At 44.9% G+C, this 115,343-nt stretch carries 95 protein-coding genes and 8 tRNA genes (1 of these 103 running past the window's edge); 47 read left to right on the plus strand and 56 right to left on the minus strand.

The annotated features are described in order from the left end of the window. Positions 1-267 precede the first annotated feature (267 nt). Positions 268-343: transfer RNA gene (locus Q7U10_03725), tRNA-Ala, on the minus strand. A 62-nt stretch (positions 344-405) separates the two neighbouring features. After that, positions 406-482: transfer RNA gene (locus Q7U10_03730), tRNA-Ile, on the minus strand. 255 nt (positions 483-737) lie between these two features. Between Q7U10_03730 and Q7U10_03735 the strand changes: the two genes are divergently transcribed. Then, positions 738-1,085, plus strand: a complete 348-nt coding sequence (locus Q7U10_03735) for a hypothetical protein (GenBank protein ID MDO8281725.1) — start codon at positions 738-740, stop codon at positions 1,083-1,085. Between the two features lie 27 nt (positions 1,086-1,112). On the opposite strand, the gene hflX is transcribed toward Q7U10_03735, so the two are convergent. Then, complete coding sequence (hflX, locus tag Q7U10_03740; protein ID MDO8281726.1) at positions 1,113-2,660, minus strand: GTPase HflX; 1,548 nt, start codon at positions 2,658-2,660, stop codon at positions 1,113-1,115. Between the two features lie 104 nt (positions 2,661-2,764). After that, a complete protein-coding gene (gene polA, locus Q7U10_03745; protein MDO8281727.1) occupies positions 2,765-5,422 on the minus strand; it encodes a DNA polymerase I in 2,658 nt (885 codons plus the stop codon). Positions 5,423-5,559: 137 nt separating this feature from the next. On the opposite strand from polA, the gene Q7U10_03750 reads away from it, so the two are divergent. From Q7U10_03750 to Q7U10_03845, 20 genes are all read left to right on the plus strand, one after another. Continuing rightward, a complete protein-coding gene (locus tag Q7U10_03750; protein ID MDO8281728.1) occupies positions 5,560-5,862 on the plus strand; it encodes a nucleotidyltransferase domain-containing protein in 303 nt (100 codons plus the stop codon). Continuing rightward, on the plus strand, positions 5,852-6,190 hold the full coding sequence (locus Q7U10_03755; protein MDO8281729.1) for a DUF86 domain-containing protein: 339 nt from the start codon (positions 5,852-5,854) through the stop codon (positions 6,188-6,190). The genes Q7U10_03750 and Q7U10_03755 overlap by 11 nt, the downstream gene beginning before the upstream one ends. A 115-nt stretch (positions 6,191-6,305) precedes the next feature. Next, positions 6,306-7,250 carry a hypothetical protein gene (locus tag Q7U10_03760; protein ID MDO8281730.1) on the plus strand — a complete coding sequence of 315 codons (945 nt, stop codon included), beginning with the start codon at positions 6,306-6,308 and terminating at the stop codon, positions 7,248-7,250. Beyond that, positions 7,247-7,429, plus strand: coding sequence for a ferredoxin (locus tag Q7U10_03765; protein ID MDO8281731.1), 183 nt, complete (start codon positions 7,247-7,249; stop codon positions 7,427-7,429). Before Q7U10_03760 ends, Q7U10_03765 begins: the two co-directional genes overlap by 4 nt. A gap of 5 nt (positions 7,430-7,434) precedes the next feature. After that, a complete protein-coding gene (locus Q7U10_03770) occupies positions 7,435-8,118 on the plus strand; it encodes a PhnD/SsuA/transferrin family substrate-binding protein (protein ID MDO8281732.1) in 684 nt (227 codons plus the stop codon). Next, positions 8,118-9,521, plus strand: a complete 1,404-nt coding sequence (locus tag Q7U10_03775; protein ID MDO8281733.1) for an ATP-binding protein — start codon at positions 8,118-8,120, stop codon at positions 9,519-9,521. Before Q7U10_03770 ends, Q7U10_03775 begins: the two co-directional genes overlap by 1 nt. Then, positions 9,514-10,911: a sigma-54 dependent transcriptional regulator gene (locus Q7U10_03780; protein MDO8281734.1), complete on the plus strand. Its 1,398-nt coding sequence runs from the start codon at positions 9,514-9,516 to the stop codon at positions 10,909-10,911. Before Q7U10_03775 ends, Q7U10_03780 begins: the two co-directional genes overlap by 8 nt. A 190-nt stretch (positions 10,912-11,101) precedes the next feature. After that, positions 11,102-11,968 (plus strand): transporter substrate-binding domain-containing protein, encoded by an 867-nt coding sequence (locus tag Q7U10_03785; GenBank protein MDO8281735.1) that lies wholly within the window; start codon positions 11,102-11,104, stop codon positions 11,966-11,968. 103 nt (positions 11,969-12,071) lie between these two features. Next, positions 12,072-12,782: an amino acid ABC transporter permease gene (locus tag Q7U10_03790; protein MDO8281736.1), complete on the plus strand. Its 711-nt coding sequence runs from the start codon at positions 12,072-12,074 to the stop codon at positions 12,780-12,782. A 26-nt stretch (positions 12,783-12,808) separates the two neighbouring features. After that, a complete protein-coding gene (locus tag Q7U10_03795; protein MDO8281737.1) occupies positions 12,809-13,582 on the plus strand; it encodes an amino acid ABC transporter permease in 774 nt (257 codons plus the stop codon). Between the two features lie 205 nt (positions 13,583-13,787). Further along, the gene (arsS, locus tag Q7U10_03800; protein MDO8281738.1) at positions 13,788-14,732 is read left to right on the plus strand and encodes an arsenosugar biosynthesis radical SAM protein ArsS; all 945 of its coding nucleotides are present in this window, start codon (positions 13,788-13,790) and stop codon (positions 14,730-14,732) included. A gap of 4 nt (positions 14,733-14,736) precedes the next feature. Further along, complete coding sequence (locus Q7U10_03805; GenBank protein MDO8281739.1) at positions 14,737-14,916, plus strand: hypothetical protein; 180 nt, start codon at positions 14,737-14,739, stop codon at positions 14,914-14,916. 92 nt (positions 14,917-15,008) lie between these two features. Further along, the gene (locus Q7U10_03810) at positions 15,009-15,377 is read left to right on the plus strand and encodes a cytochrome c (protein ID MDO8281740.1); all 369 of its coding nucleotides are present in this window, start codon (positions 15,009-15,011) and stop codon (positions 15,375-15,377) included. 29 nt (positions 15,378-15,406) lie between these two features. Beyond that, positions 15,407-15,946, plus strand: a complete 540-nt coding sequence (locus Q7U10_03815; protein MDO8281741.1) for an arsenate reductase (azurin) small subunit — start codon at positions 15,407-15,409, stop codon at positions 15,944-15,946. Then, positions 15,947-18,298: a molybdopterin-dependent oxidoreductase gene (locus Q7U10_03820; protein ID MDO8281742.1), complete on the plus strand. Its 2,352-nt coding sequence runs from the start codon at positions 15,947-15,949 to the stop codon at positions 18,296-18,298. Positions 18,299-18,508: 210 nt separating this feature from the next. Then, positions 18,509-19,024 (plus strand): Rieske 2Fe-2S domain-containing protein, encoded by a 516-nt coding sequence (locus Q7U10_03825; GenBank protein ID MDO8281743.1) that lies wholly within the window; start codon positions 18,509-18,511, stop codon positions 19,022-19,024. A 19-nt stretch (positions 19,025-19,043) separates the two neighbouring features. Beyond that, positions 19,044-19,805 carry a sulfite exporter TauE/SafE family protein gene (locus tag Q7U10_03830; GenBank protein ID MDO8281744.1) on the plus strand — a complete coding sequence of 254 codons (762 nt, stop codon included), beginning with the start codon at positions 19,044-19,046 and terminating at the stop codon, positions 19,803-19,805. A gap of 43 nt (positions 19,806-19,848) precedes the next feature. Further along, a complete protein-coding gene (locus Q7U10_03835; protein ID MDO8281745.1) occupies positions 19,849-20,580 on the plus strand; it encodes a cytochrome b N-terminal domain-containing protein in 732 nt (243 codons plus the stop codon). After that, positions 20,577-21,272, plus strand: a complete 696-nt coding sequence (locus Q7U10_03840; protein MDO8281746.1) for a hypothetical protein — start codon at positions 20,577-20,579, stop codon at positions 21,270-21,272. Before Q7U10_03835 ends, Q7U10_03840 begins: the two co-directional genes overlap by 4 nt. Beyond that, the gene (locus Q7U10_03845; GenBank protein ID MDO8281747.1) at positions 21,269-23,230 is read left to right on the plus strand and encodes a cytochrome c; all 1,962 of its coding nucleotides are present in this window, start codon (positions 21,269-21,271) and stop codon (positions 23,228-23,230) included. Before Q7U10_03840 ends, Q7U10_03845 begins: the two co-directional genes overlap by 4 nt. 4 nt (positions 23,231-23,234) lie before the next feature. Here the strand turns inward: Q7U10_03845 and moaA are convergent, their stop codons facing one another. Together moaA and Q7U10_03855 are read right to left on the minus strand one after the other, a co-directional pair. Further along, a complete protein-coding gene (gene moaA, locus Q7U10_03850; protein MDO8281748.1) occupies positions 23,235-24,254 on the minus strand; it encodes a GTP 3',8-cyclase MoaA in 1,020 nt (339 codons plus the stop codon). A 57-nt stretch (positions 24,255-24,311) separates the two neighbouring features. Further along, positions 24,312-25,514: a DUF401 family protein gene (locus tag Q7U10_03855; protein MDO8281749.1), complete on the minus strand. Its 1,203-nt coding sequence runs from the start codon at positions 25,512-25,514 to the stop codon at positions 24,312-24,314. Positions 25,515-25,588: 74 nt separating this feature from the next. Between Q7U10_03855 and Q7U10_03860 the strand changes: the two genes are divergently transcribed. Together Q7U10_03860 and Q7U10_03865 are read left to right on the plus strand one after the other, a co-directional pair. Then, positions 25,589-27,949, plus strand: coding sequence for a PBP1A family penicillin-binding protein (locus tag Q7U10_03860; protein MDO8281750.1), 2,361 nt, complete (start codon positions 25,589-25,591; stop codon positions 27,947-27,949). Then, positions 27,950-28,225, plus strand: coding sequence for a tetratricopeptide repeat protein (locus Q7U10_03865; GenBank protein ID MDO8281751.1), 276 nt, complete (start codon positions 27,950-27,952; stop codon positions 28,223-28,225). It abuts the gene before it with no gap. Positions 28,226-28,241: 16 nt separating this feature from the next. On the opposite strand, the gene pyk is transcribed toward Q7U10_03865, so the two are convergent. Both pyk and nadB read right to left on the minus strand, forming a co-directional pair. Continuing rightward, positions 28,242-29,648: a pyruvate kinase gene (gene pyk, locus Q7U10_03870; GenBank protein MDO8281752.1), complete on the minus strand. Its 1,407-nt coding sequence runs from the start codon at positions 29,646-29,648 to the stop codon at positions 28,242-28,244. Further along, positions 29,645-31,228, minus strand: a complete 1,584-nt coding sequence (gene nadB / locus Q7U10_03875; GenBank protein MDO8281753.1) for an L-aspartate oxidase — start codon at positions 31,226-31,228, stop codon at positions 29,645-29,647. Before nadB ends, pyk begins: the two co-directional genes overlap by 4 nt. Positions 31,229-31,340: 112 nt before the next feature. On the opposite strand from nadB, the gene Q7U10_03880 reads away from it, so the two are divergent. The 5 genes from Q7U10_03880 (at position 31,341) to Q7U10_03900 (ending at position 31,935) form a co-directional block, all read left to right on the plus strand. Beyond that, a tRNA-Pro gene (locus tag Q7U10_03880) sits at positions 31,341-31,417 on the plus strand. A 10-nt stretch (positions 31,418-31,427) separates the two neighbouring features. Continuing rightward, positions 31,428-31,504 (plus strand) — tRNA-Arg (locus Q7U10_03885). 119 nt (positions 31,505-31,623) lie between these two features. Further along, a tRNA-His gene (locus tag Q7U10_03890) sits at positions 31,624-31,699 on the plus strand. Positions 31,700-31,744: 45 nt separating this feature from the next. Continuing rightward, positions 31,745-31,821: transfer RNA gene (locus Q7U10_03895), tRNA-Arg, on the plus strand. A gap of 38 nt (positions 31,822-31,859) precedes the next feature. Then, positions 31,860-31,935, plus strand: a tRNA-Lys gene (locus Q7U10_03900). 66 nt (positions 31,936-32,001) lie between these two features. Here Q7U10_03900 and Q7U10_03905 read toward each other — a convergent pair. The 3 genes from Q7U10_03905 to Q7U10_03915 form a co-directional block, all read right to left on the minus strand. After that, complete coding sequence (locus tag Q7U10_03905; GenBank protein MDO8281754.1) at positions 32,002-32,631, minus strand: YdbL family protein; 630 nt, start codon at positions 32,629-32,631, stop codon at positions 32,002-32,004. A 107-nt stretch (positions 32,632-32,738) separates the two neighbouring features. Then, complete coding sequence (locus Q7U10_03910; protein MDO8281755.1) at positions 32,739-35,822, minus strand: hypothetical protein; 3,084 nt, start codon at positions 35,820-35,822, stop codon at positions 32,739-32,741. A 122-nt stretch (positions 35,823-35,944) separates the two neighbouring features. Beyond that, positions 35,945-41,434, minus strand: a complete 5,490-nt coding sequence (locus tag Q7U10_03915; GenBank protein ID MDO8281756.1) for a S8 family serine peptidase — start codon at positions 41,432-41,434, stop codon at positions 35,945-35,947. Between the two features lie 241 nt (positions 41,435-41,675). Here Q7U10_03915 and Q7U10_03920 point away from each other — a divergent pair, with 241 nt between their 5' ends. From Q7U10_03920 to Q7U10_03955, 8 genes are all read left to right on the plus strand, one after another. After that, on the plus strand, positions 41,676-41,975 hold the full coding sequence (locus tag Q7U10_03920; protein MDO8281757.1) for a hypothetical protein: 300 nt from the start codon (positions 41,676-41,678) through the stop codon (positions 41,973-41,975). A 159-nt stretch (positions 41,976-42,134) separates the two neighbouring features. Then, entirely contained in the window at positions 42,135-42,755 is a 621-nt protein-coding gene (locus Q7U10_03925; protein MDO8281758.1) for a hypothetical protein, read from the plus strand. A gap of 145 nt (positions 42,756-42,900) precedes the next feature. Next, entirely contained in the window at positions 42,901-43,311 is a 411-nt protein-coding gene (gene ruvX, locus Q7U10_03930; protein MDO8281759.1) for a Holliday junction resolvase RuvX, read from the plus strand. After that, positions 43,308-44,351 (plus strand): endolytic transglycosylase MltG, encoded by a 1,044-nt coding sequence (gene mltG, locus Q7U10_03935; GenBank protein MDO8281760.1) that lies wholly within the window; start codon positions 43,308-43,310, stop codon positions 44,349-44,351. Before ruvX ends, mltG begins: the two co-directional genes overlap by 4 nt. After that, positions 44,320-45,381, plus strand: a complete 1,062-nt coding sequence (gene ispG / locus Q7U10_03940) for a flavodoxin-dependent (E)-4-hydroxy-3-methylbut-2-enyl-diphosphate synthase (GenBank protein MDO8281761.1) — start codon at positions 44,320-44,322, stop codon at positions 45,379-45,381. The genes mltG and ispG overlap by 32 nt, the downstream gene beginning before the upstream one ends. A gap of 28 nt (positions 45,382-45,409) precedes the next feature. Beyond that, positions 45,410-46,288, plus strand: coding sequence for a pantoate--beta-alanine ligase (gene panC, locus Q7U10_03945; GenBank protein MDO8281762.1), 879 nt, complete (start codon positions 45,410-45,412; stop codon positions 46,286-46,288). Next, entirely contained in the window at positions 46,285-46,803 is a 519-nt protein-coding gene (locus Q7U10_03950; GenBank protein ID MDO8281763.1) for a helix-turn-helix domain-containing protein, read from the plus strand. Before panC ends, Q7U10_03950 begins: the two co-directional genes overlap by 4 nt. Positions 46,804-46,914: 111 nt before the next feature. Beyond that, entirely contained in the window at positions 46,915-48,045 is a 1,131-nt protein-coding gene (locus Q7U10_03955; protein ID MDO8281764.1) for a hypothetical protein, read from the plus strand. A gap of 87 nt (positions 48,046-48,132) precedes the next feature. Here Q7U10_03955 and Q7U10_03960 read toward each other — a convergent pair whose 3' ends face one another. After that, positions 48,133-48,567, minus strand: coding sequence for a DNA-binding protein (locus Q7U10_03960; protein ID MDO8281765.1), 435 nt, complete (start codon positions 48,565-48,567; stop codon positions 48,133-48,135). A 127-nt stretch (positions 48,568-48,694) separates the two neighbouring features. On the opposite strand from Q7U10_03960, the gene Q7U10_03965 reads away from it, so the two are divergent. The 3 genes from Q7U10_03965 to fdhF are packed head-to-tail and all read left to right on the plus strand — an operon-like array spanning position 48,695 to position 53,683. Further along, positions 48,695-49,165 carry an NAD(P)H-dependent oxidoreductase subunit E gene (locus Q7U10_03965; GenBank protein ID MDO8281766.1) on the plus strand — a complete coding sequence of 157 codons (471 nt, stop codon included), beginning with the start codon at positions 48,695-48,697 and terminating at the stop codon, positions 49,163-49,165. Position 49,166: 1 nt separating this feature from the next. Further along, positions 49,167-50,963 (plus strand): NADH-quinone oxidoreductase subunit NuoF, encoded by a 1,797-nt coding sequence (gene nuoF, locus Q7U10_03970; GenBank protein ID MDO8281767.1) that lies wholly within the window; start codon positions 49,167-49,169, stop codon positions 50,961-50,963. 17 nt (positions 50,964-50,980) lie between these two features. Then, positions 50,981-53,683 (plus strand): formate dehydrogenase subunit alpha, encoded by a 2,703-nt coding sequence (gene fdhF, locus Q7U10_03975; GenBank protein ID MDO8281768.1) that lies wholly within the window; start codon positions 50,981-50,983, stop codon positions 53,681-53,683. A gap of 109 nt (positions 53,684-53,792) precedes the next feature. Here the strand turns inward: fdhF and nagA are convergent, their stop codons facing one another. From nagA to Q7U10_03995, 4 genes are all read right to left on the minus strand, one after another. After that, positions 53,793-54,935, minus strand: a complete 1,143-nt coding sequence (nagA, locus tag Q7U10_03980) for an N-acetylglucosamine-6-phosphate deacetylase (protein MDO8281769.1) — start codon at positions 54,933-54,935, stop codon at positions 53,793-53,795. Further along, positions 54,913-55,491, minus strand: a complete 579-nt coding sequence (locus Q7U10_03985; protein ID MDO8281770.1) for an acyltransferase — start codon at positions 55,489-55,491, stop codon at positions 54,913-54,915. The genes nagA and Q7U10_03985 overlap by 23 nt, the downstream gene beginning before the upstream one ends. After that, positions 55,488-57,683 carry a hypothetical protein gene (locus tag Q7U10_03990; protein ID MDO8281771.1) on the minus strand — a complete coding sequence of 732 codons (2,196 nt, stop codon included), beginning with the start codon at positions 57,681-57,683 and terminating at the stop codon, positions 55,488-55,490. Before Q7U10_03990 ends, Q7U10_03985 begins: the two co-directional genes overlap by 4 nt. A 101-nt stretch (positions 57,684-57,784) precedes the next feature. Then, on the minus strand, positions 57,785-58,453 hold the full coding sequence (locus tag Q7U10_03995) for a carbohydrate-binding family 9-like protein (protein MDO8281772.1): 669 nt from the start codon (positions 58,451-58,453) through the stop codon (positions 57,785-57,787). Positions 58,454-58,886: 433 nt separating this feature from the next. Here Q7U10_03995 and Q7U10_04000 point away from each other — a divergent pair, with 433 nt between their 5' ends. Then, positions 58,887-59,138, plus strand: a complete 252-nt coding sequence (locus Q7U10_04000) for a helix-turn-helix transcriptional regulator (protein ID MDO8281773.1) — start codon at positions 58,887-58,889, stop codon at positions 59,136-59,138. Between the two features lie 130 nt (positions 59,139-59,268). On the opposite strand, the gene Q7U10_04005 is transcribed toward Q7U10_04000, so the two are convergent. The 5 genes from Q7U10_04005 to aroC form a co-directional block, all read right to left on the minus strand. Then, positions 59,269-60,090, minus strand: coding sequence for a DUF4239 domain-containing protein (locus Q7U10_04005; GenBank protein MDO8281774.1), 822 nt, complete (start codon positions 60,088-60,090; stop codon positions 59,269-59,271). Positions 60,091-60,274: 184 nt separating this feature from the next. After that, the gene (locus tag Q7U10_04010; protein MDO8281775.1) at positions 60,275-60,823 is read right to left on the minus strand and encodes a hypothetical protein; all 549 of its coding nucleotides are present in this window, start codon (positions 60,821-60,823) and stop codon (positions 60,275-60,277) included. Positions 60,824-60,933: 110 nt separating this feature from the next. Next, entirely contained in the window at positions 60,934-62,259 is a 1,326-nt protein-coding gene (locus Q7U10_04015; protein MDO8281776.1) for an arginine deiminase family protein, read from the minus strand. Positions 62,260-62,315: 56 nt separating this feature from the next. After that, on the minus strand, positions 62,316-63,893 hold the full coding sequence (gene aroB, locus Q7U10_04020; protein ID MDO8281777.1) for a 3-dehydroquinate synthase: 1,578 nt from the start codon (positions 63,891-63,893) through the stop codon (positions 62,316-62,318). A 30-nt stretch (positions 63,894-63,923) separates the two neighbouring features. Next, positions 63,924-65,141 carry a chorismate synthase gene (gene aroC / locus Q7U10_04025; GenBank protein ID MDO8281778.1) on the minus strand — a complete coding sequence of 406 codons (1,218 nt, stop codon included), beginning with the start codon at positions 65,139-65,141 and terminating at the stop codon, positions 63,924-63,926. Between the two features lie 242 nt (positions 65,142-65,383). Here aroC and Q7U10_04030 point away from each other — a divergent pair, with 242 nt between their 5' ends. Further along, complete coding sequence (locus Q7U10_04030) at positions 65,384-66,388, plus strand: tetratricopeptide repeat protein (protein ID MDO8281779.1); 1,005 nt, start codon at positions 65,384-65,386, stop codon at positions 66,386-66,388. Positions 66,389-66,397: 9 nt separating this feature from the next. Here the strand turns inward: Q7U10_04030 and ybgF are convergent, their stop codons facing one another. The 27 genes from ybgF to Q7U10_04165 form a co-directional block, all read right to left on the minus strand. Beyond that, positions 66,398-67,876: a tol-pal system protein YbgF gene (gene ybgF, locus Q7U10_04035; GenBank protein MDO8281780.1), complete on the minus strand. Its 1,479-nt coding sequence runs from the start codon at positions 67,874-67,876 to the stop codon at positions 66,398-66,400. Beyond that, on the minus strand, positions 67,876-69,093 hold the full coding sequence (locus Q7U10_04040; GenBank protein MDO8281781.1) for a type II secretion system F family protein: 1,218 nt from the start codon (positions 69,091-69,093) through the stop codon (positions 67,876-67,878). The genes ybgF and Q7U10_04040 overlap by 1 nt, the downstream gene beginning before the upstream one ends. Then, a complete protein-coding gene (locus tag Q7U10_04045) occupies positions 69,093-70,739 on the minus strand; it encodes a GspE/PulE family protein (GenBank protein MDO8281782.1) in 1,647 nt (548 codons plus the stop codon). Before Q7U10_04045 ends, Q7U10_04040 begins: the two co-directional genes overlap by 1 nt. A 100-nt stretch (positions 70,740-70,839) precedes the next feature. Next, complete coding sequence (locus Q7U10_04050) at positions 70,840-72,492, minus strand: ATPase, T2SS/T4P/T4SS family (GenBank protein MDO8281783.1); 1,653 nt, start codon at positions 72,490-72,492, stop codon at positions 70,840-70,842. 12 nt (positions 72,493-72,504) lie between these two features. Then, positions 72,505-74,097: a pilus (MSHA type) biogenesis protein MshL gene (gene mshL, locus Q7U10_04055; GenBank protein ID MDO8281784.1), complete on the minus strand. Its 1,593-nt coding sequence runs from the start codon at positions 74,095-74,097 to the stop codon at positions 72,505-72,507. Further along, the gene (locus Q7U10_04060) at positions 74,094-74,576 is read right to left on the minus strand and encodes a hypothetical protein (GenBank protein MDO8281785.1); all 483 of its coding nucleotides are present in this window, start codon (positions 74,574-74,576) and stop codon (positions 74,094-74,096) included. The genes mshL and Q7U10_04060 overlap by 4 nt, the downstream gene beginning before the upstream one ends. A 1-nt stretch (position 74,577) precedes the next feature. Continuing rightward, positions 74,578-75,132, minus strand: coding sequence for a hypothetical protein (locus Q7U10_04065; protein MDO8281786.1), 555 nt, complete (start codon positions 75,130-75,132; stop codon positions 74,578-74,580). Beyond that, positions 75,129-76,478, minus strand: coding sequence for a hypothetical protein (locus Q7U10_04070; GenBank protein ID MDO8281787.1), 1,350 nt, complete (start codon positions 76,476-76,478; stop codon positions 75,129-75,131). Before Q7U10_04070 ends, Q7U10_04065 begins: the two co-directional genes overlap by 4 nt. 212 nt (positions 76,479-76,690) lie before the next feature. Continuing rightward, positions 76,691-78,226 carry a glycosyltransferase family 39 protein gene (locus Q7U10_04075; GenBank protein MDO8281788.1) on the minus strand — a complete coding sequence of 512 codons (1,536 nt, stop codon included), beginning with the start codon at positions 78,224-78,226 and terminating at the stop codon, positions 76,691-76,693. A gap of 33 nt (positions 78,227-78,259) precedes the next feature. Further along, complete coding sequence (locus tag Q7U10_04080; protein ID MDO8281789.1) at positions 78,260-79,744, minus strand: hypothetical protein; 1,485 nt, start codon at positions 79,742-79,744, stop codon at positions 78,260-78,262. Positions 79,745-79,827: 83 nt separating this feature from the next. Continuing rightward, a complete protein-coding gene (locus tag Q7U10_04085) occupies positions 79,828-82,653 on the minus strand; it encodes a tetratricopeptide repeat protein (protein MDO8281790.1) in 2,826 nt (941 codons plus the stop codon). 114 nt (positions 82,654-82,767) lie between these two features. Further along, positions 82,768-84,288, minus strand: coding sequence for a prepilin-type N-terminal cleavage/methylation domain-containing protein (locus Q7U10_04090; GenBank protein ID MDO8281791.1), 1,521 nt, complete (start codon positions 84,286-84,288; stop codon positions 82,768-82,770). 345 nt (positions 84,289-84,633) lie between these two features. Further along, on the minus strand, positions 84,634-85,938 hold the full coding sequence (locus tag Q7U10_04095; protein MDO8281792.1) for a type II secretion system protein: 1,305 nt from the start codon (positions 85,936-85,938) through the stop codon (positions 84,634-84,636). Between the two features lie 53 nt (positions 85,939-85,991). After that, positions 85,992-86,240, minus strand: coding sequence for a hypothetical protein (locus Q7U10_04100; GenBank protein ID MDO8281793.1), 249 nt, complete (start codon positions 86,238-86,240; stop codon positions 85,992-85,994). 98 nt (positions 86,241-86,338) lie between these two features. Next, positions 86,339-88,300, minus strand: coding sequence for a MopE-related protein (locus Q7U10_04105; GenBank protein ID MDO8281794.1), 1,962 nt, complete (start codon positions 88,298-88,300; stop codon positions 86,339-86,341). Positions 88,301-88,349: 49 nt separating this feature from the next. After that, positions 88,350-89,621, minus strand: coding sequence for a prepilin-type N-terminal cleavage/methylation domain-containing protein (locus Q7U10_04110; GenBank protein MDO8281795.1), 1,272 nt, complete (start codon positions 89,619-89,621; stop codon positions 88,350-88,352). Between the two features lie 80 nt (positions 89,622-89,701). Beyond that, entirely contained in the window at positions 89,702-90,940 is a 1,239-nt protein-coding gene (locus tag Q7U10_04115; GenBank protein ID MDO8281796.1) for a prepilin-type N-terminal cleavage/methylation domain-containing protein, read from the minus strand. A gap of 191 nt (positions 90,941-91,131) precedes the next feature. Continuing rightward, complete coding sequence (locus Q7U10_04120) at positions 91,132-92,859, minus strand: Wzy polymerase domain-containing protein (protein ID MDO8281797.1); 1,728 nt, start codon at positions 92,857-92,859, stop codon at positions 91,132-91,134. A 132-nt stretch (positions 92,860-92,991) separates the two neighbouring features. Next, positions 92,992-94,782, minus strand: a complete 1,791-nt coding sequence (locus Q7U10_04125; GenBank protein ID MDO8281798.1) for a pilin glycosylation ligase domain-containing protein — start codon at positions 94,780-94,782, stop codon at positions 92,992-92,994. Position 94,783: 1 nt separating this feature from the next. Next, positions 94,784-96,553 carry a Wzy polymerase domain-containing protein gene (locus Q7U10_04130; protein MDO8281799.1) on the minus strand — a complete coding sequence of 590 codons (1,770 nt, stop codon included), beginning with the start codon at positions 96,551-96,553 and terminating at the stop codon, positions 94,784-94,786. 18 nt (positions 96,554-96,571) lie between these two features. Further along, a complete protein-coding gene (locus tag Q7U10_04135) occupies positions 96,572-97,201 on the minus strand; it encodes a prepilin-type N-terminal cleavage/methylation domain-containing protein (GenBank protein MDO8281800.1) in 630 nt (209 codons plus the stop codon). Positions 97,202-97,284: 83 nt separating this feature from the next. Next, complete coding sequence (locus Q7U10_04140) at positions 97,285-97,938, minus strand: prepilin-type N-terminal cleavage/methylation domain-containing protein (protein MDO8281801.1); 654 nt, start codon at positions 97,936-97,938, stop codon at positions 97,285-97,287. Positions 97,939-98,087: 149 nt separating this feature from the next. After that, on the minus strand, positions 98,088-98,717 hold the full coding sequence (locus Q7U10_04145) for a prepilin-type N-terminal cleavage/methylation domain-containing protein (protein MDO8281802.1): 630 nt from the start codon (positions 98,715-98,717) through the stop codon (positions 98,088-98,090). A 242-nt stretch (positions 98,718-98,959) separates the two neighbouring features. Beyond that, positions 98,960-99,610: a prepilin-type N-terminal cleavage/methylation domain-containing protein gene (locus Q7U10_04150; protein MDO8281803.1), complete on the minus strand. Its 651-nt coding sequence runs from the start codon at positions 99,608-99,610 to the stop codon at positions 98,960-98,962. A gap of 131 nt (positions 99,611-99,741) precedes the next feature. Further along, positions 99,742-100,371: a hypothetical protein gene (locus Q7U10_04155; protein MDO8281804.1), complete on the minus strand. Its 630-nt coding sequence runs from the start codon at positions 100,369-100,371 to the stop codon at positions 99,742-99,744. 94 nt (positions 100,372-100,465) lie between these two features. Beyond that, entirely contained in the window at positions 100,466-102,385 is a 1,920-nt protein-coding gene (locus Q7U10_04160; GenBank protein MDO8281805.1) for an ATP-binding protein, read from the minus strand. Then, entirely contained in the window at positions 102,385-102,984 is a 600-nt protein-coding gene (locus Q7U10_04165) for a response regulator (protein MDO8281806.1), read from the minus strand. Before Q7U10_04165 ends, Q7U10_04160 begins: the two co-directional genes overlap by 1 nt. A 222-nt stretch (positions 102,985-103,206) precedes the next feature. Here Q7U10_04165 and Q7U10_04170 point away from each other — a divergent pair, with 222 nt between their 5' ends. Next, positions 103,207-103,476 carry a GIY-YIG nuclease family protein gene (locus Q7U10_04170; GenBank protein ID MDO8281807.1) on the plus strand — a complete coding sequence of 90 codons (270 nt, stop codon included), beginning with the start codon at positions 103,207-103,209 and terminating at the stop codon, positions 103,474-103,476. Beyond that, positions 103,467-103,541 (plus strand) — tRNA-Val (locus Q7U10_04175). Before Q7U10_04170 ends, Q7U10_04175 begins: the two co-directional genes overlap by 10 nt. A gap of 242 nt (positions 103,542-103,783) precedes the next feature. Here the strand turns inward: Q7U10_04175 and Q7U10_04180 are convergent. The 5 genes from Q7U10_04180 to Q7U10_04200 form a co-directional block, all read right to left on the minus strand. Beyond that, complete coding sequence (locus Q7U10_04180; GenBank protein ID MDO8281808.1) at positions 103,784-105,682, minus strand: ATP-binding cassette domain-containing protein; 1,899 nt, start codon at positions 105,680-105,682, stop codon at positions 103,784-103,786. 61 nt (positions 105,683-105,743) lie between these two features. Beyond that, positions 105,744-106,994: a Ni/Fe hydrogenase subunit alpha gene (locus tag Q7U10_04185; GenBank protein MDO8281809.1), complete on the minus strand. Its 1,251-nt coding sequence runs from the start codon at positions 106,992-106,994 to the stop codon at positions 105,744-105,746. Then, entirely contained in the window at positions 106,991-107,722 is a 732-nt protein-coding gene (locus Q7U10_04190; protein ID MDO8281810.1) for a sulfhydrogenase 1 subunit delta, read from the minus strand. Before Q7U10_04190 ends, Q7U10_04185 begins: the two co-directional genes overlap by 4 nt. Before the next feature lie 9 nt (positions 107,723-107,731). Beyond that, positions 107,732-108,559 (minus strand): FAD/NAD(P)-binding protein, encoded by an 828-nt coding sequence (locus tag Q7U10_04195; GenBank protein ID MDO8281811.1) that lies wholly within the window; start codon positions 108,557-108,559, stop codon positions 107,732-107,734. Further along, positions 108,556-109,569 carry a 4Fe-4S dicluster domain-containing protein gene (locus Q7U10_04200; protein ID MDO8281812.1) on the minus strand — a complete coding sequence of 338 codons (1,014 nt, stop codon included), beginning with the start codon at positions 109,567-109,569 and terminating at the stop codon, positions 108,556-108,558. The genes Q7U10_04195 and Q7U10_04200 overlap by 4 nt, the downstream gene beginning before the upstream one ends. A 165-nt stretch (positions 109,570-109,734) precedes the next feature. Between Q7U10_04200 and Q7U10_04205 the strand changes: the two genes are divergently transcribed. From Q7U10_04205 to Q7U10_04220, 4 genes are all read left to right on the plus strand, one after another. After that, a complete protein-coding gene (locus tag Q7U10_04205; GenBank protein MDO8281813.1) occupies positions 109,735-109,986 on the plus strand; it encodes a hypothetical protein in 252 nt (83 codons plus the stop codon). Between the two features lie 116 nt (positions 109,987-110,102). Then, positions 110,103-110,612, plus strand: a complete 510-nt coding sequence (locus Q7U10_04210) for a hypothetical protein (GenBank protein MDO8281814.1) — start codon at positions 110,103-110,105, stop codon at positions 110,610-110,612. A 327-nt stretch (positions 110,613-110,939) separates the two neighbouring features. After that, positions 110,940-111,773 (plus strand): DDE-type integrase/transposase/recombinase, encoded by an 834-nt coding sequence (locus tag Q7U10_04215; protein MDO8281815.1) that lies wholly within the window; start codon positions 110,940-110,942, stop codon positions 111,771-111,773. Between the two features lie 116 nt (positions 111,774-111,889). Beyond that, on the plus strand, positions 111,890-112,786 hold the full coding sequence (locus Q7U10_04220) for a hypothetical protein (GenBank protein MDO8281816.1): 897 nt from the start codon (positions 111,890-111,892) through the stop codon (positions 112,784-112,786). A gap of 109 nt (positions 112,787-112,895) precedes the next feature. Here Q7U10_04220 and Q7U10_04225 read toward each other — a convergent pair whose 3' ends face one another. The 3 genes in view from Q7U10_04225 to Q7U10_04235 are tightly spaced (at most 2 nt apart) and all read right to left on the minus strand, a layout consistent with a single transcriptional unit that may run on beyond the window. Next, entirely contained in the window at positions 112,896-113,996 is a 1,101-nt protein-coding gene (locus Q7U10_04225) for a response regulator (GenBank protein ID MDO8281817.1), read from the minus strand. A gap of 2 nt (positions 113,997-113,998) precedes the next feature. After that, positions 113,999-114,367, minus strand: a complete 369-nt coding sequence (locus tag Q7U10_04230; protein ID MDO8281818.1) for a response regulator — start codon at positions 114,365-114,367, stop codon at positions 113,999-114,001. Continuing rightward, positions 114,367-115,343, minus strand: partial view of an ATP-binding protein gene (locus Q7U10_04235; GenBank protein ID MDO8281819.1) — the end only. It continues 1,459 nt past the right edge of the window; only the last 977 of its 2,436 coding nucleotides appear in the window; its start codon lies off the right edge, out of view; its stop codon occupies positions 114,367-114,369. The genes Q7U10_04230 and Q7U10_04235 overlap by 1 nt, the downstream gene beginning before the upstream one ends.

The raw sequence follows: 115,343 nt of genomic DNA on the forward strand, positions 1-115,343 counted from the left end.
CGCCTCTAGCTGCCAAGGCATCCACCACGCACGCTTAAATGCTTGACCATATAACCTCAAACTCTCGTCTAAGATCACATGTTTTATAACGACCTTTATTTCGTACAAACTAACGCTTGTATAATTTGAGTTCACAACCAATGCAACACCACTGAAAAGTCCACACCAGAAAACCAGTGTCAACACAATGATCATCGCCTTGATCGTGTCTTCATTCACCTAATTGTTAAAGAACATAAACATACACAATTATCTTATCGAGATAATTGGTGGAGCCATGCGGGATCGAACCGCAGACCTCCTGGATGCAAACCAGGCGCTCTCCCAGCTGAGCTACACCCCCGCATTGATTCAATGGAGCACTATTCTAAATCAGAAAGATAAAATTATCAACACCAAGAAAAATGGTGGGCCTAGATAGACTCGAACTATCGACCTCACGCTTATCAGGCGTGCGCTCTAACCACCTGAGCTATAGGCCCTAATGACAAATGAAATTCAGTTAATTAAAAGCATCCTGCTAATTTAAATTCAGTCGAATACTATCGACCTTCCCGACCAATCGGGACGCTCTAACCCCCGATACGTCTGGGAGCTATAGGCCCTAATCAACCTAACTAAAATACAGCAATAAAGGCTTATTGTCAATTTGCCAAACTATCATGAATTGCATATTATTTAATATTATGAGAAGTTGATGATGTATCATCAGTAAGCACACAGATAAAATTAATAATATGGAAAATATATCTTTAATAGCCTCTATCATCAGCGCACTGACAGCATTAACCACGTCTCTGCGCGGACTTGGTAGATTCCGTGAAGAGTCTGCACTTGATATTGAAACACTCAAGTCCGACGCCCGTTTATCAGGCATCAAGGCTGAGCCTGTCCAGTCATCAAACAGGAATTTCTTTATTTATCGTTTAAGCACATTCATCTGGTTTATGCTCTCAATTCTATTTGCCATACCTACATTATTAAGATACCGCGAAGAAAGCTATAGCCTGGGAATCATGATATGGGCGTCATCCTTTATTTTATTGGCTGTGGTTCTACTTCTCATATGGAGAAAAATCAGATAACAGTTTAGATGTGTTGCTGAAAAAGATCTAATCCCCAACCGGCCATAACTTGACCTCAACAACTCCCAGCAGATCGTTAAGTGTCTCAGGACGCAAGGCAGAAACAGCCACAGCATTATATCTCTCACAAACAGACTCAACCATCTCTTTGTCTTTGACCAAATCCTCTTTGTTAAAGGCCATAAGCACCGGCTTTTCAGTTATCTCCAGATCAGACAAAATATTCTCAACAGATTTTATCTGCTGCTCAAACCTCGGATTGGATATATCAACAACATGAAGCAGAAGGTCGGCATCCTCAAGCTCTTCAAGCGTCGCCTTGAACGCAGTAAAAAGGTCTTTGGGCAGGTTGCGTATAAAACCGACCGTGTCCGTGATTATCACATCCCGCTCCTTTGGAAATCTCAGCCGCCTGCTTGCGGTATCAAGCGTTGCAAACATCTTGTTCTCCACAAAGGTCTTGCTCTTTGTAAGATTGTTGAGCAGCGTTGATTTCCCGGCATTTGTATAACCTATGATCGAGATTATGGGGATGCCCTGATTAACCCTTCGCGACTTTCTCTGCTGCCTGGCAAGGCTTAAAGAATCCAGCTGTTTCTCAAGGAGAGTGATCCTCTCCCTCACCCGCCTTCTGTCAACCTCAAGCTTCATCTCTCCCGGCCCTCTTCCGCCGATCCCGCCCATCAGCTTCGACATGGCGGTACCCTTGCCCGAAAGCCTTGGAAGCCTGTATTTGAGCTGTGCAAGCTCGACCTGCACCTTGCCGTCCCTGCTGTGCGCGCGCCTTGCAAAGATATCAAGTATCAGTTGAGAACGGTCAATGACCTTTAATTCGACGATCTCACTTATAGAGTTTGTCTGTGATGGGTTAAGGTCCTGATCAAAGACAAGAAGTGTGGCTCCTTTATTCAGAGCATTGATGACGAGTTCCTTTATCTTGCCTTCGCCCATAAGGTATCTAGGATTTATCTGCTTCGCCCTCTGAAGGACAGTATCGAGCACATTAATGTTGCTGGAGATTGCAAGTTCCTTCAGCTCTTCCATCGAATCTTCCTGCTCATATCTTGAGCCTGTTGAAACGCTGACAAGGATCGCCTTCTCCCTGCTGTCCTTAACATCGAAACCTGACCTCCCCGACTGTAGCTCTTCTTCTATAGACAAGACCATTTCATTGAGATCATCAAAGGCTGAATCAATGCGCTGAAACGGGACAGGTTCGGAAATCGTATATGCTGCTGAATCTGTAGGTGCAAGGTTTGCAAGATAGACCTTGTCAGGCTCGCCGTCATCCTTCATGCCTATGGCGACAAGCGCGTCAAGGCGCAGAAGAGAGAGGTCTGTAATATCATCCTTGCTGATAGCCTCGTTGTTGAGGTGGGTATGTATCAGCCTTAGTCCGCGCAGTACCTTTCTGCCGAGAGGATAGTCTGTGAGTTCGGGAATAACTAAACCCTTTGCATCACCCACGATGACATAATCGATATTACCCTTTCTGTCAGCGAGTATGCCTATCTGTCTGCCTGTGGATGCGGAGCATGCAGCCATGTATCTCGCAAGCTCGATATTGATGAGCATGCCTTTTGGAATGCGCCGCTTGTAGAGCCTCTCAATATCATTCAGATCGCTCTTCTTAAGCCCTGATGTGTAGCCGTAAACTGTGGAAATAAAAACCTCCTGAATTAATGCGCCTCAGCCCAGTTCTTGCCGATGCCGATATCAACCTTGAGCGGGACATGAAGTTTAATAACATTCTCCATCTCCTCCCTCACAAGCGCCTCTGCCTTCTGTGCCTCATCTTCAGGAACCTCGAACAAGAGTTCATCATGCACCTGAAGGAGCATCTTCATCCTGAGCTTCTCATTTATTATTCTGTTGTGTATATTGATCATTGCTATCTTGATTACGTCAGCGGCAGAACCCTGTATCGGAGTATTTATCGCAAGCCTCTCGCCAAGCTGTTTTATGTTTTTATTTGTGCTTTGCAGTTCAGGTATCGCCCTCTTTCTGTTGTACAGGGTCGTGACATATCCTTTATGTGTGACCTCTTCTATGAGTGCTGCAATATACTTGCTTACACCGGGATGCTGGGCAAAATATGTGTCTATATAATCCTTTGCTTCACCGGGAGATATTGTGAGCTCTTTGCTCAGCCCATAAGGGCTCATGCCGTAGACAATGCCGAAGTTCACGACCTTTGCCCTGCGCCTCATCTCAGATGTAACTTCTCCGGCAGGTATACCGAAGAGCCCTGATGCTGTCCTTGAATGGATGTCTCCGCCATTATTAAATACATCTATCAGCCCCTCATCACCGCTGAGATGCGCCAGTATCCTCAGCTCTATCTGAGAGTAATCTGATGAGAGAAGGAGATTCCCCTCTTCAGCTATAAACGCCTGCCTTATCCTCGTGCCCCACTCTCCCCTTGCAGGGATATTCTGAAGGTTCGGGTCAGAGCTGCTGAGCCGTCCGGTGGCTGTTATCGTCTGGTTGAATGATGTGTGTATCCGCCCGGTCTTCGGATTGACGATCTTCGGCAGCGCGTCAAGATAGGTATTCTTTATCTTTGAAAGCCCTCTGTATTCAAGTATCTCTTTCGGCAGTTCATGTTCAAGCGAAAGCTCTTCAAGCACATCAACATCGGTTGAATATCCGGTCTTGGTCTTCTTTATCTTTCTTAATCCGAGCTTCTCATACAGGACTTCCTGAAGCTGTTTCGGCGAGTTGATATTGAACTCCTCACCAGCAATAAAATATATACGCTTCTCAATACTCTCAAGCTCCCTGCCGAGCTTTTCAGAAAGAGATGTCATCAATGAACTGTCTATCTTTATGCCTGACATCTCCATATCCGCAAGCACCTCCACAAGAGGCATCTCCATATCATTGAAGAGCATGTAAAGCCCTTCCTTCTGAAGCATCGGCTCAAGATGCCTCTTAAGCTTCAGCGTGACTGCCGAATCCTCGCCGGAATATCTTGTCGCATCCTCAACGCTGACCTCGCTAAAGCCATTCAGCTTGCCTACAACATCCTTGAAGCTTATCTTCTCAATTGAGAGCTGGCTCATTGCGACATCATCAAGTCCGTGATTCGACCTGTTCGGATTCAGGAGATAAGAGGCGAGCATCGTGTCAAAAGCAACTCCCTTCAGATCGATCCCTTCATTCTTCAGCACTATCAGGTCATACTTGATGTTATGCCCTGTTTTTTTAATATCAGGGTCTTCGAGGATAACTCTAAGCTCTTTGATAACATACTCTTTAGAAAGCTGCTTTGGCGCGCCCAAATAATAATGCGCAAGCGGAATGTAGTACGCCTTTTCAGGATCAACAGAGAGTGATATTCCGACAAGCTCGGCTAATACAGGCGATTTTGAAGTTGTCTCTGTATCAATGGTAACTTCATGTTTTATAGAAGCGATGACCTCTTTAAAAAGTGCTTCATCAGTGATCGTTACATATTCAGCGTTAAACTTGGAAACTGTCTGCTCCTCTTTTGGAACAAGGTTTACTAATGACCTTAGTTCATACTTGCTGAATATCTCAAACAGCTTCGGCCAGTCAGGCTCTTTCTCCTCAAGCTCCTCCATCGACACTTCAGCAGGTGCATCAAGATTGACAGTCGCAAGAGAAAGGCTCAGCTCTATGTTAGGAATGTTTGCAGCGATAGATTCTCTGAGCTTCGGCTGTTTAATCTCGGCATGGTTCTTCACCACACCGTCAAGACTGCCGAACTCTTTTATCAGCTTTACCGCAGTCTTTTCTCCGATGCCGGGAACTCCGGGGATATTATCTGACGCGTCACCCATGAGAGCCATTATCTCAGGGATGCGCTTCGGTTCGACGCCGAAACGCTCGATCACATCCTTCTCACCGGTCACCTTCTCCTTCATGCTGTCGTATATCTTTATCTTCGGAGTAATGACCTGACATAAATCTTTGTCACCTGTAACGATGAAGACATCAACGCCCTCTTTCTCAGCCCTCTTTGCTATCACGGCAAGAAGGTCGTCAGCCTCAAAGCCCGGCTTCTCGATAGTATGTATATTGAATGCCGCGATTATATCCTTGATGATGGGAACCTGCAATTTAAGGTCATCAGGCATGGAAGGCCTGTGAGCCTTGTACTGCTCATACGCCTCATGCCTGTGGGTCGGGCCGGGAGAGTCAAATACGATGGTGAAGTAGTCAGGCTTCTTCTGCTCAAGTATCTTCAATATCATGGTTGTAAAACCGTAGATGGCGTTCGTTGGAAAACCCGATGATGAGGAGAGCCTTTTTATCGCGTAAAACGCGCGATATAAATATGAGTTGCCGTCTATAAGATATAAGGTTGGCATATGAGACAGAATATCAAATAATCACCTTATAAGCAATTACTCAGTGAACAAGTTTCTTTCCGCCATATTTTGCTTGTATATTGTTTTCTACACTACTTATAATTGAATAAATTGAAGCGATAAGGGATACTATTCCTATGATTGATATAGCAATACTCAAACCTAAGATTGAAGATATTTGCCGGAAACTCCCTGTAAAAAGACTGGGCCTTTTTGGTTCTGCCCTAACTCATGATTTTTCGCCAAATAGCGATATCGATGTCCTGGTAGTTTTTGATTCGGATGAGAATATAGATTTTTTCAGCAAGTATTTTGATCTGAAGGAGCAATTGGAAGAAATATTCAATCGGGAAATAGACCTTGTTGTGGATAAGCAATTCAGAAACCCTATTTTTAGGAAATCTGTTGAAAGAACAAGGACTGTGATTTATGAAAGATGAGACAAGAAAAAGCCTTGTGGATATTCTCCAGGCAACAGAAGAAATACAAGGTTTTGTTCATGGAATGGATTTCAGTGCATATCAAAAAAGCCCTGTCACACAAAGAGCAGTTGAAAGGGATTTTGAGATCATTGGGGAATCGCTCAACAGGATCAAGAAATTTGATGAGGAATTAATAGAAAAGATTTCAGAGCATCATCGTATCATCGGGTTTAGAAACATACTGATTCATGGTTACGACATTATTGACGAGATGATTGTTTGGAAGGCTGTTGTGAATCACCTGCCGATTTTAGTTAAAGAAATAAATAAAATATTAGGCGACTGACAAATCAATCCATAATTTCGCACAGTTTCTCAAAGGATGAAAAGTAATTACCCACTTTAAAAGAGAAAGTGTCAATCATCTTGACTATTAACCTCCTTAAAGGTATATTTTTTGTGTGAAAAAGAGCTATAAGCCCATATCATTAAAGCAGGTAAAGACCTGCAAACTCGGGGATCGCAAGAGCAAGGTGAAGCTCTACAGGTTTGGTTCTCCTTTTGAAAAAGGGAGCTTCAAAGACTTTCTCAAGAGCATGCCTGACCTGTTAGCCGGAACTGATTTCAGAATGGTCGTCAAGGCTGTTGTAAAGGCAAAAGAGGACGGCAGGCCTGTTGTCCTCGGCATGGGCGCGCACCCGATAAAGGTCGGGCTCTCTCCTGTCATAATCAACCTTATGAAGAAAGGCGTCATAAGCGCGGTTGCCATGAACGGCGCGTGCATTGTCCATGATTTTGAGGTGAGCATGATGGGCCACACATCTGAAGATGTCGATACCGAGCTTTGCAACGGCACCTTCGGCATGGCTGAAGAGACCGGCAAGGGGATAAACCTTGCGATAAATCAGGGCGTAAAAGAAGGGAAAGGGATCGGCAGGTCAGTCGGCGATCATATAGTCAGCAAAGATTTCCCTTATAATGAGTTCAGCATTCTCGCATCAGCCGCAAGACTCAATATTCCCGCAACTGTGCATGTCGCTATCGGAACAGACATCATTCATATGCATCCTTCAGCTGACGGAGCAGCGATAGGTGAAGGCAGCATGAGGGATTTTAAGCTCTTCTCATCAGTCATATCAGACCTCAAAGGCGGCGTATATATCAATCTCGGCTCTGCTGTCATCCTGCCTGAGGTCTTTCTGAAGGCGATCGCGCTCACAAGAAATCTCAAGCATGATGTCAAAGACTTCACTACAGTGAATATGGACTTCTTCCAGCATTACAGGACACGGGAGAATGTTGTGAGGAGGCCTGTGCTTTCAGGCGGAAGTTCATACGCATTGACCGGCCATCACGAGATAATGTTCCCTCTTCTTGCAGCCGCCATTATGGAGAAGCTGAGTTGAAGCCTGTAGTTGATGAAGACCTCTGCATCGGCTGCGGCAACTGCATGGAGATATGCCCCGCCGTCTTTCAGGTCATTGATTCAAAATCAAAAGTCATAGACCCTGACGCATGTGACTATGCCATGTGCTGTGAAGCAGCTGAAGAGAACTGTCCCGTTGAAGCCATTACCATAAAATAGAGGTTATGCCGCTTAACTTTAAAAAAGCCGTAGCAATATTTTCTTTCCTTTTTATTCTCTCCGGATGCGTCAAGGATGAGAAGCCGAAGAAGGTGAGCCTCTACAAAAAGTCTGAAGCGGTATCAAAAGAAGATAATGAGCTTACTGAAACCCTCTCGTTCGGTTTTAACCTCAGCCTTGACCCGAAAGAGCAGGTTCAGATCTACACACCTTTTCTCAAATACCTTGAGTGGAGAACAGGCAAACGTTTCCGTCTTAAATTCTCAAAAACGCATGAGGAAAATGTAAGAGAGCTTGGGCTCGGCGCTGTTGATTTCGCAGCGATCGACCTGATGAACTATGTCACAGGCAAAGAAAAATATGGGATCAGGTATCTTGTAAGCGGCCTGAACAAGGACGGTGAGGCAATATATCATACTGCCATAATTACAAGGCCTGAAGGCAAGATACAAATAATAGGACTTCCTGCGCCATATCCAGGCAGTATCATAGCATATAATAGTGCAGTAGACAGCAAAACAGTGGAGTTGGTAAAAGCTGCACTGCTTGAGTTTGAGCCGAACGGCAGACACAAACATATAATATTTGAGTGGGACAAGACAGAGATGCCCAATGGTTTTGGAACTGCTGATATATCCGACCTGGATAATATATCAACCTTGATAAAAAAATACGGATTAAATAAATAATGAAGCTCCGCAATAAGATCATACTGCTTACTACAACTGTTGTGATCGCAGTCGGGCTTATGATCACCCTCTCCATAAGAGGGACTATAATCAACGCCTTCAGGGGAGAACTCCAGAAAAAGGCCGTATCCATAGCCGGCAATCTCTCCGACAGGATCGCAAACCTTATCCCGCTGAAGGACCATTTTCAGATAACGCAGGCATTCGACCAGGTCCTAATTAAAGAAAATGATATAGAGTATATCCTGGTGACTGACGAGGACGGCAGACTCTTTGCGCATACATTTAAGAACACCCCGCCTTCTGACATCCTTGAATGGAATCCCATTGAAGACAAAAAGATGAACGTTCAACTGCTGGATACTGAGAACGGGTATATAAGAGATGTAGGCGTTAACGTAATCAAAGGCACAAGGTCGGAGCTGCATATAGGAATAAGAGAGGACAGCCTTAGAGATACGCTTGTCAGTACGAGGAATATTACCGTCCCTATCATAGGGCTCGTAATGCTTCTCGGAATAGTCGCATCTGTCTTTCTGAGCAGGCTGGTTACTGAGCCGCTGAACAAGTTCGTTGAATTCACAAAAGTGCTGGGCAGGGGTGAATTCGGCAGAAGGGTTGAGGTCAGGTCAGGCGATGAGATAGGCGAACTTGCTGAGAGTTTTAACAGGCTTTCGATGGAGTTGAAAAACGTCAGTGACAAGATGGAAGAGGCATATGCCTACACGCATCTTCTTCAGGCGGAAAAATTATCTTCAATCGGACAGATCTCCGCAGGGCTTGCGCATGAACTGAAAAACCCGATCACAGCCCTCAGGATGCTCTTCCAGGGATACAAAGACCGGCCTGACATGACAAGGGAAGATGCGGCAGTAATAACCAATGAGATAGACAAGATAGATAATATTCTCTCAGGCTTTCTCGGCTTTGTGAAACAGAAAGGCGCAAACCTTGCCAATGTGAATCTTAAGAGCCTTATTGACAGGGTGCTGTCTCTCGCCACGTTTGACATACAAAGCCATGACATAACAATACAGATGGACATGCTTGAGACGCTGCCGGCAGTATATGCCGACCGTTCGCTGCTGGAGCAGGTCTTTCTGAACCTTGTGCTTAATGCGATAGAGGCGATGCCCAAGGGCGGAGAGATAAGGATATCGGGCAAGACTGACGAGAACTTTGTAGAGGTGATGGTATGGGACAGGGGCAGCGGCATACCGCCTGACCTTAAGGCCAAAGTATTTGACCCCTTCTTCACCACAAAAGAGACGGGCACGGGCCTCGGGCTCTCGATTGCGTATAATATAATTAAAACGCACGGCGGCAGGCTCTACTTCAGCAGCAGTGAAAAGCTGGGAACCGTCTTCACCGTCAGGCTGCCGAAAGGAACAGCGCATGGATAAGATACTTGTTGTAGATGATGAACAGGGAGTCTGCTATTCTTTCAAAAAGATATTGGGCAGGCAGGGATATGATGTCATCACCGCCAATAACGGAATAGAGGCAATCGAAAAGTCAGGGGCTGAAAAACCGGCTCTCATAATAATGGATGTCTCCATGCCGAAGATGGACGGGCTTGAGACGCTCCAGAAACTTAAATCACTATACCCCGCGCTTACCATTATTATGATGACAGCCTACAGCACTTCCGACAGGGCTATCACAGCTATGAAGTACGGGGCATATGATTATCTCATCAAGCCTTTTGATAATACCGACATGATCTCACTGGTGGAAAGGGCTTTAGCTGAAAGGAAGATGTCCTCTCCCGTGACCTTCGAAGAGACAGACATGGAAGAAGGCGACAGGATAATCGGGAAGAGCCCTGCGATACTTGAGATATACAAGAAGATCGGGCAGGTTGCTGAAAGCGATGTTACCGTGCTTTTAAGGGGAGAGACCGGGACAGGCAAGGAGCTTATCGCAAGGGCTATCTATCATCACAGCAACAGGGTCAATAAACCGTTCCTGCCTGTGAACTGCGCAGCCATACCTGAAACACTTCTGGAAAGCGAGCTCTTCGGACATGAGAAAGGCGCGTTCTCCGGAGCTGACACGAGAAAGATAGGGAAGTTCGAGCAGTGCGACAACGGCACCATGTTCCTTGATGAGATAGGAGATATGCCTTTAACCCTTCAGGCAAAACTTCTGAGGGTGCTTCAGGACGGGACGTTTCAGCGCCTTGGCGGAAAAGAGGTCATTAAAACAGATGTAAGGATCATTGCCGCGACAAATAAAGACCTTGAGGAGATGCAGAAGAACGGCAAATTCAGGAATGACCTCTACTGGAGGCTGAATGTCGTCAGCATTCATATACCGGCGCTTAGAGAGAGAAAAGAAGACATCGAACATATCATTAATTATTTTATACAGAGATACAACAGGGAACTCGGCAAAGATATAAAAGGCATCTCCCCTGAGCTGCTGAAGAAATTCCAGGGCTACAACTGGCCCGGCAATATCAGGGAACTTCAGAACATCATCCAACGCGGCATGGTGCTGTGCCAGAAAGATGTATTGTCTGTTGAAGACTCTGAATCATTTCAGGAAACAAGGCCGGGTGCTGACAGTATAGAAAATATGCTTTCTTATGTTGCTGACCAATTACTCAATAAAGGTGACGCCAATATTTACAAAGATGCGGTCACTGCATTTGAGCGCATCCTGATCAAGAGAGCTCTTGAACTGAACAATAACAATCAGGTGATAACCGCAAAGTTCCTCGGCATTTCAAGAAATACGCTTCGCGAAAAGATGAGTTCGGATAAAGACAACAACCTGCGCAAAGAATGAACATCTTGCCAGTTTTTTGCACAGCCTATAACTGCATTATTTTTATTTCCCCTTAAAATTCAAAGAGATTATCCTGGCATTGATATTGCTCTATTAGCTTATGTCATCGGGATACATCGCAAGTTTTAAACATAACCAACAGGCTTATTTTAAGCCTCAAATAAAAACCTTTAGAAAAGGAGAAATCAGTATGAAGAGAAGCGGTTTCATAGTATTGACGGCAGTATTGCTGCTTGTATCATTCATCTCTTTTGCATCTGCAGAGAGCCTGCTTGATGAAGTTAAGAAAAGAGGTGTTGTACGTATCGGACACGGCAATGCAACCCCGCCCATGAACTATCTTAATGACAAAGGCGAGTGGACAGGCTTTGATGTAGACCTCGGCACCGCGATCGCTGAGAAATTAGGTGTAAAGATCGAAAGGGTGCTTGTTGATAACAAGACCAGGATAGCCTTTTTGGCAAACAGGTCAATTGACATCTCTCTTGCAAATATCAGCGCCACCAGAAGCCGTGAGGAGCAGATGGATTATGCAGAGCCTCCTTATTTCTGGACAGGCAAGATCTTTTATGCGAAAAAAGGAAAGATCAAATCAATAAAAGACCTCGGAGGAATGAAGATAGGTGTTGACCAAGGGTCAAACGCATTCACCGCAGCTCCTCAGGAGATCGCAAAAGTAACAGATAAAAAGCCTGAGATGCTCTCTTTCCAGAACAGCGCGGAAGGTTTTCTGGCATTAAAGCAGGGCAAGATCGACGCATACTCTCAGGATGCCCAGATCATGGCATCGGTTGCAGGCAGCCTCGGAGAAGAGTATGAAGCAGTAGGCGGCGCGATCTGGAGCGCAGGGCTTTACGGGATCGGTGTCCCTGAGAACGAGAGCGACTTTAGAGACAAGATAAGTTTCATCCTTCAGGACATGATGAAAGACGGCACATATGAGAAGATATATCAGAAGTGGTTTGGTTCAAAGGGAATAGCACCGCTTTCGATAAATGCAAGGCCCCGTTTACCGAAAGATACTTTTGGCGATATGCTGTATACATGGCCTGATTAATATCAGACCATAAAGTTAAAAATAACAAACAGAGAGGCATGGAGAATCTTCCGTGCCTCTCTGTTTGCATTTAATGCAGGCGACGGAGTAATATTTATAAACCATGAAGTTTTTCAATTTAAGATATGACTTCGACTGGAGCATCCCCTTCAGGGAACCTTATCTCAGCTGGCTCATTACCGGCGTCAAGCTGACACTTCTTATAGCAGTTGTCACAGCGATAATGTCTCTGCTCATCGGAACAGCGCTTGCCATAATGAGGGTTTCAAGATTCAAGATCCTTAATATTCCGGCTAAGATCTATGTTGAGACCGTAAGAAATATTCCCGGCCTCTTCTGGCTGCTCTTCTTTTATTTTATATTTCCCCAGATGCTCCCGTCCCGGCTGACAGACATGCTGAATCAATATTCTTACTATTCGGTAGTAGCGGGCATCCTCGGCCTTACTGTTGATAATTCCGCTTATGTATCCGATATCGTCAGGTCCGGGCTTTTGTCTGTGCCGAGAGGGCACATTGAGGTTGCTGTCTCAACAGGGCTGAACAGGCTCCAGCAGCTGCGGTATATAATTCTGCCTGAGGCGTTCAGGACCATCCTTCCGCCGCTCGGCACAAGGATGATACATAATTTCAAGAACAGTTCTCTCTGCATGGCGATAGCAGCTCCTGAACTAACATGGGCAACTCAGCAGATCGAATCAATAACATTCAGAGGGCTTGAGGTAACTTTTATGGCAACGGTTTTTTATGTAAGCCTCTCCCTTGCTATGGCGATGATCATTATCAGGCTTGAGAAGAGATATAAAATAACATGACCGGAATTTCCTGGATGAAAACATAAATGGAATTTTTCTTTGAGCAGCTCGCAAACTGGAAGTTCTATCTTATCGGCGGTTTTCCTGCAACTCCGTTAACCGGCCTCACTCTGAATATCGTACTTGCTTTACTTTCTATAGTTATAGGGCTCTCTTTTGCAGTGATCCTCGGCCTGGGGAGGATCTCCGTCAGAAGGTACATTCGCTATCCATGCGGTGCCTGCGTAGATATTGTAAGGTCAACCCCCCTGCTATTGATCGTCTTCTGGTTTTATTTCTTCCTCCCGGTATTAGGGGTAAAGATCTCGATCTTAGGGTGCGCTATTATCTCTCTTTCAGTCTATGCCGCTGCCTATCAGGCAGAGATAGTAAGGGCCGGCATACTGGCAGTGCCTGCGGGACAGATGGAAGCGGGATTATCTACCGGCATGTCCAAGTCTCAGGTGTTTATAAACATTATCTTCCCTCAGGCTTTCAGGATGATGCTTCCTTCTTTTGTAAGCTTCTTTAACTCGATGTTCAAAAACACCTCTACGGTTTATATTATCGGGGTCGTGGATCTCACGCGCACAGGGATAATTATAAGCCAGCTTAAACCCAACAGGATCTATGCGGCATATGCATTAATGGCATTAGGTTTCTGGATAGTATGTTATGCCCTTTCTTTCTCAGCTCAAAAACTTGAGAAGAAACTCGGTACTCTTGATTACGAATCCTACAAACCGGAGATATGCAGAGATGACCTGATCTTGCTGCCGCTGCCAAAAGCTGTAAAGAGATTTTTAATAACACAGAAGTAACCCCACCCCCTTAAATTCCCACCTTGCCAAGGGGGAGATAGAGGGGTAGAATTTTCTCCTAACTGATTGACCAATAAGTGAACAGTTTGTTCAAATATTGAGCCCCAATGTTGTTCTGCTATTTATTACCCGTTGTATTTTAAAGAATTATTTATGGCATTGAACTTGCATATTAATGCAAGTATATCAATTTCTAATTTAAACAATGAATGACTTCGACAACATACTGTATAAAAACGGGCAATACCCTTTGACCGCTGACAGCGTATCAACACTTCAGGTCAATATGGGGTACAAGTGCAACCTCCGATGCACCCACTGCCACATTGAGGCATCGCCTGATAGAAAAGAGATGATGTCCTTAAAGACGATGACCGTGATCCACGATATATTGATCAACAACGAAAACATCAATACCGTAGATATCACAGGCGGCTCACCTGAGCTTAATCCTTACTATAAATATTTTATTCAGGCATGCCGGAATATTAATAAGAACATTATAGTGCGTACTAACCTTGCTGTGCTTACAGAACCGGGCAAGGAAGATATCCCTGATTTCCTCGCGGAGATTAGGGTGAAGATAGTCGCCTCTCTGCCCTGCTACACTGAAGAGGGCGTAGACAGTCAGAGGGGAAAAGGCACATATAATAAAGCCATAACAGCTCTAAAGAAACTTAATGCACTTGGATACGGAAAAGAGGGAACCGGCCTTGTGATAGATATTATGTTCAACCCTGCAGGCGCTGCGGCAGCCCCGGATCAGAAGATGCTTGAGAATGCTTACAGGGAAAAGCTGAAAGAGATGCACGGCGTGACCTTCAATAACCTCATCGCCTTAAGCAACATGCCCATCGGCAGGCTCGGCAGGTCAATGCCTGACCATGTAAAAGACAGCTATGTAAAGGAACTGAAAGATAAGTTTAATCCTGCCACGGTCAATAACCTGATGTGCAGGCATTTGATAAGCGTATCGCCTGACGGCAGGCTCTTTGACTGCGACTTCTGGCAGGTATTTAATCTTAATATTAGGACAAAGTTAGATACCTTTGATTATGAAACCTTAAGCAATAGGAAGATACTCACAAGCCCCTTATGTTTTATGTGCACTGCGGGCGCGGGCGCGAGCTGTGGCGGGGCGCTGGCGTAGAAGCATGAAGAAATTTCATAATGCCGTAGAAGACGACATCAAAAAGCAGTTAAAGAAAGAATTGCTCGACACCTTCCGTAAATTCGGTTATCTCTCAGACGTGAAGGATTATGAAGTAACATTTCGCACTACTTCAGGGAACATAGCATGGATCAATATTAACAGCATAGAAATAATTAAATAAGTTACAAAGCGGTTACTTCAACTCCCGCAATTGCGGGATTATTAAAGCCCGTTCTACTGGCAGAAATGTCAATTGAACGGGCTTTTTTTATTATGAAAAGAACCTTGATACTCATAATTGTTTTTAGCTTTTTAAATAACTTATCTGCTTATGCTGAGGAAGAACCGGTTGTGCTTGAAGGCAGCAAACTATATGCGCATTACTGCGCCGTATGTCACGGCGTTAAAGGGGATGGAAAAGGGTTCAATGCAAAGAATCTCGACCCGAGGCCGGCAGATCATACGGATGCAGAACTTATGAGCAGAAGGTCTGACAAAGACCTTTATGACGTGATCTATGGCGGCGGCAAAATGGCCGGCAAGTCTGTGCTAATGCCGCCGTGGGGAAATACATTCAGCAAAGCGCAGGTTGATTCGCTTGTTTTGTATTTGAGGAGGCTGTGCAAGTGTCAGGGATCGTAAACAACAAAAACCAAAAAGGAGGAATGGAAATGAAAGTCAAAGAGAAAGAAGCATCAGAAGAAGAAGGCGTAACCCGCCGAAATCTTCTGAAGAGAGCAGGCTGCGCAGGAGCGGTTGCCCTTGTTTTAGGCGGGCTGGCAAGCAAGGCCTCTGCTTCCGGTGGTAATTATCCGCGGGTGAAGGTCGCCAATACCAAGGATCTTCAGGCAGGGAAGACGGTGAAGTTTGATTATCCGCTCGTCGGAAGAAAGAGCATCCTGATAAACCTCGGATGCAGCGTTGAAGGCGGCGCCGGAGCTGATAAGAGCATCGTTGCGTACAGTATGTTCTGCACTCATCTCGGCTGCGGGGTTGATATGGACAAGGAGAGCGGGATGATGGTCTGCGAATGCCATCAGAGCGTTTATGACCCCAAGCTGAGCGGGAAGGTTGTCGAAGGGCCTGCGCCGAACAGCCTGCCGATGGTCTTGCTGAAGATCGACAAGAACGGGGACATCTATGCTGAAGGCGTTGCAGGACTTATTTACGGACTCAGAAATAATCTGCTTGACGGCGAGGAGGTCAAATAAATGAGCGATGAAAAGAAGTTTTCAAGAAGGGATCTATTAAAGGTCTCAGCAGCAGGCGCTGCAGGTGCCTGTATCATGACAAACGGAGTACCGGCCTTTGCCTCAGGCCTCGGAGCAGCCAAGGCAACTGAATTCGTGGAGCTCCCGCCTGCAAATGCCGAAACCTATGAAACCGCCTGCCGTTACTGTCATGTCATGTGCGGTTACAAGGTCTTTGTATGGCCGAAGGGCACAGGCAGAAAACCGGAGAAGGAGAAGTTCTTCCCTGTCGAAAAGATGAGGGGCGACTGGCCGAATCAGGTATTCACAATAGAGACAATGAAAGGCGGCAAAGCCGTAAACATAATGGTGGTGCCGGATAATAAAGACATAGCAAGCGGATCAAACTACTCTGTCCGCGGCGCCTTCAACGCGCAGAGTTTATACTCTGAAAAACTTCCTACAAGGATCCGCCTCAAAAAGCCGATGATACGCAAGGGAGGAAAAGGCGGCACTCTGACCGAGGTCTCATGGGATGAGGCGCTTGCCTTCTGCGCTGTGAACCTTCAGAACATTATAAAAAAACATGGGCCTGATGCTGTCGGCGCGGTATACGGCGACTGGGGTTATCTCCAGAACACGCACGCTTTTCTGAAATGGCTCTTCACAGGCATTAAATCAAGCACACTCGCGGGCAACGGCTACCTCTTCTGGGGCGATGAGAGCGCAGGGCTTGCAGATGTTGTCGGCGGAGGCACAAGGTCTTTCACATCAGAGGATTTCACAAAGACAAAATGCATCTTCTGCGCAGGCAAGAATCTGAAGGACACGGGTTCATCATGGTACTACAACGCGCTTACAACCGGCGGCATGAACAAGGGCGACATAAAACTGATCTTTGTTGACCCGAGAAAAACCCAGATGGCTGCTGATGCGGAGAAGAGCGGCGGATTATTTCTCCAGATCAATCCGGGAACAGACGCGATACTCGGTGCATCACTTATGCATGTGATAGTTAAGAATGAACTGTATGACAAAGACTTTGTGCAGAAATACACAACAGGTTTTGATACGCTGAAAAATACTGTATTGAACAGCAGATTCGCGCCTGAGAACACAGAGAAGGTTACAGGCATACCGGCAGCAAAGATAATTGCAGCTGCTGAAATGTTGGCTAAATACAAAGGCGAGACGATGGTCCTCTTTGAAAAGGGGATAATGCATCAGGTGACAGGTTATGAGAACGAGGTTTCATACAGTGCGCTTGGGATCATCCTCGGCAACGCAGGCAAACCCGGGGCATGCACATCCAGGGCAGGCGGACACCCGAGGGGAACATGGGCTGACCCTCCGGCACCGAACGGGGACAGCTCTATGAGAAGCATCTGCGACAAGATCGACAAGGGTGAAGTTAAGGCGCTCTGGTCGTACATCAGCAATATCTATGTTCAGCTCCCCAATCTGTCCAAATATAAACCTCAGATAGATAAGATGTTCCTCATCGTAAATGAGATCTACCCGACCGACACAACAGCTGCTGCTGATGTTGTCTTCCCCGCAGCGACATGGGGCGAGTGGAACACCATTCAGGCAAGCGAAGACCGCAGGATACATATTCAGCAGGGCTTCATGGACCCTCCGGGCGATGCAAAGCCTGACTGGTGGATCGTTGCTGAGCTTGCAAAACGCATGGGCCTGAGCGGGTTTGACTGGAAGAACGAACAGGAGATATATGAGGAATGTAATGTCCAGACAAAAGGCCATTTCACCAGCGATATCTCCGAGATCTCATGGAGCGACCTGATGAAGGCAGGCACGAACGGCATCCAGTTCCCATACAGAAACCGCAGGAGCATCTCAAGGCTCTACTCTCCTGAGACAGAAGAGGTTATGGGAAGGCGCTTCAAACATGACGACGGCAAGGCTCATCTTGACCCTGTTAAATCTCTGGCAGACCTGGATCCTTACAACCATCCTCTGAGAGACAAGATAACAGGCGATTATCCGTTATGGATGATAATGCACCGTGCGAATGAGATATGGAACACGGGATACAACTTTTACAGTAACGGCGCAAATCAGCCTCTCACTCCGAATCTCTATGAGAGGGTATCAGAACAGACCGTCAGCATCAATCCCGACGATGCAAAAGCGATGGGAATAAAGAGCGGCGACTGGGTCACCCTGACTTCGAGAAACGGCAGCATGAAGGCCGTTGCCAAGGTAACAGATATGACCACTCCGGGAGTTGTGGATGTTATGGCTCTTTATCCAAAGACCGGGTCTACTCCGAATATGGTCACAAGTGAAAAGGCAGATCCGAAGCTGGCAGAGTGGGACAGGATGGTTCCGGTAAATATTGTGAAGGTTTAAAGGATAGAGTTTAGAGGTTGGAATGGTAAAGGGCGGGTCTATGACTCGCCCTTTACTCTTTTGTCATTCCGGCTTGTCCGGAATCTTCCCCTCTAAAAAGAGGGGTTAGGGGTGTGTTTTATCTCAACATCCCCCTGTATCCCCCTTTGTTAAGGGGGAATAAAAATGATTCCGGACAAGCCGGAATGACAGACTTAAAACGGATCAGCAATGACTACAGAAATTAATAACAACGACATCACCCGCCGCTCATTTATCAAAACAATAGGCATCGGTTCGTTCTTTATCACCCTTGGGATTTCAGCTACAGCAGCTGTGAGGTTCTTCTTTCCGAGGGTGCTCTTCGAAGCGCCGTCAGTCTTTAAGATCGGCAAGCCTGATGAGTTTCTTTCTGAAGATAGAACCACCGGAGTTCAGGTATATGAGATGTGGAAGAAAGAGCATGCGGTCTGGATAGTGAGAGAGAAGAACCGATTATACGCCATACAGGCAAAGTGCACGCACCTCGGTTGCACACCTAACTGGTTCAGCGATGACAAGGTGTTTAAATGCCCGTGCCACGGCAGCCAGTATAACGCTGACGGGGTGAACTTCGCAGGGCCTGCGCCAAGGCCGCTTGACCGTTTGAGGATATCTATTGATGATGAAAAGATCATATCCATTGATAAGAGCAGGACTTATACATTTAAGGATTTCGATAAGCCCGGGGTATACATTGAGGTATGATCTCAGTGATAATTAACTTATGGACGAACTAATAATATCAACATATTTTCTTGCTTTCCTTTTTTTTATAGTGGCATTAGCCTATTCATCAGTCGGCCTGGGCGGAGGGTCGTCATACACCGCTTTAATGGCTATCTTCGGGGTGAGCTTTCTGGCCATTCCTGCGATATCCCTGATCCTGAACATCATTGTTACTTCAGCCGGAAGCTTCAACTTCATCCGGAATAAACACGCCCGTCTCCGCCTTATACTGCCCTTCTTTATCTCATCCGTTCCAATGTCTTACATCGGCGGATCACTGAGGCTGCCAAAAGAGATATTCTCCTGGATACTCGTTATCACTCTTATCCTTGTTGTATTGCGCATATATTTCTTCAAGGAGGCAACCGTAAAATTAAATTTAAGCAATAAACAGAAACTCATCATTTCATTGATCGCCGGAGCGCTCCTCGGGCTTATTGCCGGAATTGTCGGGATCGGCGGCGGGATATATCTTGTTCCATTGATCATCGTCTTAGGGCTGGGCTCTGAAAAAGAGGCTGCCGCCAGCGGCGCGATCTTCATCTGGGTTAATTCTCTCTCCGGGTTAGCGGCGCGGCTGCAGGAGCATCCAATCGATATCGCACAGCTTGTCCCTCTGATAATCGCGGTATTGATCGGGGGAAGCCTCGGATCATACATGGGTTCCTTTAAATTAACGCCTGCAACTATGCAGAAAGTATTAGGCGGCATCATTATTGTCGCGATCTTCTTTTTGACAAAGAAGATATTGTTTGCCTGACCGGATAAAGAGATTGAAGACTAAAATAAGTTTCTGGAACAGAATGAAAGATTCGCGCATCTGGAGATCCGTCTTCCGGCATGATTACGAAGACACCAAGAAGAACAAGGTCCTTCAGATAAGGTCAAACGTATTTCTGCATCTGCATCCTGTAAAGATGCCGGAGCACGCATTCAGGATTCGTTTTACATGGTGCCTCGGAGGCATGACATTCTTTCTCTTTCTGGTTGAAGTGATAAGCGGATTACTGCTGATGTTCTATTACCGTCCCGTAACTGAATACGCGTATACTGACATGAGATATCTCAGGTTCGACGTGCCGTTCGGTATTATCCTCAGGAACATCCACCGCTGGGCTGCGCATCTTATGGTAGTAACCGTCATCCTGCATATGCTGAGAGTATTTCTTACCGGCTCATATAAACCGCCCCGTGAGTTCAACTGGGTGGTTGGAGTTATACTGCTCGTTGTCACCTTACTGCTCAGCTTTACCGGATATCTTCTGCCGTGGGATCAGCTCTCATACTGGGCTATCACTGTAGGGACGAACATGATCAGCGCCGCGCCTCTGCTTGGGCACGAAGGCCCTTTTTCACTCGTGAATAAATATAACGACATCCGCTTTATGATACTCGGAGGGACAGAGATAGGGACAAACGCGCTCCTGAGATTTTATGTAATGCACATCGTACTGCTGCCTGTCATCGGCATTATCTTTATGGCAGTTCATTTCTGGAGAATAAGAAAGGACGGAGGTATATCAAGGCCGCTATGAACAAGAGAGAGACACATTCAAAATATGTCTGGCCTGATCTGGTTGTTATGGAGTTCTTAACAGCCGTTGCATTGACGGTTATCCTGATGGTATGGGCGCTGCTTATAAACGCCCCTCTGCTTGAAATAGCATCTCCCGGCATATCTGAGAATCCCTCAAAAGCCCCGTGGTATTTTGTAGGGCTGCAGGAGCTGCTCGTTTACTTTGATCCATGGATAGCAGGTGTCATGATCCCGATGATAATCGTCTTATGCCTGATGATGATCCCGTATCTCGACAACAATCCTGAAGGAAGCGGCAGGTATTCATTCACCGTCAGAAAGTTTGCCGTTGTGAATTTCATCTTTGGTTTTTCCATGTGGTGGCTTTTGATATTAGCGGGTTACTTCTTCAGAGGCCCGAACTGGCAGTTATACTGGCCGTGGGAGTCATGGGAGACGGTTAAGGTGACAGAAGAGAGTTTGTGGAGCCTCAGCCCTGAAGCCGGCTTTGCAAGCCTGGTTATTTATTTCGGATTGGGTATGTTCCTTCCGTATTTACTTAATAAAAATCTCTACAGAAAATTCGGTTCCATCAGGTACTTGATAGTGATGCTCTCACTTCTCTTAATGTACGCTGTGCCGATAAAGATTCTTCTGCGTCTTCTCTTCAATATAAAGTATCTCCTTGTTACGCCGTGGTTCAATCTATGAATCTGAAGAAGAGCCACATCGTCCTTGCCGCAGTATTTTGTTCAGCTCTTCTCGGAGTTACTCTCTGGGCGGTTTACGCAGAATACAACCGGCCGTGGAAACAATATCAGCGCGGATCAGAAGATGCAAAGATAAATCAGATATGGCTGCGAGACCTTGATATAACAGACCGCTGCACCACATGTCATCAGGGCGCGGATGATATTAAATTCATCAATGAAGAACAGCCGTTCAAGACCCATTCAGGCGATTACCTGAAGCAGCACCCTGTTGAAAGGTTCGGCTGCGTCATCTGCCATGAAGGACAGGGTGAAGCGTTGACAATTGACGCCGCTCATGGGCAAGAGAAGAATTGGCCAAGGCCGATACTGAGAGGAGCTCTGTCCCATTCGTCCTGCAGGAAATGCCACCCAATCGATAATGAGCTCCCGCTTGATCTCGCTATGCCAGGGGCTGAGAAGCTTATTCAGGGCAGAATGCTCTTCATAGAGAAGAACTGCACCGGATGCCATAAACTTTCAGGATATGAACGGCTGGAGCGTATCGCCCCTGCCCTGACATTCATAGGCAGCAAGGTCAGCGGAGAGTGGCTGCAAGCATGGTTGAAGAACCCCTTGGAGTATCTGCCTGATACAAAGATGCCGCGTTTCAGGCTGAGCGATGAAGAGATCGGTTATGTCGCGTCTTATTTAATATCTGAAAGTAACTCCCCCCTTCCCCCTCTTATCTTATCATCCTCCCTAATCCAAAATGGCGAAATCCTCGTCAACTCTCTCGGCTGCCTCGGCTGCCATAAGATCAATGAAAAAGGAACAGCCTTCGGCCCTGACCTTTCTGATATCGGAGATAAAGTTAAACCTGATTGGCTATTGCAGTTTTTAAAGAACCCGAAGTCTTATGATCCGGGAACGATAATACCGGACTTCAAGATACCAGAAGGAGATATCCCGGCAATTGCTGCATATCTCATGAGTTTGAAAAAAACATATATTAACCCCTCTGTATCTCCCCTTGTTAATGGGAGAATTTCAATGGAGAAAGGCAAAAAGCTGGTCAAAGAACTCGGATGCATAGGATGCCATGAGATAGAGAAACTTGCTTTTCAGAATAACTCACCTGAACTTGACGGCATCGGAGAGAAGCGGGTGGCTGAACTTGTCTTCAGCAATATAAACGGTGTTGAGAAAAACCTCATCAACTGGCTGAAGATCAAGGTTAAAGAACCGGGAAGATTTGCCACTGACAGGATTGTCACAAAGATGCCCGACCTTAACTTGAATGATGAAGAAACAGATGCGCTTGTCACATTTCTTCTGAGCATAAAGGATAACAACATCCCTCAAAAATATAAGCGCGCGCTGGCCGACAATGAGGCTGCCGAGTTTAAGGGTAAAAAGCTTTTTGAAAAGTACAACTGTACCGGGTGCCACAAGATAAATAATGTCGGCGGAGTTATCGGCCCTGACCTCACACAAGAGGCAAAAAAGGCGAGGCCTGAATGGCTGTCAGGCTTTTTAAAAGCTCCGGTAAAGATAAGGCCTGAAGGCATTCTCATGGCGCGCATGCCTGATTTTAAATTATCAGAAAAAGAGAGCAACGCCATTATCGAATATCTGTCATCTATTGCAAAGGTATCATATCCATACAATTCGGAACCCAAGCGGGAAGTACGCGCTGAAGAGATCAATGACGGAGAGAAACTTTATCATGAGATCTTCGGATGCGCCGCCTGCCACACTATCAATGGAAAAGGCGGCAAGGTCGGCCCTGACCATACCGACATCGCAAGCGCTATGAAAAGAGAATGGGTTGAGCAATGGCTTAAAGACCCGCAGAAGATAAAACCGGATGTGAGGATGCCGAAGTTCAAGTTCGAGGATTGGGAATTTGAGGCGTTGACAACTTATCTCATGACACGCGGGCAGTACAGGTTTGTTCAAATTAAGGAGGAGGATTAACCCCTTATCCGCCGATCTTTGACATCGTATCGATCAGGCTGGAGGAATTGATATCTTCATTAAGTAAATGGCGCTGCGGTTTCACTTTTACCGCACTGAGAAAGAGAGCTTCGATCTCCTCGTCAGATGCGCCTTTTCTCATCGGGTTTTTAATGTCGATCTTGATATTTGAAAAAAGGCATGGCCTGATATTCCCGTCTGCAGTGAGGCGGAGCCTGTTGCAGAAACTGCAGAAATGTTCGCTTATAGGGCTGATGATGCCTATCACTCCGGCAGCCCCTTTTATCCTGTAATTCCTCGAAGGGCCTCTGCCTTTAAACTTATATTCTTCCACTTTGCCTAACTTTGATATCTTCTCCATTATCTCCGACGAGCTGACATACTTGTCCTTCCTCCAGGCGCCGTTACATGCGGAAGGCATTAACTCGATGAACCTTATATGGTAATCATTGTCAAGGGTGAGTGATGCGAATGCAGCTATCTCGTCATCATTTATACCGCGGATAGGGACCATATTTATCTTTACCGGCACAAGCCCCACGCGTTCAGCTTCCTTTATGGATTCCCACACCAGGCTGATGTCGCCTCCTTTTGTGATATTCCCAAAGCGTTCGGCATCTAATGAATCAAGGCTTATGTTCACCCTGTTGAGCCCGGCCTTTTTTAATTCTTCCGCCTGCTTCGACAGCATGATCCCGTTGGTAGTAAGGCTTAGATCGCGTATCCCGATAGCTTTTATAGCTGCGATCAACTGAGTAATGTTTTTTCTGACAAGAGGCTCTCCGCCTGTGATCCTGACCTTTTCGAGCCCGTGTTTATGCGCGATACGCACGAATCTTACTATCTCTTCATCAGTGAGGATATCCGAATCTGTAAAATGTTTCACGCCCTCTGACGGCATGCAGTACAGGCACTTAAGATTACATTTGTCAGTTACGGATATCCGAAGATAGTCTATCCGGCGGCTGTATGAATCCGTGAGCGGCTGATCTATTTTTACTGTCTGTTCAGATGCTTTATCCATAATATTTTATTCCAACCTTATAATAACTTAAAAACAGCCAAAGCTTCTCTTGCCAAATCACTGCCAGTAACGGCCGGAAATGAAATACTCTATCAGTGCAACAACCATTATCAGCACACATACTTTAATGGTATTTTTGTAGATCCCGTTCATTGCGGCTTTGAAATATTCTCTTGTCAGCACAAGGCAGAGATGAACAGGCGACAGGAGCACTCCGACATATCCAGATGCAAAGGCAAAGGAGATGGCTCCGATATGATTCACACCATCAAGCCCTAAGATGATCGGAAAGGTGCTGCCGACAAATCCGACAGTAAGGCCTGTGAGCAGCCCGTAGATGAACGGCAGAAAGAAGAGCACCGGCAAGACAGGGATATTTTCTTCTGTGAAAAACCTGCTTATATTCATTACCGCGCCTGAATCATTGAGAACCGCCTTGAAGGTCATGGCGCCGAGTATTATCAGCACTATCTCCCATGAAAAGCCTTTTATAAAAGTCTGCAATATATCTTTTGCCGAATATCGAAACACAACAAACATGCTGACGATCACAACGCTGAGGCATATTGATAAATTCATATGAAAGACTATTACCATTATCAGGATGGCGGATAAAGGGATAAAGCTCACAAGCCCTGCGCGTGAGATCTTCTTAAATCCTTCTCTCTGAGTCCCGATGCCTTTCAGCCCCCATAAGGTTCCTCCTGCCATAAGGCACAAGGCATACGGCAGGTTGGCAAGCATTATCTGTCTCAGCGAATACGATGTAATGGCAGACGCTAGGATCACCCCGGGGTATAGTGGAAGGATGAATTCCCATGGATGCCTGAACATATAATTTATGAACGCCTTCTTCTCCTGAGAGATGTCGATATTTTTTGACGCCTCGTCAACCATGGGCGCTGAAAAGAGCGCGCCGCCCATTGAAGGCAGCAAGCCGATAAGCGCGGGCATTGAAGCCATGAGTATCCTCCTGTCCATGACCATCCCCCTGAAAGAATCCATCATCTGCTGCATTATGCCGTTTTGCCGCATGACGTTCTCAAACATCCTTATAAGAAGAAGCGCTGTGATAAGGCTGATGGTTGTCTTATCCGTGCTGCCGGCGTAAAAGGCCTTTAGAAAATCGAGCGGCGCAAGCAGATACAGAAATGCCAGGATAACTGACGAAAGAGACATTACCACGCCGAGCTTCCACTTTCTCTTCAGGAGAACCACCATGATGACGAGAACCGATATTATCTTGAATATGTCGAACATCCGTTAATTATACAGGAGACGTCTCTATAGGGTAAATTGACTCTCATTCAGTATGAGGACTATAATTCTCTATCATGAAACGCATTATCTTCAGGACGATCATCATACTCTTTGTTTTAGGCATCGGCCTGGGCATCGGAGCTTATCTCGCTGTGCTTGAGGGCATACCTGAAATAGAAGAGATCAAAAAATACACACCTGCAAACGGAACAAAAGTATACGCTGACGATGACACCATAATAGGCGAACTGAAGATCGAGAAAGGCATACACGCCCCAATAAGCGAGGTGCCTGAACATCTCATACAGGCGCTTGTCTCTGTCGAGGATTCCAATTTCTGGGTTCACAGGGGCATCGACTACATTGCTATATTAAGGGCGCTGGCAAAAGATGTGATTTCCGGCAGGATGAAAGAAGGCGCGAGCACCATAACGCAGCAGCTCGCAAAGGTCCTCTTTCTTACCCCTGAGAAGACCATCCTTAGAAAACTCAAGGAAGTGGCCCTTGCCTTTAAGATCGAGAAGAACCTGACAAAGAAAGAGATACTTGAGCTTTACCTCAACAAGATATATTTCGGACACGGCGCATACGGAGTAAAGATGGCGGCAAAAACCTACTTCGGTAAGCCTGTATCTGATCTTGACCTTGCCGAATCAGCCTTGATCTGCGGGCTTATAAAAGCGCCCAGCGCTTACTCCCCGTACAGCAATCTGGATAAGGCAAAGCAGAGACAGTACACCGTCCTCAGCAGGATGCTCAAGGAGGGATATATAAGCCAGGAGGAAATGGATAAGGCTTACAAACAGCCGCTTCACCTATCAAGCGTAAGGACTGCAGGATATACCCCGAATTACTTTCTTGAGTATATAAGGAAATACCTCGAAGACAAATACGGCATAGATATGGTCTATAAAGGCGGCCTCAAGGTCTATACCACTTTAAATAAAGATATGGAGATAGCCGCTGTAAAAGCCCTTCAAAAAGGGCTGGAAGATCTCGACAAAAGACAGGGCTTCAGAGGGGTACTCGGACAGAAAGATCTTGATTTTGCAAAAGAGCTCAAGGAAAAAGAGCCGTTTGATAAGGTATTCATGGAGGCCGGGGATGTCATGACCGGCATAGTTCTCAAGGTATCTGAGCAGGAGGCTGCGGTTAAAGCAAAAGGGATAATCGGCAGGCTCTTGCTCAAAGATGCAGAATGGGCCTCAAGACTCATAGACCAAAAAGGAAAGACCCTTAAAGAGTTCAGGGACCTGAAGCTTAACAAGATACTTAAACCCGGCGATATAATAATGGTCAAGGTAAAAACGATATGGAAGAATGAACCTGTATTTGAACTTGAGCAGGAACCGCGTGTTCAGGGAGCGGTGATAGCGATTGAGCCTTCAACCGGTTACATCAGGGCGATAGTCGGAGGCTATGACTTCAGCAAGAGCGAGTTCAACAGGGCTATCTTCGCCGAAAGGCAGGCAGGCTCGGTAATAAAACCACTCATCTATGCAGCTGCCATGGATAACGGCTATACACCGGCAAGCGTGATCATAGATGAGCCTATAGTGTTTGAGAATGCAGCCTTAGGCGACTGGAAGCCGGGAAACTACGATAATAAATATAACGGTGCAACACGCCTGAGAGACGCGCTTGCGCACTCAAGGAATATCATAACGATAAAACTCCTTCAGGACATCGGTGTTGGAAAGGCTGTAAGCTTCATGAGCGCCCTGGGCCTCAACGGGCCCTTCCCCCGCGACCTTACGCTCGCACTCGGCAGCCTTAGCCTGACCCCTATAGAGATAACTTCGGCATTCTCTGTATTTGCCAATGACGGGGTAAAGATGGAGCCTATTGCCGTAAAATATATCATTGACGCGAACGGGAACACAATTGAGAGCAACAGGCCTGGCGGCACAAGGGTGATAACTTCTCAGACCGCTTTCCTTGCGACATCAATGCTTGAAGATGTGGTCAACTACGGTACAGGCGGACGGGCAAAGGCGCTTAACAGGCCGGTGGCAGGAAAGACCGGCACAACAAACGATTATATAGATGCATGGTTCGTTGGCTATACCCCTGAACTGGCCGCCGGAGTATGGGTAGGTTTTGACGACCAGCAAACTATTGGGAAAAGAGAAACTGGTTCAAAAGCGGCCCTTCCTGTGTGGGTAGATTTCATGAAGGAAACCCTTGACACCCTCTCACCCATAAGCAACGGCGCCAGGCCTTTTCCTGTCCCTGAAGGTATAGTCACAGCGGTCATAGACCCCGTAACAGGGCTTCTGGCTACAAATGAGACAGAAAAACTGGTAGAATTCTTTAAGGAAGGCACAGTGCCGACAGAGTATTCAGCAGGCCTTTCCAGAGAAAAGATCATGATGCATAAAGAGGAACTCAAAAAAACAACGCCCGAATCCGATCAGGGCAATGTGGAGGATTAAATGAAAAAGGCTCTCTTTACAATCTTATTGCTGCTTCTTTCAGTTTCTATTTGCATGGCGGACGAGGATCTGATGAAAAAAGCATACTCCTACTACTATCAGGGGAAAATGGCACAGGCGATAGTGCTTATGCAGGAGGCATCTGCTGACAACCCCACTCCGGAACAGCTCTATTTTATCGGTTATGCTTATTACAAACTTAAGGACTTCAGCAATTCAAGAAAGTACTTTGATGAGGCATACAAGCTCAACAATAATTATTCCCCTGTAAAATAATAGATCAGCCGGCAGGTCATAGGCCGACCATGTGCAGCTTCATTATATTGGTCTTTTCGCCAAATGCAAAAGGCGAAGTGGCGATGATGACTATGGAGTCGCCTTTTTTTACAATGCCTTTCTCAAGAAGCCTCTTCTCTGACTCGGATATCATCTCATCGGTACTCCGTGGAAAATTCATTTTAAACGGCCTTATGCCGTGGTAGAGGTTCATCCTCCTCCTCACCTCTTCTTTGACAGTAAAGCCGATTATCGGGATATGCGTTCTGAACTTTGAGACGAGCAGTGAGGTATAGCCGCTCCTGCTGAATGCGACTATGACCTTTGCCCCTACATCAACGGCAGCCGTACAGGCAGCCTCTGCAATGGCATGGGCAAAAGATTCGGAATGCTCGACAACCGGCACAAACTCTGACCTGTGTTCCTCGGTATATCTTATGATCTTATCCATCATGATCAATGACCTGACAGGGTACTTCCCTGCCGCTGTCTCAGCCGAAAGCATAAGCGCATCTGTCCCGTCAATGACCGCGTTCGCAACATCAGCGGCCTCTGCCCTTGTCGGGTTAAGATGTTCTGTCATGGACTCAAGCATCTGGGTTGCTGTGATGACCGGTTTACCGGATCTGTTGCAGTTATCGATGAGTTGTTTCTGAATGATAGGCACCTCTTCAGGCGGAACCTCAACTCCGAGATCGCCGCGCGCTATCATTATGCCGTCAGATACATTTATGATCTCATGGATGTTATGGAGCGCCTGTCTTGTCTCTATCTTTGCGATAACAGGTATATCCGAGCCCATCTTCTTCAAAAGGTGCTTCACCCTTGATATGTCCATTTTTGTTGTAACAAATGAGACTGCTATATAATCGACACCGGCCTCAACCCCGAACCCGATATCCTCGATATCTTTTTTTGTGAGGGTTGGGGCAGATATGCTGACACCCGGAAGGTTAACCCCTTTCCTCTCCTTAAGCAGGCCGCCTTCAATGACCTTTGCCATCAAGCCGTTCTCTTTATTATGCAGAATCTTGAGCTGAAGCAGCCCGTCATCAATAAAGACATTATCCCCGGGCTTCAAGTCCCTTGCCAGCCTGTTGTAAAGTATAGGTATCAGCTTATTATCGCCTTTAATATTGCGTGAGGTCAGGGCAACAGTTGAGCCGTTCTTAAGATGGACAGAGCCATTATTCAAAGAACCTACTCTTATCTTAAGGCCTTTCAGGTCAAGCAGTATCGCAACAGGGCTGCCTTTTTTTGCTGCGCATGACCTGATGATATCAATGGCCTTTCTGTGCTCGGCATGTGTGCCGTGAGAAAGGTTCAGCCTAGCCGCGTTCATCCCTGAACTTATTAGCTGGCCAACCACCTTCTTTGTGCAGCTGGCAGGGCCGATAGTGCAGATTATCTTTGCTTTTCTCATTGCTCTATCCAGAAGATGCCTTCATCCTTACGGCATGCGGTATGTCTATTCCACTTCTGCCCTCTTCCCTTGAAGTCGGATCGAAAGTGGGCGCCTGTGCTCCCTTTCCTGAAAAGAGCGGAATCAACAATAAGCTCTGCAGATGTCAGCATGTTCTTCAGCTCAAGCTCCCTTCTGCCGCTGAAGCGCGCATCCAGAACAAAGTCCCATTTATTCAGATGCTCCTTGGCGATGCTCAATGATTCATTGCACCTGATTATGCCGACCTTCTCCCACATGACCTTCCTGAGAGAATACCTTATCTTTTCAGTATCAATAGGCTCGACCGTATCCGGCATCAAAGGAAGTCCTTCAAGCGGATGAGCTGCATCAACATATCCGGCAGAATCCGTATACTTCAGCGCAGCCCTGCCTGCCCTCGTTCCAAATACAAGCCCCTCAAGAAGACTGTTTGAGGCAAGCCTGTTTGCGCCGTGAACGCCTGTACACGCAACCTCGCCGGCGGCAAATAGCCCTTTAATGCTTGTCTCACCGTTAAGGTCGGTCTTTACACCGCCCATGATGTAATGCGCAGCAGGAGTTACCGGGATCATCTCCCTTGTAATATCTATGTTGAAGCTGAGGCAAGTCTTATAGATCTGCGGAAAGCGTTTCTTGATAAAATTATGGTCAAGATGAGATATATCAAGATAGACATGCTTTGCCTCTGTATTGACCATCTCTGATACTATCGCCCTGCTTACCACATCCCTTGGCGCAAGCTCAGCCAGCTCATGATATAAATGCATGAACCTCTCGCCTTTAATGTTCTTCAGCACAGCGCCTTCGCCTCTCATCGCTTCGCTCAGTAAGAACGGAGGGGCTGAAGGATAAAAGAGCGTTGTCGGATGGAACTGGATGAACTCCATATCAGTCAGCAAAGCGCCTGCCCTGTAGGCTATGGCCATTCCGTCAGCGGTCGCGATAGACGGGTTCGTGGTTCCTGCAAAAAGCTCCCCTGCCCCGCCTGTTGCAAGCACAACCGCCTTTGCGTAGATATCAACTATCTCGCCCTTTCTCAGAACCCTTGCGCCCACACATCTGTTATCAATTGTTATCAGGTCAAGGGTAAATGAAAAATCATATCTTGTGATGGAAGGGAATGTGCGAACCTTATTGATCAGGGTCCGTTCGATCTCTTTGCCGGTTGAATCACCGTGTGAGTGAAGTATCCTGTTCCTTGAGTGCGCAGCCTCACGCGAAAAATCAAGCTTGCTCCCGTCCTTGTCAAACTCCGCGCCCCAGGATATAAGGTCAAGGATAAGTTCAGGGCCCTCGTTCACCATGACCTTTACGGCCTCGGCATCACACAGCCCGTCGCCCGCCTTTATGGTGTCATCATAGTGAATGCCTATCTCATCCTCATCACTGAGAGCGACAGCTATTCCGCCCTGGGCATACTCAGTGCTGCTTTCGGTTGGTTTGTCTTTTGTAAGAACGATGATACTGCTTTTAGATGATGCAAGTTCGATGGCTGCCCTTAAGCCGGCAACGCCTCCGCCTATTACGAGGAAATCCACTGTCTTAACAGGGGGATTCATGGTAAAAAAACTATATAGTATTTAATATGTTAAGTCAATTTAGCTTCTTCTTACGGCATTTGCACTTTTTAAATGCGTTATTTAGTATAATAACCCTTCATAATAAATTGTACGGGGCGTAGCGCAGCCTGGTAGCGCGCCTGCTTTGGGAGCAGGATGCCGGGGGTTCGAATCCCTCCGCCCCGACCAATTATACAGAGCGCCTGTAGCTCAGTCGGATAGAGCAACTGCCTTCTAAGCAGTAGGCCAGAGGTTCGAATCCTCTCAGGCGCACCATTAAAATCATATAACTCAGAAGCATCAGAGCTTAAAGTTTAGAGTCACGAGTTGAAAATTTCAGCTTTATAGTTAAGAATAGTAGTCAGGTTTTCTTTAATTGTTAATTTGTTTTAATGGTGAGTGTAGCTCAGTCGGCAGAGCATCTGATTGTGGTTCAGAGGGTTGCGGGTTCAATCCCCGTCACTCACCCCAATTTTAATAACAGCAGTTTAGAGTTAATAGCTTTTTGATTCGGTAGCGCCTGTAGCTCAGTGGATTAGAGCATCGGCCTCCGAAGCCGAGGGTCGGAGGTTCGAATCCTCTCAGGCGCGCCAAAAAAGACAGGGTATAGAGTAGAATTTTGTAGTTTGCAGGGCCGTTAGCTCAGTTGGTAGAGCAGCTGACTCTTAATCAGCGGGTCGCAGGTTCGAATCCTGCACGGCCCACCATTTAAAAAAGAAAAAGGCCAGCCTTCATAGGCTGGCCTTTCTTTTTGGTAAATATGCAGTTAGCTTTTATTGCTGTTTCCAGTTCCCGTCCTTATCCTGAATCCACCAGCCCTGCTTTGCATTCTTGATCCAGCTTTCTGCAAATATCTTCTTTACATCTGGTATCTTCTCTGGCGTGAAGTTATTTGCCTTTGCGATCTCAGCATAGAGCGATTCACGGTCACTGTTCTCCGCCTCAATAAGACGGGTAATCGCAGCCTTGTCCTTTAAAGATAATCCGCTGGTATTGCGAACGGCAAGCAGCCCGTCCCTGGAGATCCCGACATTTCCGCTCTCCATGAATGGTTTGATGGAAGCTGCCCTCTCCTGTATGGATTCTTTCAACGCCCTGATAGCGGGTGTTGTGATATTAATATCTGCCTCCTGGGCATAAGCGGATGCAGGCCCGAAGAATGAGAATATGGATCCTGAATCGTCCTGTATCATGCTCTGCGGTTCATTCTGTTTCTTCTGTTCATCCAGCTTCTGCTGCTCTTCCTGTTTCTGCCTGTTCTTCTCGCCCCATACCTCTTCCACGATCTTATCCGCAGCCTCAGCAACGGCAGCAGCCGGGAAATATATATTTATGGTTACGCAGGACGAAATAAAGAAGACCAAAGAACATATAAACGATTTTTTGAGCAATACTTTTTTCATAGTTAAGCCTCCTGATAATGATTTAGTGAAATTATAAAGCATTTCTTTACTAACTGCCAATTAAATGCAGCTTTATGAAAAAATTAAATCTGAGGTTTGATCCTGTTTCACTTCTCAGCCGCTGTTATCCTCTTTAACCTGCTGACCATTTCCTTAAAAGAGATGTTCTGGTTGAAATTTATCACATTTACCTTGGGCGGCAGAAGGCTCCCTTTGACAAGATATATCTTACCCCCCCCGTCTTCGATACCGATGAGCCGGAGATTATCGTTCTTCAGATAAGCCCTGAACCCTATCTTTTCATATCCGTACTCTTTGAAAAGCTGATATATCCCCTTGTCAAGTATGGATGTTGATGTGCCGGTCCCGAGGATCGATATCTTTTTCAGCGCCTCTACGCTTATCTTCTGCTTGACCCCTTTCTTTTTATATGTCTCAAGCGACGCCCTGAAATGTTCAGCCTCTCCGTTAACTATTACAAGCTCGCTTATTTCACCGCGCATGATACCGGAAATATGCCCGAAATCAAAAGTGCCTGTCAGCTTGCCAAGGTCAATCTCATCGAATTTAATTCCGGCCTTCAGTGAAGATGCAAGGCTGAAGACATTGTCTGCGGACAGGTCATATAATTTCATTCTTCCGCCAAAGAGCTCAAGCGTCATCTCTCCTTCTGTAAATAGAGTATTGTTTGAGAAAAGGGCCTTAGGGATAGCCCCTGAGATGTTTCCGCGAAACTTCGGCAACTCAAGTGCAACACTCGCTTTTTCAAGGTCGATATCTTTAATGTCAACCGAGAGAAGCAGTTGTTGTGTCTTTCCGAAGATGCTGCCGTATGAGATGTTCTTCAATATAACCTCTCCTCCATACAGCGGTACTCTCACATCGTCTTTTAGAATGATGTCATTCTGCCAGATTGAAGGCGATAGCGCAATATCATTTAACTTGAGCGTAGACCATGAAAGGTCTTTGATCATTATCGTGCCGAAATTTTTTACTTTCTCTTTATGGAGCGGTTCAGGATAGGCGAGATTCACAGGGAGTGATATCTGAACGCCACTGATATGATTTTCTTTGGCCTCGGCAGATATATCCATGTCATCAACGTGCAGATCTCCATTTATAGTAAAGCTTTCTTTCGTTCCTTTGACATTAAGATCCGTGTAACTTCTCCCGCTGACTTTAAGACGGGAGAGAATGGGGACCTGCTCCTGAAAGGTTTCCCGCACAAAGAAATTATAGGCCTCACTGTTTGATATGCCTCCAGCTTGCAAAGATGCGTCAAAGTATGGGGTCTTTGAAATATCCGATATCGTACCGGACAAAACAACTTCTCCTATGCCGTGGAGTCCTGTCTTTGCTTTTATAATATGCAGGGTATCACTCTTCCAGTCATATGTTCCTGAAGCAGAAAGAGCAATCGGCCTGTCTTTGAAACTGCCGTAGAACTTGTCCGCAAGGAGTTCAAAGCCGACTGCACCGGCCTCTGCTGAAAAAGAAACCGTGCCGTCCTGCAGAAAAGACTCAAATTCTGCTGAAGCCTTCATTTGAATGCCTTCGCAAATCACGGAGCCATCTGCAGAAGATAGTCCGGAATTTGTAAATTCGCCACTTGTAATGCCCGATATATGAGACGCATTATTTTTCGGAATAACTATTTTTCCTGTCATGTGCAGCGCTCCTGTTCCTGAAATAGTGTAGCCCTTTTCTGTGAAAATATTGTGAGGAAATGCCCGTGATACTTCTTCAATGTCAACAGAGTTATAGTTCAGGTCTGCATTAATTGTGATCGGCTCGGATGTTGAAATTTCTGCTGAAGCAGCAAGTCCCTTAAAAAACCCGGCATTGATCAAGAAGTTCTTTCCCTTAAACATATGCCCGGTGATATCTCCTTCTATTCCGCCTTTGATAAGTATGTTCTTCTCGGTAAAATACTTTTTACCGTTACGGGAAACAGTCGCGCTGCCTGCCTGTATCAAGGCCTGTTTTATAAGCAGAGAACTTCCCTGATATTCAAAAGGGAGCCTTACCAAAAAAGCCTGAACGGTAGTATTCCCGACAGACAGCGTTTTGCCCTGAAGATCAACCACTCCCTGAATCTGCGGCACAGTATAACTGCCTGATACGGTCACATCTGCGCTGACAGTTCCATCCGCATCTCCTTTTGCAAGCCATACTGCTTCCGGAGCGTACAGCAGGCCCTTTATCTTTTCCAGAGGTATGCTTTTTATGTTCGCCGTAATGCGCATATCAGGAGTCCCGGCGCTTAAAAGCCCGATGGTTCCTTTGGCTTTCAGGATGTTCAGCTCTGCAAGGTCGGCAGAAGCAGACTCTATCTCTGCGGAATCAATGCTCGGGCGATACCTGCCCTTTGCCGATATTTTCAAAGGCGAGTCCCCCAGGTTTATCCCAAGAGTTTCAGAGCTAAAAGATAAATTATCAATAAGCGCCTCTGCCTGCAATACCATATCATTTCCTTTATCTTCTCTTTCCATATCCATATTCAAACTGCAAGTCCCCTTTAACTGAGCAAGCTTGAGCAATGACAAGGGATATTTCGCAGATGCGCTCTTGAGGTCTATTGGTGATACATCGATCTTTATCTTTTTAAAATCGAATGTCTTCATGTCTATCTCTGACGCGAGGGACACGGTTGTATTGAGGCCGCTGATGAACGCCCTCCCCTGCAAGTCGCCATACTGCCCGTCCGGCTGTCTTATAAGGGTGAGAGTTGCAGGGCTGATATGCAGAGGTTCACTGTCTTCATAGTTGACCGTCACATCAGCTTCGCTGACAGCCAGGGTGTTGAATGTAAAAGGCAGGGAGGTCTTGCCGCGCGGCTCTTTTTTCAGGGTAACGGTCATCTCCGGATCTCTGAGGATAAGGCCTTCAATGTTCTTTTTAAGCAGGCCTTTAAGAGTGAATCGAATCTCAACATACGGCACTGAAAGATGGAAGCGGTCTTTCTCTTTTTCAACAGACAGGCGTTCAATTACAACACGGTTTCTTTCCGGAATGGAAATAGAGCCTATCTCAACGCGCATCCCCGTGAGCCTGCCTGCATAGACTGCAACGGCTTTCAAGAATGCGGGGCTGGTTACAAAGAGAGAGAGTAATATAGAGATGGTGACAGCAACTGTGAGAAGTGCGAGCAGGAATTTATTTCTGCCGGAAAGCGGTTTTATATTGAACAATGCTTCCTTCCCTCAAAATAGTAGGACTGTAATTAAAGATAAGGATTATTCTGGACTGTATAGTTTTTGTATAGTAGACAGCGGAGAAAAAAAAGGCAAGCCATTTGCGGTTAGTCTCTTATTTACTGGATTATTACATTTTCCATTGTTACTACGCCGTCACTTATGGTCACATTGCCGTTTATGACCGTCTTGCCGGTTGTTGGATTGAAATCGCAGTCATATCCGCCTCTGAGCGTTATAGTCTTGTTTGTGTTGAATATAAGGTTTTCATTGAATGTGTCATCCTGGAAATGTATGTCATCTCCTTCTGATGAGTCATCATATGCTGGCTGGAGAGATGTGTAATATGAATTTGCCGAGCCTATGACCCTTACAGGCGACAGGCATGATGTGGCACTTATATAGTTCAGCCTTGTCAGTGAATTAGTGCTGCCGTCTGAATCTGTGACTGTAAGCTTTACGGAGTATTCGCCTGTACCTGCATATTCATATGAAGGGTTTAATAATGTTGAGTCAACAGAGCCGTTATTGTCAAAGTCCCATTCGTATGTAAGCGGCGTGTCATTCCCTGTTGAGCTGTTTGTGAATGTTACTGTAAGCGGCGCTCTGCCGCTTGTCGGGTTGCCGGTAAATTCTGCTGTCGGTGAAGTATCAGATATCACCGCTGTTGTTGTAGCCTCCGATGTTGCGGCCATAGCATCAGTTACCCTCAGTTTGACGGTATATGTGCCTTGCTGTGCGTATGTATGACTCTGTGAAGATGATGCTGAACTGTAGTCATATGTTCCGTTGTTGTCTATATCCCATTCGTAAGTAGAGATATTGTTATTCGGGTCGCTTGAGGCTGAACCGTTAAGAGGTACAGAGTTTCCCTCTATGGCAGCATAAGGCCCGCCTGCGTCTGCTGTGGGCGGGCTGTTAAGAACTTCTAAATCTGCCTGAATACTCGTTTGAGGGGCAGCCGGGTCATTTGAGTTGACCACTATACTGGATGTGTAACTGCCGATGTCAAGGCCTACGGAACTGTATGTGACTGTCAGGTCTGCCGAGCCTCCCGGAGGTATTGTGCCTGATGTGATATCCGGTGCCAGCCATTCCGGCAGTGATGAGAAGAGGACGGCAAGGTTGTTGTGGAGATATGAGGTGTTGTAAGCGACCTGCAGCCCGTCAGAACCATCCGCATTCTCAATGCCTACGGTTGAGCTGTTAAGGGACATTGAGCTGCGGAACTCTTTATACTGTATCTTTATGTCTCCGTTGGAATTCAGAATGACCTGTGAATCAACACTACCGGAGCCTGCGTATTCACCGTAATTATTAAATTGGACAACAAGTTTGCTGCTGTCTATGGTTTTGTAATATACATGTGAGCTGCCGCTGTATGGGTAGAGGTCGTCCCACATCCAGGCGATCATATTGTTGTAAGCATCTGCAAGAGGGATTGAGTAGTTCATTAATGTATAGTAATGTGCATCAAAGCTTATAAGGCCGTTTGACTGGACATAGAACTGTGCCTGGTTGTTGCCGTAATAATCAAAGTTAAAGCCTACAGGGAAGGGCCCTGCATAGCTATCATCACTGAGACCGGATATTTCAGTTCCTGTTGCTGATATATCTATCCAATCAAAGACAGGGCCGCCTGCTTCATCAGAGTCGCTCCATTGGTAACCGTAGCTGTCCGGCCCGCCAAAACCTTGAGTTACAGGAGGCACGGGGAGAGTGCTGTCTTCGGTTTTGTTGATTTCTATATAAGATGATACAGCAGGCACGGCATTGCTGCCGGCATTTATTCCTATCACATTCTGAATGCTTAAATTGAAGGTAAGATCCTCTCCTCCATCATTATGCAGTCTCAACACTCTTGTAGTCTCGAGCCCCGGCATCATAGAGACAAGCGGCATAACGGCAGGATCGGCTCGCAGGATCGGGGGTATAGGCGTTGTTACTTCAACTGTATTTGAGATGCCTGAGGTCTGGCTGGAATTGTCAAGAACCTTAATACCTATCCAGTAGTGAGTCTGAGGGAGCAGGGTATTTATAGTGAATGTCTCGGTGCTGCCCGGGTCAGAAGGTGACGGCTCTCCTGCGGCCTGTGCGGCTGTATCCCATGAGGCTGCATCAAGGAGCGCTGTGCTGTATCTTATATCATATGAACTTGCACGGCCTGCGCTTCCATCATCGCCAACAGCCGTCCACTGAAGCGATGCAGATGTGCTTCCAAAACTCGTTACGATCAGGCTGGCGATATCATCAGGCGGACAGCAATCAGGCATGACTGTTAATGAAACAGGCATTACCTGAACCGGATTTACAGGGTCGTTTGAGGTAATGGTGATTTCTGCTCCATAGCCGCCGCTGGCCTTTGCGGTTGAATTAAGATCTATAGAAAGGTCGATGGAGAAACCCGGCTCTATAGTGCCTGTAATATTTCCTGATAGACGGATCCAGTCATACCCGGCAAGCTGCAGGGCTTTTAATGCATTAAGCCTGCCCCCTGTCACCGTAATGCCGCTTAGTGAAGATACAGGATCTGCGCTATCCATGATTATTGACTTGATCTGCAGTGCGCTGAGTGAAGGGTTGAACCCTTTTAGGAGCGCTGCTACTCCGGATACATGCGGGGTAGCCATGGATGTTCCGCTGATAGTGTTATAGCTGTTATTCGGATAGGTGCTCAGTATGCTGACCCCGGGTGCGCCTAGGTCAACAGTGGCAGCTCCGTAATTTGAGAAGCTAGCAATGAGGTCATTATGGTCCGTAGCTGCAATAGAGAGAATATTTGGGAGATCATAGTTGGATGGGTAATTCGGCGATGTGTCTGTATTGAGGCCATCGTTGCCGGCAGCTGCTACGAAGAGAACATTATTGTCATTTGCATAGCGGATCGCATCTTCAAGGGCTGTGGAGTAACCGCCTCCGCCCCAGCTGTTGCTCAGGATATCTGCACCGTTGTTGACCGCGTAGAGTATTGAGCTTATTGCATCTGTTGTAGAGCCTGAACCGCTGTCATCCAGGAATTTCACAGCCATAAGCTTTACTGACTGGTTGACCCCGACAACCCCTGTCCCGTTGCTGCCGACAGCGCCGATAGTGCCGGCACAGTGTGTACCGTGATGGTTGCCGTCCATGGGGTTTGAGTCACCATAAGCAAAGTCATAGCCGTAAATGTCATCGATATATCCGTTAGCGTCATCATCAATGCCGTTGCCGGCTGTCTCATTAACGTTCGTCCACATATTGGCGGCGAGATCCTGGTGGTTGTAATCAATACCGGTATCAATAACTGCAACCACCACATCAGAACTGCCCGTGAACATATCCCATGCCTCAGGAGCATCAATGTCTGCGTCAGCCTGGCCGCCTGTCTGTCCGGTATTATTAAGCCCCCATAACTGGCTGTAACTCGGGTCATTCGGGGTGCTGGAGATAGTATAGATATAGTTTGGCTCGGCATATAACACATCCGGATCAGCAGAGAGAGTTGCGATATCATTAATATGGGCGTTTAAACTCTTTTTAGGCATTTCCCATACTTCCATATCCAGCTTTTCAAACTTATGTTTCAATTTTGCGCCGGCATTTTTTCTGTGTAGGGATTTAGACTTATTTAATTTGGATTCGGACTTAAACCTTACTATTATTTCACCGGGAACATAATCAACCCCTTCAGGTATGTTCTGTATAAAAGAGACCTTCTCTGTGCGATAGGTTGATGTGCTCATGATGCCTGCCGGAGTTAGTGTCTCTGATAAGGATACGCTGTATGTCAGTGTGTCGCCTCCGGTATTAGATAAAGTCAGTGTGTGTGAAGATATCCCCCCCTCAACAAGGGTGTCAGATACCGATGAAGGACTGATTTGCAGAATAGGTGCAGCGACAGTAGCGGAAGAGGCAATATTTGATACAGCTGAGATAAGCCCTAAGTCATCTGTAACCTTAACAGCAAAATAGTAGGTTGTTGAAGCGCTCAGGCCTGTTATCAGGAAGCTCTCTGGACTGCCGGGGCCTCCAGGAGCAGGTTCTCCATCTGTCTGTATCGCCGTCCCCCAGTTGGCCTCTGTTATAGTCTCTGTACTATAGCGGATATCGTAGGATCCTGCGGCGACACCTGTAGAGCCATTGTCAGCAACAGCTGTCCAGTTCAGCAGCATGGACTCAAAAGTGGCATTTGATGCTGACAGGTCATTAACAGGATCAGGCGGTGTGATATCAGGTATCACGGTCATACTTGCAGAGACGGTTATGAGGGGGATTGCAGGGTCATTGGATGTAACTGAAATATCTGCTGAATAATCACCGGAGTTCATATTTGCAGCATCATATGTCATTATGACCTGCTGTGAACTGCCAGCAGGGATCACACCTGAACTTATATCAAATGAGAGCCAGGGCAGGGTGCTTCCTGAAAAATTTATTGCCAGATCAAATGCCAGATTACTGCCGCCGTCATTAAACATGGTAAGCAGCTCGTCAGCTGTGCGGTTCTGCTCAAGTATCACAATAGGCATTGTGGATGGTTCAATACGTAAAACAGGCGGAACAATACCGACCTCTGTCAGGCTGTTAGTATATCTGAGGTTTGTATTAGTAGCATCATAATAGCTGATATGCATTTTATCCGATGAGTCTATTGCTATGGAGGTGTACATGCCTACAGCCACTGTGCTGTCCACTGTAGTTGTCACCCATGAGCCTGATGCATTCGTCGCATACTTGAGATCCCCATTACTACCATCATCATAGCTGATATGCATTTTGCCTGATGAGTCTATAGCTATTGAAGAGTAGGAGCCTACATACCCTGTGCTGTCCACTGCAGTTGTCACCCATGAGCCTGATGCATTTGTCGCATACTTGAGGTCTAAATTAGTACCATCATAATAGCTGATATGCATTTTATCCGATGAGTCTATTGCTATGGAAGTGTAGGATCTTACATACCCTGTGCTGTCCACTGTAGTTGTCACCCATGAGCCTGATGCATTTGTCGCATACTTGAGGTCTGAATTAGTAACATCATAATAGCTAATATGCATTTTATCCGATGAGTCTATTGCTATGGAGGTGTAGGCGCCTACATAGCCTGAGCTGTCCACTGTAGTTGTCACCCAAGAACCGGAGGCATTTGTCGCATACTTGAGGTTTGAATTGGTTATATCAAAATAGCTGATATGTATTTTGCCTGATGAGTCTATCGCTATGGAGGTGTAGGAGCCTACATACCCTGTGCTGTCCACTGTAGTTGTCACCCATGAGCCTGATGCATTTGTCGCATACTTGAGGTCTAAATTAGTAACATCATAATAGCTGATATGGACTTTACCCGATGAGTCTATCGCTATGGAGGTGTAGTAACCTACAGTTCCTGAGCTGTCCACTGTGGTTGTCACCCATGAGCCTGATGCATTTGTCGTATACTTGAGGTCTAAATTAGTAACATCATTATAGCTGATATGCATTTTATCCAATGAGTCTATTGCTATTGAGGTGTAATAGCCTACATCTCCAACACTATCCACTGTTTGAATCGTCCACACAGCAGATGCGCTTGAAGGAAGCAGGATGAATATTGATAAAAGGATTAATATGAGGAGTGCGGTTCTTTTCAAGGCATTCTCCGGGATGAATAAATTATTATAACTCTGATCAGGTAAAACAGAGCCCCGCTATTGTTATCCGGCTATATTTATGAACACAATAACGGTATTAAGCTAATTTGTCAATATAATTCTTTATTGCAAGATTGCGCTAAAATATATATATGCAAACAAGAAGCAACCTGTATCTAACATGTTGCATTGAATTTCAAATTTTGTTATATATTAATTAAGCCCTCACAATAAGGATTCTATGAAAAAGCGATTAAACTGCTGGGAACACATGAAATGCGGCCGTCAGCCCGGCGGCGATAAAGTTAAAGAATTAGGCGTATGCCCGGCAACAACCGAGAAGAAGTTTGATACTGTAAATAAGGGCACAGCCTCCGGCCGTTTTTGCTGGAGCGTTGCAGGCACATATTGCAAAGGAAGGGTGCAGGGTACATTTGCAATGAAATTCGAAGATTGCGCCAACTGCTCATTTTTTAAACTCGTTAATGATGAAGAAGGCAGGGAGTTTGTCATGTTAGAAAAAAATATCAAGAAAAAATAGATAACGCCCGGCAACAATCTTTTTGCAATACAATAAACTCAATCCATTTAACCACTATATCCATACGGCGTACATAAAACTTCTGTTGGCACGCTTAGTCAAAGATATCGTATAATAATTTGCATAAAAATTATAAATACTTCATAGAGGATAATAATATTGGATATCGATAGAAACAACGCTGAGATGCCGGATATAGAGAGCAGTATTGAAAGCTGTAAGTCTGAAATGGAAGATGCATGCAAGGAATTCCTGAAGGCTACTGAAGAGTTCGTGTCGGAATGGTATAAGAACATCATCAAGAGCGGGCTTAACGCAAATGCAAAGACTGCAATTGAAATGGGCGAGGACGGGCTGCGCAAGATAAAGACAGAACTGAATGAGCTTCTTTTAAAACTCCCTGAGCTTGTGGAAAAACATGTCAATACAGACAAGTGGCTACATCGCGGGGAACTTCCTGAAGGCTTCAACAGAAGGTTCGGGATAAATCTTGTTAAAGACCTTAGCAATAATCATCTGCGCTATTATGTGCAGACCCTTCTCGGTTATGTCGGTGGATTATTGATGAAACACGGCCTTGCCGACAGCAAATGGGAGACAAAGTCAGGCGATGAACTTCCCACCTATAAAGTTGCCTGCATTTGGCCTGAAAAGATGGAAAACGCTCTGAGAAAGTATGCCGATTGCTGTGATAAATGGATAAACCTTGCCAATGACCTGACGAAGATCGAAAAGAAGAAGAGCGAGTCAGAGATCAGTGATCTGTGGGATAAACTGTAATTACGGTTATCCCGGCATTTCCAGGCTGATATTTAAGTCCAGACGGCATACCCGCCCTCTTTATTGAATAGCTAACCTGTTGAAATAATTAATATTTTATAATTGCCAAGTTTACTTTTCCTCATGTTTCTGGCATCCTAATGCAATGAGAGTCCTCTGTCTTGATTTAGGAGATGTGCGCACCGGCGTTGCTGTAAGCGATGCTATAGGTATGACGGCTAATGGGGTGAAGACTATTGAAAACAAAGACCCTATACCCGAGATAAAGAAGATAATTGATGATTACCTTGAGGAAATAGGCTCAGTCGTTGTCGGCCTGCCGAGGATGATGAACGGCACCATAGGCGCTCAGGGTGAAAAGGTCATGGAATTTGCAGAGAGGTTAAAGAATGAGATATCACTGCCCGTCGTTCTCTGGGACGAGAGGCTGAGCACCACAACAGCTGAAAAAGCACTGATCGAGTCGAACGTCTCAAGAAAGAAGCGAAAGGGCCTTCGTGACAAGGTCGCAGCTACAGTTATCCTCCAGAATTACCTTGACAGCAAGGGGAGATGATGAAGCGTTTTTTTAAACCTGCAGAGATCGTCTTTGTTTTGCTTAACCTCACCATCCTTGCAGCCATCATCGCATATGTAAATATTTCAACGCCGGTATCCTCTTATGACAACTGGCAGCAGATCGAGATCCCTGAGGGATCCAGCTACATACAAGGGCTTAATATACTGCAAAGAGAAGGCATTATAAAAAATAAAGGCGTCCTTCTCTTGCTCGGCAGACTGACAGCTATAGACAGAAGACTGAGGGCGGGTTATTACAACTTCAACACTTCCATGAGCCCATTGGATATTTTTAAGAAATTAAGTGATGGCGATATCATAGAGCATACCATCACAATCCCTGAAGGATCTGACCTGAATGATATAAGATCAGCATTTGCGAAGACAGGTCTTTTTAACGATCAATCCTGGCAGCTTGTATATGACAAGGAGTTCATTAATTCTATCGGAATAAAAGCGCCAAGCCTTGAAGGATATTTATTTCCTGATACTTATAATTTCACAAAGGGCGCGAACCCCAAAGATATCTTAAAGATCATGCACGACAGATTAAAGGAGAAATACGACAACTCATTAAGGACGAGGGCAGCAGAGATCAGCATGAGTGAAAACGAGGTACTGACCCTGGCATCCATTATTGAACGGGAGGCGCGTATTGACAGTGAAAGGGCTGTGATATCTGCCGTGTACCATAACCGGCTCAAAATTGACATGAAACTTCAGGCAGACCCGACCGTCAATTACGGCACAGAGCGCGCCGGAGACATGACAAAGATCGTGGACCTTAAAAATGTAACACCATATAACACCTATGTCATTAAAGGGCTTCCGCCCGGCCCTATAGCATCTCCGGGTATAAAGTCCATCAAGGCTGCCCTCTATCCCGCAGATGTTGCCTATCTCTTTTTTGTATCCAAGAACGACGGCACACATTACTTTTCAAAGACCGGGGAAGAGCATGTAGAGGCAGTGGCGCTTTATAGAAAAACTCAGGCAAAGACGACAGATGAAGAAACCGGAAAAGAAACTCAAAACTAAACAGATAACACTCGGCAGCCTTAAGATAGGCGGCGGTGCTCCGGTTGTTGTGCAGTCCATGACCAAGACCGACACCAGAGATGTGCCCTCTGTTGTGTCTCAGATAAAGAAACTCGAAGCCGCAGGCTGTGAAATAATCAGGGTTGCGGTTCTGGATTTAGATGCGGCAAAGGCGATAAAAGCTATAAAGAAGAAGATCAATATCCCGCTCATTGCCGATGTCCACTTTGACCATAAGCTTGCGCTTGAGGCCATGGCAAACGGCGCTGACGGGCTGAGAATAAATCCGGGGAATATAGGAAGCAAGAGCAAGACAAAAGAGGTGGTCAATGCTGCCAGAGACATGGGCATACCTATAAGAATAGGCGTTAATGCGGGTTCTCTGGAAAAGGACCTCTTAAAGAAATACGGGCATCCCGTGCCGGAAGCTCTCGTTGAGAGCGCAAAGAGGCACATTGATATACTTGAAGATATGAACTTCAGCGCTATCAAGGTATCGCTCAAGGCATCAGATGTAATGACGACCGTCGATGCCTACAGGCTCTTCTCAAAAAAGTTCAACTATCCCCTCCATATAGGCATATCAGAGGCAGGCCCTGCCTTCTCAGGCACTATCAAGAGCTCTATAGGGCTAGGGATACTGCTTTCTGAAGGAATAGGTGATACAATCAGGGTATCTTTGACAGCCGACCCTGTTGAAGAGGTAAAGGTTGCCTATGAGATACTCAAATCACTTCACATCAGGCAGGAAAGCCCTGATATCATCTCATGCCCGACCTGCGGCAGGTGTGAGATAAATATGAGAGGGCTGGTTGATAAGGTTGAGGCAGGACTTGTTAAAATAAAAAAACCGATAAAAGTGGCTGTAATGGGATGTGTAGTTAATGGCCCGGGTGAGGCGAGAGAGGCTGATATAGGAATAGCCGGCGGAAAAGGCGTGGGCATCCTATTTAAGCACGGCCGGATAGTTAAAAAGATAAAAGAGAGCGACCTCTACAAGACATTGATGGAGGAGATAGAGAAATATTAAAGATCAATAAGCAATTTAATTTCTTGTTATGCAGATAATCCATCAGGTAAAAGACATGCATTCATTGAGCAGGCTGCTCAGGGTGAGCGACCAGAGCATCGGGTTCGTCCCCACTATGGGTGCGCTTCATGAAGGGCACTTAAGCCTCATCAGACGCTCAAAGCAGGAGAACGACGTAACTGTCGTCAGCATCTATGTAAACCCGCTTCAGTTCGGGAAGAATGAAGATTTTGAAAAATATCCACGGCAGAGAGAGAAGGATATAGAGATGCTCTCATCTGTTGAAGCCGACACCGTATTCATCCCTGAAGACAATGATATGTTCGGAGAGCATGATACGACCTTTATCAATATAGGAGAGATAGGAAATATACTCTGCGGCGCCTCACGTCCCGGACATTTTGACGGCGTTGCTAATATTGTTGCAAAGCTTTTCAACATAGTCTCGCCTGACATCGCATATTTCGGGCAAAAAGATTTCCAGCAGTCGGTCATCATAAAAAAGCTGGTCAGAGAACTGAAATACGGCATTGATATAATAGTGTGCCCTACCGTCAGAGAGCCTGACGGCCTTGCAATGAGCTCAAGGAACCGTTACCTCACAGAAGCTGAAAGAAAAGCTGCACCGCTTCTTTATAAAGCGCTGAAACATGGGAGGAATCTCATATTATCAGAAAACATCAATGATCCATCGAGTATAAAGAAAGAATTAGAGACGATGCTGAAAGCAGAGCCTCTTGCTGATCTGAAATACGTGGAGATCCTCAACCCTGAAAGTTTTGTGCCTGTCAATAAAATTGAACTTCCTGTCATAATATGCCTTGCCGCTGCTTTCGGAAAGGCAAGACTGATCGACAATATGGTAATTACTAAAGAAGCTCCTTCTCAGAATAATTGTGCTTTATGACAGACAAACAGGCTTCAATAGATAATCCTGATACTAGATCCGTTCAATTAAAAGACCGCAAAGACGAGATCCTCACTCTTGCAAAGAACTACATAAAGGCAGCCTCAGATGAGATCAGGACTGAAGACAAAACCTTATCAAAAGAGGCGGAAAAATACCTGCTAGAATATGACTGGCCCGGAGATGAGAAAGAGCTCGAGGTCACCATCAAGAGGGCGTGCATATTATCCGACGGCCCTGAACTTCTGCTGAAAGACTTTGATATAAGCCAGAGACAGATCAAGTCGATCGGGAAATTCTTAGAGGATCGGCTCAGCGGCTTTATGCAGAGCATAAAAAGGTTTGACAGCTTCAACCTCTACAACATGGTCATCCCGGAGGTTGAAAAATCGCTCATTATGATGGTGCTTAAAGAGACAAGGGGCAATCAGTTCAAAGCAGCGAAACTGCTCGGAATAAACCGCAACACTCTAAGAAGCAAGATAAAGAAGCTCGGCATAATAACAAAGCCATAGGTCTCAAACCTTCAGCCTTATTGAAATCTTGATTGACATTACACTTTTTTTAGCTTACATTTAACCATGCAATTCAATGAAGAGCAAATAACTTTAACCGGGAGGGGTGTTATGAAAAAGAGTTGGAAGTTCCTTTATCTGTTTTTTGCTGTCACAGTTGTTAGCGGTCTGCTAATCTCAGGTTGCGGTCATAATACGGAGGAGATTGGTAAATATTTAATGGGAGGCACCATACAGGGACAGGCGCTGAATTCAGGAGGGGTTGTTTCCACATTTGCAGGCTCTCCAAATCAAGTGGGTTCTGAAGATGGATTTGGTGCGGGACCCCGCTTCAACAGGCCCTATGACATCACTACTGACGGGACAAATCTATACGTTACCGACAGGGATAACCATACTATAAGACAGATAGTGATCGATACAGGAGAGATAACAACCCTTGCAGGAACCGCTGGTTCTTCAGGCAGTACTAACGATACAGGAGCCTTAGCCCGGTTCAATCAGCCTACAGGCATCACAACAGACGGGACAAACCTTTATGTTGCTGAGAAAGAAAACCATACCATAAGAAAGATAGTTATAGCCACCAAAGTAGTAACGACACTTGCCGGATCAGGAGCCAGCGGGTTTGCAAACGGCACAGGAACCGCAGCCACATTTAACCAGCCCTATGGCATAACCACAGACGGGACAAACCTCTTTGTAACAGACCGGAATAACCACACGATAAGGCAGATAGTCATCGCAACCGGCGAGGTCACTACCTTGGCTGGAACCGCTCTATCTTGGGGAATTGCTGACGGCTTAGGAGCAATTGCCAGGTTTAACGAGCCACGCGGCTTAACAACAGACGGGACAAACCTTTATGTAACAGACTGGAATAACCATACGATCAGAAAAATTGTGATCGCAACCGGTGATGTCACTACTTTTGCCGGAGATAATACCACATCCGGTGATGATGACGGCATAGGAACATTAGCCAAGTTTTACAGGCCAAGGGGCATCACATCTGATGGTACAAACCTGTATGTGGCAGATTACTGGAACAATACTATAAGAAAGATAGTGATCTCTACGGCAACGGTTTCAACGCTTGCAGCTTCCGCAACGGCAGGATTTGGATTTGCTGACGGTACCGGAGAGGATGCAAGTTTTGATGAACCAAGCGGCATCACTACTGATGGAATCAGCCTCTATGTGACAGATAATGCCAACGAGACGATAAGGAAGATAGATTAGCTTTTTGCTATTACAGTTACTAAAAAATAAGGGGACGGCAAAAAACCGTCCCCTTATTTTTTACTTAAATCAAGAAACCCTTTTACCTTATAACTTCAAAAGCGCCAGCCCGACCTCAGGATCAAGAACTCTCTTCGCGTCAACGCCCTCTATCTCCATAATTATCACTTCAAGCACCAGAAATGCCTCTGAATTCTTCCTAAGGCAGCCTATCTTCATCATATCCTTCTTCCCGAACGCGCCGTGGAAATGTATCTTCGGCTCATCATCCTGCCAGAATATGGTTCCGATTCCGACTACCTCATGGCTCTCGTCAAGGCTCTTCCATACCGGCACAGGAGGCAGACTCTCATCTTCAGGGCCGACAACTATATCGCCCTTCTTCATCCCTCCCACAACATAAAGCACACCTGCCCTTATATCCTCTTTCTTTGCTATATCAACAAGCCCCTTAAGAACGTCATCCCCGTCATCAAACTTTGCGACTATCATCCTTCCCTGCCTGCCGACCTGATATTTCATATCCCCTCCTTGATCTTCTGAAGAAATTATACTATAACGACAATTCATAATGAAAAAGTGGAATTACGATAATCAAATTTTGTAAAATACAAGTCCTTTAAACTGACCAAAGGCGGAATATATATCTATGGATGAAAAGAAATGTCAGGCAGTGCTCAAAGCTCATCAGGAAGATGGCGGAAACATCATCTCCCTTCTTCAGGAGATACAGGAAGTTTTTGGTTACATACCGGAAGATGTGGTCTTCTGGTTCTCAAGAGAATTAAACATTCCCGCAAGCAATTTTTACGGCGTAGCAACATTTTATTCGCAATTTTACCTTAAGCCGCGCGGCAGGAATATCCTGACCGCATGCTGCGGCACAGCCTGCCACGTAAAAGGCTCAGGCGCTGTTATCAGCAAGATAAGGACTGACCTCGGCATACCTGAAGGTGAGACCACAACCAAAGATGCGCAGTTCACATTGGAGAGCGTGGCATGTGTAGGCGCATGCAGCATCGCTCCGGTATTGATAGCTAACAAGAAGGTCTACGGAAAGGTCACGCCTGAGATGGCATCCACTATGCTGAAAGAATTCAAAAAGGATACGGGTAAGTAATATGCCGGGAGCCAAGAGCAAAAAAGCCGCAATAAAAGATCTCACAATAAGGGTCTGTGTCGGAACAGGTGGGCTTGCAGCCGGAAGCCAGGAGGTCATAGATACCTTTACTAAAGAGCTGAAGCTAAAAGGTCTGAAGGCTAATGTAGAAAAAAAATGCGTTAACAAGACAGGCTGCCGCGGCTTCTGCGCCAAAGACGTGCTTGTCGATGTCATAATTGACAACAGCACATCAACATACCAGCTTATAACTCCTGAGATGGTAGCCGGTATTATTGAAGAGCATATTATCGGCGGCAAGCCTGTTGAGAAGTGGCTGGTCGGCCCTGATTATCACGCCTTCCATGATAAACAGACAAAGATACTTCTTAAACAGTGCGGCCATATAGACCCCGAGGATATCAATGCTTACATCGGTATAGGCGGATACAAGGGCGCTGAGAAGGCGTTATCATTAACGCCTGACAAAGTCATAGATGAGGTGAAGAAGTCAGGACTCAGAGGAAGGGGCGGCGCAGGTTTCCCAACTGGCGTCAAGTGGGAGTTCTGCAGCAGGAACGCTGAGAAGACAAAATATATTATCTGCAATGCTGACGAGGGCGACCCTGGCGCGTTCATGGACCGCTCTGTAATTGAGGGCAATCCGCATGCTGTTTTAGAAGGCATGATCATAGGCGGATACGCCATAGGCGCAAACTTGGGTTATGTATACATTCGCGCAGAATACCCGCTTGCGATCGAAAGGCTCAAGATAGCTATAAAAGAAGCGGCAAAGAAAGGGTATCTCGGAAAGAATATATTCAAGAGCGGTTTTGATTTCAATATAAAGATAAAGAAGGGCGCAGGCGCTTTCATATGCGGAGAAGAGACCGCTCTTATCGCATCAATAGAGGGCGAACGCGGAATGCCTCGCTCAAAACCGCCCTTCCCTGCCAACAAAGGGCTATGGGGCAAGCCTACGATCATTAATAATGTTGAGACTCTGGCAAACCTTCCGGCGATAATTACAAGCGGCGCAAAATGGTTCTCATCCATAGGCACAGAAAAGAGCAAGGGCACAAAGGTCTTCGCTCTTACAGGAAATATAAAGAACTCCGGCCTTATTGAAGTCCCGATGGGGATGCCTCTCAAAGAGATAATTTTTGACATAGGCGGCGGCATGGAGAAGAAAAACAGGAAGCTCAAAGCTGTGCAGACAGGCGGGCCTTCAGGCGGCTGTATCCCTGCCTCACATATAGATATGCCTGTTGATTATGAATCGCTGATGGCTATCGGTTCTATGATGGGCTCAGGCGGCATGGTCGTTATGGATGACGCGACCTGCATGGTGGATATGTCAAAGTTCTTCCTCTCATTTACCCAGAGCGAGTCATGCGGCAAATGCGTGCCATGCAGAGTGGGAACAAAGAGGATGCTTGAGATACTAACAAGGATAACCAATGGCAAAGGTAAAAAAGGCGACATCGACCTTCTGCTTGAACTCGGAAAAGATATCAAACTTGCATCACTCTGCGGGCTGGGGCAGTCAGCGCCGAACCCAGTGCTTTCCACCATAAACTTCTTCAGGGATGAATATGAAGCTCATATAAACGAAGGCAAATGCCCTGCAGGCGTATGCAAGGCGCTGCGCCAATATGTCGTAAATGCAGAGATCTGCAAGATGTGCGGCAAATGCTACAGCGCATGTCCTTCAGGATCTATAGCGTGGGAGAAGAAGCAGAAGGCTGTTATAGACAAATCAAAGTGTATAAAGTGCGGCGCGTGTTATGAAGCATGCCCGTTCGATTCGATACTATAAATTGGAAATCTTTCCTCATGGAGGATGCCTTGTCAGAGAATAAGATAAAGATAACTATCAACGGCATTGAGACCCTGTGCGACAGGGATGATACGATATTAAAGGCCTCAAAGAGGGCGGGCGTAAAGATACCAACGCTCTGCAATGATGACAGGCTTGAGCCGTACGGAGGATGCAGGTTATGCATTGTTGAGGTCAAGGGTGTACCGAGGCCGCTTCCGGCATGCACAACTCCTGTCACTGAAAATATGGAGGTCATTACTGAGAACGCTGACATCAGGAGGATAAGGACCAATATCATCGAGCTCCTGCTCTCTAATCATCCGAACGACTGCATGAGGTGTGAATCAACAGGAGACTGCACACTGCAGGATCTCTCTTACGAGTATGGCGCAACCGGCGCGCGCTACGCAGGTGAGAGATGGAACCTGCCTATTAAAGAGGATAATCCATTCATCACATATGAGCCGAACAAGTGTGTGCTCTGCGGAAGATGCACAAGGATCTGCAATGAGGTCGTTATGGCGGGCACGATAGAGCTGGTCGGAAGAGGCTTCAACTCAATGCCTGATACTGCTTTTGGAAAACCCCGCTCTCTTGATAACTGCGAGTTCTGCGGCCAGTGTGTCTCAACATGCCCTACAGGCGCGCTGACAGACAAGAAGGCGCGCGGCAAGGGGCGTTCATACGAGATGAAGAAGGTGAGGACGACCTGCTCATACTGCGGAACAGGATGCAATTTCGACCTTAATGTGAAAGACGGGAAAGTGGTAAAGGTGACATCAGCCTATGACGCGCCTGTCAATCACGGCAACTTATGCATCAAGGGCAGGTACGGTTATGACTTCATACACAGCAAAGACAGGATCACAACTCCTCTTATAAAAAAGAAGGGCAAGTTTGTGGAAGCCACATGGGATGAGGCGCTTGACCTTATAGCCATCAGATTCTCTGAACTGATGAAGAAGCACGGCAACGAGTCGGTCGGCGCATTCTCATCTTCAAGATGTTCAAACGAAGAAAATTTCCTTTTATCTAAATTCGTGCGCACGGTCTTCCTCAGCAACAACGTGGATAACTGCGCGCGCGTCTGACACGCTCCAACTGTTGCCGGTCTGGCAACAAGCCTCGGAGCAGGAGCAGCTACAAATTCTCTGGCGCAGATGCCTGATATAGACACACTCTTCCTCTTCGGTTCAAACCCGACAGAGGCGCATCCTATCGTTTCGCTTTATCTCAAGAAGGCTCTCCGCAACGGCGCAAAGCTTATCGTCGGCGACCCGAGAGAGACATGGATGGCAAAGCGCGCTGATGTATGGCTCAACCTCAAGCCCGGAAGCAACATAGCTATGCTCAACGGCATGGCGAATGTGATACTCAGCAAAGGATGGGAGAACAAGGCGTTCATTGATAAGAGAACAGAAGGTTTCAAAGAATTTGCAGCGCATGTCAAAAAGTATGACCTTAAGAAAGTCGAGAAGCTCACAGGCGTCGCGCAGGACAAGATAGTCGAGGCAGCTCGCCTTTACGCAAAAGCTGACAAGGCCATGATTGTCTACGGACTCGGAGTGACCGAGCACCAGACCGGCACTGAGAACGCGATGGCGATATCAAACCTCGCCATACTCTGCGGACATATCGGAAGACCTTCAACAGGCATCATGGCTCTGAGGGGACAGAACAATGTTCAGGGAGCATCAGACCTCGGCCCATTGCCTGCAACACTTCCGGGATACCAGTCTGTGAAAGACCCGAAGGCTCGCGAAAAATTCGGAAAGGCATGGGGCGTTCCCATTTCAGATAAGATAGGGCTCAAGTCAGTTGAGATGCTTGATGAATGCAAGGCAGGAAAATTTAAGGGCATCTTCATATTGGGCGAAGACCCTGCTCAGACAGACCCTGACCTCAACCATGTCAATGCCGCTCTCAAGGCTGTTGATTTCCTTGTTGTGCAGGACATATTCCATACAGAAACAACAAAGCATGCTGATGTGATACTTCCCGGCGCGAGCTTTGCCGAGAAGGACGGTACCTTCACCAACGGTGAAAGAAGGGTACAGCGCATAAGAAAGGCGATTGAGCCTCTTGCCGGCAAAGCTGAGTGGCAGGTGATATCAGAGCTTGCGACAAGGATGGGTTATGAGCAGCGCTACAATAATCCTTCAGAGATAATGGATGAGATAGCGAGCCTCGTGCCGCAGTACGGCGGAATAAGCTATGAACGGCTTGAGAAGCAGAGCCTCCAGTGGCCCTGCCCGACAAAAGATCATCCCGGCACAACCACGATGTACACAGACCTCTTCGCAAGGGCGAACGGGCTTGCGCTCTTCATGACGCTTGACCATAAAGGTTCAGGAGAGGTTCCTGATAAAGAATATCCATATGTCCTTATCACAGGAAGAGTGCGCGAGCATTATAACAACGGCTCTATGACAAGAAGGGTTCCCGGCATCATGGAACTTGTGCCTGAAGAGCTTGTTGAGATAAGTCCTGAGGACGCGAAGAAGCTCGATATAAAGAGCGGAGATATGGTTAAGGTCTCTTCAAAGCGCGGCACTGTAAAGGCAAAAGCAAAGGTCACAAAGCGTTCCCAAAAAGGCAACGTCTTCATGACATTCCATTTTGACAAGGCGCTTACGAACATAGTGACATCAGAGCACAGAGACCCGATAACAGGCACACCGGAGTACAAGGCATGCGCTGTGAATATAAGTAAGTAAGTTTTTCCAATTTTATATATCAAAAAAAGAGAGTCGCTTAATGCGGCTCTCTTTTTTTATGCTCTTACCGGCGCTTACGACGGAGTTTACCCCGTAGATGTTGATCTTTCTAGTTAAAATGTATGAGATTGCCGTTCACAACTACTGAAGAAATGTTAATTTCATTGTTAAAAATTGTTAAATTAGCTTCATATCCTGGCGCTATATAACCAAGCTTATTATTTAACGATAGATAATGAGCAGGATATGTAGAAGCCATTCTCAAAGCTTCATCCTTAGGTATGCCAACTTTCTGAATACAGTTTCTGACTGCAGTAGCCATGTCTAGAGCAGAACCTGCAAGAATATCATCTCCTGTTACACATTTGCCATTCTCAACACGAATAGAGTATGGTCCCAATTGAAAATTACATTCATGGGAACCTACAGGAGGCATAGAGTCAGTAACAATAAACATCTTGCCTTTTTTCTTGGCACTCCAAGCGATTTTAACACTTGAAAAGTGTACATGGAATCCGTCCACAATAATACCGCAATACAAGTCATCTTCAACTAATGCTGCACCAACTAATCCAGGTTCACGACTAGAGAATTGACTCATTGCATTAAATAAATGAGTCGCACAAGAGAGTCCTGCCTTCACTGCATTTTGTATATCTTCAAGTGTTGCATCGCTATGGCCTGCAGAAATTAAAATGCCCTGCGAACTTAACTGTGATAACAGTTCAGATTTGCACATTTCAGGAGCAAGAGTAATTAATGTTTTTCCATTATCTAAAGATGATAATAATGAGAGGTCAGTGTCAGATAAAGTTTGGATAAATTCTTTATTATGAACTCCGGCTTTTTTGGGATTGATAAATGGACCTTCTAAGTGAATACCTAAAATGGCTTTATCGCCATTTTTTATTAAGGAGCTAACTGATTGTATTGCTTCTTGAATTTTTTCTCTACTATCTGTTATTAATGTGGGTAAGAAATTAGTGGTGCCAAATTGTTGGTGAGCCTTTGCTATATCCAGTATAGTTTCCTTAGTAGGAGCATCATTAAAAAGCTTCCCACCACCACCATTTACTTGAAGATCAATGAACCCAGGAGCTACTGACTTTCTCCCTAAATCAATAATTTCTATCTCATCTGTTAAACTATCTTCATCTAAAATATCTACAATAGTATTTCCTTTAATTAAAATTGATTTATCATGAATGACCTGTTTTCCTGTGAAAATGTCACAATTCGTTAGAGCATACATTGCGTTCCTCCATTATTTTTTTAATTGGTTTACATGGGGCCCCCCAACAAATATAATCAGAAGGCAAGCTTCTTGTAACAACTGAACCGGCACCCACTATCGTATTCTCACCAATTGATATTCCATCTAAAATTGTACAATTGGCTCCTATCCATACTCCATCAGCAATTGCAATGCCGATAGCTGTCTCGCCTTGAAAGCGGATACTAATGTCACTTGTGTAAATATGTTCAGATGCTGCAATATAACAATGACCTGAAATCATTACATTGTTTCCGATTGTAACCCCACCGTGGCCTGCAATTATGTTGTATTCACCGATAGTTGTCCTTTCACCAATATCAATTAGGCCATTATAGTTGCGCAACACACTACCGTATTTAATTTTACTTCTGTAACCTAATTGGATAATTGATTCTTTCGATTCACCAAGATCAAAAAGGACATTTTTTTCTACATCAACATATTTGCCGATTAGTAATTTACCTTTACCACTTATCGTAACTGAGTCACCAAAATGAATATTATTTGTAACTAACGTTAGTTTTGTCTTCATTTTTTGATTTTCTCAATAACTTTGTTCCAAGGTATACTCATATACGCTGCAACGATAGCAATAATCCCAAGGTGAAATGAGTAGTTTTTAAAAAAAACTACTTTCAATATTTCGAGTAAACTTTTTAAATTATATAGGTAAATAAAACCTATGGTAGAATTCATTCCCATGTAGATAAAAAGCAACGAGAAAAGGAATAATAGCGTGTTTTGCAATTTTATTTTTTTCAACTTAACAAATTCTTTGTTAGTATCTTTGAGTTCAGTCGCTATACTGTCATTTTGAACTTTCAGAAATTCTAGAACAGAAAGAGATGTTTTACTAGATGAGATAAATGTAGAAATTGAATCATTTTTGTTAATAATGTCCACCACTTCATGGATTGGCAAATCTAACATCTCCTCGAATTTCAACCAAGCATGCAGACATTTAACGGTTGTACTTGCTTTGCCATCCCAATAATATGTATTACTTCTGTATGTTTCTTTTACATCTTGCAAAATAATAATAATTGCATTAAAAATTGATTTTTCAATGACAGCAATCGTTGAGGCATCAGTATCATGGTTTGCTCTCGCTACAACCAATGCGTCAATTAATGAACTCGCAGCAGATCCTGTAGTTGCTAAATCAATCCAAATTCCATTGATTTGCTTATTAATCAACGCATTTAATATTGCTGCAAAATTATCATAATGACTGATAGAAATTGCAGATTTTAAATACACAATTAAGTCTATTTCACTTAGTTTGTCTATTGATAAATTTGAAAGAATATCTTTAAGTTTTTTTTCTTCCTCAGGTTTTAATATAGATATCAATGAAAATGTGTTATAGGCTAAAGCTTTTTCCCTGTTATCGTATGAGTCAATACTATCTCTTATCCAATTTATAGTAGCTTTAGTATCATTATCATCAAGCCCTAAATAATACGCACGTAACCATAACAAAGCGCATGTAACTCCAAAAACCTCATCATATGAACCATTTCTATCGTGTGCTTCTTTTACATTATTTAATGATTTCTTCACTAGATTACGGTAATTTGCAAACTTCCCAGGAATGCTTTCCAGTGTTTGTAGAGATTCACAAGTACTCCAAAAACTACCATCTATATAGCCAGTTAGTAATTCCTCTTGAATACTGAATTCAGTTTGTTGTAATAGCCTTACAGCATATCTTTCCCGCCCTTTCACATAAAAACTTCTTGTACCTTCTTCATTTCCAATTATTAATAATGTCAGTTCACCAGTAGCAACTTTATCAGAAATTATAGACCTTATTTCCTCGGATAATATTTCTAAAGAGACGAAAGGACCAACAAGGAGAGTATGGTGCACTCCATTCTTTATATACTCCACTAAATGACTAAGGCTCTGGTTAATTGAATATTTCCTAAATGGATATTTCTTGGCAGTTAAGGTTCCTACTAGATAATCAAATGAAAGATTATGGTTTTTATCATTATCCAATATAGCAGTATTGTGACGCCCCTCTATCGTATATATAAAAAGATTTTGGATAAATTTTCTTTGTTTTTGCCAGTCTAATGTTAAAGACGAAAGAATTATTCGGTAGTTTGATGCTTCTTTTGTTGCAATAATTAATGGTCTTGATTCAGCATCAGACATATCTTCTACTAAAATATCCCAATCAGCGAGATTGGCATTATCCCAATAGTGCCAATATAGCCCTGGTAGGCTTTTGAAGCTTAAAAGGCTTTTTTGAACTTCAGTAATATTTATTTTATTCGGATAAAGTAAAAGAACATGATTCTCTGCTCCCTGTCTTATTTGTAATAATCCTTTTGAAGGTTTTTCCTCAAGATTACGAGGGGCTACTTTTATCTTTCCGATATCTTTTGGTAAGAAACTTAATGTTGGATTATCAATTTCAGAGATGCGTAATTGGTGAAATGATATAAAACCTAAGCCATGATTTAGTGCATCAATAAAAACTTTTTTAAAATTATCACTGTAAATTTCTTTCCTAATTGTTTTATCATTTAATGCATTCGAACCGAGAACGATTGCAGAATAACATTGTCTTGTTAAATTAATTGCTAAGGAATCAATATTATCTGCAGTATATAAACTTACCTCATATTCTAGTTCTTGCAGTAAAGGACGAGCATCAGCATAACCGTAATGCGCCATTTCAGATTGGTTCTGAACTAAAGCGACCCTATACATTTTGCTCTCCTTTTAAACTAACTATAATTGCCTATTTTATGTTTCAAAAATCATCAAACGATATATTAAGACATGCTGTCACTTTCATATAATTATATTTTTTATTCAAACTCTAATATTCCAAAAAACTGGGGAAGGTGGAAATTCGGCTTTGGATAATCCACTAATGCCCAAGTTAACCAATGTGGATGTGATGTATTGTCTGCACATTTGTAAAAATTAGCTCGCCAAGTAACGCATGGAGCGGGCGGACTTATATGACAGTATTTATTGATTAATGAAATAGGAAGACGATACTCAACGGTCCACGTAACCGGTTCTTGAATCTCTGGATCAATAATATTTGGCAACGAATGCACACTTCTTATTGTCTTACATTCATTTTTAGGTATTATAATGCTATCTCTCCCCGGCGCCTTCCGAAAGTGAAAACGCATAGTTCCTCCACAATTCATTTCAAGATTAAAATATCCTTTAGATATGTCAGAATTAGGAGTGAAGAAAAATTCGACACAACTATCCATAGCAACACTATCCTGATGCTCTGAAGCGACTGCACGAACATATCTATCCTCAACTCGAAATATTGCGTATATTGCATGATCGTCATAAGCAATTTTCACTTCAGCCTTCGGAAAGTGGAATGGTTTCTGACCCATATGATTCTGAATCAACGCGGATTGAATATCCTTCCAAGGTAATTTTTCCCAGTTTGCATCAATTTGCAAAGGGTGTATCAGTTTTTTTACTTTATAAAACATACTTGGCATAAATCGTGATATCCAAAAAAGTTATAAGCAATCATTATTTAATTATTGACTGTAACATTATAATAATTAACTATTAATCATTCAAGGTATCAAAGTTATCTTATAAGTTAATTTTGTTAGTATTTGCATAATATAGTTGCCAAGGAGATTGGACTGATATAGCCCGCACTTCCCTAATCAAACCTTCATCAACATCATCCGCGATCCTGACGCTGCCATCAAAAAAACCTGGATTCCCGCCCAAAGTATCACGGGAATGACAAAGTAAGAAACTTAATATTTCTGGTTAATTCGTTATCTTGACGGATTTTCTCCATCTATATAAACTGGAAGCAGTAAAATTGTTTTCAATGTAAACTCCTTTTGACAATACAACCAATTGGTTGTAAGATACAAAGCGATGAAAAGCGACCTTGATAAACATATTAAAAGAATGTCAAAAGATAAGGACTTTAAATTATATTTTGACAAGGCGGAAGCAAAGAGAAATATCGCACAGGAGATAGCAGCCCTGAGAAGAACAAACCATCTCACGCAGGCTCAGTTAGCTGAAAAAGTAGGCACCAGGCAGCAGGTGATCTCAAGGATGGAGAGCCCTAATGATAACCGAATGCCCTCACTCGACTTTCTCGCTAAGATAGCAAAAATATTTAACCGAAGACTTGTTATTTCATTGCTAAGATAAAAATGTGTTAGGTGGCAGCTAACTCTGCGGAACTGTTGTGCCTATTTTTTATCCTAATGGAGTTTTATGCTTATGTTAGTCCCTGAAATTTCTAATTATGTAAAAAAATTCATTTTAGGGCTTCTTACTCCTATGGGCCGACGCTGACGGGGGCCGCGAGGCGCATATGGAAAGAGTCCAGCAAATCACGGAAGGCCTCGGGTTCGATTCTGACATCGCCGCTGAAGGGGTGTTGCAGTGAGAGCGTGACCAGAAGGCCCAACATCACGATCAGCATGATGCATCCCATAATCACGATCTGAACCCATGCGTGCTTGCTGGAAAATAGTAGCGAATAAGCCACGGTCGGCACCGCGCCGATCAATAACACCATCCAGAGGACGCTGTGGACTTCCATCCTGCTATGCAGGATACGCAGTCGGCGGGTGCCGCTGAGCTCGTTCATCCGCCCGAGATAGTGGTTCATATAAGTTTCCTGGATCTTTGTTTTTGGCTCGAAGATGTACGTGATAGCCCATAAGTGTTCATAGATTGCTTCGGTCTTCGGGTGGGCCTTGCCGCTCGCTGCCATCGCCGGCCATTCGTCATCTATTACCGATCGAGTATAGGCGGTCAAATTCTTCTGGATGTCGTCGCGGATAAAGGGGCGGGCTGTTATGGAATCGCGCCAGAGCTCGCTGAGGAGAGTCGTCTCATACATGACGAGCTTTTCCGTTGTCTCAAAACGCTGCCAGGCTACTACGATGGTGAAGGCCAGCAACACGCCGTATATCAGGCCGTAGACGGCGTAGGTGAAGCCGACCAGTTCGTTGTTTTCCTTAAAGGCCGGATGCTGCCAGATGCGGCGGATCAGACAGACCGCCAGCCAAGGCACGGCCACGCTCAAAGCCATGATTATGATCACACTCATGCTCAGCGGCCATTGCACAACTGTATGCATCCAGCCAGTCATAGTTGCCGTTCCTCCTGTTCAGCCATGTTCTTCGTCAGCCATCGAATCGGCTCTTCCTTCCAAACGCCGACTGTGAGGCTACGCCTAATTCATCGAGGCATTCCTGCTGACTCGTTCCCCTGGCGTGTAAGGGAACAGTCTCCATCACGCAAGGAGAGTGTGAAATTGAAGGGAAGATAAAGATTTATTTCACCATCAAGTATTCGCCTTCATCCTGCGCTTCGTTTATGTTTGCATTAAGATCAAAAATTGCTTTATGTCTCAGAGCGCCTTGAATTGCGCTGAATTTCCCGGTTCCTCCGTCAAGATGTTTGACAGCGCTGGCGGTACTCGTTTTTGTCCCGTCAGGATTTGTTATTGTTTGGCTTATACCATCAAACTCGTAATTGATCTTATCGCCGTTTTCCATGATATATTCACCATACGCCCGCAAGCTGCCATTAAGGTCAATATAATCGCTGCTGCCTCTCAGCCACTCTTCCTTGACCTTCACGCCTTCAAACTCCGGCGGGTTATTGGGAAAGGTGCGATGGAGTTCGAAAATACGGATCTGATGGTTTGCGCTGACATCAATCGTGTATTGCTTCGTGTATTTGCTGTTTTCAGCAGCAGACCTGAAAGAGACCTTTTTCTTTTGCTGCGCCCACCCTTCCGTAGCCCCAAACAAAGCAATTCCTGCACTCATGATTACAGCCAGTAAAATACTCAAAACTATAACAGTTGACTTCTTCATTTTTTTCTCCTTTCTTTTTTCCATGTTTATTTCTTGTTTCACCCTCTCTCTCCTTATAATCGAGGGTATTTCAACCACACAAATCTCTTTACCTCATGCTCCTCCTTTGTTCAATATCCGCGCTGCAGGACCTGCACAGTGCAATGGGCTGCGCCGTATCCGCCTGTCAGATTACGAAAATCCATCCATGTGGCGTTGACCCCCATATTTGCGAGCCGCTCTTTATAGTCTTCGCTCACGCCGTCTATGCCGAGTATCCGATTGGCTGTGGTCGTCAGGAAGTTGATGCCGTACTTTTCCTGGTCTGCATTGGAAACATGTATCAGAGTAAATCCGAGGTTCTTTTGGACATAATCAACGAAGTCAGCATCGGATATGACTTTCTTGTATTGCCCATCAGCCATTTCATACACATCCGCTTTCAGCACACGTCCTTCAACTCTGTTCAGCCTTTCCTCCACAAGGACGGCTAGATTCGGCCCGATAATATTGAAATAAGTGTCAAGGTGCATCTGCACCTGGTTTTGCCATGGCTCCTTGACAGCCACCACTCTGAAGGCGCCGAAGACCTGATTATCCAGCATCTGTCTCAGCGCCTCGCTGTTAGTGCGCAGCCCCTGTCCGATAAAGGCCGTGTCTCCCGCCGGCAGAAAATCTCCCCCTTCCAGCCGCCCCTCGCCTGTGACCTCATAGATAGGCGTGACGCCCAGTTTCGCCAGAGCGAATTTGATTATTTCAGTTTCCGCAGCGCGCTGGGGCGAATTCATTTTAGAGATCACAATGCCATTAGCAGTGGTGATCATCTGATCGCGGAGAAAATAGAGGTTCATGACGGGCGCAGCTTCATAGGTCGCAGTCAGGCCGGTATTGATATCCGTGGTCTGCAGATGGATGGTCGGGCGCTGAAGTATAATTGAAACAAGTTCCTTTGGATGCAGGGACGAGATCACTTCATTTTTATATGCGATCTGCTCAACCTGCATGGGCGCTGGAAGGGCTGATGAGTCAAAACTCAGAATAGTTGCGGCAAAGCTGCGCAGGGCTTCCAGGTCAGCGCCCTCTATAGGCTGCCCCTTATCATCAACCGTGCCGGTAAGCAGCGCGTCAACAACGGTATGCACACGCACGCCTTCTGCTTCAAGGAGGCGGATGTAATTGCGATGCTCTTCGGCGGCCCCGTCAATGCCGAAGGCCCTCTCAAACAGCGCTGCCGCCGGATGGACTACACCGAGGAAAAGCTCCTGATCCGGCGTATGCACAAGAACTTCTCTTACCGGCTCCCATTCGGCGTGATTTCCGACCTGTACTATTGTATCAGCCCCTGCGTTCCTCGCGGCAGAAATGCAGCCCGACAAAGCTGCGGACAACAGAATAAGTGATAAAAGGAGGATGATCCCGCGTATCTGTTTCAAACTTATGTGCCTAAGTCTTTTCATATGAATCTCTCCTTCATGTGTATTTTAATCTGCAGGAGTTGTTTCACTCTGAGTGATCAGGCTTCAAGCACTTCCCTAATCAAACCTTCATCAACATCATCCGCGATCCTGACGCTGCCGATGGATTCGGGAAGGATGAATATCACCTTGCCTGCCTTTGCCTTCTTATCCACCTTCACGGCATTGATGATGTCTGAAACAGGAACGCCTGTCGGCAAATCAACTGGAAGGTTATATGATTCAATAAGAGCTTTCAACTGCGCTGCGAGACCTTTGTCAAAGATGCCTTTCCTGACTGCAATGTCTGCAGCATAGCGCATTCCTATTGCAAGCGCCTCACCGTGAAGATACCTCTTGTATCCTGTGGCTGTCTCTATCGCATGGCCGATGGTGTGGCCGAAATTAAGGATAGCCCTTAAGCCAGTCTCTCTTTCGTCCTTTGATACAACATCCGCCTTTATCTCACATGAGCGTTTTACCAAATATATGATGCTGTCTCCAAGCGAAAGGATATCTTCCCTTTTGTTCTTCAAGTAATCAAAGAGTTCACGGTCAGCTATCACACCGTATTTTATGACCTCTGCCATGCCTGCGGCCAGCTCTCTTTTTGGAAGGGTCTTTAAGGTATCAACATCTATCAGCACAAGCGAAGGCTGATAGAACGCGCCTATCATGTTCTTGCCGAGCGGATGGTTAACACCTGTCTTTCCTCCTACTGAACTGTCAACCTGTGAAAGAAGAGTTGTAGGAACCTGGATAAACCTGATTCCCCTCATATAGGTGGCAGCTACAAAACCGGTAAGGTCTCCGACAACACCGCCTCCAAGTGCAATGATAAGCGAGCTCCTGTCAAACCTCGCCTTAAGAAGATTGCCGTATATGTTATTCGCCCACTCCAATCCCTTATGCTCCTCTCCATCCGGCATGAGAAAAACTTCAGGCGTAATGCCGTGTTCTTTCATAGAGGCAAGGACAGTATCTTTGTAAAGCGGAAAGACGGTCTCATTGCTGATGATGGCGACCTTTGAGGGCCTGAACTCCTTTATCCTGAGCCCAAGCTTGCTGAGCAGGTCATGCCCGATGACTATCTCATAGCTCCTGTCATCAAGCCCTACATTGGCGCTCTCAGTATCAAGGCCAAGAATAGATATTATCTTTTCAGCGGTCTCGTCAGGCGTGATAAAATCAGTCTTGATAAAAGCATCAGCCTGTTTGTAAAACTCCTCTCTCTCTGCAAGGAGTTTCTTTATCTCGTTAAGCGGCTCTTCAACATCAATCAGAGGCCGCTTGCCGCCCTCAAGCATGACACGCTTAAGGATTATCTCGGGGCCTGCGGTAAGGCAGAATATAACCCCTCTTCTGCGCAGGTTCTCAACGTTCTGCCTGTTCTTTATTACGCCGCCGCCTGTCGCTATAACAACATCCTTCTTTTTTGATATCTCCGCAACTATCTCAGATTCGATCTTTCTGAAGTGATCCTCACCCTTCTTTTTAAAGATAAGGGAGATGGGCATACCCTCGCTCTCTTCGATAAGCACATCGGTATCAACAAAAAGATAGCCGAGCTTATCGCTCAGCTCCTTGCCGACAGAGGTCTTGCCTGTGCCCATAAAACCTGCCAATACGATCTTCATAATAGCCTTGAATTAATTACAGGAGATTGATCAGAATTCACTTATCTGCTTCAGGTAACCCTTGAAGTTCCTCTTAGTCTCTTCCATGCTGTCCCCGCCGAACTTCATGAGGAAGCTGTCAGCTATCACAAGGGCAACCACCGCCTCACCGACAACAGATGCGGCAGGCACTGCGCATACATCAGACCTTTCATATGCGGCGTTGAACTTCTTCTTGCTCTTTATGTCAACTGATGAAAGAGGCTTCCTTAGTGTGGGGATAGGCTTCATGGCAGTCCTTACAACGATCGGCATGCCTGTGCTCATCCCGCCTTCAATACCGCCTGCGTTGTTGCTCTTTCTGTAAAACCCGCCTGCGGCATCTAATCTATTTGCCTTTGCAGCGCTGTAATATATCTCGTCCATAACTTTTGAGCCGGGCCTTCTTGCGCTCTCGAATCCGAGCCCTATCTCAACGCCCTTCATCGCCTGTATCCCCATGAGGCCGTATGATATCTTTGCATTCAGGCGGCTGTTCCACTGGCTGTAACTCCCAAGCCCCACGGGAACGCCTGTGACAACTATCTCAAAAACACCTCCGAGTGTGTCGCCGTCCTTCATAGCCCTGTCAATTCTGGCAATTATCTCTTTCTCTGCCTTCTTGTCAGGACATCTGACAGCAGATGCTTCAGCGCTTTTGAACATGGATAATATGGATTTCAGGTCTGCGCTTTGAGCCTTATGCCTTATGTCCTGCGCCTCTATCCCGCCTATCTCAGTAACATAGCTCATTACCTTAATATCAAACTCTGCAAGGAATCTCTTTGCAATAGCTCCAAGGGCGGTCCTTGTCGCTGTCTCTCTTGCGCTTGAGCGTTCAAGGACATTTCTGACATCCTTATGCCCGTATTTGATAGCGCCCGAAAGGTCTGCATGCCCAGGCCTCGGCCGTGTGACCTGAGAGATACTGTCCTTGTGCTTGATTAAAGGAGACATTGCCTTATCCCAGTTAGCCCAGTCCCTGTTCTCTATCATCAATCCAATAGGAGAGCCGAGAGTCTTGCCCCACCTGACTCCGGACAGGATCTGTGCATGATCTGTCTCTATCTTCATGCGGCCTCCCCTGCCGTGGCCCTTCTGCCGTCTTGCAAGGTCGCTGGCGATATCTTTTTCAGATAAGGAAAGGTTTGCCGGCACCCCGTCAATGACACATAAAAGAGCCTTCCCATGAGACTCACCGGATGTAAGATATTTAAGTTTTTCTAACATAATTTAATAGTTGAATATGCAAAGAAATATTGTTATAGTTTAACTCATAGTGATGAATAATGAAATCATAAAGAACATATTACTGTCAAGGAAAAGTATTGTGCATCTTATTAAACAATATATAGTTACATATTAAACAACATATTGAAAACACTTGAATTAAACCCTTTCGCAGACTATAATTAACTCATAATATATATATAGTATTTGACAAAAAGAAAAAAAAGGAATATATAATCCATATGAGTCTTGTATCCGACATGCTGTCAAAAGTCAAAATCACCCCGCCCATGAGGGAGACACCCCCGGGCTTAAAATCTGATATCAATCAAGCAAGAAGAAAAAAAGTAGACAAAAAATATAAGATAGCTCTTGTCTTAAGTGTAGTTGCCGCATTCATGATCATAGTCTCTGCTCTCTTGTTTAGGATTTATGTTATTAAAGCCGGCGAACCGATAGCAGATGACCTGAACAAACTTAAGAGCGAGCACAAATCCAGAACTAAAGACCAAAAAGCATCCGAGACCCTAAGTGAAAAGATTGAAGAAGCATTAAAGACCGTTCCTAAAAAGGATGAGAAGCCCATCATTGCTGATAAAAAAGACATAATTGTAAAAACCCCACCCCCGGACCTTCTTACTGCCGCGTTAAATGAAAGTGATAAGGGTGATAAAGAAGATTCCGGTACTTCAGAATCAGCCGATAAAAAACCAGCCGGACTTAAGGACAACAAAAAAGTCGATAAAGCAGAGATTCCGCCTGTTGAAGAAGAGAAAGAACCTGGTATTGGCTCAAAAGATACCTATCATTACCTCTATAAAGCCAGCAGAAGTGAAAAGGACAAGGATTATCTTGGCGCAATATCCATATACAATAAGATACTTGCGGTCGAGCCCACAAACTATATAGTCATGAACAAGATAGCTTCTCTTCTGATGAAGATGAACATGTGGAAAGAGTCAATGGATGAATTGCGGAAGAGTTATAAGATAAATAAGGATTACATCCCCACCCTGATAAATATCGGGATCGTATATGCAAATACAGAAAACTATTCAACAGCTGAAAAATATTTTCAAAAGGCCCTTAGCCTGGATCCTATAAATCAGGATGCCATCTTCAGCATAGCCGTGCTGTATGAAAAACAGAATATGGATGATAAAGCCGCTGAATATTATTCAAGGCTCAGGAAACTGGGTGATACAAGAGGAAATACCGGCCTTGAAAGAATTCTTTCTTACAACTAATAGAGATAATTAAGGAAATAATCTAATCTCTTTAAGCTTCTCTTTAGCCTTTTCCGCACTTCTGGTATCAGGATATTTTTCGATCAGCCATTTTAAAACTTCTTCAGCCTTCTGTTTGTTATTCAGTTTTACAAAAGCAGAACTGGCCATAAGAAGGGCATCTGGGGCCTTTTTGCCTGAGTACTCTCTTACTACCTTGTTAAATTCTGATATCGCGCTATTGTAATCACCCTTTGCATAGTATGCCTCACCTGACCAGTATAGAACGTCCTCAGAAAGGGCATGCTTTGGATATAATTTCCGGAAATCCTTAAAGCTGCTTAATGCATCATCAAATTTTCCGGTCAGAAAAACTTCAAGTCCCTGCCGGTAAAGGTCTTCAGGACTGACATTTTTCCTGATAGTTATATCATTCTGCTGCCTGCTTGCAGTATTTGCCTTTTCAGACAATTCAACAGAGGGAAGCACATTGGTCTCTTTCTTAATATTCGGGGTATAGACTTCACCTGCCGTTGTGCTGGAAGACGATACCGCTTTATTAGCGATGGCCGATGAAGGGACAGTAGTTGACGTTGTTACATCCGGAAGATAATAATAAACCGATGCTCCGACAAGTAGAAGTGCCATAACCGCTGCGAGCCCATAATAAATTTTGGGGGAGAGATTAATTCCTGATCCTGATGAACCGTTATTCAAATGATTAATTGCATACTTTACATGCTTGGATGTTATAGTGCTGCTCTCCTCAAGAAATGCGGACATTATGGCCCTTGATGAAACAAGGTTTATCTTCCGGGGAATTCCCTGTGAGTAAGCAAAGATAGGTTTTTTAAGGCCTTTGTCAAGCTTCAGAAAGCCCTTACCCGCTTTGATAAGCCTGTAATTTATATATTCAAGCATCTCATCACTATCGAGCGGCTTTAATTTCATGCTTACGGTTATCCTCTGCCTCAGCTGCCTGAAACTATCCTCATTCAGCATTTCATCAAGCTCCGGCTGTCCAACAAGGAGTATCTGCAATAGCTTCTCCTTCTCGGTCTCGAGGTTTGAAAGCAGCCTCAGTTCTTCAACCGTGTCGGCAGGAAGACTCTGTGCTTCATCAACTATGATTATTACCGGTATCTTTTCATACGACTTTTGGAGCAGGAAATCCCTGAACACCTTTAGTATTTCAGACTTGCCCTTGTTATCATATTTGATCTTCAGGTCATCAAGCACAGAAACGATGAACTCCTCGGGAGAGAGACGCGGCGTAAGTATAAGCGCTATCTCAGCATTATCCTTCCACTTCTCGATAAAGATCTTTATAAGGGTGGTCTTGCCGGTGCCGGGCTCGCCTGTAATAAGACAGAAACCCTCTCTCTGCTCAATAACATAGTCGAGTGACTGCAGCGCTTCCTTATGGCACTCGGATGAGAAGAAGTAACCGGGGTCAGGGGTTAACTTGAAAGGATCCTCTTTTAATCCGAAAAACTTGAGAATATCCATTACGCGTTGATCTCTGCGATAAGGTCGTATATAGGAAGCATAAGCCCGATGATAATAACACCAAACATTAAGCCGATTACTCCTATAACTATGGGCTCGATCATCTTGGACATGTTAGCTGATACCTTATGAAGCTTCTTTAGATAATAATCCGAGACATAGCCATACTGCTCATCAAGATTTCCACTTGCCTCTCCTATATCTACCATTCTGGTTACGAGAGGAGGGAATATCCATTGCTTTCTCATCGCATCCGATATCCTGCTGCCTGTAGTAATATCCTCTCTCTCGATCTCTATAGCGCGTTTAAATACGTCATTTTCCATAAGATCACCGACAATCTCCAAAGCCCTGTCGATTGTAATACCCGCAACGGTAAGGATTCTCATCTGCTCAGCATAAAGCGCAAGAAGTTTATTGTAAACAACGAGTTTTACAATAGGCGTCTTAAGCAAGGCAAGGTCAATGTAGTACCTGGTCTTCGGGAACTTCCTGAGCGTCTTATATGTGAAGATAATGGATATAGGGAATAGGAAGATCGGATATTTATATGCCTGAACAAACTCGCTTGTATACAAAAGTCCCCTGGTAATAGGCGGGAGTGTGACCTGCATGCTCTTGAAGACATCCATTATCTTGGGCAGAACATACAGCATCCAGAACATCATGGCGCCGAAGGTCGTTACTAACGCAAATGTCGGGTATATAAGCGCCCCCTTTATGGCTCCGGCAAGGTCCTCCATCCTCTGCAGATGGATAGCTACATCCTCAAGGCTCTGGTCAAGACGGCCGGTCTCCTCGCCTATCATGGACAGGTGACGGAAAATATCAGGGAATATGTCGTTGTGTTTTGTTACAGCATTGGAGAAACTGGAGCCGTGCTCAAGCATCTCAGCCATATTATCTATCTTGCTCTGGAAATACTTGTTCTCCATGCCCTCGGCGATACTGCTTAATCCGGACATAATGGGAACACCGGCCCTGAGCATGACTGACATGTTATTGGCAAACTCGATAACATCTTCCCGCTTGATCTTCTCCCGCCTGGCAAGAAGACCTTTGAGAGCTACAACATACTCGCTGGTCTGGTTGATATTCAGCAGATGCAGCCCTGCAGCGGATATGCTCTCAATGGCAGCCTGAAGGTTGATCTCTTCGATCATGCCCTTGATTACAGTGCCTTCCTGATCAATTGCTTTATACGAATATATCGGCATTATCCCGCGACCCTCAAGATTTCCTCAAATGTAGTTATCCCGCTTATGGCCTTTTGTATCCCGTTGATCCTCATGGTCTTCATCCCGTTTTTAAGCGCCGCATCAAGCATCGAGTTTGCAGATGCGCCTGTATAAATAAGTTCTTTTATATGGTCATCTACGATAAATATCTCACCTACAGTAGTCCTGCCCAGATAACCCGTACCGCTGCAATCGGTACAGCCTGTTCCTTTGTAAACGGTCTTAACATCATCATAACCTATAAAACCCATTTCTTCCAACTCACCGGGTTTAAGTTGATACTCGACCTTGCATTTTGAGCATATCTTTCTTACAAGCCTCTGGCCTATTACCGCAAGTAGCGCCGAAGAGAGCAGGAAGCGGTCAACATTAAAATTAACCAGCCTCGGAATGGTGCTGACCGCGTCATTTGTATGCAACGTGCTCAAAACAAGATGGCCGGTTATTGATGCCCTGAGCGCAATAGTGGCGGTCTCTTCATCCCTTATCTCACCAAGCAATATCACATCAGGATCCTGACGCATAAAAGTCCTGCCTGCCGCTTCAAAACTGTAACCTGCCTTATCATTGACGCTGGTCTGCTTGACCATGCTCAGCCTGTATTCCACCGGGTCCTCTACAGTAAGCACATTCTTCTCTATCAGGTCTATCTCCCTTAAAGCGGCATACAGCGTAGTGGTCTTACCGCTGCCGGTTGCCCCGCATATAAGCACCATTCCATAAGGCTTTAAAAACAAGCGCCTCAGCTTATCCGTGTCTTCTTTATCAAAACCAAGTGAAGACAACCTGAGTATCGCGCCGCCGCTGCCCAGTATCCTTATGACAAGGTTTTCGCCGTAAATCGTAGGCATTGTAGAAACACGCATATCATATCTTGAGTTAAGGAAGGTGAATGAGAAAGAGCCGTCCTGCGGCACCCTTGTTTCAGCTATATCAAGCTTAGACAATATCTTTATCCTGGAAATAATGCCGTTATGCACAATTTTAGGCAGGCAGTGCGCCTGCTGAAGAACACCGTCTATACGAAAAAAGACATGCACGGTTTCAGGAGTAGGAGTTACATGGATATCAGTACATTTTCTTCTGATGGCATCTTTAACCAGAAAGTCAGTAAGCTGAGACACCTTGGTGCCTGTAAGTTCACCTGTCTTAACACTCTCGACGATCTTTTCAATGCCCTCAAGAATGGGGTTTTCAAGAAAATAAAATGCCTTCTCAAGTGTCGCCTCCACTATAGAGCCGTCAACCATCAATATCTTAGGAGGGTTTCCCGTGATTCTTGTAGCTGCGTCAACAGCACGCAAATTCTCAGAAGCTGTGATGCCTATAGTTATCACACCATCCTCAACCTTGAGAGGCACAAAGCCGATCTTTGAGGCAAGGTCTCGGGGCACAAGGCGTAATACATCCTCAGGTATATTGTATTGGGTAAGGTCCAGGAACGTCATTCCGGCCTGTTCAGCAAGGGTCTGGGTAATATCTTTTGAAGAGACAAAGCTCAGCTTTACGAGTATAAGACCGATCAGATGGCCGGTTATAGACTGTTCTGCCAGTGCTATCTTTATATGTGATTCTTTAACGAGACCTTTCTGCTGTAAAAGTTCTCCAAGTCTTAATGGCGGCATATTATCCTTAGGCTTTTAGAAGAAATAATAAATTCTGATGATATTGAAAACAGCTTGTCTGATTTCAAAAAAAGAAAAAAACATCCCATCTTACTTTCGGCTAACCTGTGACCCTTAATACCTCTTCAAGAGTGGTTATACCTTCAAGAGCTTTCTTTATGCCGTTCTGTCTGATAGTCTTCATGCCTTTTCCAACGGCCGCCTCTCTGAATGAGCTTATACTTGCGCTTGATGATATCAGTTCCCTGATATCATCATCAACCACAAGTATCTCGCCTATAGCCGTCCTTCCGATATAGCCTGTACCGTTACATACCGGACAGCCCCTGCCTCTGTAAGTTTTTCTTACACTGCCCTCAAGGTCAGGGAAGCCCATATTTGTAAGTTCTCTGGGCTCAAAGATATGCTCTTCCTTGCAGTTCAGGCAAATCTTCCTCACAAGCCTCTGGCCTACAATCGCCAACAGGGAAGTAGCTATTGCAAATCGTTCAATATTGAAATTAACAAGCCTTGGTATAGCGCTGGCTGCATCATCAGTATGAAGAGTGCTCAATACCAGATGTCCTGTGACAGAGGCTCCCAAAACTATCCTGGCATTTTCATCATCAGTTATCTCGCCAACAAGTATAACATCAGGGTCATGCCTCATAAAACTCTTTCCGGCTATAGAAAAAGTGTATCCGACTTTATCAGATACCCCTGTCTGTTTTATCATACTCAGCCTGGACTCGACCGGGTCTTCAACAGTTATAACACTCTTCTCTATTAAATCAATGTCCCTTAGAGCCGCAAAGAGCGTTGTGGTCTTGCCGGCTCCTGTGGGTCCGACTATCAATATCATCCCGCTTGGTTTTGAGAAGAGGTGTTTTATTAAATTTACATCTTCTTCATCAAAACCAAGATTGCGTGTCCTGAACAGAGAGGATGAACTGCCTATGATCTTAATAACAATATCCTCACCGTTTATCGTGGGAAGTGTTGATACACGCATCTCATAGGCCCTTTTAAGAAAAGCAAAAGAGAAAACACCGTCCTGGGGCATCCGCTGCTCTGCAATATCAAGTTTTGAGAGCACCTTTATTCTGGATACTATCCCTATAAGCAGGTTCTTCGGCAGACAATGTCCCTGATAGAGAACCCCGTCTATACGGTAATTTACATGGAGTGTCTTTGAAGTAGGAGAAAAGTGAATATCGCTGGCATTTCTCCGTATAGCATCCTGGAGAAGATAGTCACAAAGAGATGCTATATTCGGACCCGCAGGAAGAGCCTCATTTTTAAATATATTAATCAGCCTTTCTATGCCCTGAAGTATCGGGTTATCAAGAAAGTAATATGCTTTTTCAAGTGTCTCCTGAAAGAGGTCCGTGTCCACCAAATAGACCTTTGGCGGTTTGTTGCCGATCTTTGCAGCCTGGTCAATAGCCCGCAGGTTCTCTGCATTAGTGATCCCTATCGTAAGAAGGCCATCTTCTATATTAAGAGGGAGAAAGCCCATATTTTGAGACATATCGCGAGATATGACACGCAGAACCTTCTCAGGTATGTTGTATCCTGTAATATCAAGAAAAGGGATGCCCGCCTGCTCGGCAAGGCATCGGGCTATATCTGAAGAAGAAACAAATCCGAGCCCTATGATAGCCTCTCCTAGCCGCTCGCCTGTTATAGCCTGCTCGGCTAAAGCTATCTTGAACTGAGAGTCTTTTAGAAGGCCTTTCTGCTGTAATAGTTCACCAAGTTTTAATGGAGGCATATTATAGTCGTTTTATAAACCTACCTTATCCACAGTCGCTTTAAGAAGTATCACAAGTTCCTTGCTCTGATGGGTCTTTGCATGCTGTTTAAATAAATAGCCTAAATAAGGGATATCTCCGAGAAATGGCACCTGCTTATCCTCCACGCCCTCGGTTTTATCTATATGCCCGCCGAGCACTATCATCTCGCCATCCCTGACCTTGACAACTGTGCTCAGCTCCTTAAGGTCGATAATTGGTAAAGATATTGAATATCCAGTCTTAGTCACATCGCCAAAAGGATGTTCTTTTAAATCTACAAGATCTGAAACTATCGGAGTTATAGTCAATGTCACCTCACCATTCTCATTGATATTAGGGACTATTCCGAGCATAACACCGGAGAGCACACTCTTTGTCGTTACATCATAAGTCGTTGCAGGATTGGGATTATCAGTGGTAGCTTGTTCTACGGTTGAATCAACTTCACTGACATAATCGGTCTTCCTTCCGACATTCAGAAGGGCTGTCTGTCCATTCATTATGCCAAGCCTCGGATTTGAGAGCACTGTTGTATCACCCTGCTCATCAAGTGCGCTTATAATAGCTGAGAAATCATTTCCTAATGTAGCGACAAAGAAACCAGTATCTTGAACTGCCGTATTTATACCAAAATCTAAAGGATCTATTGTGCCAGAAACCAATTGGTTATCTTGGTTTATGGAACCTGCAACAACCTGACCGACTCCCTTAAAGTTATCAAGAAATGCCCAGTTAATCCCGTATTTAAGATTATCCGTTAAGGTAACCTCCACTATCCTTGCCTCAACAAGAACACGCCTGCTCAGGACCTCTCTGAGCTTAGTGAGATAATTATCGACCTTTATCATATTCTTCTTTGTGGCTGTTACAAGTATCGTCCCTGACATTCTATTTATATCGATAGTTCCGGTGCCGACAACACCTTTAAGAGTTGCCTCCAGAGAGTCCCATAGGTTTAATGATGCACTGTCCGCCTTGATACTTTGTTTAACACCGCCCTTTATATTACTTATGTCATCGGTCGCGCCGAAGAGGTCGCCGCCAACATCTGATGAATATTCCTGTGCGATACTGGGATGGCCGAATTCAAACATCCTTGTAGCCATAACTCTCACTATGAGAACATTCCCTTCAAGATCATAAAAATAATCAATTGATGAGAAGATGATATCAAGAGCCTCATCAGCGGCAACTTCCTTCAGTGTTATGGTCATAGGCAGTTCAGGGTTTACGCCGGTCTCCATAATGATATTCAGCCCGGTGTTTTCACCAACTGCGAAGAGAACATCTTTAAGCGGCGCATTTCTTACTGAAATGGAAATAATTCTCGTCTTAAGCGGTAAAAGTTCCTCAGTAACCGGGGTGAATGCAAGGCTTGATCTTGAGATTTTGTTCTCAAACTTTATTGTGTCAGCCTTTTCAGCACGCACTTCAGGGACTTCTGAAACAATAACGTCTGCTCCTTCATCAGATAACACATTATTCTGCAATGCCGATGCCTCAACAGCAAAGACTAATAAAAACAATGTCAAAAACATGGAAAAAAGCCGGTACATAATTTTCACCCTTTTTATTGTTTTCATAGTAGATTTACCCATTTTGTCCCCTTAGTATTAGTCTTGGTTTTGCCCTTCTCCCCAGGTGATAAAGCATATTCAACTAAGATCCTTGCGGGCTCGATCTGAATTATTGTTTGATTGGCGACAGTACTACCTTCTCTTACAACCTCGCCGTTTACAATTGCCATGTTCCCCTTATCACTGACAATGATCATCGTAACAATAAGCTGAACCTGCTCCGGCACCTTCTTCTTGTCCGCTTCAGATGGACCAGCTTCCCTGTAACCCATGACTTTCTCGATCAATGTGGGCATCTCCAAAGTCTTGTCTGTAACTTCCTTTCTTTCAGGAAGGCTCACATTTTTGACCTCAAACCCGAGTATCTCCTTCTCTTCAGGAGTCATCTTATGTTCAACATTAATATTATACGCAGCATAACCCGCGGCAATTATTAAAATGAAAGGCAAAAGAGCCAGAAGCTTTAATTTCAAGGTGAATCCCATATTATTCACTCCCACCCGAACGCTGACTTAACCTTCCGGCAGGCAGCCTAATCGAACCTTTAATATTGCAGGTTATCTCAGAGTTGTCTTTTGATCTCGCGACCTCTATGCCGTCAAAAATAAAATAAGGAAACTTTAAGGACTGGATATACGCTATGCTCTCTGTCATGACCGTATAGTCATCGACAGGAAAATGGATCTCCAAAGGCATGGAAATTTCACCGCCTTCTTCCTTGAAGTCATCTATCTTCACCTCTGCATATTTCAGTTTGGATTTTATATTGCCGATCGAGAGAAGAATAAATTCACGGTTCGTCTTGGAATAATAGTCTGCAGGTATCATTGCGTCTATCTGGGCCATGACCTTTTCAAGGTCAGCCACAGAGTCACTCATCTTCTTATAGTTTTCCTTTTGCTTCTCAAACAGTTTTACAGTCCCCACAAGGCTCTCACCATATCTGCCGCCGAATATGATCACGAAAAGAATAACGGCGAATACTATTCCTCCGATGAGATGGCGCATTACCGCCTTTTTTAATTCATTATAAAACATCATTTTGACTCCAGCTCAATTATGAAATCCCTCTGCTTGGGGGTCAGCTCATGTTTTATTATTGAGATGCCCTTTAATTTAGTAATAGAGTCTATGAACTCCTGATAATAGGTATATTTCTGAAAACCTTCCTTGTCATCATCATCACCTTCATTAACAAGCCCTGCAATACTTATATTCAGTTTATCTCCGTTTATCTTCATAGTAATATTGCCTATACTTACGTTCTTCGTATTTGCATCAGCAAACGAAGTTAAAAAGTTTTTGATTACAGGCATCGCGGCGGTCTTGCTGCTTGATTCAATAAATCCCTTGTAGCTTTCAAATTCTGTTTTTCTCTTGTTATACATAGCCAAAGTATTTTTATCCATGCCGGTGATCTCTTTCTTTAAAGAGTTCAGCTTCGCTTTTGAACTCAAAACATTAACAACCGAGTAACCTGCATAGAGCCCGCCTGCAAGTGAGATCATGAAAAAGGCGATAGCAGAATACCGGAATAATTTCCATGTTGAATAAAAACTCTTATAGTCTTTAGGGGAGACGTTTACTTCCTTTAAAGCATTGCGTGCTGATATGGCAAAAATAAAATCAAGGTAGACATCATTTTGTACTTTGAGGTTATTGGGCTTAAGAGGGCATACGATGGGAATATCTATCTGCGTCGTCGCGTTATAATTCCCGCATAGATTACCTACCAGTACTATATAAGAGGGACTGGCCTTAAGTACCTGCTTGCAGTAATTAACAGTTACATTAATACTCTGTATATCTGCGTCGCTTATCCCATTTTCACTTGCCTGCACAGACCTGACAAACTCTATCTTGCCGTTCTTTATTAAAAAAAGCACCCTGCTCTGTCCGGATTCTGATACACATAAGACACAGTCATCTTCAAAATGCATTTCAGATGCAACTGAATAGATATGAGGGTAAATAGCCTTGACCAGCTTCTTCTTCTCTATAAACCTCTCGGTAATATTCTTTACATCTTCAGTCTTTACAACATAGACCGCAATCTCCTGCATCTTTCTGTTCCCTTCAAGCTTTTCACCAACAACCCTGTAGGTATAGGTGAAGTCCTCAAAAGGGGATTTCTGTTTGATCTCGGATTCGATCAGGCTCTTTGCATACTTGGCTTTTACAGGCGGGATAAGGAATATGTCCTGAAATGCGTCTTTGAAGTTATTTACAACTATGAACTCTTTAGCCTTCTCTTTTTCGAGAAAGCTGTCGAAATCCTCTTTCTTGCATGTGAGGGCGTCATTAACTACAACCTGCTTACCCTTTTTTGAGATATAGGCAACCTTGACAATGTCCCCCTCAAAGCTGACTATCACATTTTTTCCCATAAATCCCCTAAGAAAGACGAACTAAATAATAATATCCGCAGCAATTAATTAAAATTATAATTCATATTTAACGACAAAACAAATAGTTTTAAAATATATTACAAAATATATATATAACTTATTATGTTAATTACAAAAATTATGTATTAAATAATGAAGTATGTCAAGAGGCAAATCAATAAATTCCATATGCAAATTGAGAACCCTGTCGCTTAGGAGCGCTTCCTCTTGTAAATAGAATGATCATCACTAATCACCTTTACTAATCTGTATTGTTTCTCCAACTCAATAAAAAGCATCTTTCTGAAGTCATCATCCGGAGTCGGCCAGCTGCCATCCTTATATACAATAAATTCAGGTTTTTTTAAGAGTATCTTCTGCAGCTCTTTCTCATCTGTGGCTTCAGGGCCGTCTATGACCTTCAACATATAATCATATTTTATAATGTTTGTTGGATGCACATATTTGGTAGGCATCCTGCTATCAGTCAGAAAATAGACAATATGACAGTTATTGAGCATGTATATATATTTACCTTTGACATACTCTTTGTTTAGATATTCTGCAATTTTATAGCAGGTATCATCCTCTAACGGCTGACGAAGCATAACTTTTGAAGCAATCTCCCTGTAAAGAGGGGAAACATGCTTATGCAATGAAAATATCAGACCGGCTGCAATAACAAAAACAGCAATAAATCTTACTGCCATCACTCTTCCCACACCGCTTGAGAACCAAAAGGATATGGCAACCCCGCAGACCAGAGCCATTATAGGTGTTATCAGCCCCAGATAGTGATAACCAAAAATAGTTCCGGTATAAAAGATCGAAAAAACCTGCGCAAGAAAAATTATCAGCATAGCAGCCACAGCCCTCTTAATATCCTTGTTCTTCTGAAAAAAGAAGATCGATAAAATTCCATGTGGGAAACATATCCACAAAAGTATATTGCCGTCTGCAAACTCCCGCTTGATATTTGTAAATAACAATTCGAACTTTCTATATATCGAAGTGCTCTCGCTCACATGCGCAATTGCCACTGAGATATTAGTATTTATAAAAAGCCGCAGTTCACCGTTTAGAACGTAATAAACAATCACTGCAAAAACAGGAACAAAAATCCCTGATATCAGAAAAAAGCATCTCTTGAAACGCTCCGAAATATCTGTGTCGGGCATTGTAATGCCCGTTAAAAATACTGCCAGAACAGCCAGGCTGTCAAAGGCCATATTCTGCCTCATAAGGATCCCGGCACCAAGTATCAAGCCGGTCACAAAGGCCATTTTATTATCAAGTTTCCTGGTTAATACTACCAATAATATAAGTGAGGTAGGCACAAGCATAAGATGCTCTATCATGATGCTCAATCCCCATTTTCTTGCACTGACAAAGACTATAAGAAATATTGCGGCAATAACCCCTGCTGTTTTATTATAAAGTGCTTCCCCGGCCATGTATAAGAGTACAGAAGCAAGGAAAATAAAGAGCATTCCTCCCAATCTTACCGCAAAAATAGTCTTGCCGAAAAAATAAATGAACATTGAGTAAATGGAATATGCAAAAGGCGGTTTATTATCCCATGCCTCAACATACGGGATATTGCCGTCAAGGATGCTCTGCCCCATAAGTATAAATGTGCTTTCGTCCCAGTCAAAGACAGAATAAAAAAAAGACGGGAGCCTGATAATGATTACCAGAAGAAAGAGAAAGCCAACAATAATAAAGTCGTTTTTTTTATCTTTGTTCATAGAGAGACGGCAGATATATATTTTAAAAAGCTCTTACTGTTTTATCTTATCGTCCTGCTTGGATTGCGGCTTATCATTTTTCGGAGACAGTTTAAACACATATCCTCCGGAGTCCTCAAATACCTTTGTTGCAATGGGATCATCTGTCAGTCTTTTATATAAAGAATCATGATCTTTATCGAGAAAGACATACCTGGAGTTGAACTCCTCGATGATAAGCCTGCCCGGTTCATACTTTTGCCCCTTTGTTATCTTCCTGTAGAGTGCTGATTTATCCTTGTCATATGAATAGAGATACATGGGGTCCAGCCCAACTATATAATAATTTTTACTGTTGTAGAAAAAGAGGAACGGAAAGTCATCCCAGTCAGCATTAAATACTATATCGCCTGCTGAGGTGTTCTTCTCGAGCCACTTTGCCGAGCCCATATAGTTTTCAGGGCTTGTGGATGTACTGCTTTCGCTGACAGCTTCTTTGAAATTATAGTTCATCAATGGCAGTAAAAGAATAAATCCTGCAAGGATAAACTTCCAGGAGACCCTGCGCCCGACCACAAGGGATGCGGAAAGAAATGCAAATACAGGCCAGTATTCGACAAACCGCCTTGACTTGAACGTCATGAAGAGAAAGAGCAGGCTGAGACAGACAGAGGCATACTCCTCACGTTTAATATTTTTTATCATAGGCAGGAAAAGGATCGTCAGCGGGAATACCAGAAAGACAGGGAGGGAGTTTCTGACAAAATCCCAGGTCTGGTAAGGCTTCCATTCGCTTCCAAGCTGTATTCCAGAAGGATTTTCAAGGAATGTGCGTGAAATATTATAGATAAGAGAAGTTACATTGCCGGGGAAGTAAGGGTTTATGACAAGGCCTGTAACTATCCCCAGAAGCGTCATGTAAAATATCTTCATATCCGGCCTCTTCTCTACCAGCCATCCTGAAACAATGAAGACAAGCGAAAAGATGATGAGAAGAGGGAATGCGTCATACAGCCAGACAAAGAGGACAGAGCTGATATATATGAGCAGATATTGCCTCTTCATACAGAAGAGGAATATCAGAAGTAAGGCTGCAAGCGACAGGCTCTGCACCCTCAATAGCGACATCCTGAAGAGAAAGGGATGTGATGACATGATTGCGGCAAAGCTCCATAATGACGGGAGTCTTACTCCGGCAGAGTTCAAGAGGATATACAGGGAAAGCCCCATGAACGAAGCAAATAACACTGTGGCATACTTGCCGCCGAGCATAAGATTCCCATATGTGAATGGAACTATTAGATAGTGGAAGAGCAGGTGATGGTCTCTGTACGCGTCTTTGTGGATAGTATACTGAAGCCATGGAAGCTTTTCTATATACCCTTTTTCAGCAAGGATGGCGCTGTACTTGATGTGAAAGAAGCCGTCATAACCTACAAGCCACGGGACTGAGAACTGGATATAAAAAAAGATATAGAACGTAATGATAAAAAAGAATAACGACTTAATAAAAAATGGCGTCTCTTTAAAAAGATTCATCTTTGAACAGTAGTTCCTGATTTCCATAATATGAGTAAAACGCTTACGTTATTATAACAGCACTTTTTGGAATTAGAAGCAGACTAAAGAAATTTTAAAGGCTTCTTGTCCTCAGGGTCCACTACCAGTTCTCTTTTAAAGAAAGCCTTGGCATCAGCCGTGTCTCCGGCTCCTATGCTTGCAAGCCCGGCATAGTAATTTGCATCGTCATACTGTGGGTCCCTCTCCAGACATCTCCTGAACCATTTGAGCGAGTCAGCATAGGCTTTTTGTTTGTAATAAGTCCGTCCCAACCAAAACATGGTGTCAGCATTGTCCGGATTGATCTTAAGAGCTTCATTGAAGAGCAGTATGGCTTCATCATACTTGCCCTGCCAGTAGACGGCCTTAGCGATCCTGTGCCTTATTTTATAGTAGCCGGGGTCATCATTAAGAATTTCCCTGAGCACAGCTTCTTCTTCAGCGTACATATCGAAACTCATAAGCCATTTCGCCAGGCTGTTTTTTCTGTCTGATGACGGAAATTCAGAAGCCGCCTGCCGGTAGCTTGAAAGAATGTGCGACGGGAACTGCTCCTGAAACCCTTCAACATGCCTCTCTGCCATTTTATAAAAGACGCGGCTGTAAGGGAATTCACGGTCGACCTGATAATAATAGGTGACCAGGTCATACCAGTCAATTGGCGATCCGGTAAAGATATTTCGTTCTGCCTTATCTGCCGAATAGTTACCAATGATACTATCCACAAATCTTTTGATGCCGCGGTGTTTCAGCCTTGATACCTCAAATTCAAGCTCGGGAAGGTCCAGGGTGTTCAGCGGCGCCTTAGAGCCGGCAGAGATATGATCAAAGGCGTTTGCAGAAACAAAAGCATACCTCAATGTCTTAATATCAATACTGTGTTCGCGCAGAAAGAAGTCCTTAAGCCCTTTATTGGAGAATACCTTCTCCTCCTGGCGCAGTTTCAAAGGTTCATCAGAGCAGAGGAGCAGAAAATATGACGGCTTCATTATCGCCACCCAGCAGTATTTGAACTCAGAGCTAAGGCTCTTCAGGATTATATCCATGCCTTTGTCACCCACTCTGGAATCAAGCCATGTCGTGTATATCCCTCCCTTTTTCAGCTTTGTCTTGACATCCCGGAAAAAATCAACTGTATAGAGTTTGCTCGAGCTGAAGTAGAGCGGGGAGGTGACTGTGTTCAGGATAAGGTCATATTTTTTGTCTGTGATCTTTGTATACCGTATCCCGTCATCGCTTATGATATTGACATTCTTTCTCGAAGCAATATCAAAATTATGCATGCTCAACATCGGCTGTTTCTCTATGATAATAGAGCTTATCTCCACCACATCAAGATGGTCAAATATCTGTCCGACCGTTCCTGCCGTAGCCCCGCTTCCGAGGCCGAGTACCATCGCGCTATCAGTCGAATGTGACGGAAGGCTTGAGAGTACACCGACTATATATTCAGCCGCTGAGTTAAGCGCGATACTGGTGAAACCGTTAATAAAGAAGAATTCCTGGCCGTCCATCCTGTTTATCGCAAAGGTCTCATCATATTTCTTAAACCTCTTTCCGCTTTCATAGGACTTGAGCTCTTTTTCATACCTGTTTTTAGATGTGAATGAGAGGTAGTCCAGATACAGGATGTCCTCATTCCAGAAGGTATGAAGCAGAAACACACCTGCAAGAGCTGCTGCACAAACAACAGCCGCAGCCTTTTTTGCCTGCCATTTTGTAATTAAAAACGCTGCTGACAGCATAAATATTATCATGACGATTATCTGGCCGTACTCAAAATTAGGGTGTATGACAAGCACCATCAAAAGATACCCTGCGGCATTGGCAAGGCTCGAGACAAAGAGCAGATGCCCCGACTCCTTGGCAACGTTCTCCTCCTGTTTTATAAGGGAAGGGATGGCAGCGCCGAAGCATATGGTGCCGGGCCCCATTATCAGAAAGAGTATTATTATCTTCCAGAGAAGAGGAGAAAATGAGTTAAACAGGCTGAAATAAGCAGCATACAATTTCACAAAATACGAAAAGCCCGGTATCAGTAAGGTCAGATACAGCAGGTTGAAGAAAAGAAGCGCGGCAAAACTTATATTGAATTTACGGCCGAGCAATGTGCCGAAAGCGATGCCGAACAAGACCACCCCCAGTACCATTGCAAAGGTCTCATTGAACGGGCCGAAGATAAACTCCGCGATCTTAAGCCCCAAAAGCTGGAATACTGCGCTCGCTATGCTCAGGATTATCAGCGGAAGGATCACTCTCAGAGGATATGCCACCTCTTCCATCCGGCCGATCTGCGGAACAATATGCCTGCGCCTCAGAAAAAGCGCGAGGCCGATTATAAGATTGAACTCACCTATTAAAAATGCCGTGTTCCTGATGCCGAGATGTCTTATAAGATAAAATTCTATAACTATGGCGGTCACAGCCGCGCCAAAGTTGTAGATCATGTAAGTTATCGCAAAGACATTTCCTTTTCGAAGGTGTTTCAGGTATGCAGAGAACAAAGGCAGGCTCACGCCAACGAGGCAGGCAGGAATAGCAAGAAGGATACTGGATGCCAGAACGCTCATGCCTATGGAATTGGCAGGCAGGACATTATAAAGGAATGCCTCAATACCCGGTGTTAATAAAGTAAATCCTATTGCATAAAAACCTATGCAGATCTCAACCGCCCATAGATAGCGCGATATCCTGTGAGCCAGTTTGGTTCCGATGCCGATACCAAGAAGAAATGTGAGCAGAAGCGACGCGTTGACTATGAAATGGTCGCCTATCAGGTTCCCCAGCATGCGGGAGTAGATAACTTCATAGGAAATTCCGCAAAAGCCGGAGAGGAATAGCGTTACTCCGATTATCAGAATATCAGATCTGTTTGAGATTTTAGACATAATTGAAGTTCATGATAAAAGATTACTGCCTAAAAAACAACCCCGCTCAGTTTTTGAGCGGGGTTGTTAAATTGATCCAATACTATGTGAGAGACCCGCAGGCCTCAGACAATGTTAATGCTGGCTATTGTCATTGTCATAGGCATCTTTACCGTCACACCATCCGTCTCCATCTTTATCAGACGGTGTACTGTTGGAATTGCTTATACCGTCTTTGCTGCCGCCACTGCAATCGTATTCATCTTTATCACTATAATTGTCATTGTCCTTATCGCCGTCAATAACTACGATACCTGAATCACATGCGCCGAGCGGATCGCCATGCCCTGTATGTTCTGCAAGGTCAGCTACATCGATCTGCAGATCACTTCCGGTACACACAGGGGCGGCGCAGACTTCTTCACTCCACTCAACACAACCGTCATAACCATAGGCACCATTGTCATTAGCATTAAGGTTAGAGTTGCCGTTTTCATTACCGTTGCCGTTGGCATTGGAATTGCCGTTAGAGTCTTTATCCCAGCTGTTAGAGTTGCCATTCATATTACCGTTGCCGTTAGAGTTAGAGTTATCAGACGGGCATGTGTAAGTTACGGTCTCACATGAAGTCGTGCATGTCTGGTGGCAGACATACACATCAGGAGTACCCGCTGCTTCCTCCGGATCTTCAGCGATCTCAGCAGTTAGCTCCACTGGTATACATGAAGGATCAAGCGTTGTGACTAATGATTTAGATGCTATATTGCCGTCAGCGTCATGGACATAGAATGTCAGGTTATAAGAGTCATTCCCAACACTTGGGTCTGCCTCGATTTTAATATTATTAGCTAATACCCATGTCCCTGTCCCTGTAGAGGTTGCGGCATCCCAAGTGCAGGATGCAGAAGCAGCAAGGATGTCAGAATCATTGTCGCTGTATTTAAATTTTAAGCCGGTGATGCTGCTTTCCTGTCTGCACCATTGATAATTTCCCACCCCGCCATCGGCGTATATGGTTGCCTTGTATACCATAGATAAATTGTCTTCCGATTTCCCGCATGTAGGAAGTTCATTATTAAGTATCTTCAGCGGCGCTCCGGTACAGCCCGCCTTCACCCTGAGTTCATTGAGAGAGACCCATTTGACAACGTCATCATAAACCATGTCATTATAAAGCCCACCGGGATCTTTAATAACAGTACCCTTAGGATAAACCTTGACACCAGCCTCATCCGTCTGCTTTTTCAAGTCCTCACCTTTACTGAAAACAACAAGGGCAATATTTGGAATCGTAACACTACGAGAAGGAGAACATTCCTGATCGAAACAGCTTGTTACTTCCATATCAGTTTTGCTCTCGTTGCAGATATCAACTGGATTCATATTAGCGGCACGGAAGATAAGATCATTCCCCCAGATATCTTCAGAAGTTGTCACCACTGCTTTAAATTCATCAGGCAACTCATGCTCTATCGCAACATAGCCTACTATTGAGTCCACTGCCGCCTTAACTATCTTGTCGGTCTCGTTGATTTTAGCCCTGCCGAGCATCGGAGCTAACATCTTTATCCCGACCGCCAGAAGAACACCCATAACCACAAAGACTATTGCCAATTCAACCAGTGAAAATCCTTTCTCTTTTTTTAAAGTACTCATAATAACCTCCTTATTTACCTTCTCAAATATGTCAATTGTTATTGATGAAATAACTATTTTGTAATATACAAAGCAATTTTCATACCCAATAAAATAATTTACTTATTTTAAAATATATTTTAATCAAACCAAGCTAACCTGCTGTAAAATATGTTTTTTCTACACATACCAGCATGAAGGCATCTGCTTTATTGAATGATTTCATTATCTACTCAGTATTAACCCCTATATTCATGGGTGAAATAACCCTATTTCGTGATTTAATGATAACAGATTAAGAGGATTAAACAACTGTCTAAGAATTAGACATCTTTACTTAAAGGCAATTCCTAAAAATACAAAACATCAATGGGTAGTATATTCAACAATAGTACAAGTGGATGGGGTACCTGCAATCCAGTCAGTCATTTCAACAATGCCGTTAAGGTCAGTATCCTCGGCAGAAAAGTTACCATACGTTTTGTAACATGGTGTATCAACGCAACCTAATTGGCTAAATATCTCAGCAGTCTGCCCATAGAGGATATTCATGATATCGCCTTGCGGCCATGTTGTACAGATACCGCCATTTTTCTTAAATCTGTAGTCAGCCCCGGTATTATTTACTACATCCAGAGAAGTACAGCCTGGATCTATCGACAGCACAAATGATTTACTTGTAACTTTATCACGGCCGCCTACTGCTGGATCATTATTATCCCTGACATAGAATTTGAACTTATACGAGTCAGGATCCTTATTAGGCCGGCCTGAGATGATAAGAGAATTAGACTGTATCCAATTGCCCCCATCCTCAACTTCGTTGACACAACCATCAGTCTCATCCACAGGGTCATTAGCAGTCGAAGGAACAGAAGTGGAAAGATCATCAGCTACAAATGTCAGGCCTGAATCGCTGCTCTCCTCCCTGCACCACTTATATTTACCGCCTGATGAAAACGGAATACCACCATCAGCAAATATCTTATCACTGTATGGCACATTGTTATCACATCCATTGAGCGTATTATTGCTGATCTTAAGCTCTGCTCCCGCACAGCCTGCCTTTGTCCTCAGGTCAGCAAGCGTGATCCATTTAACAATATCTTTATATGCCTCCGGCCTGGAGCCGACAGGGTCAGGCCATTGAACAGAACCGGACATATCGTCAATGTTCGCGAAATCCCGTGAATAAGTCCTGATCGTCGCAGAGGTAGCCGAAGTATCAACAGTATCATAAATATTTGTCTGGATATTCAGGTTAGCTCCTCTGCTCAGGATAAAAAATGCAACATTGTCTATATCTGTACCTTCATTGCATCCCGAATCTATATCACAAACATATAAATTGGTCGTGCTTCTTTCGCAAACAGTTTGTTCAGGAGTCAGCTCATCAGCAGGCCTGTATATTATCGCATTACCCCACACATCCTTGGAAGCTGTGGCCAAAACCTTAAACTCAGCTACGGTCGGCAGCCTGTCATGTGTTGCGGCAAAGCCTATTACTGCTTCATAAGAAGCCTTCAATGTCTCTTTGGTATCGGTATGCTTCAGCCTCTGTACCAGAGGCCCCAGCATCTTGAGTCCTAATGCGAAGAGCAGTCCGACTATTATCATTACTATCGCAAGCTCTACCAGACTGAAACCTTTTTCTCTATCTCTTATATGCATGGCTCCTCACGGAATGATAAATTAAACAACTTATGACTTATATTAGCAGAATCTCACCGCTTTACGCGCCTGGAAACAATATTTCTGGTAAGCCTCGACTTGATCCGCTCTATTATGGTCAGATGTGTTGAACGGGTTTTGTATCTCAATGCAAAGAATGCTATCTTTGCGCACCCTAAGAGAATGGCGAACTTCCCTGCCATCGCCATTAAGGTAATGATCTCTTCTGAAGCGTCAGGAGGGATATGCGTTAATAAATAAAATCCGTAACCTATGAGGAAAATAGCAACAAATAGTAACACTGTTTTATCCCGCCTTATCTATTAAACTGATTACAATGCAAGGATAGCAAAATTGATCGTTCAAGTCAAAGGAAATGTAGGGGATCTACCCTCGCCCTTTAATTATCGCCCAGCGTACACGAGCCGGTGATCTTTGCATTGCAATTATTGTTCACATCCGCTGCCCTGAAATCTGAATAGGTTTTGGTACAGAGAAGAGTAGTGCAGCTGCCGCTACCTGAATAAATCTTCCAGGTAGCTGTCGATCCAACAATTTTTGTGGTGTTCTTCGTCCATGTGTTACAACTGGTTTCGACATTTATCTTATATTTCTTATTTGAACTTGTACTATTTAATACAGTCACACCGCCGACCGCGCAGATATCTGTAATGCAACTCGGGTCTGCACCATCAGTCAATCCGTCGCAGTCGTTATCAAGGCCGTCTGCACATGAAGATTCAGGTGATTGCGCAGGAGAACCGGCTGAGCAGGTATCCACCACGCTTCCGCTCTGGCACTCTATCTGTCCTGTTGAAGCGCATACACCGACCCCGCAGTTCGTTGGTGTCACTACATAACCATCATCAGCAGTGCCGTCACAGTCATCATCTACATTGTCACAGTCGATGTCAGCAGCGCCCGGATTTATGCTTGCATCGTTGTCATTGCAGTCAACGCCTATTATATATCCGTCATGATCGATATCATTGGCTACGGCAGGACAGACCCTGTCTACAAACAACGTATAATCAGGCGGGTCAAAGTCAGTAAATTTTATACAGCAATCAGCATTGATGTCAGCAAGAACCGCCTGGTTGAAGCTTGCGATATTCTGCAGATTATTACATGCCCCGTTTGATGTGGCGAATTGATTTATTACTTCATTCCGGCTGAGCGTCCTGGAACTGCCGTCGACGGTTATTTCATCCCCTTCTGCAACGTCATAACATAATTCTCCTGTAAGTTGGAAATCATGTTTATTGCCTGTGCTATTCCATACCCTGTACCAGCCCTCGGTTTCGTCACATACATGTAACCCGGGGGTCGGCCTTATTAACAGGCCAAAAACCTTCTGTGTAAGGTTGTTGTCACCATCCCTTGCATATATGGGAAGATTGTTAACACCCTCCACATTCGGTGTCCCTGAGATCTCGAGATTTGTACACTGCTGCCATGTCCCGGTTGAAAGGCTGCAGTCAGCAGAAACAGCAAGATTTCCGTTGCAAAGATAACTCACTCCGATGGGCAGGAGATCTTTTGTCACACACCATTCATAATCAGGCTCGGTGTCTGAATCCCCGCCGTCTGAAATGGGTACTCCTCCCTGGGCATATAAGTTTGCAATATATGGAACATTCCAGGTTCCTGAAGGCAGCGAACTGTTTACTATCTTGAACTGATTTGCGAGACAGCCCGCCTTTATCTTCAATTCATTAAGGTCCATCCACACAACGATATCCTTATATGCCTCAGGCCTGTTCAGGAGGGCAGTATCGTCATCAATTCCAGCTAATCCATACTCATATGTCTGGATGGTCGCACTTGCCCCATTCTCATTCTCATTCTCATTCTCATTCTCATTCTCATTCTCATTCTCATTCTCATTCTCATTCTCATTCTCATTCTCATTCTCATTAATACGTGTCTGCCTATTCATGTTCTCTCCGATGCTGAATATTAGAAATGCTACATTCGAGTTTGGGGTTATATCGGTAACACATGTTGCATCTTCCCCGCATTCATTAACAACAGTATCGGTCGTGCCTCTTCCGCAGATAGTGCTGTCATCATTGTCAAGGTTGTCATCAGGCCAATAGACAAGGGCGTTACCCCATACATCCTTTGGATCCCTTACCAGCCCGGGGAACTCTGAAGCAGTTGGAAGGCGGTCATTTGCCGCTGCAAAACCTATGACAGCCTGAACAGCCGCATCTATTTTGTTCTTCGTATCGAGCCGCTTCTCCTTTCCAACCTCCGGCCCTAACTTCATGATGCCATAAGCCAGGAGTATGCCTATCAATATAATTAACAGAGCCATCTGTATAAGGGCTATACCTTTTGTATTTTTTATAAAATCCATGAAATACCTCTTGAAACCATTGTACGATATATCGCAATAGTGATAAAGGTCATGGGCAGACCTTCTCAACAATAACATTATTAAGAAACTCAAGGCAGCAGTCTCCGTTTGTATCAAGCGCTATCGCCTGATTATAGGTCAAACGCACCACCATGCTTGTGGCGCAGGTGGCGTTTGAAGTCTGCCATTGCTCCAGCACTTCTCCACGCATAAGAGTCTTTATATGAGCGGTTATCTCATCGTTCAATGGAACATTGTCACATGCTCCTGATATAGGATCTCCCGGCTCACTGCCAGCCCTTATAAGATAATCTTTATGAGTGCCCGGGGCAACATTCCACGCCCTGTATTGAGGACAGATATTCAATCCGGATATCTGGCTTATTGTAAAAGCAAATGACCTCATGTCAGTATTGTCGGCATTATCTCTCGCGTATACGGGCAGGCTGAAAGAACCGCTGGTTGCCGGAGTTCCTGATATCTCAAGGCTGGTGCACTGCTGCCATGTCCCGGTCTCTGTCGCTGTTGCGGCATCCCATCCGCAGGATGCTGAGAAAACAAGGGCGCCGTTACAGCTATAACTTAAGCCGTCAGGCAGGCTTGCGGTCACGCACCATCTGTAATCATCCGCAGCATCAGCGTCACCCCCGTCAGCCCACGGCACACCGCCTGTGGCAAAGATATCAGTATCATATGCCTGAGATATAAGCCCTGATGGAAGCGGGTTTTCAAGTATCCTCAACAGGCTTCCCTCACATCCTGCCCTGAGCCTTAGTTCAGGAAGCACTACCCACTTGAAGATATCATCATATGACTGGGGCCTGTTCATAACGGGAGTATAATCATCTATCCCGGGTAATCCCTCGTTATATACCTTTATAGGGCTGACGGCAGTATTAGTCTGAATATTAAGATTCGGCCCTGCGCTAAGGATAAGAAATGCTGAATTATCCGCATTATCTATGGGAGTTGCGCATGAGGGATCTCCGCATACATCCACTTCTGTATCTGACGCGTTTGCCACACAGATACTATCTGCAATTACAAGATTCGGGTCAGGGATATAAACAAGGTTATTCCCCCATGTATCAGTTGCTTTTACTGCGACATCAATGAACTCAGCAGCAGTCGGCAGGCGGTGATTTATATCTGCAAAACCTATGACCGCCTCAGCGGCATCTGCGATCGTCTTCTCTGTCTCTTTATGTTTCATCCTGTTTGTCAAAGGTATCAGCATCACAACACCTATCGCAATGAGCATGCCCACTACAACAAGGACAATGGCCATCTCCACTATGTTGAAGCCTCTCTTGTCTTTCAAATACATAAAACACCTATAAAAAAAGAGATCGCATATTTATCTGAAATATCTTTAAATCTCAAAATCAGCCGCCTGACAGATCAAGGACAGGTCTTGTCAGACTGGTCATGGTTGACACAGCAATCAGCGTTATTATCTGCAAAGATCGCCTGATTATAATTTATTGAAGCATCAGAACCGCCGCAGCCGCCGCCGGTATGCCGCACAATTACTTCACCATTCTGTAGCAGCCCGCCGGTAGCAACAGTTGTTATCTCACCGCCGGTTGCGATATCATAACAGCCGCCGCCATTCACAAAATACCTTGAGGCTGATTCCTGATTCCAGACCCTGTAGTCAGTGCAGATATGCAGCCCGACCACCTGGCTTATGCTCATTCCAAATGTCCTCTGCGCAGTATTGTCAGCATTATCCCTTACAAATACAGGAAGGCTGAACGCCCCGTCCTCTGTAGGCGCTCCTGATATCTCAAGGTGGGTACATTGTTGCCATGTACCTGTCTCTGTCGCTGTTGCAGCATCCCAGGCGCAGGATGCAGATACAGCGAGGGTGCCGTTGCATACATAGCTCAAGCCTATGGGAAGAGTGCCTGTAACGCACCATCTGTAATCATCTGCAGTATCAGTATCACCGGGTGTTGCCACTGAATCATCCCATGCTACCCCGCCGCTGGCAAAAATATTTGTTATGTAATCTGAAAGCACGAACCCTGAAGGTATCTCAATCGTCAGGATATTAAGCAGGCTTCCCAGGCAACCCGTCTTAACCCTCAGCTCAGGTAAAACCACCCTCTCTACAATATCATCATAAGCCTCAGGCCTGTTAAGCACTGCCGCATAGTCATCTATACCGGGCAGGCCCATGTTATAAACTTTAACTGGGCTTACTCCTGTATTGGTCTGGACATTCTGATTTGCCCCGCCGCTCAAGACAAGAAACGCGACATCCCCTGTAGTGTCAACAGGTGTGGCGCATCCCGAACTTGCGCATGTCTTCAGGGATATGCCTGTCGTATTTCTCGCGCAGACACTATCGGCAACTTCCAGATTTATATCATGAAGATATATAAGGTCTTTACCCCATACATCCTTGGAATTTCTCACGACTCCTGGGAATTCTAAATCAGAAGGCAGGCGGTTATTCGTCTCGGCAAAACCTATGACAGCCGCTACAGCCGCATCTACCGCCTCTCTTGTCGCAGCCCGCTTTGTCCTTTCAACCAGCGGAATCAGCATCTTCATTCCCATAGCGATGAGGATGCCGACAATAACGATGGCTATTGATAATTCAACCAGGCTGAAACCTTTATTCCTCTTCATATAACTCATTAATATTTAATCCTCTTAAATAAAGGATACAACATAAAATCCGGTGTTGCAAATACATTAGCGGGCAGAAATAATATCGCTGATTTTATATCGTTTTCCAGTGTGATTACAGGGAAATATGATGAGAAATCAGGCAATCAGAGGACGTTATGGGGGATATGGCTCTAAGCCCAAATTTCCGACTAAATATTCCCAACAGTAGGTGCTTTTAGGCACGGGGATGATATTATGCTCTCTTTCAATGCGAGAAGATATCTTTCATTCGGATAAAGATACAGTCCTTCCCCTGTTACACTCAGCGCCTTATCAAAATAAAAGAGCGGCATCTCTTTGTCACGGCATCCAATAAGATAGAAGAGCAGGCCCTCTGTATAAAATGACTTCATCACAGGCCTCCTCAACTTCTCAGCCTCATTCCATATGAGGAACTTATCTATAACGTCTTTGTTCATCTCAGTATCAGATGCAGCTGCTATCGCCTTCTTATACATGTAATCAGGCAGAGCAATGTTCCTAAGATATATATTCTTCATCGCAGGCTTTATGTGCTCCTCAGATATGACGCCCTTTTCTTCATTGAACTTGATATTGAAGGCAACAAGGTTCACGTAGTCCTCAAATGTCCTGAATGTATATGCTGTTGTTCCGAGATAGAGTCCTCCCGCAAATAACATGACAGCCGCGGCTGCGCCCTTGCCTAACTTCAACTCCCTCTCCTTTACCTCATTGGATGTGACCATGTATAAAAGGATCAAAAACAGGAGGTAATGCGCAGTTGATAACTTAAGCGGATACTCAACCATCATATGCACAATTAACGGAATTAACAGGGCGGCATATATCCCTGCCCGGCTCAAGCCTGTCTTGCTGAGTATTCTCCAGATGCCGAAGAGCGCAATAGCAATGGCAAGTATCCCAAATAGCCCGCACTCAGCTAATATATAAAAAAACTCGTTGTGCGGATGAGATATATCATCATGAATAAGCGCCTTGTACTCAGGATTATCCTTTGCAACTTCTGCCTGATGATACATATAGAGGCTGCTGAAATTTGAAAACCCCTGCCCGAACAACGGCCTCTGCTTAAACATCTCATATGAAGTCCTGTACATCAGAAGCCGCTCTGCATATGACCTTTGACTCGTATCTGAAATCCACCTTGCGCCTTCCTCAGCCTCACTCTTTAGACTATTGGACGGCCCGATCAAAAGATAGAACCCTCCTCCGATCCCAAGTGCAAAAGCCAGAAACCATATTGCAAGATGTTTTCTTATGGAAGAGTATCTTCTCCAATTGGTTGTTAGCAGAGTAATAATAGCTATAGATGCGCCGAGAAGCCCTGCCCGCGAGCTTGCGAGAATAAGGCCCGCAGACATGAATCCTGCGGCAGAGAAGAAGAGCGCCTTCTTTGAATTCTTATATCCGCTGAACCTTTCAGTTGTTATGAAATACAGGCTTATCGCGATCCCTGTTGCTGTCCATGAGGCAAAGAGGTTCTTCTGCCCGAACGCACCTCCGACAGGCGGGATGTATGCTGTAAGCGCGTAAGGCTGAATAATTACCAGCGCTGATTCGATAAGCGCGGAGACAAGTATTATCAATAATATCCCTTGCTTCTCTTTCTCCCCAAGCCTGAACTGATGCAGGCTGAGCCATATGATAAAAGCTGCTATAAGGCGCAGTACATTTATCACAAAGATGTCGGTATTCTTTATCGGATTAAATACAGCGGTTGATAAGATCAGTACAAGATAGATGAGAAAATACTTGAGATATGACGGTGTGATGAACGCCTTATCCTTTATGGCCCTGAAGACCGCAAAAAGAATGATCGTCAGTATCACAACCCAGATAAGATACTCCTGCGGGGTTGCCGTTATACCGCCTATCCCCGGGATTGGGATATGCATTAAAAATATGTAGATGATTGATAATAAAAAAACCAGGTAACGGTTTGAGTGAGGGGTTGTCTGTAACATTAAATATCCCTGAATTCCGTCATCAGGCAGCGGCAGTAATTGGTGAATAAGAATTAACTGATGTCATTTCATCTTACCCTTATCCATCATTCTCTGTATCATCACTTTAGCATCTTCAAGAAGAAACTCTTTTTTTGTAGCTTTCAGATCAGCTCTGCCCGGATAAAGACTCAGTCCTTCCTCAAGAAGCCTGTATGCCTCATCTTTTCTGCGGAGGTCAAAGAGCGCCCTTGCCTCCCTTACATACAGCACAGAATGCGGGTATACCTTCCGCTCTTCTCTGGAGAACTCTACAAACTCCTCAAGCAGCGCTCTGTCGCCCCTCATAAGCCCGGCCCTCAGCTTTGCATCCATCAGAAGCCTGACGCCTATCTGCCTGAGATAGATATTATTGAGAGACGGCATTAATAACTCGGTCCTTATGATATTTTCCTTTAAAAGATGATCCTGATATTTTTTCATAGCTATCTGAGCATTCAGGGTTGTTATTGAGAGGTAGGTTATGACAACAAAGAATGTAGCAGAAGCAGCCAGCGCGCCTGTCTTTAACAAGCTCACGGGTTTCATCCTGACCTCTTTTATGAAATATGAAGACGGCAGATATAGCAGGAAAAGGAAAAGAGCCCAATGCGGCATGGACTGGTAAAGTGAATAACTTACCTGAGTATCAAATGCTATCGGAAATAAAAATGCCGCATATACTCCGCCCCGCTCTCTTCCAAGCTTTACAAGGCATACGATAAATCCAATTCCAACAATCAGCAGCCCGGCCCCGCCCATGAGGCCTGACTCAGCAGTCCTGTATAAAAATTCGTTATGCGGATGTGACATAAAGACCGCTTCATATGGATATTCCGGATGTTCTTTGGCAAGCCTGCTTCGGTAATGCATGAACTTACTGCCGAAGCTGCCTGGCCCGTGTCCTTCTAAAGGCTTATCCTTTATCATGCTGATAGCCGTAAGGTACATCGGCACCCTTGAGTCCGTGACCTCATCGCTTGCCACGCTCTCCATCGTCATCCCGATCTTCTGCCCCACAGAGCTGAGCGCAGAATCCCTTTTGTAGTAATACTTCTCAACCGCCACACTGCCGGATATCCCCACGCATATCATCAAAAGCCATATGGCAGGGTAAAGAGCCTTCTCTCTGTAACGCCCATACCTCGCCCATAAAAGGATAAGCGCTCCGGCTCCTGTCTCTATCACCCCTGCCCTTGAGCCTGTGAGGAAAATAACAAAGCACATGAGCAGCACAGTAAGATAAAAAATAGCCTTGAGCCATTTGCTAAACCCCTTGAATATTCCCCCGGTTAAAAGATAAAGCGATATAACAACAGATGTCGCAAGATAAGAGGCGAGAAGGTTCTGGTGCTGGAAATTGCCGAATACCTTTTTTGACGCAGGGATGACGATCAAAAAGATTCCTGTGTCAGGGTTAAAATACTGAAACAAACTTATCAGCGCCTCTATCATGCCGGAGATGAATATCACATATAAGAACCTCTCCCTCTCCTCATCCGTAAGCTCAAACTGATGCAGGGACATAAAAAATATTATCCCGCCAATGAGCCCAACTGTCTCAAATATAAATACATGGCTGGATATTATATGGTTGAACAAAGCGGCAGGAAGCAGTAATAAGAGGAAGATAAGTATATATAAGGAAGTGTGCGGAAGCGATATCTTCCATTCATTGAATATTTGTATCACTGAAAGAAGCACAATCCCTGACAGCGTTATCCAGACAAAATATGCCACAGGCAGGACAAGCGAGCCGCCGAAGTTCTTGATGGCTATATGTGAAACCACAAGAAATAAAAGCCCGAGTATCCATAAATAAATATTCTTTATCATATTAAAGCCCGCTCTTTAGCGCCAATTCTTTCTTTGCATTTAATAATGCCTCATTATCAGGATAAAGGCTCAGTCCCTCATCAAGGAGTTTGAATGCCTCATGCCTTTTTTCGAGCGCGAACAAGGCCCTCGCCTCTCCTTCATAAAGCATAAAGTGCGGGAAGCTGGTTCTCTCCTCCTCAGCCCAACCGACAAACTCATTCAGGAATTTCTTATTATCCTTATTGAGCGCCATCCCAAGCCCGAAGTCCATCAGCATCCTCTGGGCGGACTGGCCGAGATACAGATTATTCAGCGCAGGTTCAGCAAGCTTCATGCGGCTCACCCCTTCTGAGGTCAAAAGCCGGTAATACTCGGTCAGTTTGATATTGGCGCTCAGCGTCCTTACCAGAAAGAGGTTTGTAAGTATAAAGACGCATACAGATGCGGTTAGCAGCGCAATACGCAGCCGGTGTTCAATCTTGAAATTAATTTCACGTACAAAGTGAGAAGATACAAGAAAGCATAAAAAGAGAAAGAGCACCCAATGAACAGCAGATTGATAGAACGGAAACTCAACCTGAGAGTGAAAAGTTAGCGGCAATAAAAGAGAAGCGTACAAGCCGCCCCTCTCCCTGCCAAGCCTGAATATATATATCAAAAATGCCGCGGATAGAATTATCAGTCCGAGGCCTCCTGCCAGGCCTGATTCTATGAGAACAAAGAGTGTTTCGCTGTGCGGATAATATGTAAATGTATTCAGGCTTGGGCGGCTGTCCATCTTTTCAGCAAGCTGCCGCCTGAAAAATACATATTTGCTCTTGAAACCGCCCGGCCCGTGCCCTATAATCGGCCTGTCTTTTATCATCTCAAGAGAGGCCCTGTACATCAGCATTCTCGGGTCGCCCCCTTTTTCTTTCATGAAACTCTCTGACGCGGTTTGAAGTTTCTCTGCGGCTGAGAATACCCCGCGCTCTTTTTGAAAAAGATATCTCTCAGAAGAAAGATTAAGGCCCAGACCTGCTGTCACTGCGAGCGCCCATATTAAAAGATAGAGAGGTGCCGCCTTGAAGAGCCTGTACCTCGTTATAAAGAGTGTTGCGCACCCGAGCAGTGACCCTATCAGCCCTGCCCTGGACCCTGTAATAAAGAGGACAAAAGATATGACTGCAACTGCAATGAAAAAGCCTGCTTTAGCCCATCTGCCTGCTCCGCGGAACAAAGGCCCTGTCAGAGCATAGAGAGATATAACAATTGAAGTGGCCAGAAAAGAGGCAAGCACATTCTGGTGCTGGAAATTGCCAAAGATAACACCTGATGCTGAAAATGCCAGCATCGGTATCCTTGCTTCTGGAGCGAGATACTGGGCCAATCCGATGCATGCCTCGATGAATCCCGACACAAATATCACATAAAGAAGTTTCTCCTTCTGCTCATCAGAGAATTTAAACTGATGCAAAGAGATAAAGAATATCAGGCCGGCTGCCAGTCCCATGTTCTTAAAGATAAAAGAGTGGCTGTCAGTTATCGGATTGAATATTATCGGCAAAATAAGGAGAGCTGCGAAGAGCAGGATATAGGCCGTTATTTTAGGAGCTGCAATAATACAGCCGTCCTGAAAAAAGGCCTGCATCAAAGAGAGAAGCACAACAGCTGAGACCGCCATCCATACAAAATAAGCGACCGGATTAACAACAGAACCGCCGAGGTTCCTGATATTGACATGCATGACGATCAGGAAGAGAAAATATAATATCAGGAGGCAGAGATTTTTAAAGGTGTCTTTATTCATGCCGGTAACAGACTTTAACTATTTTGAACGGCCCTTAAAATAGTATACGAGCGCCACGCTTTTGTTTGATGCCCACTCAACTACATCGCCAAACTCCAGATGGGTGACGACCCTGTTATCTCCTGAGCCATTGACAGTGATGGAAGACAGGGCCTTTACCTCACCGGCTTTGCCGTCTGCTTCGCCGTCTATCACCGTATCAAATGACTGAACATACTTCAGCTCATTGCTGGCAAAGGTTTTTGTACAGGCATTATCAGCGCATATAACAAGTATGTTTCTAGGCCTGCCGGTATTGCCGGTATTGCCGTCATTGCCGTAATAGACCCAGAACCTGAGACTGCCGACCGCCATCGGGTTTGACGGAGGGTTGTTGATGAAATCCGCCTGCTGTATCAATACAGTTCCCGGTGACGGGGATTCTTCATCTCCTATTATAAGATTCGAATTCGTATCACCCGGAAGCAGGCCTTTAATATTGTAGTAATCTTTTGCGCTCTCTCTCCATTTAAGAATGCCCTTCTCAAACTTCTTAAGCTTGGCATCTTCTATCATCTCACATCCCTTTAGCAGGGAAAATGAGAGGATAACTGTGATCGCAATGACTATCGCAAGCTCGACCAGCCCGAATCCCTTTTGGTCTTTCATCTTTTGTCCTTTTAAAAATATCAAAAAAATAGGGGCGATCCATCGCCCCTATTAAAATAGCATATATTAAACTAATGTATTAATTAAATCACACCCTTGTCTACATAAAAGACCAACGCCTTTGTCACGCCTGTAGCCCAGGCGCTGCCGGGGTCAGTAACAGCTATGACGGTCCTGTCATTACTGTCCCCGCCAAGAGGATCCAGTATAGGTGGAACAGATGCAGCCCTTGCAAAACCTTTAGTTCCGTCTATCGTGCCGTCAGTAACCGTATCAATAAACTCAACATACTTCAAGTTCCCTGCGCCATGGTCGTCCTCAAATGGAACTGTACAATCATTGTTTGCACAGATGACCATCACATTTCTCTTTGGTTCAGAGCCATTATATCCCCAGTAGATCCAGAACTGCAGGCTGCCGGTCTTAACCGGGTTCTCCTTTGGAGGGTTTATGAGATTCGCGCCCTGTATGACTGTTGACCCTGGTACGCGCAATGCGGTTGCCTCATCACCTATAATGCCGTTTCTGTCTTGATCACCGGGGAATATGCCCTTTCTGTCCATGAAATACCAGGCTGATGTCTTCCAGTGCCTCACTTCAGTCTCAAACTTCTTCATTCGGGAGGACTCCACTATGTCCTGACCCTTTAGCACGATGCTTATAATTATGCCGATAATTATAAGGACTATGGCAAGCTCTATAAGTGTGAAGCCTTTTTCTTCTTTCAGTATCTTCATAATATTGACAGATCCAAGTGTATCTATTGAATAATTATAGATTATACATTAGAAATAAAATAAATCAAGCTATTTCTATAAATATAAATAGGGAGGGCGGTTTATCGCCCTCCCTATCATTTAGACTTCATGCAAACTTCTTAAACTGATCAATTACCTCTGTCAAAGAAATAGACTAAACCGTGAGAGGCAGCACCGCAAACTGTGAAGTTGGCTCCGCCATTTACATCTGTTACCATATATTCGTCACCGCCTGTGGCAGCCGGAACAGTAGTAATAGTATCAGCACAGACCACGCTTCCATTTGCGCCGTTAGATACACCGTCAATGACAGTGTCAAACGACTCAACATATTTAATGAGATCGGCAGTAAGTGCGTCTGTAGTACAGTCAGCACTCCCGCAGATCGCCATGACGTTCTTTGGAGCAGTTAGATCTCCGTCATTGCCGAACTGTACATAGAAATTCAAACTGCCGATCGTGACAGGGTTTGCATCAGGCTCATTTATGAAACCTGCATCCCTTATGTAATCAGCTGCTGAATTTTCTGTTCCGATGTCGCCGATAATACCGTTACCATCAGTATCGCCGGGGAATGTGCCTTTTCTGTCAACATACGTCCATACAGCGGTCTCCCACTCTCTCATTGAGTTGTCAAACCTCTTGATACGCGCTGATTCGATAAGATCCTGTCCCTTTAATACGGCGCCGATGATGATGCCGATGATAACAAGGACGATCGCAAGTTCGATCAGTGTGAAGCCTTTTTGCTCTCTCATCTTCTGAAATGTTTTCATGTTCTTTGCTCCTCCTTTTTGATTTTCCATGCCCTTTATGGTTTCATGGTTGTTAAAGTTTGTAAGTCAAATTATAACCGGTAAGCCTCTCAATCCCTCCTTTGTAGAAATTTTAAATCCTCACCTGACTTAACTTTAAAACAAGTACGCTGACCTGTCAACTGACTAAGATTTCTACATGTCTAACTCTAAAACAGAATAAGCTCTCCATCTCTCCCGCGAGCCTATAACGCATAATATATCTCTACTATCGTTTCGGGATCCAGGCTGTAATCAGCACTGCCTCGGACACTGCCTGAATTATAAATACCGTCATCAAACTTGTTATCTATTACTTCAGCAACCTCGCTTCTTAAGTTTGTAACACCTATATAATTTCTGACCCCGCTTATGCCGAAATCAGTTGCAGCGATTCCGTCATCCGCACTATTCCATAGCCAGATGATTCCGCCAAGCGTATGAGTAGGCAGAGCAGACGCACCTGTAGCAAGCGGATCACCCTGCACCATAAGCGCCGCCCTTAATTCCTGCCACGCCTCGTTGCACTCAGTTCCATCAGCAGGGCCTGTGTTACATAATGTTCCGCCGATCAGAGCGTTCCCAGCATTTACAGTATCAGTGAGCGTAACAAGAGTGGACCATCTTCCGCTTGCAAACTTGTCATCTCCCGGATAAGCGCTATAGAGGTCATAGTAAGTATTATAGGCAGAAACGATAGTCTCGACATCTCCTATGACCCTCTTGATCCTCGCATTCTCAAGCACAGCCTTTCCCTTGACAAGCGCAGCGATAAGCAGGCCTATTATCACCAGGACTATTGAAAGCTCAACCAGTGAAAATCCCTGTTTTTTATTCAGTTTCAGTATGGTTAACATTTTATTTTCCTTATGGTTAAGATAACGCCGAAGTACATTAGTTATATAATGTATGATCCAATCCGTCAACTGTCTAAGAATTAAACAAATAACTTATGCAAATAAAACAATGGGTTATTGGTATGGAGAGATCACTTGCCGGAATCTTCAAAATAATAAACAGCTCCTACGAATGATTCTCCTTTCCAGTCTGCTGATGTCATCTCCTCCCTGACATCTGTCACTGCGGCTCCCTCAGACACAAGGGTAACACCTGCGGCTCCCTTTAAATTTCCCTCTGAAGCGATAGCATCTCCATCCATTATCTTGTCTATTTTTTCCATCATTGCAGCCTCGTCCTTGTTAAGTGTCCTATCACATTTTGCAGAAGGGCATATGACAAATACATTCTTCTTCCTGTTTTTAATGGTGTTGAATCCTATAGTTATATAAAATGTGGAATCTCCTTCCTCGATCTTCTTCATGGATTCAGAGATAACTTTGGACCCTATAAGCTCCATTACAGGTGAGTCAGGATTGCCTTCATCAGCGATAATGCCGTTGCCGTTTTTATCACCGGCAAGTTTATCGCGCTTAAAATAATAGGCAAGCTCGGCTGACTCCCATTTCCTGCACCATTGCACAACATTCTTTGCATGCATATCAGCCAGGAACTTGCCGCCGGCACAGAAAGCAAAGATGGCAAGACATACCACTGTAATCGAAATAACAAGAAATATTATGCTAAACCCTGATTCTTTCCTGTTCCTGCTACATATCATTTGAGATAACCTTAATGGTGGAATAGCTGAGAATACTCCGAGTTTATATAAAACAATAGGGTTAAGAAGATGATATACGATGTATCGGCTCAGGTCAACTGTCTAAATTATTTACATGTGAATGGAAAAGATCATGCTGGCCGACAGGGAGCTTTATAATAAAACATACGCCTGACGGCGAGTTTTGAACATCCACGGTGCCGTGCTGTGAGACTATAAACTCTTTTGTCTGATAAAGCCCTACCCCTATGCCGCCTTTCTTGGTCGTAAAGAAAGGTTCAAATATCCTTGCGGCAACCTCTTCCGGCATAGGAATGCCGTTATCACATATTGTAAGGACATAGTTCTCATCAACAATGCCGCCTTGTATGCTTATCTCAAGCTGGTCTGCCTCAAAAGATTTGTCATGCGCGTTCCTAAGGATATTCTCAATAGCGACCATTACTGCCGCCCTGTCGGCATATATCCTGTCATTACCGTCAAACCTTGTAATGAAGATATGTTTTTTATGAAAGAGCTTGAGGATCTCATCAATTACCTCTTTCAATGAAAATATAGTAGGGTTGTTTCCCTCTCTCAATATCCCGATGGTATTCAGTATCTTCTCAGCCCTTTTTACCAGATGGGGCACGGTGTGGCGGAAATCATTCAGAAACTCCTCAGCCTCCGAGGGCTGCACCCTTGATATGTTCTTCTCAAGCATATTCAGCGTATGGCATATGTTCTTCAGGTCGTGTATGAGAAAGAGCTTAAGCCTCTCGGCTATCTCCAGCTTCTCCCTGAAGACTTTGCTGCGGGTCAGGTGCATGTCATATGTCATCCGGAATATAAGTTCAGCAATAAGCCTGAGATTCATCCTGTCGTCTTCATCAAAGATCACTTTGCTGTAAAAAACTAACTGGATCTTTGCGTCGCTTGTCTCATCAGCAAACCTGAGAGGAAAGCTCCCCTGACCATTCTCGCCTATCTTTTCTTCAATATTATTGTCTCCAGCTGAAAACGTGAATGTTATACAGGAAAATGGATAGCTCTCAAAGAAGTAATTCATCACCTCTCTAATAAAAAAGTTCATGCTTTCATTGCTCTTCTGGTGCAGGGAGAATATTCTGGTAAGTATCTCAGGGAGATTATATCTGCTGACATATAAGTGGCGTAAGAGAAAGAACTTGACCTTAAGCCTTGCCTCCCGGCTGAAAAATAGCGCGCCTGAAATTATAATGAATGCAGATACCAGGAATATCCTGACATAAAACAGGAATGCATCCTGCGGGGAGTAGCGGTCAAGATAAACAAGGATAACGCCGTAGATAATAAGGCTGATGAGAAGCAGGGCCTTCCATAACATATCCGCGGATGCCCTGACCCTGAAGATAAAAAGTTCCCCTTTTAAAAGCACCCCGTAACCGGCGGCTATAACAAGAAGCGAAGACAAAGGAGAGATATAAGAATAGTTCCAGAGAAAGAACGGGTTCATAGACAATGCAAGGGCGATGACCTTGATATACAGCACATGAAGAAAGACCTTGTCATACACCAGCAGATTCTTTCTCTGGCGGACCAGACTGAGGTTGATCAGAGAGAAAAACGCAATTCCGACTCCCGCAGTAATGGCAATAGAGTGATATATCTCAGGCAGCATAAAGACAGATACGAGAATAGAAGATAAAGCCAAATGCCCGAAAGACGCATATTTGATAACAGAATTTATCCCTTCGCGGACTGATGAGTAACTGGAGCGCCTCGTATCCGGAGAGAGCAAAGAATCCTTTACCAAAAAAGACCTGTTTTTTGATGTGACCCTCATAATTGAGAGTATAAAGAGGAAGAGAAAGAGCAGCGCAAGATATGCAAAGATATAATACAGATTGATCATGAAGTAATAGATAACAATAAGAAGAGCGATATCAGCGGTGAAAAAAATTATTGCAGCCCTGTTCTTCCTGTAAGTCCGTGTTATGATCAGCGAAATCAGGCCGACTGCGCAGGCGATCGTAAACAGGATGAGGAGTTTCATTAATCCTTGGTTCTCAGATTATACTTATTGATATAGTAATAGACGGATGTCCTTCTGAGGCCGAGAAGCTTGGCGGTCTTTGATACATTGTTTCCCGTATTCTCCAGGGCTTCTTGGATGATATGCTTCTTCATGTCCTCTTTAAGGGTCTCGAAGCCCTCATTGAGGCTCTGCGGGTTTATCTTGATCGACTTTTCTTCAGCCGGTATATCAGTCTGTATATCAGCAAAAAACTCGGCTCTTTTCAGAGAGTCCACAAGCTTGCCCTCTCCAACCGGTTTCATGAGATAATCGAACGCACCCTGGGATATCGCCTTTACCGCAACATTCCTCTCCTTCTGGCCTGTCAGAACAACTATCTTCATTCCGGGCTTCTCAGCAAGCATATCATTCAAAAGTTTGAGGCCTACCTCAGGAGTATTCTCATATGGGGGAAGCCCAAGGTCCAGCAGGACTATATCAATATTATTATCCCGGAAAAAGGCGAGGGCATCTTCAGCAGTATGCGCAAGTACAGACACATATTTTTTCGGCAAAAACCATTTGAGCTGTGTAGCAAGAGCAACATCATCATCAACAATTAAGATCTTTACAGACATAATAATAACCTCTGGCAAATGAAATGAAATAAAGTTTCATAATTTTACATTGTGAGGCCGTAATTTTCAATAATATAAAAATGAACAAGAGATGTGTTAAATGGATTTGATTTAATTAATAGTTGGTTCTAAGATAGAATAATCTTAATTAACCGATTCGGCAAACATACTGCAGGGCGATTAGCTCCCCGACGCGTCGGGAAGGTCGTGACATAAAAGCATATGTTTTACATTTACATCCTCAAAAGTGAAGTAGATGGCTCGTTCTACACCGGACAGTGCCAAAATATTCAGGAAAGAGTACTTCGACATAATAATGGGTATACAAAATCAACAAAAGCAAAAAGGCCCTGGCAAATGGTGTATCATGAATCTTACAAAACTCGAAGTGAAGCTATTATCAGAGAGATACAAATAAAGAAGATGAAAAGCCGTAAATACATAAATGAACTGATATACAACTTACCCGAAAGACAACCGCAGGGCGATTAGCTCAGGGGGAGAGCGCTGCCTTCACACGGCAGAGGCCGTAGGTTCGAAACCTACATCGCCCACCATTTACTTTTCCTTCATTGCACGGCAGAGGCCGTCCCGATACCTCGGGACATCGCCCACCATCTTTTTCCTTTTCGCAAGCAGAGGCCGTCCCGATACCTCGGGACATCGCCCACCATTTACTTTCCCTTCATTGCACGCAGAGGCCGTCCCGATACCTCGGGACATCGCCCACCATCTTTTTCCTTCATTGCAAGCAGAGGCCGTCCCGATACCTCGGGACATCGCCCAGCATAATTACAGCCTAAACAGATACAGACTTCAAGACCGCTTCCAGGATTTCCCAGCGCTTATACGCTTCAGCTATCTCTTCCTCGATCTCTTCTATCCGCGCATTTATCTCAGGTATCCTGTTTCCGTTCTGTTTGTAGAATTCAGGATCAGCGAGTGATTCATATAGCTTGACACGTTCTGTTTCCAAAGATTCTATCTGCGCGGGTAATTCCTCGAGTTCCTTCTTCTCCTTGAATGTCATTACACGCGGACGCTCCTGCTTCTGACGGGACTTCCCCTGCTTTGCGGATTTTTCCTTTTGTTCAGGAGTTGAGAGTTTGCGCTGTCTCAGCCAATCGTCATAGCCGCCAACATATTCTTCAACCCTTCCATCGCCTTCAAAGACTATTGTGCTCGTTGCGATATTATTGAGGAATTCCCTGTCGTGGCTCACGATAAGGACCGTGCCCTCATACTCCATCAGCATCTCCTCAAGAAGTTCCAATGTGTCTGTGTCAAGATCATTGGTAGGCTCGTCCATCACCAATACATTTGAGGGTTTTGTAAAGAGCTTCGCAAGGAGCGCGCGGTTGCGTTCTCCTCCTGAGAGATACTTCACCTGCGAGCGCGCCCTCTCCGGCGGGAATAGGAAATCGCCAAGATAGCTGATTATGTGCTTAGACTTGCCGTTGACCATAACATGGTCGCTTCCCTCTGACACATTCTGCATAACAGAACTCTCATCATCAAGCTGGGCGCGATGCTGGTCAAAATAAGCGACATTGAGATTCGTCCCCCTGCGCACAGAACCGCTGTGCGGCTTCATCTCGCCGAGCAGTATTCGGAGAAGCGTGGTCTTGCCGGAACCGTTGGGGCCGATGATGCCGACCTTGTCCCCGCGTATGATGCTCGCGGAAAAATCATTTATCACAGGAACGCCTTCGTATATATGCCCTATGCGCATTGCCTGAAAGACCCGCTTGCCGGACCGTTCAGCTTCGTTAAGGCTCATCGCAGCACTGCCAACCTCTTCACGCCTTGCGCTGCGCGCGTTTCTCATATCCTTCAAGACCCTCACGCGTCCTTCGTTGCGCGTGCGCCTTGCCTTGACACCCTGCCGTATCCACGCCTCTTCCTGCGAAAGCTTTTTATCAAAGAGCGCATTGTGCGTTGCCTCTGCATCAAGCTCTGCCTGCCTTCTTCTGAGATATGTTGCATAATCGCCGGGCCAATCCGTGACCCGCCCCCGGTCCAGTTCAATGATACGTGTTGCAAGTGTCTGGAGAAACCTGCGGTCATGCGTTATGAAGAGTATGGAGCCGCGGAAGCCGATGAGAAATTCCTCAAGCCATGCAATAGAGGTTATGTCGAGATGGTTTGTCGGCTCATCAAGGAGGAGCAGATCCGGCTCATTAACAAGCGCGCGTGCAAGCAGCACTCGCCTTTTATTACCGCCTGAGAGCTCAGACACCTGAGCATCAGGGTCAAGCCTGAGGCGGGAGATCACGGTCTCTACCCTCTGCTGTATCTGCCATCCGCCTGCAGACTCTATCAGGTGCTGGACACGTTCGAACTCTGCCATCAAGCCTGCATCTCCGCCATGCGCGAGCTTCACGCTTATTGAATGGTATTCTGAAAGCAGCTCGACCATATTGCCGAGCCCTGCTGAAACAACGTCGAATACCGTTCCAGACAGTTCCTTCGGCACTTCCTGAGAAAGTGAGGCTATCCTCACACCCTGTTCGTATATGACCCCGCCCGCGTCAGGTGTTATCTCGCCGGTGATGATCTTCATGAGCGTGGACTTGCCTGCCCCGTTCCTTCCGACAAGACAGACCCGCTCATTGCCGCTTATCTGAAGCGTCACCCCGTCGAGCAGTTCCGGGCCGCCGAAAGAGAGTTTTACATCCTGTAGACTGACCAATGCCACATATCACCTCAAAGAGAAATATTTTGTAGGGTTTATTATAACGGAAACGAAGATTGGGAATTCAGAGGTTCACAACATGCACAGAACAGGATATGCAGGGATCGTAAGCGCGTATCAGCGTCTCAAGCTCAGGTATTATATCCGCCTTCTCTTTCAGGAGCGCCTCTGCCATTATGCCAAGCCCCCGCTCCATCTCCGCGAGATTAAGCGCTGTTGGCGTGACTATATCACCTGCTGTGACATAGCCATTACTGTCAAAGGTATAAGAGTGAAGCAACAGCCCTCTCGGCGCCTCGATAGCAGCGACTCCCTTACTTGCCTGCGGAATGACATCAACAAGTATTCCTCCATCTTCAGGAATGTTCATCTCTAATAATTTATTGATAATGGCTGTCACTTCCTCCAGAAAGATCACTATCTCAAGACCGCGCGCGAGGTTGTTCATATAAACCGACCTGTCTTTGGCCACTCCAAGCCTCTCAATGAGATCAGCTGTACGCCCTGTTGGAAGAGAAGGTAAATTCAGCATCCTCGCAAGCGGGCCGACCATGAAAGGTTCATTCTCAAGGAGCGTATGTTTCGTATATGAAGGAGGCAGTGATGATTCATTTATCCTCTGCCAGAATTCCTCAATTCCCGTCAGCTCTGTAGCGTTTATTAATACATCGCTTCCGGAATTACCTGCAAGTGAAACCCAATTCTTAACCTGCACAAGTGATGATGACTTCATTGGAGGGATCTGTTTGAGAAATTCAGCTACAGCCTCTATCAGAGGTTCGGCCTTATCTTTTATTGCCTTGAGATCTTCACGCGACGGCACAGCGCTCATGCCGCCGACTATTGGAATTATCTGGTGGATCGCGCGGCCGCCCACAGCCTGCTGTATCTCATTCCCAAGCCCCTTGATCTTAAACCCGAGAGAGACGGTCTCAGGCATATCTGTGGCTAATTCTACAAAAGAGTTCTTGCCATAATAGTCAGGCAGAGCGAGCATAAAGAGATGAAGCCCGTGGCTCTGAAGCGACTCGCCGTGAAGTAAAAGCTCTCTGAGGAGTTTTGCCTCTTCACGGACCTTTACTCCGAAGGCAGACTCTATCGCTATGACTGAGACCACCCTGTGGGATGCCGCGCATATTGAGCATATCCTTGAGACTATCGTCGGCACATCATTGAAGTGCCTGCCGACTATCAGCTTCTCAAACAATCTCGGCGGAGTGAGCACATCAAGCTTTATAGACTCGAGCTTTCGGCCTTTTACATTGATCTTTATGTTTGCGTGGCCTTCGATCCTGGCTATCAATTCTTCGCTCATAGCCCTCGCTCCAGAAAAAGGTCAAACCTCTTCTTTATCTCATCTTCACTCAAGCCCATCTCCCTGAATATCTCAATGAGTGATTCCTTGTTTGCATCATCATAAAAGCCGAAACATCCGTCGCACGGCCTGCCGAGAGAAGGCTGCCTCGCACCGCATCCTGCTTTAGTAACAGGGCCGAGACATGCCGAACTTCTGTATCTCAAAAGGCACTCATTGCCCTTCATCTTGCACTCCATGCAGACCGAGTATGCAGGCACCTCAGGCAGAACGCCTTTAAGCAGATACCCGAGGCAGTGGAGAAGATACTTCTTCTCGATTGGGCATCCGGGAATGGAGAAGTCCACAGTGACAATATCCTTCAGCGGCCTTGGGAAGGTTATATCAAAACCTGCACCTGATTCAGGATAGACATCAGTTAACCAGTTCCTTCTATCTTCAGGCCCGCGCGCTATCACACCGCCTGTGCAAGCGCATGTGCCTATTCCAACAAGCTGTTTAACCTTTTTGCGGAGGGCTTTGAGAAATTCCTCATCCTCCATAGATGTCACAGCCCCTTCAACAAAGGCTATATCAGGGTCTTTGCCTGTTGACGGCATTGCAACATTCAGATGCACAACCTCTACAAGGTCAAATAGTTTAAGAATATCCTCGCCGAGATTTGTTATCTCAAGTATGTCGCCTGAGCATGATGTAAGCGAATAAAAGCCTGCCTTTGGTTTTCCCATATGATTTGCCTAAAATATCTCCGGAAGATTTATCGCATCCCAATATGTAAATATCGGCCCGTCGATGCAGGTGTACTTATGCCCTATGACGCAATGCCCGCACTTGCCCTCTCCGCACTCCATCCTTCTCTCAAGAGACATATAAATTTTCCCCTTTGAACAGCCGAGGCTGAGAAGTTTTTCAAGAACATATTTATAAAAACCGGGCGGCCCGCAGACTGCGACAGAAGTATCCATGAGCGGCATACCTGTCATATCGATTAAATCTGTCACGGAACCCACATGCCCTTTCCATGATTCATTATCCTGCGCGCTGTCAACAGTGAGCAGGCATTTTATGTCTCTTCTTAAGACCAGTTCACGCATCTCTTCGTTAAAGAGCAGGCTTGCCGGATTCTTCGTACCATAGACAATAGCAACCTCTTTAAAAGCTTCTCTCCTCCACAGCACATAACGTATCAAAGACCTTAGCGGAGCTATGCCGAGGCCTCCTGCAACTATAAGCAGGTTGCCGCCTCTCATTTTATCTACCGGATATCCATTGCCAAAAGGCCCTCGGATACCAACCTTGCCATTCTCTTCAAGGCTGTACAGAGCGGTGGTGACCCTGCCAGCCTTTCTCACGCACAGGTCTATGAAACCCTTTTCATCAGGCCCAGAGGTAATCGATATCGGAGCTTCTCCAACACCGAATATGCTGAGCATTACAAACTGCCCCGGCTGAAAGTGAAATTTCTCCCGCATCTGCTCTTCTTTAAATATGAATCTGAAGAGGCTGTGATTATGATCAAGCGCCCTCTTCTCTTCAAGCCTCGCTATCACAGGTATAAGGCTCATTCGCGTATCCTCCTTACAACCTCGACCATGTCTATGCCTGCCGGACAGGTCTCGCTGCAGCGTCCGCATCCTGTGCATGAGGCCTTCCCGTGCATCTCGCCGAACCCTGTCTCTTTATGCAGATACCTGAACCTGAACCTCTCAGGCCTTGTGCCGCGGAAATTGTGCCCGCCTGTTACAAGCGCGTAATCCTTGCGCATGCAGGCATCCCATCTCCTTATCCTGCAGCTGTTTCCTGCGATAACATCAGGAGAGTCATAGACATCAAAGCACTGGCATGTCGGGCAGACCATTACGCAGCTTCCGCAGAAGAGGCATCTCTTGCTGTATTCTTCCCATATATCATTTTTATACTCAAGCGTGAGAAGGTCAGCGAGATTGGTCGTATCCATTATGCGCGTGAACATCGAGTCTCTTATCTGTATCCTTTCCTTGTATTCAAGAATCTCTTCTTTGGTTGGTTTATTAAATAAGCCGGGAGAGAGCCTGAGCATGTCATCCCCGAGAGCAGTGCGCACGCTTACCATATAAACATCATCAAGAGTATAGAGAAAGATGTCATAAACGCTCTCTATGAAATCGGTATGCATTGATTTGCAGAGGCAGTATTTATCAGGCAGGCAGCTTAGCCCTATGAATCCAACCTTATCCCGCCGCCGCCAGTAAGATGTATCCCGTCCGCCGTATGAAAACGCCTTGTCCAAGATCTCAATACCGTGAAGGTCGCAGGGATGAAGCCCGAAGATAACGCTGAACTGCTCATCTTCATGAGATGCATCTATTCTGCACTCTTTATCTACAGAGAAGAGCTTCTCCACTGGCGGGAAGATTAACTTTTTTGGCGGGATGATGGTGCGGATAAATTCAAGACTTACCTTTGAAAACTCCGTATATTGCCTGAACGTATATGTTTTTTCCCCTTTCTGCTCGGGCACTATAAGCTTGTAACGCTTATCAACAGCATCGAGAAACTCCGGCAACCTATCTTTTTTTAAAGTAAAAAACAGCATAAATCAACAATCGCCTTTCAGCCGTTCATAAGATAATTCCAAGAAGAACGGCATGGAATATAACCTGCGGCATCTAAACTTATTTTATATTAGTTTCAGGATAAATCAAGAAGGATGCAGATGAATAAGGGTAGTGGGTCATTTTGAAATAATCAGCATCTTGTCATGCTTGACCGTTCATGCTATCATAGAAGCATGGAAAAGAAGAAAAGAAAACCAGCCGATATTAACATCCTCGCTAAATCCATCGTATCACAAGTAACAGAAGAACCCATGAGAGAAAAGAACCCTGCTGCTGTTGCGCTTGGCAGACTTGGCGGACTCAAAGGCGGTAAGGCAAGGGCAGAGAGCCTAACTGCTAAGAAGCGTAAAGAGATCGCACAGAAGGCTGCTAAGACTCGCTGGGCTAAGAAATAATTCTCAAACCCCACCCCAACTCCAACCTTGTTGCAACATTTCTATATTTATGGTATTGTAGTTATATCTTTGAGATATAACATAATCAACAAACTGATATACAAGGAGGTGGGATTGTGACTAACAGAACATTTGATTTAGTTGAGAAAGAAGCTGAATGGGAAGAAGAACTTCAAAAACTCAAAGTTGTAATAGCAAAATGTGAAGAGGTTATTAAAGAAAAGACTGAGGAACAACAAAATGCTCTTGATGAAGTAAAGGAATTGACTTATTTTATGCACGTTTTCAGGCAAAAATTAGGGGCTGATAAATCTGTTTTAACTAAGAAAACTGAAACCTCAGCGCAAAACAATACTATATCCAATGTGAGTTATACCGGGATGACATTAAAAATGGCTGTAATGAAAATCTTTAAAGCTGAAGTTCAAAGAAGATTTACTGGATCAGAAATAGCAGATATTTTGCTTAGGGGTGGCTACAAGGGCGAGTCACCTAATTATCGAACGATAGTAGACAACACATTGCGTAAATTGGTAGCTGCTGGGTCTATTGAAGTAGATAAGAGTAAGTTTAAGCATGAATTTAAATTAAAAGAGGAAAGCAAAATGAAAAGCTTATTAAACTAAAAACGGACAGTCTTGTAAACTGTCCATTAATAGTGATTCTCTGAGGCTAAAGTAAACTATGTGACCAAGCATCCATAGCTTACCACAATTCCGCCTTAAACTCAAGGAGAACACTCAATAGCACTCGATAGGAGAGTTATGTCTCATAAAAAAGACATAAAAATTAGGCATCCAATACGCTTGCCTAAGCCTAAGCGAAAGGTGGTTCTTCTTAGGTAGTTTCATGTTTCAAGATATGAGGGGGCTATAAAATGTCCCCTCATATTTATTTTAACAATATATAATTTTACCCTTGACAATGCTTGAGCGGTCAAGTATAATATAGGTATGAACAGATTGAAGCCAGATAAACAGAAGCAAATAATATCAGCCTTAGTAGAGGGCAACTCTATCCGTGCAACTTGTAGAATGACAGGCACAGCCAAAGGCACAGTATTGAAGCTGTTAGCCGATATAGGAACGGTCTGTGCTGAATATCAGCATGAGCATTTACGCAACCTTGAATGTAAACGTCTGCAATGCGATGAAATATGGTCATTCTGCTATTCAAAAGAAAAGAACGTGCCAGAGGATAAGAAAGGGCAGTTTGGATATGGTGATGTATGGACATGGACAGCCATTTGTGCTGATTCAAAGCTTGTTCCATCATTCTTTATAGGAACACGTGATCTTGAGTCTGCAAAGGTCTTTATGAATGACTTAGCCAGTAGGCTTAAAAATAGAGTTCAGCTTACTACAGATGGACACAAGGCATATGTTGAAGCGGTAGAAGAAGCCTTTGGCTCAGAAGTAGATTTCAGCCAGATAGTAAAGCTTTATGGCGTTGAAAGAATAGAAAAGGATAGCAAATATAGCCCTGCTAAATGTATCGGAGCAAAGAAAGTGAAAGTTAATGGTAGCCCTGATATTAAGGATGTTTCAACAAGCTATGTTGAGCGTCAGAACTTAACTATACGCATGAGTATGAGGCGGTTTACACGTCTTACAAACGCATTTTCAAAGAAGATAGACAACCTGCATTATGCGTTAGCCTTACATTTTATGCACTACAACTTTTGCAGAATACATCAGACATTAAGGGTTACTCCTGCTATGGCAGCTGGTGTTACTAATAAATTATGGGAGATTGAAGATATTTTAAATTTGTTAAATTTAAACTGACCCACTACCTGAATAAGAAAATCCTTGACAAGACTAAGAGATTGAAGCATAATTCCAATAACTCGATATAATGATATTTCCTTATGGAAGTAAATTAAATAAAATGGAGGTGTAATATGTACAAGAAAGTATTCTTAGCTCTTATCTTCTGCTTCTCCTTAGCCATGCTTATCACTCCTGCAGCTTCTGCGTGCGATGACCCTTATCAGATCATTGCGAATATGAAAGGTGACATTAGCAACGGGGTTGGCAGCCGTACCATCAGAACCCGCCTGAATGGCCAGTTGGACAGTTGTGAAAAGAAGGTTCCGGGCGCTCAGCAAGGAGACATTAGGTCAGAAAACTATGCCATTAGATATGTTGAGCAGTTAAAGATGTACATTCAGAAGTATATGAAAACAAATGATATTGGCGGAGAGGAAGGAGATGGCCTGCTTCAACAGGCTGATGATCTCATAACTGCTATTACCTGCGTAGACTGCAATAAAGATCTCACGGTCTTTGTTTCAAGCAACTCCTACTACGGTGACCTGAACGGTATAACCGGCGCTGACCAAACATGCCAGGAACTTGCTGATGATGCAGGGCGTAGCGGAACATACAAGGCATGGCTGTCAACAAGCAGAGGCTACAGCCCTGCAGATTCCTGGGACCATTCAGACCAGAACTATGTATTAACTGACACCGAAACAATAATTGCTTACGACTGGTATGACCTTACCGACGGACAGTTAGACAATTCGATCTGGCTCAATCAATATGCTGAGGCACAAAGCAATGACGTCTGGACAGGGACAGACACCGCTGGCTATCCTGCCGGCAGTTTTGGTGATGCATCGGAATTCTGTAATGACTGGACAAGCGATAATAACGAAGCCGTGTATGGTCTTTCATATTATACTTCGTATGAGTGGACTGATTACAGCTGGGATGATTGTGATTACGATTATCATATTTATTGCTTTGAGCAGGTGGATCCAAGGTGGGATGCAAGGTGTAATCAAGGGGAGTAATTGATTATTTGACAAAAAGGCCGGCAGGGCAAATATCCTGCCGGTCTTTTTTATTTGTAACCGCTCAATGTTGGGCAGTGTATAAAAAAGCATAGTTACCGAAACCCCATCAATCCTGATGTATCTCAAATATTTCATTAAAGTCATCAGTCAGTTTCTTGAAAGCCTCCATGAGATCAGGGTCAAAGTGTTCCGGCATCGTCCTGCCGTCGCCTATGGTTATTATTTCAATTGTTTTCCTATGGTCAAAAGCAGGTTTGTAAGGACGCCTGCTCCTGAGCGCGTCATACTGGTCAGCAATATTCATTATCCTGCCGGACAACGGGATATTATCCCCTTTCAGGTCATTGGGGTATCCTCCTCCGCTCCACCGCTCGTGGTGAGAGATGGCTATCTCCGCGCCCATGTTGAGAAAGGGCGATTCCGCGCCTTTGAGAATATTTGAGCCGATCACTGTATGGTTCTTCATGATCTTCCATTCAGCCCCGGTATGCTTGCCCGGTTTCAAAAGAATAGCATCAGGTATGCCGACCTTTCCGATGTCATGCATAGGCGCGGCATAAAAGATATTCTCTGTAAAATCCTTATCCATACCCATCTTTTCAGCGACCAGCTTTGTATAGTACCCCACCCTTCTGATATGCGCTCCTGTTTCGTCATCCTTGTACTCAGCGGCAATAGTAAGCCGCTGCACAGACTCTATGTAGCTGGACTCTATCTTCTTGTGCGCCTTCCCAAGGCTCGCAAAGGCCTCTGACAGCTCCTTTGTCCTTTCCGCAACCTGCGCTTCAAGAATAATATTATGCTCTTTCAGAAAGTCATGGTATTGCTTTATCTCAAGATTGTTCCTGACGCGCAAAGCCACTTCCTCTGAATCGATCGGTTTTGTCAGAAAATCATTTGCGCCTTTTGATATGCCGGTCAGTCTGTCCTCTCTGGAATCAAGAGCTGTCACGATTATTATCGGGATATGTTTGGTAAGATCATCGGCCTTGAGCTTTTCAGTTGCTTCAAACCCGTTCATCACAGGCATCATTATGTCCATGAGGATCAGGTCAGGCATATGCTTTAACGCCATTGCAACACCTTCCTCACCATTTCCGGCAGTCAATGTCTCATAGCCGAGATGTTCGCAGAGAGTGTCAAGAAGTTTCACATTCCTGGCTTCATCATCAACGATCAGTATCTTACGGCTTTTCTTTTCAGTCATATTTATTCTCCATGTGAATATTTATCAATGATTGAAATAACCTCATTTACATCTATGGGTTTGGCTATATAGTCGTTAATGCCTGTCGCAAGAAATTTTTCCCTGTCGCCTTTCATCGCATATGACGTTACGGCAATCACCGGAATACCGGCTGTCTCAGCTTCTGACTTAAGTATCTTTGCGGCCTCGATCCCGTCCATTACCGGCATCTGGATATCCATCAAAATGAGAAGAGGTTTACTCTCTCTTGCAAGCCGGACACCCTCTTTACCATTATCAGCCTCAACTGTTTCATACCCGTGGCTCTCAATGATAACCTTTAAGAGTTTACGGTTTTTTTCGTTATCATCAACTATAAGGATCTTTTTCATCACTTCCCTCCGGTCAGGGGAAGGGTAAATATAAACCTGCTTCCCTTCCCTATTTCGCTCTCAGCCCATATCCTCCCGCCGTGAAGCTCAACAAACTGTTTGCAAAGGCTCAGCCCCAGTCCTGTGCCTGCGTATTTCTTTGTATAAGATGTTTCAATCTGCTGAAACGGCTGAAAGAGCTTTCCCATGTCTTCAGGGGCGATGCCTATGCCTGTGTCGGTGACGGAGATTTCTATTAACTCCCGACCCCCCTTAACTTCCCCCCTTAGTAAGGGGGGACTGAGGGGGGTGTCCTCTATCCGCCGGGCAGAGACATGCACGCTTCCCCCGTCCGGCGTAAACTTCATCGCGTTGCTCAGCAAATTAAATATCACCTGTTTTATCTTCCTTTCATCTGCTGTGATATTCCCAATATTCTCATCAATATCTGATGTCATCTTTATGCCATGCTTCATAGCTTTTTCCTTGAACATCACAAGGCTTCTTTCAATTAATGCCCTTAAGTCGAATGCAGAAGGCTCAAGTCCCATCTTGCCTGCCTCTACCTTCGAGAGATCAAGAATGTCATTTATCAGACTGAGGAGATGGCTGCCGCTATCTTTGATATCAGTGGAGAATTCTTTCTGCTTCTCTGTCAGAGGGCCGGCAATGCCGTCTATCATCACCTCTGAAAATCCTATGATCGAATTAAGCGGCGTGCGAAGTTCATGGGACATATTCGCGAGGAAATCGGACTTTGCCTGGTTTGCCGACTCTGCAGCCTGCCTCGCCAGTTCGAGCTCTGACGTCCTCTCCTTTACCTTATCTTCAAGAATTGCCGCATAGGATCTACGCTCTTCTTCAAGTTTTTTGCGCTCAGTGATGTCCCTGAATACCACAACAGCGCCGACAAGCCTGCCTTCCTCTGTGACCGGGGTGCTGGTATAATCAACAGGAAAACCGGAGCCGTCCTTTCTCCAGAACAGATCATTATCAA

The sequence above is a fragment of the Thermodesulfovibrionia bacterium genome, assembly GCA_030646035.1.
Lineage (GTDB): Bacteria > Nitrospirota > Thermodesulfovibrionia > UBA6902 > UBA6902 > JACQZG01.

Bases quoted from the DNA above. Each gene is read 5' to 3' on its own strand.
- Q7U10_03735 (MDO8281725.1), top strand. From the start codon at position 738: ATGGAAAATATATCTTTAATAGCCTCTATCATCAGCGCACTGACAGCA.
- hflX (MDO8281726.1), bottom strand. From the start codon at position 2,660: ATGCTCATCAATATCGAGCTTGCGAGATACATGGCTGCATGCTCCGCA.
- polA (MDO8281727.1), bottom strand. From the start codon at position 5,422: ATGCCAACCTTATATCTTATAGACGGCAACTCATATTTATATCGCGCG.
- Q7U10_03750 (MDO8281728.1), top strand. From the start codon at position 5,560: ATGATTGATATAGCAATACTCAAACCTAAGATTGAAGATATTTGCCGG.
- Q7U10_03755 (MDO8281729.1), top strand. From the start codon at position 5,852: ATGAAAGATGAGACAAGAAAAAGCCTTGTGGATATTCTCCAGGCAACA.
- Q7U10_03770 (MDO8281732.1), top strand. From the start codon at position 7,435: ATGCCGCTTAACTTTAAAAAAGCCGTAGCAATATTTTCTTTCCTTTTT.
- Q7U10_03775 (MDO8281733.1), top strand. From the start codon at position 8,118: ATGAAGCTCCGCAATAAGATCATACTGCTTACTACAACTGTTGTGATC.
- Q7U10_03780 (MDO8281734.1), top strand. From the start codon at position 9,514: ATGGATAAGATACTTGTTGTAGATGATGAACAGGGAGTCTGCTATTCT.
- Q7U10_03785 (MDO8281735.1), top strand. From the start codon at position 11,102: ATGAAGAGAAGCGGTTTCATAGTATTGACGGCAGTATTGCTGCTTGTA.
- Q7U10_03790 (MDO8281736.1), top strand. From the start codon at position 12,072: ATGAAGTTTTTCAATTTAAGATATGACTTCGACTGGAGCATCCCCTTC.
- Q7U10_03795 (MDO8281737.1), top strand. From the start codon at position 12,809: ATGGAATTTTTCTTTGAGCAGCTCGCAAACTGGAAGTTCTATCTTATC.
- arsS (MDO8281738.1), top strand. From the start codon at position 13,788: ATGAATGACTTCGACAACATACTGTATAAAAACGGGCAATACCCTTTG.
- Q7U10_03805 (MDO8281739.1), top strand. From the start codon at position 14,737: ATGAAGAAATTTCATAATGCCGTAGAAGACGACATCAAAAAGCAGTTA.
- Q7U10_03810 (MDO8281740.1), top strand. From the start codon at position 15,009: ATGAAAAGAACCTTGATACTCATAATTGTTTTTAGCTTTTTAAATAAC.
- Q7U10_03815 (MDO8281741.1), top strand. From the start codon at position 15,407: ATGAAAGTCAAAGAGAAAGAAGCATCAGAAGAAGAAGGCGTAACCCGC.
- Q7U10_03820 (MDO8281742.1), top strand. From the start codon at position 15,947: ATGAGCGATGAAAAGAAGTTTTCAAGAAGGGATCTATTAAAGGTCTCA.
- Q7U10_03825 (MDO8281743.1), top strand. From the start codon at position 18,509: ATGACTACAGAAATTAATAACAACGACATCACCCGCCGCTCATTTATC.
- Q7U10_03830 (MDO8281744.1), top strand. From the start codon at position 19,044: ATGGACGAACTAATAATATCAACATATTTTCTTGCTTTCCTTTTTTTT.
- Q7U10_03835 (MDO8281745.1), top strand. From the start codon at position 19,849: ATGAAAGATTCGCGCATCTGGAGATCCGTCTTCCGGCATGATTACGAA.
- Q7U10_03840 (MDO8281746.1), top strand. From the start codon at position 20,577: ATGAACAAGAGAGAGACACATTCAAAATATGTCTGGCCTGATCTGGTT.
- Q7U10_03845 (MDO8281747.1), top strand. From the start codon at position 21,269: ATGAATCTGAAGAAGAGCCACATCGTCCTTGCCGCAGTATTTTGTTCA.
- moaA (MDO8281748.1), bottom strand. From the start codon at position 24,254: ATGGATAAAGCATCTGAACAGACAGTAAAAATAGATCAGCCGCTCACG.
- Q7U10_03855 (MDO8281749.1), bottom strand. From the start codon at position 25,514: ATGTTCGACATATTCAAGATAATATCGGTTCTCGTCATCATGGTGGTT.
- Q7U10_03860 (MDO8281750.1), top strand. From the start codon at position 25,589: ATGAAACGCATTATCTTCAGGACGATCATCATACTCTTTGTTTTAGGC.
- Q7U10_03865 (MDO8281751.1), top strand. From the start codon at position 27,950: ATGAAAAAGGCTCTCTTTACAATCTTATTGCTGCTTCTTTCAGTTTCT.
- pyk (MDO8281752.1), bottom strand. From the start codon at position 29,648: ATGAGAAAAGCAAAGATAATCTGCACTATCGGCCCTGCCAGCTGCACA.
- nadB (MDO8281753.1), bottom strand. From the start codon at position 31,228: ATGAATCCCCCTGTTAAGACAGTGGATTTCCTCGTAATAGGCGGAGGC.
- Q7U10_03905 (MDO8281754.1), bottom strand. From the start codon at position 32,631: ATGAAAAAAGTATTGCTCAAAAAATCGTTTATATGTTCTTTGGTCTTC.
- Q7U10_03920 (MDO8281757.1), top strand. From the start codon at position 41,676: ATGAAAAAGCGATTAAACTGCTGGGAACACATGAAATGCGGCCGTCAG.
- ruvX (MDO8281759.1), top strand. From the start codon at position 42,901: ATGAGAGTCCTCTGTCTTGATTTAGGAGATGTGCGCACCGGCGTTGCT.
- mltG (MDO8281760.1), top strand. From the start codon at position 43,308: ATGATGAAGCGTTTTTTTAAACCTGCAGAGATCGTCTTTGTTTTGCTT.
- ispG (MDO8281761.1), top strand. From the start codon at position 44,320: ATGAAGAAACCGGAAAAGAAACTCAAAACTAAACAGATAACACTCGGC.
- panC (MDO8281762.1), top strand. From the start codon at position 45,410: ATGCAGATAATCCATCAGGTAAAAGACATGCATTCATTGAGCAGGCTG.
- Q7U10_03950 (MDO8281763.1), top strand. From the start codon at position 46,285: ATGACAGACAAACAGGCTTCAATAGATAATCCTGATACTAGATCCGTT.
- Q7U10_03955 (MDO8281764.1), top strand. From the start codon at position 46,915: ATGAAAAAGAGTTGGAAGTTCCTTTATCTGTTTTTTGCTGTCACAGTT.
- Q7U10_03960 (MDO8281765.1), bottom strand. From the start codon at position 48,567: ATGAAATATCAGGTCGGCAGGCAGGGAAGGATGATAGTCGCAAAGTTT.
- Q7U10_03965 (MDO8281766.1), top strand. From the start codon at position 48,695: ATGGATGAAAAGAAATGTCAGGCAGTGCTCAAAGCTCATCAGGAAGAT.
- nuoF (MDO8281767.1), top strand. From the start codon at position 49,167: ATGCCGGGAGCCAAGAGCAAAAAAGCCGCAATAAAAGATCTCACAATA.
- nagA (MDO8281769.1), bottom strand. From the start codon at position 54,935: ATGTATGCTCTAACGAATTGTGACATTTTCACAGGAAAACAGGTCATT.
- Q7U10_03985 (MDO8281770.1), bottom strand. From the start codon at position 55,491: ATGAAGACAAAACTAACGTTAGTTACAAATAATATTCATTTTGGTGAC.
- Q7U10_03990 (MDO8281771.1), bottom strand. From the start codon at position 57,683: ATGTATAGGGTCGCTTTAGTTCAGAACCAATCTGAAATGGCGCATTAC.
- Q7U10_03995 (MDO8281772.1), bottom strand. From the start codon at position 58,453: ATGCCAAGTATGTTTTATAAAGTAAAAAAACTGATACACCCTTTGCAA.
- Q7U10_04000 (MDO8281773.1), top strand. From the start codon at position 58,887: ATGTCAAAAGATAAGGACTTTAAATTATATTTTGACAAGGCGGAAGCA.
- Q7U10_04005 (MDO8281774.1), bottom strand. From the start codon at position 60,090: ATGACTGGCTGGATGCATACAGTTGTGCAATGGCCGCTGAGCATGAGT.
- Q7U10_04010 (MDO8281775.1), bottom strand. From the start codon at position 60,823: ATGAAGAAGTCAACTGTTATAGTTTTGAGTATTTTACTGGCTGTAATC.
- Q7U10_04015 (MDO8281776.1), bottom strand. From the start codon at position 62,259: ATGAAAAGACTTAGGCACATAAGTTTGAAACAGATACGCGGGATCATC.
- aroB (MDO8281777.1), bottom strand. From the start codon at position 63,893: ATGAAGATCGTATTGGCAGGTTTTATGGGCACAGGCAAGACCTCTGTC.
- aroC (MDO8281778.1), bottom strand. From the start codon at position 65,141: ATGTTAGAAAAACTTAAATATCTTACATCCGGTGAGTCTCATGGGAAG.
- Q7U10_04030 (MDO8281779.1), top strand. From the start codon at position 65,384: ATGAGTCTTGTATCCGACATGCTGTCAAAAGTCAAAATCACCCCGCCC.
- ybgF (MDO8281780.1), bottom strand. From the start codon at position 67,876: ATGGATATTCTCAAGTTTTTCGGATTAAAAGAGGATCCTTTCAAGTTA.
- Q7U10_04040 (MDO8281781.1), bottom strand. From the start codon at position 69,093: ATGCCGATATATTCGTATAAAGCAATTGATCAGGAAGGCACTGTAATC.
- Q7U10_04045 (MDO8281782.1), bottom strand. From the start codon at position 70,739: ATGCCGCCATTAAGACTTGGAGAACTTTTACAGCAGAAAGGTCTCGTT.
- Q7U10_04050 (MDO8281783.1), bottom strand. From the start codon at position 72,492: ATGCCTCCATTAAAACTTGGTGAACTATTACAGCAGAAAGGCCTTCTA.
- mshL (MDO8281784.1), bottom strand. From the start codon at position 74,097: ATGAAAACAATAAAAAGGGTGAAAATTATGTACCGGCTTTTTTCCATG.
- Q7U10_04060 (MDO8281785.1), bottom strand. From the start codon at position 74,576: ATGGGATTCACCTTGAAATTAAAGCTTCTGGCTCTTTTGCCTTTCATT.
- Q7U10_04065 (MDO8281786.1), bottom strand. From the start codon at position 75,132: ATGATGTTTTATAATGAATTAAAAAAGGCGGTAATGCGCCATCTCATC.
- Q7U10_04070 (MDO8281787.1), bottom strand. From the start codon at position 76,478: ATGGGAAAAAATGTGATAGTCAGCTTTGAGGGGGACATTGTCAAGGTT.
- Q7U10_04075 (MDO8281788.1), bottom strand. From the start codon at position 78,226: ATGAACAAAGATAAAAAAAACGACTTTATTATTGTTGGCTTTCTCTTT.
- Q7U10_04080 (MDO8281789.1), bottom strand. From the start codon at position 79,744: ATGAATCTTTTTAAAGAGACGCCATTTTTTATTAAGTCGTTATTCTTT.
- Q7U10_04085 (MDO8281790.1), bottom strand. From the start codon at position 82,653: ATGTCTAAAATCTCAAACAGATCTGATATTCTGATAATCGGAGTAACG.
- Q7U10_04090 (MDO8281791.1), bottom strand. From the start codon at position 84,288: ATGAGTACTTTAAAAAAAGAGAAAGGATTTTCACTGGTTGAATTGGCA.
- Q7U10_04095 (MDO8281792.1), bottom strand. From the start codon at position 85,938: ATGCATATAAGAGATAGAGAAAAAGGTTTCAGTCTGGTAGAGCTTGCG.
- Q7U10_04105 (MDO8281794.1), bottom strand. From the start codon at position 88,300: ATGGATTTTATAAAAAATACAAAAGGTATAGCCCTTATACAGATGGCT.
- Q7U10_04115 (MDO8281796.1), bottom strand. From the start codon at position 90,940: ATGAAGAGGAATAAAGGTTTCAGCCTGGTTGAATTATCAATAGCCATC.
- Q7U10_04120 (MDO8281797.1), bottom strand. From the start codon at position 92,859: ATGCATATCCCAATCCCGGGGATAGGCGGTATAACGGCAACCCCGCAG.
- Q7U10_04125 (MDO8281798.1), bottom strand. From the start codon at position 94,782: ATGATAAAGAATATTTATTTATGGATACTCGGGCTTTTATTTCTTGTG.
- Q7U10_04130 (MDO8281799.1), bottom strand. From the start codon at position 96,553: ATGAATAAAGACACCTTTAAAAATCTCTGCCTCCTGATATTATATTTT.
- Q7U10_04135 (MDO8281800.1), bottom strand. From the start codon at position 97,201: ATGAAAGACCAAAAGGGATTCGGGCTGGTCGAGCTTGCGATAGTCATT.
- Q7U10_04140 (MDO8281801.1), bottom strand. From the start codon at position 97,938: ATGAAGATACTGAAAGAAGAAAAAGGCTTCACACTTATAGAGCTTGCC.
- Q7U10_04145 (MDO8281802.1), bottom strand. From the start codon at position 98,717: ATGAGAGAGCAAAAAGGCTTCACACTGATCGAACTTGCGATCGTCCTT.
- Q7U10_04150 (MDO8281803.1), bottom strand. From the start codon at position 99,610: ATGTTAACCATACTGAAACTGAATAAAAAACAGGGATTTTCACTGGTT.
- Q7U10_04155 (MDO8281804.1), bottom strand. From the start codon at position 100,371: ATGATATGTAGCAGGAACAGGAAAGAATCAGGGTTTAGCATAATATTT.
- Q7U10_04160 (MDO8281805.1), bottom strand. From the start codon at position 102,385: ATGAAACTCCTCATCCTGTTTACGATCGCCTGCGCAGTCGGCCTGATT.
- Q7U10_04165 (MDO8281806.1), bottom strand. From the start codon at position 102,984: ATGTCTGTAAAGATCTTAATTGTTGATGATGATGTTGCTCTTGCTACA.
- Q7U10_04170 (MDO8281807.1), top strand. From the start codon at position 103,207: ATGTTTTACATTTACATCCTCAAAAGTGAAGTAGATGGCTCGTTCTAC.
- Q7U10_04185 (MDO8281809.1), bottom strand. From the start codon at position 106,994: ATGAGCGAAGAATTGATAGCCAGGATCGAAGGCCACGCAAACATAAAG.
- Q7U10_04190 (MDO8281810.1), bottom strand. From the start codon at position 107,722: ATGGGAAAACCAAAGGCAGGCTTTTATTCGCTTACATCATGCTCAGGC.
- Q7U10_04195 (MDO8281811.1), bottom strand. From the start codon at position 108,559: ATGAGCCTTATACCTGTGATAGCGAGGCTTGAAGAGAAGAGGGCGCTT.
- Q7U10_04200 (MDO8281812.1), bottom strand. From the start codon at position 109,569: ATGCTGTTTTTTACTTTAAAAAAAGATAGGTTGCCGGAGTTTCTCGAT.
- Q7U10_04205 (MDO8281813.1), top strand. From the start codon at position 109,735: ATGCTTGACCGTTCATGCTATCATAGAAGCATGGAAAAGAAGAAAAGA.
- Q7U10_04215 (MDO8281815.1), top strand. From the start codon at position 110,940: ATGAACAGATTGAAGCCAGATAAACAGAAGCAAATAATATCAGCCTTA.
- Q7U10_04220 (MDO8281816.1), top strand. From the start codon at position 111,890: ATGTACAAGAAAGTATTCTTAGCTCTTATCTTCTGCTTCTCCTTAGCC.
- Q7U10_04225 (MDO8281817.1), bottom strand. From the start codon at position 113,996: ATGACTGAAAAGAAAAGCCGTAAGATACTGATCGTTGATGATGAAGCC.
- Q7U10_04230 (MDO8281818.1), bottom strand. From the start codon at position 114,367: ATGAAAAAGATCCTTATAGTTGATGATAACGAAAAAAACCGTAAACTC.